This window comes from Leptospira weilii serovar Ranarum str. ICFT (genome assembly GCF_000332415.1).
Classification (GTDB): domain Bacteria; phylum Spirochaetota; class Leptospiria; order Leptospirales; family Leptospiraceae; genus Leptospira; species Leptospira weilii_A.
Genome location: NZ_AOHC02000037.1, coordinates 230687 through 316523, shown reverse-complemented (window position 1 = coordinate 316523; position 85837 = coordinate 230687). Strand labels below are relative to the sequence as shown.

The 85837-nt window shown below is 42.3% G+C and carries 70 protein-coding genes, 1 pseudogene and 1 riboswitch (1 of these 72 only partly in view); of the genes and pseudogenes, 22 read left to right on the top strand and 49 right to left on the bottom strand.

What is annotated here, in order from left to right; all coding sequences use genetic code 11:
- From LEP1GSC060_RS12435 to LEP1GSC060_RS12415, 5 genes are all read right to left on the bottom strand, one after another.
- Positions 1-978: hypothetical protein (locus LEP1GSC060_RS12435; RefSeq protein ID WP_003004340.1), on the bottom strand; the 978-nt coding region annotated here is incomplete at its 3' end.
- 56 nt (positions 979-1034) lie between these two features.
- Positions 1035-1871, bottom strand: a complete 837-nt coding sequence (locus LEP1GSC060_RS12430; protein ID WP_003004614.1) for a DUF455 family protein — start codon at positions 1869-1871, stop codon at positions 1035-1037.
- 3 nt (positions 1872-1874) lie between these two features.
- Positions 1875-2462: an ATP-binding protein gene (locus LEP1GSC060_RS12425; RefSeq protein ID WP_036096340.1), complete on the bottom strand. Its 588-nt coding sequence runs from the start codon at positions 2460-2462 to the stop codon at positions 1875-1877.
- 70 nt (positions 2463-2532) lie between these two features.
- Positions 2533-4098 carry a glutamate--tRNA ligase gene (gene gltX, locus LEP1GSC060_RS12420; protein WP_003004668.1) on the bottom strand — a complete coding sequence of 522 codons (1566 nt, stop codon included), beginning with the start codon at positions 4096-4098 and terminating at the stop codon, positions 2533-2535.
- Positions 4095-5018, bottom strand: coding sequence for an LIC_13346 family putative lipoprotein (locus LEP1GSC060_RS12415; RefSeq protein WP_036096338.1), 924 nt, complete (start codon positions 5016-5018; stop codon positions 4095-4097). The genes gltX and LEP1GSC060_RS12415 overlap by 4 nt, the downstream gene beginning before the upstream one ends.
- A 202-nt stretch (positions 5019-5220) precedes the next feature.
- Between LEP1GSC060_RS12415 and LEP1GSC060_RS12410 the strand changes: the two genes are divergently transcribed.
- From LEP1GSC060_RS12410 to LEP1GSC060_RS12390, 5 genes are all read left to right on the top strand, one after another.
- The gene (locus LEP1GSC060_RS12410) at positions 5221-6609 is read left to right on the top strand and encodes a DNA gyrase subunit A (protein ID WP_003004102.1); all 1389 of its coding nucleotides are present in this window, start codon (positions 5221-5223) and stop codon (positions 6607-6609) included.
- The gene (locus LEP1GSC060_RS12405) at positions 6606-8741 is read left to right on the top strand and encodes a toprim domain-containing protein (protein ID WP_003004354.1); all 2136 of its coding nucleotides are present in this window, start codon (positions 6606-6608) and stop codon (positions 8739-8741) included. Before LEP1GSC060_RS12410 ends, LEP1GSC060_RS12405 begins: the two co-directional genes overlap by 4 nt.
- 11 nt (positions 8742-8752) lie before the next feature.
- Positions 8753-9265, top strand: coding sequence for a hypothetical protein (locus LEP1GSC060_RS12400; RefSeq protein WP_036096292.1), 513 nt, complete (start codon positions 8753-8755; stop codon positions 9263-9265).
- Positions 9266-9355: 90 nt separating this feature from the next.
- Positions 9356-10891 (top strand): YceK/YidQ family lipoprotein, encoded by a 1536-nt coding sequence (locus LEP1GSC060_RS12395; protein WP_036096290.1) that lies wholly within the window; start codon positions 9356-9358, stop codon positions 10889-10891.
- Positions 10892-11045: 154 nt separating this feature from the next.
- Entirely contained in the window at positions 11046-11681 is a 636-nt protein-coding gene (locus LEP1GSC060_RS12390; RefSeq protein ID WP_003004906.1) for a hypothetical protein, read from the top strand.
- A 531-nt stretch (positions 11682-12212) separates the two neighbouring features.
- Here LEP1GSC060_RS12390 and LEP1GSC060_RS12385 read toward each other — a convergent pair.
- Positions 12213-13550 carry a flavin monoamine oxidase family protein gene (locus LEP1GSC060_RS12385; protein WP_003004283.1) on the bottom strand — a complete coding sequence of 446 codons (1338 nt, stop codon included), beginning with the start codon at positions 13548-13550 and terminating at the stop codon, positions 12213-12215.
- A gap of 338 nt (positions 13551-13888) precedes the next feature.
- Positions 13889-14081: riboswitch (cobalamin riboswitch) on the top strand.
- A gap of 158 nt (positions 14082-14239) precedes the next feature.
- Between LEP1GSC060_RS12385 and LEP1GSC060_RS12375 the strand changes: the two genes are divergently transcribed.
- The 6 genes from LEP1GSC060_RS12375 to LEP1GSC060_RS12350 all read left to right on the top strand — a co-directional run bounded on the left by LEP1GSC060_RS12375 (position 14240) and on the right by LEP1GSC060_RS12350 (position 19536).
- Positions 14240-14809, top strand: a complete 570-nt coding sequence (locus LEP1GSC060_RS12375; protein WP_003004392.1) for a hypothetical protein — start codon at positions 14240-14242, stop codon at positions 14807-14809.
- A 46-nt stretch (positions 14810-14855) separates the two neighbouring features.
- The gene (locus tag LEP1GSC060_RS12370) at positions 14856-15755 is read left to right on the top strand and encodes an LIC_13355 family lipoprotein (RefSeq protein ID WP_230458324.1); all 900 of its coding nucleotides are present in this window, start codon (positions 14856-14858) and stop codon (positions 15753-15755) included.
- 187 nt (positions 15756-15942) lie between these two features.
- Positions 15943-16977, top strand: a complete 1035-nt coding sequence (gene cobT, locus LEP1GSC060_RS12365) for a nicotinate-nucleotide--dimethylbenzimidazole phosphoribosyltransferase (RefSeq protein WP_003004891.1) — start codon at positions 15943-15945, stop codon at positions 16975-16977.
- A 47-nt stretch (positions 16978-17024) separates the two neighbouring features.
- Positions 17025-17777, top strand: coding sequence for an adenosylcobinamide-GDP ribazoletransferase (locus tag LEP1GSC060_RS12360; protein ID WP_051061431.1), 753 nt, complete (start codon positions 17025-17027; stop codon positions 17775-17777).
- Entirely contained in the window at positions 17762-18346 is a 585-nt protein-coding gene (gene cobC / locus LEP1GSC060_RS12355) for an alpha-ribazole phosphatase (RefSeq protein WP_003004107.1), read from the top strand. Before LEP1GSC060_RS12360 ends, cobC begins: the two co-directional genes overlap by 16 nt.
- A gap of 50 nt (positions 18347-18396) precedes the next feature.
- The gene (locus tag LEP1GSC060_RS12350; protein WP_003004710.1) at positions 18397-19536 is read left to right on the top strand and encodes a vWA domain-containing protein; all 1140 of its coding nucleotides are present in this window, start codon (positions 18397-18399) and stop codon (positions 19534-19536) included.
- Between the two features lie 3 nt (positions 19537-19539).
- Here LEP1GSC060_RS12350 and LEP1GSC060_RS12345 read toward each other — a convergent pair whose 3' ends face one another.
- The 5 genes from LEP1GSC060_RS12345 to LEP1GSC060_RS12325 form a co-directional block, all read right to left on the bottom strand.
- Complete coding sequence (locus tag LEP1GSC060_RS12345; protein WP_003004878.1) at positions 19540-21258, bottom strand: mucoidy inhibitor MuiA family protein; 1719 nt, start codon at positions 21256-21258, stop codon at positions 19540-19542.
- Between the two features lies 1 nt (position 21259).
- Positions 21260-23368: a DUF4139 domain-containing protein gene (locus tag LEP1GSC060_RS12340; protein WP_003004554.1), complete on the bottom strand. Its 2109-nt coding sequence runs from the start codon at positions 23366-23368 to the stop codon at positions 21260-21262.
- Between the two features lie 307 nt (positions 23369-23675).
- Positions 23676-25532 carry a chloride channel protein gene (locus LEP1GSC060_RS12335; RefSeq protein ID WP_003004847.1) on the bottom strand — a complete coding sequence of 619 codons (1857 nt, stop codon included), beginning with the start codon at positions 25530-25532 and terminating at the stop codon, positions 23676-23678.
- Between the two features lie 144 nt (positions 25533-25676).
- Complete coding sequence (locus tag LEP1GSC060_RS12330) at positions 25677-26453, bottom strand: hypothetical protein (RefSeq protein WP_003004371.1); 777 nt, start codon at positions 26451-26453, stop codon at positions 25677-25679.
- Positions 26450-27364: a CPBP family intramembrane glutamic endopeptidase gene (locus LEP1GSC060_RS12325; RefSeq protein WP_036096288.1), complete on the bottom strand. Its 915-nt coding sequence runs from the start codon at positions 27362-27364 to the stop codon at positions 26450-26452. The genes LEP1GSC060_RS12330 and LEP1GSC060_RS12325 overlap by 4 nt, the downstream gene beginning before the upstream one ends.
- A 62-nt stretch (positions 27365-27426) precedes the next feature.
- Here LEP1GSC060_RS12325 and LEP1GSC060_RS12320 point away from each other — a divergent pair, with 62 nt between their 5' ends.
- Together LEP1GSC060_RS12320 and LEP1GSC060_RS12315 are read left to right on the top strand one after the other, a co-directional pair.
- Entirely contained in the window at positions 27427-28347 is a 921-nt protein-coding gene (locus LEP1GSC060_RS12320) for a LysM peptidoglycan-binding domain-containing M23 family metallopeptidase (protein ID WP_036096285.1), read from the top strand.
- On the top strand, positions 28340-29419 hold the full coding sequence (locus LEP1GSC060_RS12315) for an SMP-30/gluconolactonase/LRE family protein (RefSeq protein WP_003004535.1): 1080 nt from the start codon (positions 28340-28342) through the stop codon (positions 29417-29419). Before LEP1GSC060_RS12320 ends, LEP1GSC060_RS12315 begins: the two co-directional genes overlap by 8 nt.
- 11 nt (positions 29420-29430) lie before the next feature.
- On the opposite strand, the gene LEP1GSC060_RS12310 is transcribed toward LEP1GSC060_RS12315, so the two are convergent.
- The 6 genes from LEP1GSC060_RS12310 to LEP1GSC060_RS12285 are packed head-to-tail and all read right to left on the bottom strand — an operon-like array spanning position 29431 to position 35505.
- Positions 29431-31116, bottom strand: a complete 1686-nt coding sequence (locus LEP1GSC060_RS12310) for an NADPH-dependent assimilatory sulfite reductase hemoprotein subunit (protein ID WP_003004923.1) — start codon at positions 31114-31116, stop codon at positions 29431-29433.
- A 39-nt stretch (positions 31117-31155) separates the two neighbouring features.
- The gene (locus LEP1GSC060_RS12305) at positions 31156-31764 is read right to left on the bottom strand and encodes a precorrin-2 dehydrogenase/sirohydrochlorin ferrochelatase family protein (protein WP_003004297.1); all 609 of its coding nucleotides are present in this window, start codon (positions 31762-31764) and stop codon (positions 31156-31158) included.
- On the bottom strand, positions 31761-32600 hold the full coding sequence (gene cobA, locus LEP1GSC060_RS12300) for a uroporphyrinogen-III C-methyltransferase (protein WP_003004785.1): 840 nt from the start codon (positions 32598-32600) through the stop codon (positions 31761-31763). Before cobA ends, LEP1GSC060_RS12305 begins: the two co-directional genes overlap by 4 nt.
- Positions 32601-32603: 3 nt before the next feature.
- The gene (locus tag LEP1GSC060_RS12295) at positions 32604-33854 is read right to left on the bottom strand and encodes a sulfate adenylyltransferase subunit 1 (RefSeq protein ID WP_003004870.1); all 1251 of its coding nucleotides are present in this window, start codon (positions 33852-33854) and stop codon (positions 32604-32606) included.
- Positions 33854-34759 carry a sulfate adenylyltransferase subunit CysD gene (gene cysD, locus LEP1GSC060_RS12290; RefSeq protein WP_003004683.1) on the bottom strand — a complete coding sequence of 302 codons (906 nt, stop codon included), beginning with the start codon at positions 34757-34759 and terminating at the stop codon, positions 33854-33856. Before cysD ends, LEP1GSC060_RS12295 begins: the two co-directional genes overlap by 1 nt.
- An 8-nt stretch (positions 34760-34767) precedes the next feature.
- Positions 34768-35505 carry a phosphoadenylyl-sulfate reductase gene (locus tag LEP1GSC060_RS12285; RefSeq protein ID WP_003004419.1) on the bottom strand — a complete coding sequence of 246 codons (738 nt, stop codon included), beginning with the start codon at positions 35503-35505 and terminating at the stop codon, positions 34768-34770.
- 961 nt (positions 35506-36466) lie between these two features.
- Here LEP1GSC060_RS12285 and LEP1GSC060_RS12280 point away from each other — a divergent pair.
- Both LEP1GSC060_RS12280 and LEP1GSC060_RS12275 read left to right on the top strand, forming a co-directional pair.
- The gene (locus tag LEP1GSC060_RS12280) at positions 36467-38056 is read left to right on the top strand and encodes a methyl-accepting chemotaxis protein (protein WP_003004778.1); all 1590 of its coding nucleotides are present in this window, start codon (positions 36467-36469) and stop codon (positions 38054-38056) included.
- A 57-nt stretch (positions 38057-38113) separates the two neighbouring features.
- Positions 38114-38563: an OsmC family protein gene (locus LEP1GSC060_RS12275; RefSeq protein WP_003004541.1), complete on the top strand. Its 450-nt coding sequence runs from the start codon at positions 38114-38116 to the stop codon at positions 38561-38563.
- 7 nt (positions 38564-38570) lie between these two features.
- Here the strand turns inward: LEP1GSC060_RS12275 and LEP1GSC060_RS12270 are convergent, their stop codons facing one another.
- Together LEP1GSC060_RS12270 and LEP1GSC060_RS12265 are read right to left on the bottom strand one after the other, a co-directional pair.
- Positions 38571-41732 (bottom strand): SpoIIE family protein phosphatase, encoded by a 3162-nt coding sequence (locus tag LEP1GSC060_RS12270; RefSeq protein ID WP_003004432.1) that lies wholly within the window; start codon positions 41730-41732, stop codon positions 38571-38573.
- A 303-nt stretch (positions 41733-42035) separates the two neighbouring features.
- Positions 42036-43496: an NAD-dependent succinate-semialdehyde dehydrogenase gene (locus LEP1GSC060_RS12265; protein ID WP_003004616.1), complete on the bottom strand. Its 1461-nt coding sequence runs from the start codon at positions 43494-43496 to the stop codon at positions 42036-42038.
- 867 nt (positions 43497-44363) lie between these two features.
- Between LEP1GSC060_RS12265 and LEP1GSC060_RS12255 the strand changes: the two genes are divergently transcribed.
- Together LEP1GSC060_RS12255 and LEP1GSC060_RS12250 are read left to right on the top strand one after the other, a co-directional pair.
- Positions 44364-45695 (top strand): alkaline phosphatase D family protein, encoded by a 1332-nt coding sequence (locus tag LEP1GSC060_RS12255; protein WP_003004602.1) that lies wholly within the window; start codon positions 44364-44366, stop codon positions 45693-45695.
- A 7-nt stretch (positions 45696-45702) separates the two neighbouring features.
- A complete protein-coding gene (locus LEP1GSC060_RS12250; RefSeq protein ID WP_196221643.1) occupies positions 45703-46533 on the top strand; it encodes an alpha/beta hydrolase in 831 nt (276 codons plus the stop codon).
- Between the two features lie 196 nt (positions 46534-46729).
- Here LEP1GSC060_RS12250 and mtnP read toward each other — a convergent pair whose 3' ends face one another.
- The 6 genes from mtnP to folE all read right to left on the bottom strand — a co-directional run bounded on the left by mtnP (position 46730) and on the right by folE (position 54200).
- Positions 46730-47593 (bottom strand): S-methyl-5'-thioadenosine phosphorylase, encoded by an 864-nt coding sequence (mtnP, locus tag LEP1GSC060_RS12245; RefSeq protein ID WP_003004062.1) that lies wholly within the window; start codon positions 47591-47593, stop codon positions 46730-46732.
- A gap of 98 nt (positions 47594-47691) precedes the next feature.
- Positions 47692-49260: a methyl-accepting chemotaxis protein gene (locus tag LEP1GSC060_RS12240; RefSeq protein ID WP_036096281.1), complete on the bottom strand. Its 1569-nt coding sequence runs from the start codon at positions 49258-49260 to the stop codon at positions 47692-47694.
- Positions 49261-49512: 252 nt separating this feature from the next.
- Positions 49513-50361, bottom strand: coding sequence for a bifunctional helix-turn-helix domain-containing protein/methylated-DNA--[protein]-cysteine S-methyltransferase (locus LEP1GSC060_RS12235; RefSeq protein ID WP_003004311.1), 849 nt, complete (start codon positions 50359-50361; stop codon positions 49513-49515).
- 318 nt (positions 50362-50679) lie between these two features.
- Positions 50680-51453 carry a cobalamin-binding protein gene (locus tag LEP1GSC060_RS12230; protein ID WP_036096334.1) on the bottom strand — a complete coding sequence of 258 codons (774 nt, stop codon included), beginning with the start codon at positions 51451-51453 and terminating at the stop codon, positions 50680-50682.
- A gap of 60 nt (positions 51454-51513) precedes the next feature.
- A complete protein-coding gene (gene acs / locus LEP1GSC060_RS12225; protein WP_036096332.1) occupies positions 51514-53478 on the bottom strand; it encodes an acetate--CoA ligase in 1965 nt (654 codons plus the stop codon).
- 170 nt (positions 53479-53648) lie between these two features.
- Positions 53649-54200: a GTP cyclohydrolase I FolE gene (folE, locus tag LEP1GSC060_RS12220; protein WP_003004674.1), complete on the bottom strand. Its 552-nt coding sequence runs from the start codon at positions 54198-54200 to the stop codon at positions 53649-53651.
- Between the two features lie 254 nt (positions 54201-54454).
- On the opposite strand from folE, the gene LEP1GSC060_RS12215 reads away from it, so the two are divergent.
- Positions 54455-55660, top strand: coding sequence for a glycosyltransferase family 4 protein (locus tag LEP1GSC060_RS12215; protein ID WP_003004579.1), 1206 nt, complete (start codon positions 54455-54457; stop codon positions 55658-55660).
- 158 nt (positions 55661-55818) lie between these two features.
- On the opposite strand, the gene LEP1GSC060_RS12210 is transcribed toward LEP1GSC060_RS12215, so the two are convergent.
- From LEP1GSC060_RS12210 to LEP1GSC060_RS12195, 4 genes are all read right to left on the bottom strand, one after another.
- The gene (locus LEP1GSC060_RS12210) at positions 55819-56010 is read right to left on the bottom strand and encodes a DUF1289 domain-containing protein (protein WP_080634557.1); all 192 of its coding nucleotides are present in this window, start codon (positions 56008-56010) and stop codon (positions 55819-55821) included.
- 5 nt (positions 56011-56015) lie between these two features.
- Entirely contained in the window at positions 56016-57803 is a 1788-nt protein-coding gene (locus LEP1GSC060_RS12205) for a cation:proton antiporter (RefSeq protein WP_003004487.1), read from the bottom strand.
- A 258-nt stretch (positions 57804-58061) separates the two neighbouring features.
- Positions 58062-58607 carry a hypoxanthine phosphoribosyltransferase gene (hpt, locus tag LEP1GSC060_RS12200; protein ID WP_003004766.1) on the bottom strand — a complete coding sequence of 182 codons (546 nt, stop codon included), beginning with the start codon at positions 58605-58607 and terminating at the stop codon, positions 58062-58064.
- Positions 58604-59113 carry a SixA phosphatase family protein gene (locus LEP1GSC060_RS12195; RefSeq protein WP_003004476.1) on the bottom strand — a complete coding sequence of 170 codons (510 nt, stop codon included), beginning with the start codon at positions 59111-59113 and terminating at the stop codon, positions 58604-58606. The genes hpt and LEP1GSC060_RS12195 overlap by 4 nt, the downstream gene beginning before the upstream one ends.
- 83 nt (positions 59114-59196) lie before the next feature.
- On the opposite strand from LEP1GSC060_RS12195, the gene LEP1GSC060_RS12190 reads away from it, so the two are divergent.
- Positions 59197-59868 carry a hypothetical protein gene (locus tag LEP1GSC060_RS12190; protein ID WP_036096279.1) on the top strand — a complete coding sequence of 224 codons (672 nt, stop codon included), beginning with the start codon at positions 59197-59199 and terminating at the stop codon, positions 59866-59868.
- Positions 59869-60198: 330 nt separating this feature from the next.
- Here LEP1GSC060_RS12190 and LEP1GSC060_RS12185 read toward each other — a convergent pair whose 3' ends face one another.
- The 16 genes from LEP1GSC060_RS12185 to LEP1GSC060_RS12095 all read right to left on the bottom strand — a co-directional run bounded on the left by LEP1GSC060_RS12185 (position 60199) and on the right by LEP1GSC060_RS12095 (position 78696).
- Complete coding sequence (locus tag LEP1GSC060_RS12185) at positions 60199-60774, bottom strand: hypothetical protein (protein WP_003004650.1); 576 nt, start codon at positions 60772-60774, stop codon at positions 60199-60201.
- Positions 60775-60796: 22 nt separating this feature from the next.
- Positions 60797-62236 carry a M43 family metalopeptidase leptolysin gene (locus LEP1GSC060_RS12180; protein ID WP_003004680.1) on the bottom strand — a complete coding sequence of 480 codons (1440 nt, stop codon included), beginning with the start codon at positions 62234-62236 and terminating at the stop codon, positions 60797-60799.
- 58 nt (positions 62237-62294) lie between these two features.
- The gene (locus LEP1GSC060_RS12175; RefSeq protein ID WP_003004122.1) at positions 62295-63413 is read right to left on the bottom strand and encodes a quinone-dependent dihydroorotate dehydrogenase; all 1119 of its coding nucleotides are present in this window, start codon (positions 63411-63413) and stop codon (positions 62295-62297) included.
- 26 nt (positions 63414-63439) lie between these two features.
- The gene (locus LEP1GSC060_RS12170) at positions 63440-64525 is read right to left on the bottom strand and encodes an ABC transporter permease (protein ID WP_003004401.1); all 1086 of its coding nucleotides are present in this window, start codon (positions 64523-64525) and stop codon (positions 63440-63442) included.
- On the bottom strand, positions 64522-65478 hold the full coding sequence (locus tag LEP1GSC060_RS12165; RefSeq protein WP_003004623.1) for an ABC transporter ATP-binding protein: 957 nt from the start codon (positions 65476-65478) through the stop codon (positions 64522-64524). Before LEP1GSC060_RS12165 ends, LEP1GSC060_RS12170 begins: the two co-directional genes overlap by 4 nt.
- Positions 65479-65547: 69 nt before the next feature.
- Positions 65548-66279 (bottom strand): SDR family oxidoreductase, encoded by a 732-nt coding sequence (locus LEP1GSC060_RS12160; protein ID WP_003004515.1) that lies wholly within the window; start codon positions 66277-66279, stop codon positions 65548-65550.
- Between the two features lie 61 nt (positions 66280-66340).
- Positions 66341-67231, bottom strand: a complete 891-nt coding sequence (locus LEP1GSC060_RS12155; RefSeq protein ID WP_003004144.1) for a fructosamine kinase family protein — start codon at positions 67229-67231, stop codon at positions 66341-66343.
- A 565-nt stretch (positions 67232-67796) separates the two neighbouring features.
- The gene (locus LEP1GSC060_RS12140) at positions 67797-68618 is read right to left on the bottom strand and encodes an NADH-quinone oxidoreductase subunit B family protein (RefSeq protein WP_003004864.1); all 822 of its coding nucleotides are present in this window, start codon (positions 68616-68618) and stop codon (positions 67797-67799) included.
- Entirely contained in the window at positions 68615-70027 is a 1413-nt protein-coding gene (locus LEP1GSC060_RS12135) for a hydrogenase large subunit (RefSeq protein ID WP_003004347.1), read from the bottom strand. Before LEP1GSC060_RS12135 ends, LEP1GSC060_RS12140 begins: the two co-directional genes overlap by 4 nt.
- The gene (locus LEP1GSC060_RS12130) at positions 70028-71236 is read right to left on the bottom strand and encodes a proton-conducting transporter transmembrane domain-containing protein (protein WP_003004810.1); all 1209 of its coding nucleotides are present in this window, start codon (positions 71234-71236) and stop codon (positions 70028-70030) included. It lies immediately after the preceding gene.
- On the bottom strand, positions 71233-71853 hold the full coding sequence (locus LEP1GSC060_RS12125; protein WP_003004641.1) for a hypothetical protein: 621 nt from the start codon (positions 71851-71853) through the stop codon (positions 71233-71235). Before LEP1GSC060_RS12125 ends, LEP1GSC060_RS12130 begins: the two co-directional genes overlap by 4 nt.
- A 15-nt stretch (positions 71854-71868) precedes the next feature.
- Positions 71869-72756 (bottom strand): NADH-quinone oxidoreductase subunit H, encoded by an 888-nt coding sequence (locus tag LEP1GSC060_RS12120; RefSeq protein WP_036096274.1) that lies wholly within the window; start codon positions 72754-72756, stop codon positions 71869-71871.
- Positions 72723-74444, bottom strand: a complete 1722-nt coding sequence (locus tag LEP1GSC060_RS12115; RefSeq protein WP_003004908.1) for a proton-conducting transporter transmembrane domain-containing protein — start codon at positions 74442-74444, stop codon at positions 72723-72725. The genes LEP1GSC060_RS12120 and LEP1GSC060_RS12115 overlap by 34 nt, the downstream gene beginning before the upstream one ends.
- 22 nt (positions 74445-74466) lie before the next feature.
- Complete coding sequence (locus LEP1GSC060_RS12110; protein ID WP_036096329.1) at positions 74467-76410, bottom strand: alginate export family protein; 1944 nt, start codon at positions 76408-76410, stop codon at positions 74467-74469.
- A gap of 227 nt (positions 76411-76637) precedes the next feature.
- On the bottom strand, positions 76638-78296 hold the full coding sequence (locus LEP1GSC060_RS12100) for a SulP family inorganic anion transporter (protein WP_003004291.1): 1659 nt from the start codon (positions 78294-78296) through the stop codon (positions 76638-76640).
- 61 nt (positions 78297-78357) lie between these two features.
- On the bottom strand, positions 78358-78696 hold the full coding sequence (locus LEP1GSC060_RS12095) for a hypothetical protein (RefSeq protein ID WP_230458322.1): 339 nt from the start codon (positions 78694-78696) through the stop codon (positions 78358-78360).
- Positions 78697-79362: 666 nt separating this feature from the next.
- Between LEP1GSC060_RS12095 and LEP1GSC060_RS12090 the strand changes: the two genes are divergently transcribed.
- Positions 79363-80523, top strand: coding sequence for a FecR family protein (locus LEP1GSC060_RS12090; protein ID WP_003004446.1), 1161 nt, complete (start codon positions 79363-79365; stop codon positions 80521-80523).
- Positions 80524-80642: 119 nt separating this feature from the next.
- Positions 80643-81806: a formate-dependent phosphoribosylglycinamide formyltransferase gene (gene purT, locus LEP1GSC060_RS12085; RefSeq protein ID WP_003004899.1), complete on the top strand. Its 1164-nt coding sequence runs from the start codon at positions 80643-80645 to the stop codon at positions 81804-81806.
- On the opposite strand, the gene LEP1GSC060_RS12080 is transcribed toward purT, so the two are convergent.
- Entirely contained in the window at positions 81803-84211 is a 2409-nt protein-coding gene (locus LEP1GSC060_RS12080) for a 1-acyl-sn-glycerol-3-phosphate acyltransferase (RefSeq protein WP_003004182.1), read from the bottom strand. The two genes, purT and LEP1GSC060_RS12080, sit on opposite strands and share 4 nt — an antisense overlap.
- 105 nt (positions 84212-84316) lie before the next feature.
- Here LEP1GSC060_RS12080 and LEP1GSC060_RS12075 point away from each other — a divergent pair, with 105 nt between their 5' ends.
- On the top strand, positions 84317-85108 hold the full coding sequence (locus LEP1GSC060_RS12075) for an LIC13411 family adhesin (protein WP_003004571.1): 792 nt from the start codon (positions 84317-84319) through the stop codon (positions 85106-85108).
- A 100-nt stretch (positions 85109-85208) separates the two neighbouring features.
- On the opposite strand, the pseudogene LEP1GSC060_RS20835 reads toward LEP1GSC060_RS12075, so the two are convergent.
- From LEP1GSC060_RS20835 to LEP1GSC060_RS12060, 3 genes and pseudogenes are all read right to left on the bottom strand, one after another.
- Positions 85209-85449: pseudogene (locus LEP1GSC060_RS20835) on the bottom strand (type II toxin-antitoxin system HicA family toxin).
- Entirely contained in the window at positions 85450-85665 is a 216-nt protein-coding gene (locus LEP1GSC060_RS12065) for a type II toxin-antitoxin system HicB family antitoxin (RefSeq protein ID WP_036096270.1), read from the bottom strand. It abuts the pseudogene before it with no gap.
- Between the two features lie 90 nt (positions 85666-85755).
- Positions 85756-85837, bottom strand: the 3' end of a protein-coding gene (locus LEP1GSC060_RS12060; RefSeq protein ID WP_155119677.1) for an LIC13410 family lipoprotein. The gene runs 323 nt beyond the window's last position; the window shows 82 of its 405 coding nt (coding positions 324-405); its start codon lies beyond the right edge, outside the window — the gene reads right to left on this strand; its stop codon occupies positions 85756-85758.

The following is an 85837-nucleotide window of genomic DNA, read 5'->3' as shown; positions in this document are numbered from 1 at the left end:
ACACCTAGAATAAAATCTCTGTCCTTCCTTAGTCGTATTGATGTTCACCTTTCCGCCGTCGGGAAAGGAAAGAGAAAGATACGTCACACCCGCATAAGAACCCCGATTTTTCAACCAGAGAACCGTTTCTCCCGCGACGCCCTTTTTCCATTCTTTAGGGGCTTCCAAAGAAAGAAGGGAAGGTACTGCGACCCTCGGTATATCCGGAACCATTTCCCAACCGTTAAAGATGAAGTTCTGCGCATAACTGCGGTTAGACGGAAAAATCGTAATGTTCTTTTCGGTTTTATTGTAATCGAAATCGATTCGTTTGGACTTCATTAGAAATTCGTGATCTTTCAAAGATAGAAGGCCGTCCAAAATCTTTTGACCCTTACGAATCGCGTAAGGCACCGAAAAAAGTCCGAGCGGAGGTTCTTCGCTCAACACTTCCAAAAAAAGGGAATTGAATCCGTCTCCTGGAAGTTCCTCCATTAGAATTCTCTTAACTACGAAACCGGCTTCCTTTTTTTCAGAATCGGATTCTCCGGGAAGCCAAGAAGATTTGGAAACGTCGTAGTGAAGCGGGCCGATATTCAAAAGGGAAAATGAGAATTTTCCGAGTAAGGACCATTCCCCTCCCTTCTTTTTAAAAACTCCCAGAACCTCCTCCGTTCCGTTGCGGACCAAGGCGAAAGATTCGAGTTCCGGGTCTTCGTCCAAGTTCCCCACTTTTTTCAATAAGACGTCCGGATTCTTTTGATCCACGGATGAAAACAAAAGTTCGACGATCCGAGAATCGGAAGGTGTCTTTGATGAACAACCGACAAATAGAAAAACGAGCAGAGTTTGCGCCAAAACGAGCGAAACTTGATATGTAGAATATGCGGCTTTGCATTTTCGACATATTACCGTCTTGTAATTGAAAATTTGAGTTTTAACGGAAGCCGCAAACGAAACGGGAAGAATCTTCCTAAAAAAAAATGAGACTGGGTTCATGGTTCGATTACAGAATTCGGGAGCGAAAAAAGCCTGTCTATGATTTTCCTAACCTCTTAACTTAGATCCAAAACCTCTTTTAAAATTCGAGAATTTACTCTTCCGGTGTACTCGTCTTCGTATCTTTCCAATTTCGTTACGAATTCCTCCGAAAATCCGGCCTGAATTCTCGTTTCCGGAAAGTAATGATATCCTTTGGCTCTCCTTGGGGTGAACGGAAACTCGATCAAAGAAAGATAATAATCCCATTCGTTTCCCGAATCCGGAATTTGTTTTTTGATATACTGATAACCGCGGCGAACGTGTTTGATCTCGTCCTCGTAAACGGTCTTCATGATTTCGGCTTTTTCCAAATCTCCAAAACGTTCAAAGGCCATCGTATAAATTTTTGAAAAGTCAAGATTAGCTCCTTCGAAAGAAACCGCCATAACAGCATAAAACTTTTCCAAGGTTTGCATCCTCGGAATCTGTTTCCAAAAAATAGAATTGAGAGGTCGATCTCCGAGTTCCATTCCGCCTTTTTTCATTTCGGAAAGATACAATCTCAAATGAGTCTGCTCCTCCAAAAGAGTTCTGTATAACCCGAATCGAACGGAAGCAGACGCGTCTTGAAATTTAAGAATGGCCCAGGCAAAAAGTTCGATCGCCATCAACTCGTGATTGGCGAAATGATGCAGAGTGATAAAACGATTTTCTTCGTTAAATAATTGTTCCAGCCTCGGAATTTTACTCTTTTGTTCGGAGGTCCGAATTTTTTTATCCCGAATCGGTAAGGAAGGTATATTCAAAAAATCGAAAGAACGAATATCGATCGGCCGAACGGAAGGTGAAAATAATTTATCTTCGAGGCCGGACCCGAAAAGCACCTTTTTGGCGAATTCGTTTAGGGTCATGTTTTACACGAGATGTTTGGAGGAATCGAAACCGAGTTCGATAATGGATCCTTGAATGTTTTTTTCGTCGGGGTCGGAGGAAATTTGGCCCCCTCCGCAATGATACATGATTTTAAAAGTATCCATCAACGACTGAATGATCTGAAGTCCTCTCCCGACGTTTCGGTGTGGAACCCGAACTCCCTTCCAAGGAAGAATCTCGCATTTTTTTTCTTGGTGTCGTTTAACGCAGTTCAGATACTCGTCGAGGTTGGTTACTCGAATATCGGCGGGGAGAGCTTCCAATTTTTTCGATTTGAGTCCGGAACCGTAATCCACAATCCACATCGTAAACTTACAGTCTTTGATCATCCAGCGGCAGATGATCGTCTCGTCGGAACCCATTTTCACGTTAGCCGAAATCGAGTTTGTAAGCGCCTCGTCCGCCGCCAGTTCGATATTAAAGACATCTTTTTCTAAAAAAGAATTTTCCAAAAGAGAAGTTCTCAAAGCGCATCGAAGCTCTTTGATACTGGTTAAGTCGGTGGGAAGAAACATAACGTAAGATCCCTCGTTGTGCCTGACTAACAATGAATCGTTGGAATCTCTCATCTGTTCGCGTTGCGCCTCACAAATTAACAACTTAAAAGCGGATCATTTGAACGAAAATACACCGGATTTTTCAACCTGACAACGAAATTCCCGTTTCTCCGGCGGTTTTTTCAATTCTCTGAAGGAGCTTTTCTTTCCCCAAAAGAGGGAATAAAATCGGTAACTCCAATCCGGCGGACTTTCCGGTCGTTGCCGCCCGAATCGGCATGTAGAGAGTTTTCCCTTTCTGCCCGGTAATTTCTCCAACCTTGGACATTAAGTTCTTATAATCCTCATCGGTTCTCGGATCGGAATTCTTCAGCATTCCGTAAAATTCCCGCACTACTTTGGGACCGTCCCCGTCCTTTAAAAACCCGGTCGCTTCCTGAGACTGAATCTTTAGGTCCGTGACAAAAAATTCCGCGATATAATCCGGAGCCTGAGTCAGATTATCCAAATAAACTCTTACGGATTCGACGATGGAAGTAAGCGCTGGGTTGTTAACATTTTTAACGTCGGTAGGAATATCGTTTCTATCTTTGAGAAAGGGAAGCAGATTTTCCAATACTTTCGATAGATTCAAATCCCTGATGGTTCGATTGGACAACCAATTGAGTTTGGATTTCGGATTCATCGCCTCTGCGATTTGAGCCAAATCCGAGAAGTTAGTCACTACCTCTTCGTCTCCACCTTTCGATTTTTTGAATACGTCAAATGTGGAAGGTGATTTGGAACATCTGTGAACGTCGAAAATCCTTTCGAGTTCGCCTCCTGGAAGAAATTCTCTTCCGTCCGAAGAAGTCCATCCGAGCAGAGCCATATAATTTCTGAATGTTTCCGGAAGATATCCTAAATCTCTAAACGCAAGAATCGAAGTGGCCCCCGCTCTTTTAGAAAGTTTTTTTCCGTCCATCCCCACGATCTCGGACGCGTGTGCAAACTCGGGAACTTCGGATCCAAGCGCCTCATACAATAAGATCTGTCTCGGCGTGTTGGAAAGATGACCGACTCCTCGAATGACGTGTGTGATTTTCATCAGAGCGTCGTCAACAACAACCGCGTAGTTGTAAGAAGGAAAGCCGTCGGACTTGACGATGATAAAATCTCCGATCAGTTTGGTTTCGAATTTTACTTTTCCTTGAATGATATCGTCGACGATGAGAGTTTTGGAAGGAGTTTTAAAACGAATCGAATGAGGAATTCCTTGTTTGATTTTTTCTTCCACTTCTTCGTCGGACATGTTCGCGTGTAGTCCGTCGTAAACGTACGGAACTCCCATCGCCTCGGCTTGTTTTTTCTTCGCCTCTAATTCTTCTTGAGTACAAAAACAACGATAAGCTTTTTTTTCCTTCAGAAGTTTTTCGGTGTATTCTTTATAAATATTTAAACGTTGACTCTGGATGTAAGGACCGAATTCTCCCCCGACTTCCGGGCCTTCGTCCCAATGGATCCCCAACCATTGCAAAGATTCTAATATGATTTTAAAAGAATCCTCGGTCGATCTGTTTTGATCCGTGTCTTCGATTCTTAAGATGAACTTTCCGCCCTGAGATTTTGCGTATAAATAATTGAATAGAGCGGTTCTCGCTCCGCCTACGTGTAAAAATCCGCTGGGAGACGGTGCAAATCTGGTTCGAACTTCTCTGATTTGATTCATGGGAATTGGTTCTTCTCGTTGGAAATTCTTATGATAGGATAATTTTTGAAATTAGCCGTTGTGGTAAATGGTTTATTTGCGGTAAGATCGTAAAATGAAACGGATTTTTCGGTTTCACTCTTCCTCAAAGTCGCTAAGTCGATTTCGGAAGGGAAATCCAAACAATAGTATTCCCTATATACCTCCGTCTTTCGTAGCGGAAGAACCGGAATCGTTCCCGTCAATCCGATCGCAGGCGGATATTCGAGTGAGTCGTAATCGTAATCTCTGGACGAGTTCAGGGCTCCGTTTGCGGAAACGAATTCGGTCTGCATAATCTTAACTAAAATTCCTTTGGGGCCATGTTTCCATCGGAGAGTGCCAAGTCCGGGCACCGTTCGAGTTTCTTCGGCTTCTCTCAAACCACCTTCGTCGTTTAGGATGAATTCTTTTTTTACGTCTTCAAAGATTTCTTTCTTAGGTTGAGGATTGAAAACTTCCGCCAAGGACTTCGTTGTGGATGTCTTCGTCACGAATTTAGAAAAGAATTCTATCCTTCGATGATCCTTCGGATTTCGCGTCGTCGTTCCTATCCATTCCGAAACCTCTAAGAGAATTTTTTCAGGCTGTTCGTTTTTACCGGACAATTCCAAGTATTTTAGATTTCCTTGAATCATCTCATCCTTCCCGGATTGAGATCTCAAAATGACGTAACGAACTTGAAAGCTGGAGGGTGCGTAGTACCGAGAAACAAAGGGAGAGGAACTAAAGAAAATTTGAGACGCGTAATTTTCGGAAAGAGGTTTTGAACCTTTCCATAAAATCTCTTGAATACTTAAGCATTGAAACAAAAAGAAACAAATTCCAAAAATGAAAATTGGAATTTTAAGATTCTCTAAACGGATCAAAATCGATTGCAAATGTTGTAAAACGGCTTTCATTGAATTGTAGATCTTGATTTTTCGAAAAACCCGCAAGGAAAAACCTAAAAATTAAACTTTCTTTACAAAAACTCGGGGTCTTATATGCAATGTGGCCGAAAGCGGATTGTTCCAATACTCGCTCCGGAAACACTGTAATTAATCCGGTCAATTTTTTACAATTGACAGGATAGTCTTGTAGAATTTCGTTGGCCAAAACCGTATGAAGAATTCCAACCCACCAAAATCAAAAGAGTCGTTCCCCAAACGTCCTTTTGAAGATCAAGTCAATGACGATCAAAGAAAATATTCGCGTTACGTATGTGATTCCCGGGCCATTCCGCACGAAATCGACGGTCTGAAACCCGTTCAGAGAAGAATTCTCTGGGCCATGTGGAACTCGGATGCAAGAAACCGTTACACAAAAACCGTAAAAGTTGCGGGTCTCGCCATGGGATATCATCCGCACGGGGATAAATCCATTCAGGATGCGCTTTCACAAATGGCTCAGGACTTTACTTTTGCCAACAACATCCCTCTCGTTTCCGGAGAAGGAACCTTCGGAGACGTTTTGGATCCGAGCGCCATCGCCTCTCCCCGTTATACCGAAGTAAAGTTATCCGACTTTGCAAAAGATTTGGGATTCTTTGAAAGTTTACCGGATATCGATTACGTTAAGAACTACGACGAGACCGAAGAAGAACCGATTCATTTTGTCGGAAAAGTTCCGATCGTTCTTCTCAATAACATCCAAGGAATCGCGACCGGATTTCGTTGTTTTATTCCGGGCCACAGACTTGCGGACATCGTTAAGTCTCAGATCAATTATCTCAAAACCAAAAAGCCTCTTCCTCTGAAACCTTGGTACAAGGATTTCAACGGAGAAGTAAAAATGGCCGAGACCGAAGCGGGTAACATTACAATGTCCACTACCTTCGCGTTTAAATGGGAAGGTGATGTTCTTTATCTCACCGATTCTCCGATGAACTGGAACCGCGAAAAAGTCGTTTCTCTTTTGGATGATATTCTCGAAAGAAAAGATTCCTGGTTAAAGGATTACGTGGATTATTCCAGCCAAACGTTTCGAGTCGAACTTCAGTATAAGAAAGGTGAAAAACCGAGCCAAAAAGAAATCATGGCTCTCTTCAACAAAGAAGACGTACAAACTCTCGCGATGAACGTCATCACCTACGACGGTAGATTGAAAAATTTTAAACCGGAAGAAATCATCAAACGATTCTGCGACTTCCGCAAAACACATCTTATTCGAAGATTCAAACGTCTCTCCGGTTTGGAAGAAGAGAAGATCGAAAGAAACTCGGAATTGATCCGTTTTATTAAAGAGAAATGGAACGAAAAGGTTGTCGGGATCAAATCCAAAAAGGACTTTGAAGATAAGTTGAAGGCTGCCAAGTTCAAATACTTCGAATGGTTGTCCACGATTCCGGTCTACAGAATGACGATCGACGAAGTTAGAAAATGCGAAGAAGCGATCGTAGAAGCAAAAACGACTCTGGCTCGTTATCAAGGTTTGGTCAAAGAAGATAAGAAGTTGACCGATTATATGATTACCGAGCTGGACGAACTTCAAAACAAATGGGATAAAGTATGAGCGCCGATAAAACAAAAGTAAAAGAAAAATCATCCCAAGAAAGAAATTTTAAGAAGTTATCCAACGTGGAACACGTTCGGATGAGAACCGGCATGTGGTTGGGACAAAACTCCGCTTCCACATTCGAACAACATTTTTTCCGCAAGAACAACGAATCGAAATACGAGATCGTTCACGAGGAACTCGAAGACGTTCCCGCAAAACTAAAATGTCTGGACGAGGCTTGTATGAACGCGGTGGACGAGTACCGCAAAAATCAAAAGGACAAAACGATTCCGGAAAAGGATAAGATGTCCAAGTTGATCATTCAACTTTCTTCGGATCGTAAATGTGTTACGATTTCGGATAACGGACGCGGAATTCCCGCAGCCAACGCGGAAGGAGTTTATCTCCATTTGATGTACGGGGAAAATTTCGACGATCACGTTAAACAAGATCACGTCGCCGGACAAAACGGGGTCGGGATTTCTCTCGTAAGAATGGTTTCCAACTACTTCAAAGTAAAAACCGTCAACAACGGGAATTCCTTTAAGAAATTATTTACGGTCCACGAAGACGTTAAAAAACAAATCCGTTCTTACAAACTTCCGAAAGACGAGACGGACCGAGTGTTTCTCTACTTCGACGAACACGGAAAGTTTACGGATTGTAACCTCCTCACAAAGGACCAGATCGAAAAACTCGCTCCTCTATTAAAAAAGACGAATATGCAGGAATTGATCGAAAGGGCTTCCAAAGAAGATCACGGAACTACCGTTGAATTCGAACTCAATCCTAAGTATTTCAACAACCTGGATATTTCGTTTAACGTGGATCTGCTGAAACAATATCTGCAAGACATCGCGATGACCAATCCCGGCTTGGAAGTTCAATTCGTCTTCAAAGGTAAAAAAGAAAAGTATAAATTCAAGAAAGGACTCGATGAGATTTTTTCGCATTCGGATCTCGTTTACTACAAAATGGATTATACGGCTCCGGGTTCCGCTTCCCAGTTACACTTAGAAACATATCTCGTAATCGGACAAAATAAAAACCTGACTTGGGTGAACTCCATCTTTGCTCCGCAAGGCGGGTCCGCGATCGAATATCTGGAAAACAGAATTTGCGACGAGGTTCGTAAAAAAAGCCAGATCGTCGCCCTCGAGAAAAAACTCAAAACCAGCTCGACTCGAAACGACGTAAGAAATTGTTTTCACATGTATGTGAACGCGAGGCTTTTGAATCCTCGTTTTAAATCTCAGGACAAATCGTATCTCATCAACGATTTGAACGAAGAGATCCGTAACGCGGTCGATAAACACCTCGAAAAGTTTATCAAGAAAACGGGACTGTTGGAAGAAATCAAACTTCAGATGGAAAAACGTACACAACTGAAAGCTTTCGAAGACGCTCAAAAAGGTCTTAAAAAAGCGAGCCGTATGAACATTCCGAAACTGATGCCCCCGACCGGTAAACCGGGAGATCCGGGAAGAGTATTGTTCGTTGCGGAAGGGGACTCTGCGATCGCGGGTCTTCGTCCTGCAAGAAATCCGAAACTACACGGTTTATTCCCTCTCCGAGGAAAACCTCTGAACTGCAAGGGCTTGAGTATCGCAAAGGCGATCGCAAACGAAGAATTGAAAAACATCGTAGCGATCGTAGGACTACCTTTGGATCAAAAAGTAAAGTCCATTGACGAATTGAATTATGATAAAATCAGCATCATCACCGATGCGGACTTTGACGGTTACGCGATCCGCTCCTTGATGCTCTCTTTCTTTTACGAATATTGGCCGGAACTTTTCGAACTGGGTTTTATTCATATCTCCAGCGCGCCTCTTTACGAAGTCGACGTGAAATTCACAGATAAGAAAAAAGAGACCATGTTTTGCATCGACGACAAGGATTACGAAGATCTAATAAAGCGCGTGGAAAAAGGCGGCGGAGAAATCACCCGCAAGAAAAGGAACAAAGGTCTGGGAGAAACCGGTAAAGAAGCGATGAAGTTTGCGGTCGACGAGTGTATGACTAAGATCACCATCGGAAACAAAAAAGACGCTTCTAAAATTCAAAACCTCTGGTTCCATAAAGATTTTGCGGAACAAAGAAGAGACGCGATTTCCGAATACGCGATGAGTGTGATCGAAGACTGATTTGTATCGTTATGCGAAACTTGTCGCCGTATTGGCTGCTGATCGCAATTTTAAGTTGTTTCGGCTGTTCGGATTCGAATGAACCGCCGATCCGAACTCTTCCAGTTCCTAACAATCTTGAGACTAACTGTAAGAACCCGACGATCCTTATAAAAAGTTTTAACAAAACTCCCAATCAAGATCAAAGAGTAAATCAAAGTCCTGGGACAAGAATTACGAAGGCGACCATTGATTGTAAAAATTTTCAAATCAACATCATTGCCCAATACGATTCGTCCGCCTTCGAAGATGAACTTTTGATTATCAACTATGGAAAAAAATCGATCGAATTGGTTCGAGGCCGAGGAGATTCCGCCGGCGGCGGTTATTTAAATTTTTTAGGCGTAGATGATCGGTTTATCTATTATAGTATTACCGGTGCAAAGATTGTGGCGGACGGCGTAGTTCAAACTCATTATTGTTTCAATTGGAAAACCGGAGAAGAGCATTTTCTTGATTACGATTCTTGTAATACTTTTCAGTGAAACGTTTTGGGTTTTGAAATTAAAATCTATTTTTAGAATATTAGAGAAATTTTAACTGATTTGACTATCAACCAACCGCCTAATACGAACATGATCCGAAAAATTATCTCATTTTTAATCGTTTTGAATTTAAACTGTTCTACGACGGCAACGCTTATAGAAGCCGTCAAAAAGAAAAAAGACTATCGTCCCTATGATGGAACCTTGATTGATATATTTTTAATTTCTTTGGGACCTTTCGGGGTATTTTATGGAAAAAGTACCACCCTTTCATTTATCTCAGGACTCATTGATCTTCCTTTTTCTTTTGTATTGGATACGATTCTGTTACCGGGAACGATTCCATATTACATATACGTAAAGTCCGGCAGACCTGGGTCCGAAAATTGGCATAACCAAAAATTCAGCGTGAGATTAAAATCTTTCCGAGACCAGAACCCTCCTTACGCTGCTTTGAAGTTAATTATTGCCGAGAACGATTTAGAAGCACTTCAAGAATTCTTTAAATCATACGATGTCGTCGCTCTTGAAAAAAAAATCAGGTATTTACAAGAAGAAAATCTGCTTCCTTATGAGCATCGGGAACAAAGCCCGTATTACCCTGAAACCGGGATCATAGATTATATGGGCGCCTTTTTTTCAAAAGGAGAACCTTATAATTATCAGAGAGAATCGAATCCTCTTAGTTTAGGCGACCGGCTTGAATTTGCATACTTACTCTATGAGGAGTTTCGGAAAGATCCAATATTAGAAAAAAGATATTATGACACAGTTTGGAAAGTTTGTTTTTCTTCGGGAGTGCTCATTGAAAATCCTAATATATTGAAAAAAGTGATCTTGGAATTTTCAGAAAAAAAAGAAATCTCTAATTTGTTTGCGTCAATTGCTCAAGAATATTCAGAAAAAAGATACAAACACTTCCAAGATTCCTTTCATGATTCCTATTACTTTCACAACAAAGCCAAAACTCAAAAATCTTCGGAGTTCTGGTACAATCGAGTGGAACTTTTAACGAAGCTGGACAAATTCCTGCAAAAAAATCCGGAACTGCAAAAAAAATGGAAGCTTACTGCGTGGATCTCCGCTATTTCTTCCGGTGTCATCGCCTATCGTCCTCCCTTGCTTGAAAGAGCGTTTCGAGAATTTCCAATAGAAACCGAAAAATCCGCTCTAAATCTATTCGTAACCGCATACAAAAGTAAAAATCGCCAATCCGTAGATATCATCGCGCAAAATCTTAAAGATGCTAAGACGTTTCCTTTGGATCAATTGCACGAAACAAACATAGAGAATATATTAGAATATCCTTATTTACTGGAAAAATTACTTCAAACGGGCTGGGACCCTAATCAAATTTTGGAATGGAAAAAACCTAAATTTGACGGAAGAAAGAAATCTATTCAAACTGAGGAAAAAACTCTTCTCATCCTTGCTATGGAAGATGATTTAATTCCGGTAGAAACGATTCGTATTTTATTGAAATACGGAGCCAATCCCGGATTAGGAGTAAAACGTAATTCAGAAGGAAAAGAATATATGTTTTATCCGTTGGCAGCTATCAATTCAAACGGAAACGATATTATCAAAGAATCGAAACAGAAAATTCTAATAGACTGGAAAAAATAACTTTTGAAAAAATTTCGTATAAAATACCTGATTTATTCCGTTCTTAATTCTTATATAGAAAACGCAATGTCTCGAACTTTGAAAAAACACTTGTCAGTAACTATCTTTTTTTCATGAAAAAACCAAATTCGCCTAAAAAGGAATTTTTCTATTTATGACCGGAAGAAATATTCAGAATTTTGCATATATCATTTTTTTATTCGGACTTGATTGCACGACCAATTCTAACGATTTTGATAGACGAATCTACGTGGTCGAAGGATTAAAAAAACAGAATTTACAAGAGGAGAAAAGGAAACAATCTGGCGCTGCGGAAGTCCAGCTCGCGACAATCCAAGAGGGAATCGGAATTCCGGATTTACTTTTAAGAAAAACCAAGTTTGCAGAAGTGGAATCGAAATTTGGAAATCAGTATATTAAAAATTACTTATATTTAAACGAAGGCGAAAAAAGCATCCGCTACGAATCGTTGGGGCTTTCGCTTATTTTTCGAGATTACGAAGACGTCCTTCTCAAGGAAATAGGGATGGAACCCCCGTTTCGGGCGATTACTTCCAAAGGAATCGTATTAGGAAAAAGCACCTTACAAGAAGCAGTCTCCGTCTATGGCGGGGAAATTACGTGGGAGATTAAGGAGGATTCTTATTGGTGTATTCGCTATAATTTTAAACATTATGACGATGGGATTCGGTTTTGTGCGAAAAAAGATCCATCTATCTTTCCGGAATACCATCCGGCCAACAAAACGTTCTATCTGAAACAGAAGATACAAAAGATCTATATTTTTTAAGGATCAAAAATCACCATACAACTTTTTTGCAAGAAAAGATTTCGCCGGAGGTATTCTTTATGGATTCATACGTACGGCTTGAGGAAAGAACAGGCAATCTAGTCTCTTCTACCTTTCACATTCATTTATTCCAAAACCTAAAACACATATTCTATTCACAACTCTGTCCTCTAAATGGATTGAATCGCGAATCTACGTTTTACAGAAATAGAAATCAATTATATTCTAATTTTCTAAAATAAATATTGCAACGCATTCAGAGCCCGAACCCTAAAAGGATGTCTCATGGACATCAATTAATCTTAATGTAACCGAAGATCTCGCCCGCTCATTACCGCTTTTCGCTCAAAAGACTGAGATAGGCGAACTATTCGTGCTCGTTATAGACAGAATTTGTAAATTTATATCCCACAGAATACAATATGATTTTAATATAATCAATATCTCAAGAATTCACTACTACCTCTTTTCGAAGAAAAGCCCGGCGCTTTACTGCCGCTTACTGTCCTAAGTCTTCAGCCCTCGATCCGATCATACCTGATTGACCGCACGAATCGCAGAGGCAAGAGCGCCTTCGACGGTTCCGTTTAATTCCGCAGTGTGTTCCCCTGCAAAAAAAATACGATCCATCGGTTTGAGCAACGAGATGATCGATCCGTAACTTCCCGGCGGAAATGTCGCGATACCCGACGGAACATATTTGGATTGAGAAATTTCACTGCTTTGAATTCTAAGAACCTGCAATTCTTTACTTTGTCCCAAAGATTCCAATGCAAGACGGATATATTCTACCTTCATCGAGTCGGTCGAGGAAGCTAAAACGTCGTATCGATCTCCGGTGGAAATCATACCCAAAATCTTATCTTCCGAGTTTGCCTTTGTTCCGGCGTCGTAGATAAAACCGGCGACGGAATCCGAATAAGCCGAAAAATTTCCCCTTGTCCAAGGCATTTCCCGAAGCATTAAAAAAGTCTTATATATCCTGGAATATCGGATTCGTAACGCGGATAATTTCTTTTCCTTGTCCAACTCGGGGTCCCACCGAATCGAAGTTAGTTGATTTGCGGGAAGTGTGGAAATACAAACACTCCCTTCTATCCTCTTACCGGACGCCGTAGTCACGGTTACTTTACCTTCTTCTTGAGAAACGGAAACGACCGGATCCGAAAAAACGACCTCCGTGTTTTCCAACGACTGAACGAGCGCCTTCGTTAAGGTTTCCATTCCGCCTTCCACTCGAGTATTGTATTTAGGAAAGTTGATTAGATCGGATAAAACTTTTTGCGCGGACAAGGAACGAAGTGAATCTCCATAATATAAGGAATATTTAAAGTTCAAAAGGTTTAAATCTTCCGGGGTCATTCCTTGATAAATTAAGAAGTTATAAAAGCTGATTCGATCCAATTCCTGTTGTTGAGAAGAATTGATCTTCGAATTCATCTGAACGAGTTTATTTAAAATTTCCTGGGACTTAGGGGATATCTCCCAAGTTCCAAACTTACGATAAGATCCGAAAAACAAATCGGACTGAACCTCGAAGTCGGTCGTTTTTAGACCCAATTCTCGGATCAAACTTTTTGCGGTTCTATGTTCGGCTTGAATCCATTCGGCGCCCAGATCCAAAAAATTTCCGCTTACATCGGCCACCGTTCGGATCCGTCCTCCCAATCGATCGGTCGCTTCGATGAGTTGAACCTTGATTCCCGTTTTGCCCAAAAGATAAGAAGCATACAAACCGGAAATTCCGCCTCCCAACACGATTACGGTTTTGCGAGGCGACGATGTTCCTTGAGCGCGTAATTTTAGCCCGGAAATACCCGCTGCGGTCAAAATTCCAAGTTTGATAAACTCCGATCTGTTTAGTTTCATTTGTTTGTCCGATTTGAATTTCGATTTCTTATTTATCTTCGGTCGAAAATTTCTTTTTTAGAAAAGATTTTAAAAACCTGTGCGACTCAGAACTATAAAACAGAGTACCTAAAAGTTTAAAATATCTTATTATCTATGGATTAGTAAAACTTCAAAATGTAGGAACTACGATAGACCTTTCTCAAAATCGAAACCATTTGAAATTTGCGGGAAACCCCGCGTTTTACGAATCGTTTGATTTATAGCAGAATGATTTTTAACAAAACTCATTTTTTTACAATTTATAGGGCAAACTCTAAACAAACTTTCTATAAATCCGTCCCACTCGCTTCTTAGAAAAATTCTTGCCCGGAAAAGGTTCCCATTTTCATTTGTCCATAAGCTTTCAGGGAGGAAGTTGGGTGAAATTCCCACGCTGACCCGCAACTGTGATTTCGGTTTTTGAAAAAGAATCGAACAGCCAGATCTTCCCCGCGAACAACGTCCTCGAGGTAGGGACAGTTCGAAACTCGCCTTTGCATTTTCATGCTTCCGCGATGGGGTCCCGAAAGACGAACGTCGGGGGACCCGAGTGGAAAATTTAACTTTTACAATCCATTCGTTTAGATCGGATTCTAAATCGAATTCGTATATTCTAAATTTAGAATCTATATCTACCCTGACAAAGGAAAACTTTTGCAGGTAACAACATGAAACGTACAACACATTGGAAACTTTTAGCGGCAACCTTCTTGATTTTTGGAATGGTGAACTGTTCCGGAGCGGAAAAAGACGAATCCGATTCAACTATGAATCTCCTCGTAGGTTTAATCAGCGGGAAAAATATGGAGTCCGCAAACGACTTTATACTCAATGGAAAATGGAATTCTTTTACAGGAAACGGAACGACGGTTGACACTACCATAACGATTCAGGCAAAAATCGGCCAGTCCGGTTTGGAACTTACCGACAGTTCTTCTTTCGGCGGTTATAGTTCTTGTTTTAATATCGTCGAGTTTAATAACGAACAAGGATATTATATTTCTCAAAATCCCGAAAACAACGGGGCTTGTTTTCAGGGCGATAACAGTAAAGGGAAATACAATAAAATTTTCTTCTTTAAAAACACTACAAAAGAGAATTCTTATTGGAGTTGTTCGGTTGCATTTAGCCTCTCAACACTCGAAGCGGCCAGAGCTCAAACGGATACAAGCGTAAAAACAAATCCGGGAACCGGCGGTTGTGGTGTCGGAGCTTTTACAAGATTGGAGAAAAAATAACCAAGTGTTTTCTTTTAATAAGAATAACATAATATTTTCGAAAATTTTGACCCATACAAAATACGCCTTTGCCCTTCCCGGCAAAGGCGTTTATAACGATTTGCGGAAACTATCTAAAGGAATCGTTTTTCTTTATATAATTTTTCTTCCCTTTTGCAATCCTACTCAAAAAGACGATACTTTAACGCTGATGCTGCTGTTACAAGCGTCGAACAATTCATCGCGACAAGGAACTTGTCCTTCGACCCCTCTCCCTTCTCAATACCTATTGGCAAATACCGTCGTTAGCGCTCCCGGAAATAATCCTTCCGTTACATTCAAAGACGCTAATAAATCAATCAATGGAGTTTGTGGAGGCGGACAAAACCAAGGCGGCGTCGACGTCTTTACCTTGGATGCTTCCGGAGCAGGATCCGTCCTTACACTTTCCTGGGCCGGAAAAAGCGTAATCAACGGTCCGGGAATAGATTTTATAGTTTTTGAAAATCCTTTTCAATATACTTCTTCAAACTTTTTTGTGGAACCGATCATAGTTGAAGTCAGTCAAGATAACGTCAATTACTGCGGATTTAATCCTCAATATACGGGAGCGGCATCCCCTGCGTCCCTGTTTCGAACAGATTGGATTCGAATGGCAGGTCTAACTCCGGTTTTATGGAATATGACAACGAATCAACTTTCGGTTACCGATATATTCCTGAATCCCTCGGCGGAAGGATATATGGGAATTTCGGGCGGCGACGGTTTTGATCTAGATAATTTAAGTGATTCAAATATTTTTAATACAGGTTGCAATTTAATGATTGCAAACGATCTCATCGCAAACGGCTTCAAATATATCCGCCTTGTAAATGCAAAAACCAAACCGGGTTTTCCATCCCCGCAAAATAGCTACGACGGAGGTCCGGATATCGACGGTGTGATCGCAAAACAATTAAATCCGTAATATTATAAAAATAGAATAAACAATTGATTGAGAAAGCGAATTTCGAAGTCCGTTTCAAAACCCGAAAAATGCAAGAGTTCCCGCATTCTGAGGTTTGAAGAATCCACTTTTTTTAGAAACGATCTTTCAACCTTCCGCAACGGTAAGCTCTTACGATTTTTTACAGCATACAAACAGGAGTTTCCCTTTGAATCCGAATGAACTTTCCACAAAATTACAAAACAAAATCGATCGCAAAACAAAACCTCCCGGCTCTTTGGGAACATTGGAATCGCTCGCTCTTCAAATCGGTTTGATCCAAAACACCGATTCCCCCGAATTAAAAGATCCGCACATTCTCGTATTTGCCGGAGACCACGGCCTTGCCGATTCGGGTGTTAGCGCTTTTCCAAAAGAAGTCACCTATCAAATGGTATTCAACTTTTTGAATGAAGGCGCGGCGATCAACGTGTTTTGCAAACAGAATTCTATCCGACTCAAGGTGATCGATGCGGGTGTTGATTTTTCATTTCCTCGCGATTCGGTTTCCACCAACCCCGACTTTATCGACGCTAAAATCGGCTTCGGAACGAAAAATATTCTGACGGAACCGGCTATGACAAAGGATGAATGCAAACAAGCCGTGGAAAATGGAGCTAAAATTTCCACGGAATTCATATCAAAGAATTGTAATGTGATCGGATTCGGAGAAATGGGAATCGGAAATACTTCCTCGGCGAGTTTAATTACCGCAAGCATTCTGAAAAAAAATATAACCGAAGTGACCGGAAAAGGAACGGGATTAAACGATCAAGGATTTCGAAAAAAAATCGCGATTCTGGAAGAATGTTTTCGTAAATATCAATCCTCCCTACAAACGCCTTTCGACGTTTTACAAACGTTCGGAGGATTCGAGATTGCGATGATGATCGGTGCGATGATTGAATCCGCAAAAAAAGGGAGAATCATCTTAGTGGACGGTTTTATAGCGACTTCCGCATTCTTAATCGCCCAAAGAATGGAACCGTCCATCCTAAAGAACGCGGTCTTTTGTCATAAATCGGTTGAACCCGGACACACATATCTATTAGAAGAATGGAATGTAAAACCCATTCTCGATTTGGGGCTCCGACTTGGGGAAGGAACCGGATGTGCGATCGCATTTCCGATTCTTTTATCCGCTATAACTTTCCTAAAAGATATGGCTTCCTTTGAATCCGCAAAAGTGGATCAAAAACTTTGATTTTTTCCAAGGCCCGAGAAGAGTGGAATCGTTTCTGCGCTTCTTGGATGTTCAATACAAGACTTCCCGTTCCTCCGTTTTACGCTTATTCGGAATCTTCCCTTTTTCGATCTTCACGTTATTTTCCTTTGATCGGTTGGATCGTTTCCGCCGGAAGCTCTTGGATAACCTATTTTCTTTCTTGGATTTTACCCGTTGAAATTTCGGTAATCCTCGGAATGATCGCGAGCGTTTTGATCACGGGCGGCTTTCACGAAGACGGACTCGCGGACGTTTGCGACGCGTTCGGCGGAGGTTGGAACAAGGAAAAAATTCTTGAGATCATGAAGGATAGTAGAATCGGAACTTTCGGTTCTTTAGGATTGATTCTTTCTTTAGGACTGAAATATCTTTTACTTTTAAAACTTTTTCAAATCTCTCCTTGGATGTTTTTATTCACGTCTTGGTTTGCACACGCGGCGAGTCGATGGTTCGCTTTGGTATTGATGATGTTGATTCCGTACGCGAGGGACAACGACTTGTCCAAGTCCAAACCGATGGTAAAAAAATTACCTCTTTTCGATTTCATTCTTTCCGCATTTTTCGGATGTTTTCCGGCGATTTATTTTGCGTTTAAATTCCAAGATAAAATTCTTAATATTCTTTTAGGATTTTTCCTTTCGTTCGTATTCGTTTTTTACTTTCGAAGCTATTTTAAAAAATGGATCGAAGGTTTTACGGGAGATTGTCTCGGATTTATGCAACAAGGAACCGAACTTATCTTCTACTTGGGAATGACAATTTCATGGAACTTTATTTAATCCGACATACGACTCCGGACGTTCTTCCCGGAACTTGTTACGGTCGAACGGACGTTCCGTTGATCGCGGACTTTTATCAAGAGTTTCAATCGATTCCAAAAAAGATCGACGTGGTTTTCGACCGGCTGTATTCCAGTCCGAGTTCGCGTTGTGGAAATCTGGCGGAATTTATAAAACAAAATAATTCAATTGAATTAGAATATTCAAACTTATTGATGGAATTGGACTTCGGTTTATGGGAGGGAAAACCGTGGTCCGAGATTCCCGAAAAAGAATCCGTATCTTGGACAAAGGATTTTGTAAACGTTCGAACCCCCGGCGGAGAAAGTTATTTGGAACTCTACGAACGGATCGAAGGATTCCTGGAGAAAATTCTGAATTCCTTTTCAAACGAAAAGATCGGAATCGTAACACACGCGGGGGTCATTAGAGCCGTTCTTTGTAAACTTTTAAAAATCCCTTTGGAACGCGGGTTTTCCTTCGATTTGAATTACGGCTCTCTGAGTAAGATTCTCGTGGAAAAAAACGGGCAGGAATTTCTTTCCAAATTGATCTTTTGGAACCTTTAAACCTTCCTTCTACTACAATTTTCCCGCGAAAACCCGATACAATTCTTAACATGCAATTTTTTTCAAAACACGTTTTCGATTCGTTTACTTTGGCAAATTCTAAAATTAAAAGTTTCTTTTGCCTTAGACCTATAAAAAAGATCCTATGCCTTGTGTATTTACGAAAGGCCGTAAGCCTTGGACTGACTTTGTTTCTCTTACTAACGGAAACGAACTTCGCTTCGGACAACCAAGAACGGTCCAAATTGTTCATCATAGACGCTTCCGGGTCGATGAACGAATATCTTGGAATTTATCAAAAAATTCATTTGGCAAAAAAACACGTTAGTCGCCACATCTCCGCGCTTCCCGTAGAAACAGACATAGGATTTATTGCGTACGGCAATCGGGTAGCGGGTTGTTCCTCTTCCCGTTTGTATCAACCGTTGGAAAAGGGAAATCGCGACACATTCAAAAAGCGTCTATTCGGTTTAACACCTTCGGGTGCAACTCCTCTTGCGGAATCGATTCGAATCGCGGGAACTTTGATTTTGCAGCGGAAAAAAGAAACCGAAATCATCTTAGTCACGGACGGAGTGGAAAGTTGTTACGGGGATCCGAAAAAAGAACTACAAGCCTTAAAAGAAAAAGGGATTCCCTTTCAGTTTCATATCCTCGGGTTGGGTTTAAAAGCGGATAAAGAACAACAGATGAAAATTCTCGCGGAAGAAGGGAACGGAAAGTATTTCGGAATCGAAGACGATTCTTCCTTTTATACGGCTCTCGATTCCCTTAAAAATCAAACCGTTACGGTCGTCAAAGAACCTCAAAAAAATTCCGCTCCAACGCCTAACGACGATTTTGTGGTATGGTTTGAAAGAATTCATAGAAACCAAGAATCCGATTCCCAAGGAACTGACTTTTATACGATCGACTTCGGTTTTAAAACTCGAGGGAACCTTAAAAATTGTGTCGTGTTCAATCTAAAACACAAAGGAGATTCTTCCAATCGAAGTTTAGGACCGAAAAGAATCTCCTCTCCCGAAAGTTTGATCTTGAGTAAAAGTTCCTGTTTTGACGTTTCCGAAAGTAAAGGAACGATCACGATCGAAATTCCGAAACAAACTTCGATTACGGGTGTTTTGGAGCTCTGGGATATGACCGGAGTTCCGTCCCCTCTCGGAATTTCAAATGAGGAAGAACTCCGTTAGACGTCACAGGTTCAAGTCGAATTCGGCGGGAAAGCTGATCTTGTATTTGAGTTTGATTTCCTGTTTTTGATTCGGCCTTAGATCCAACTTCCATTCTAAAATTCCGGAATCTTTTCTTACTTCCGAATATCCCGAAGTGGTGCCGGAATCGACGGAAACTTTTACACTTTCCACTCCGGAAACCGGAATCGATTCTTGAAACGAAATCGTTCTGGATTCCTTTCCGAAGTTTTCAAGTTCCACTCGAATCGACTTTTCAATGACTTTGGTTCCGGATAAAATCCCTTCCTTGGTTTGATTGGATTCTTTTCTGTAAATTGCGCGAATCTCATTTTCGGAACCGAAAGAGATCTCCGCTTTCTCTCCGGGACTTATATAACCGAAACTTGATGTTCCCACCATACCCGCTTGGCGAAACACCGCCGCTTCTCCGGGTAGAATTGGAAATCCGGAAACGTTTTTAAAACTCCCTTTAATGAGCGGATAACGTTTCAAAGCGGGAACATACAAAGCCGTAAATGCGGCGTCCGTCGTGAACGAAACCAAGGATAACTTTTTGGATTCCTTGCGGGAAAGAAGTGTGACCGGTTTGGAATAACGGAATAAAAATCCGCTCCCCGATTCTTCGCTACTTCCGGTCGTCGGATCGATTTCCGCTTCGGGAGATTCCGTTTCCGGCGTTACATTCGATTCTCCCGCAACACTTTGACTTTGAACGGCGACAATCCCGTCTTTGTTCGTCTGTTTTTTTTGATCGAATAACCTTTGACTGGAAAGACGGGGCCTTCTCCCGCTTACGTCGGGACTGGAAGTGGATAATAAAAGATTAATATTGTTCCAATCCTCTCCGCTTTCCTGATTGATCTCGGCGAGATATTCAAGTTCGATTTTTTCTCTTCCTTCCATACGAACCGAGTAAAAAGGTTTCCAAGAAACCCTTCCCGACTGATACGTAAGACTCAATTTCGTCTCCTTTTTTTCGGCTCCGGTAAAACTTACGAGAATCTTAGTCATTCTGGAAGATTTTTCGGATAAGGAAAGTATAACGTTCAGTTTATCCCTTAACTCGGAAAGTTTTTTCCGAAGATCCTTGACGGAGCGACCGACTTCCTGATTGGAACTCAAGGCGGCTTGAATGGCTTGTCGGTTTCCGGAAAGAGTTTGAAACCATTTTTTGGAATCGGCCTCGTTCTTTTTGTAGAACAGATTTTTGGAAATCATTTCCGTCAGTTTCAACCTCGTATCCGCGAGAATTTTTCTCAAGTTCCTTAGATTGGAATCCTTTCCCTCGTAACTTTCGATTTCCTTTTCCAAAACGCGGATTTTCTTTTGTAACTCCAAAGCCTCTTCGTTGTGAATGATGGCTCCCGTTTCGATCCAAGTACTGGAACCGACTACGGAAGCTCCGGACGCTTCCACCGATGCGACCAAGGACTCGTCTTGAAGTGCGACCGGCAAGTTCCGAATCAAAAGTTCGTTGATTCCCGGTTCCAAGTCGATCTTACCGTTTCTTAAAACCCCCGCCGAAGACTCGTATAACGTTACGTCCTGCACTTTCAATTCCACTTCTCTTGCATTCAAAGAGAAGGTCGTAAAAATCGATAACCAAAAAAATAGCAGAGGCGATCGCAACCTAAAGCCTAAATTTTTTCTTCCGAATCGGAACGTTTTTTGAAACATAAAATTATAAAATTCGAATATTCTATATTTTAAATGATTCATATCAGTATCCCCCCGGACCCGGAGTTCGGATCAGTCGATTTTCCGTAGGATGACTTACGGAATATTCAAATTCTATAATTTTCTTTCCTCCGGAAGGAAGTTCCATCCTATAAGTCAAAATTCCTTCTTCGTTTTTAAAAGGGGGATCTTTCCCGAATTCGAATTTAATTTCCACGCTGTCGTCCACCGTATACGGAACACGGTCGATCAACGTCAGGACCGCGTTTCTTTTTTTGCGGTTTTTGACTTCGATACTTACCTTATACTTGATCTTTGTACGGGAAGAAATCACTCCTTCCTTTTGTTCAAAAGAAGTTTCTCTTCGACTTACAAGAATATCCCGATCCAAACCGAGTTCCATCCGAATCATTTCCCCCGGTTTACTCGTACCGAGAACCGTATTCCCCAAAAGAGTATTCCCGGAAAAAACTTCCATCGGTCCCGCAAGTAAAGGTTCTCCTTCCGAATTGGAAGCATCCACGGTCAGATACGCTCCCGAGCCGGAAAGGGGAGAAGTGAAATAACCCGGAGTTAAAGAAAGGGACTTCTTCTTTAAAAAAACCTTATTGAAAGATCGATCGGACGGAATCGTCTCCGAAATTCCGGAGACGTATTGATAATCGAATCCCTCCAAAGGAGAAGGAGGAATCAAACCGCCCGGAACTTTTTGGGAAGAAAGAATCAGACTTCCTTTGCGAATAAGTTCTTCCGTATACGTTTCGATCGAATTCAATTCTTTACGAGAGAAGTCCGAAAGTTTAGAGAATTTTTTGAGAGCCTCTTGTCCGTAGTAGTTCGCCTGATCGTATTGACCGCCGTTGAAGTTATTCCGCTGGTTTGCCAAGTCCGTCTTGAGCTGATTGAGATTGTCTTCGGTTCTAAGAGAATTTGCACGATTGGAAAAATTCTCCTGAATGATCTGACGGGATTGTTCCATCGGAGCCGAAACGTTTTTACCGGAAGTTTTGTTTTGAGCATAACTTTCAGGCATCGAAGCCGCGCGTTTGCTTTTTTTTCGAGGCGCTTCTTCTTTCCTCTCTTCGTGGGCGACTACGGCGGAAGGAGCAACGTCTTGAATTTCATTCGAACTTTCCTCGTTCTCACTGTAAGCTTGTTTGGAATCTTCCACCGAAGTTTGAGTTTGAATTCTCCATTCTCTTAGGATCGGAAGATCGATGTTCAGATCGGGATTAGAGGCCGTGAAAAAAAGTTTCACCTTTTCCCAATCTTCGCCCGTATCGTTTCGAACGAGCGCAAACCAACTCAAATCGCCGCTTCTCGATTCGTCCGCAAGTTGAAGAGAATATCTCGGAAACCAACTCGCGCCGGAAATCAAATATTTATATTCGATCGACGTTTCCGTATCTTCCGATGTTTCGATCTCAAGATGAACTTCTTTTTTTTGTTTTGCTTCCAACCGGCCGAGATGATCCAAACGAGCGTCCACAACCAGACCTTCTTCTCTTACCTGATCCAAGGTTTCCAATTTTTTCCAGCGTATCAAAGACAACTGATTTAGATGTTCTTGATATTGTTTTTGAAATCCGGATAAAAATTCCGGATCGGCGATTTCCTCTTGAAGAGCGGGATCTTTTTTAATGACCGGAGAAATTTTAACGATCGTTTTTTCCTCTTCGATCAGTTCTTGAATTTCAGAACTCAAGAGTTCGATCTGATCGTTGAGAGTTTCCTTTCTTTTTAAAAGAGAAGCGATTTCCTTCGTTCTCGCTTTTCTTTCGACTCGGATTTTACCTCGAATTCCCCGAATCTTAATCTTCTTGGAAGAATCCGGAAAACGAACCGAGATCGTCCTCTCCGAAACTCGATCCGGAATTTCTCCGAGATAAATTTCAGAACTTCCGGCTTTAACCTTGGCTCGAAGATTTCTCGTAACATACGCAAAGCTGGAATAAAGAACCACGGATTGAATTCGGGAAGGGTCCGTTCTTTCAACGTTAGCTGCGATACGTTCGCCGGCGGGTCGCTCGTTCCCTTCTTCCGTTTCTTCGTCCTGACTTTTTACGGACGGAGCCGTTAAGATCAAAAAGATCAGAATCATATTTAGAAATAATTTTTTTCCAGCCTGTAACGGCGAGACGAATTGTCGCATACGGTTTAAATCTCCAAGGAAAAACGGGGTTTCTCATGACAAACTCGCAAGTGATTCGATTTTACTCATAAGTAATTTAACGTGAACTATGGGAGAAAGTTTGGGCGAATCCGGCCTTGAGAAGGCCGGGCCGTGCTTTCAACTTCAATCGCTTTCGCATTTGTTAAACCGAATTCACGTTAATTTATGGAATTCTTTTCCACAAAAAGAGACACCGATATTCCGATCGGGTCAACCGTTTTCCCCAACGGTTAAGCGGGTTTCAGAAGAATAAAGTCATCGAGTCCAAATGTATTTTCCGTACGAATCATGATGATTTTATATTTTTAGGAAATATATTTTCGAAATATATTTTCATAAGGTCCGCAAAACGAAGATATCCGATAAACCGATTTTCTTCGACGATCGCAATTTTATCCAAATCCCGATCGATCAAAATTTTCAAAAGAGTCGCCAACGAATCTTCCGGCTTTCCAAACGGAGCGGAAACATCGGTAACGTCCCCAACGGTGATCAAGTTGCCGATGACGTTTCTCGATTCGAGAGTATGTCTTGCTTTTCTAAGAGATAGAATCCCAAGATATCGGTTTTCCCGATCGAGAACCACGTAATCGCTGGCTTGAATGTTTAATGCCTCTTCCTCAAGTTCGGAAAGTAGAAGATGGTCCCGGGTTACGGCAATCGTACGCAATCGATTCTTCCAAGTTTTGACTTGGATCTCTTCCAGAAAGTCCCGATTCATATCCCAAAAATGTGCGGGAGATTGAAATCTCGTTTCCTTCTGCGCGCGATACAAACTCAATTTATGACTCAACACAAACGTTAAAATCGAAACGACCATCAAAGGAGGAAGCAACATATAACTTCCTATCATTTCACAGATCATAATCATCCCCGCGATCGGAGCGCTCGCAACACCCGCGTAAAAGGCGCCCATTCCCACCAAGATGAAAGATGTAACCGATAGGTCGGGATAAACAAAAACCTTGGCAAGAGTTCCGACTCCTCCGCCTAACATTCCGCCGATGAAAAGCGAAGGTCCGAACATTCCCGCCGAACCGCCCGTGCCGATCGTAAACGAAGTGGTGAGAATTTTCATTCCCGCTAAAATAAAAAATAACGCGGCCAACCAAATCCCTCTACTTTGAAACATGGATGAAAAAATTCCCTGCGTTCCAACGGGGTCTTTTCCATCCAGTGCAACTTGAAGGATCCCCGCTCCGGTTCCGATCGTCTCCGGTAAAAAAAGTCCGACAACTCCCACCACAAGACCGCCTAACGCAGGTTTTAAGATCGGAGAAATCCTAAGACGGGCCGAAAAACTCTGTACCTTTCTAAAAATCCGTATGAATAAATCCCCGGACAAAAAACAAAGAACACCCAGACCTAAATAAAAAATCAAATCGGTATATCTTAAAAACTCGGTGTCCGCAACTCGATACACTGTGTTAAATCCGTTCAAAGCGGAATACACCAGATAAGCGCCGACCGAAGAGATAATACAAGGAATCAAAGAATCGCTTTCGATATCTTCCCGATAAATCATCTCCACCGAAGTTAACGCGCCTCCCAACGGAGCGTGAAAGATGGCGCCCAATCCTCCCGCCGTTCCCGCAAGCAAAAGTGTCCGCCTCGCTCTGGCTCCGGCTTTCAAAAGTGTGGCGAGTAAGGATCCGAAACCCGCGCCGATCTGCGAGATCGGACCTTCCTTTCCTCCGCTCCCTCCGCTTGCAAGAGTGAAGATCGTCGCAACGGATTTCACAAGCGAAACGACCGGATTCATTCTTCCTTCTTGGTTGTGAAAAGAATCGATCATTGCGTCCGAACCCGTTCCTCCGGATTCGGGTGAAAAACGATTTACGATCCAACCCGTAAGAAGCCCTCCGATGATCGGAAGAAAAAATACGAGCCAAGGTCTGTATTCGTCGGAAAAAGGAATTCCCCAGTGTAAGGTGTCGCCGGAGTCGATGAGAAATTCTCCCGAAGCGTGCGGAAGGGAAAGTCCCGCAGCCCGATCCAAAAATAAGTACTCACATACGGCGAGAATTCTTGAAAAGAGAAAGGCTCCCAATCCGGAAACGATCCCGGTGAGAATGCAGTAAAAGTATAAGGATCTTCTTCCGCTGATTCGAAAAATCGGTTGTTTTAATTTTTCCGTTTTCATGGTCGCGTTGGTCGTTCTTAGAGAAATAAAAAATACCGATCTTATTTTCGAGATCGAAATCCTAAATTTCCGGAACAATCTCAAAAATCCGGCTTCGTCTCGAAACGCCGCTTTAAGACGTTATAATCTATTCTTAAGCAAATTCTAATATTTAAAAGTATAAGATAATTCGAATAAACGATTGTGGGTCGTTGTATCTTCCACCGCACCCGTCATCCGATACAATCTCGGAACCACAAGAGCGGCGATCACAACGCCGCCGTATTTGGATTCAAAAACGTTACCGCTCGGTCCTTCCTTACACAGAACATTGTCCATCATACTCTTTTTATGAATGTTGTTCATCGCAAAGTAATAAGCAAGTCCGCCGATCAGCAGATCCGAAAGAAGATAAAAAGAGACTCTCGTCAGCGTATCCGTGGAAGTATAAACCGGAGACTTGCGGGAATTATAAAACACGGATAACGCGGGAGAAATCAAATTCAATCCTTGGGATACGAGATGAGATTTTTTCTCCAACTTTTCGATCCTCTCATCCGGAATCGTTCCGGAAGCCGAGCCGATGCCCGCCGCGTCTTTCTTTTGCAGTTCTTCCTTAAGATAATTTCGAAACGCCTTTTCCATCCCGTATTTCGGAGCTTCGATTCTGATGATGCTGACGTTATCCCGTTTTGCGAATTCTCCCAAATAAATATCGAACGAATATCTGGAATACCAGGGATTCGTATAATGATATTTGAATCCTTTTGTCTTTTTGCTGAACTTTACGGAACCTTCCGCGAACTTGTTCAACGCGGCGGAAACTTTCATGTTATTGTTTTCGATATTTCCCTCGAACTCGATCACCTCGGACGCAAAAAGGGATTGGAACGTTAGGAGAAACGGGATCGAAATACGAATGAGTCTGTAAAATCGGCTCACTGAATTTCACCTCCTTTGATAAAAGCGATCAATAACATGATGGAATTGTAACTAACGTGTGCGGTGATGGAATACCAGATGTTTCCCGTTCTCAGATAAAAAAGCCCGAAAAACATTCCCACAAAACTAAGCAAGATCGGAACGCTGATCGAAGTCTGTCCGCTGTAATGAACTAAACCGAAAACTACGGAGGTAAAAATAAGACCCGGAATTTCCAATCCTCTTGCTTGAAATTGTTTCAAACAAAATCCCCGGAAAAAAACCTCCTCCACAATCCCCGTTATCAGACCGACGCTGTAAAGAGACCAGAGTAACAAAGATCGGTTCCCTTTCATTTCCTTAAAGAGGGTTTCTTGAAATTCGTTCGGAGTTTGTTTACCGAAAATCTTAGTCAGAAAAAAACCGAAGACGATCACAAATAGAAACACCAACGCTCCGAGTCCCACACCCGTAAACATGGTCTTGAGATTGAAAGGATCGCTGAGATTGGCGTATTCCGCCTTAAAAAATCGAACCAAAATGAGATAAGCGGGAAGAATAAAACAAAGAGCCCAGATCAATCGGTCCACGATCAAAAGCCAAGGTTTTTCCTTTACCATCACTTCGATATAACGCTGATGTATCCGCTTAGTATCGGTTTGAATTTCTTTCTGAAATTTTTCCGTAGTCTGTTTATAAATCTCCGCCCTTGTTTCTCCGTCCAAATACGGAAAATCGACGGGGAGTTCTTCGGAAATCAAAACGGTAAGAACGATCGAAGTAGCGATCAAAGGAAGAAAGACATACGTTCCAAGAATCAAAACGAGAAGCTGTTGAAAGGCGACGAAGACCGGCTCGAACGGTGGTCTCTTTTGCGGATTGCCGATGTTTTCTAAGGATTCCATTGGATCGGGAGTCTCGGTTACAAGCATTTCTGTCTCTTTTTTTGCGTCATTGTTTTTTTAGAATCAGCCGATTCTACACGTATAAGACCATGAAACGTTCTCATTCATATCCAATTGAAATCGTCTTAACACTCTTATCGGTTATTTTTTTTGAGAGTCCGATTGATTCCCGCCAAAAGACGGAACTTCTGAATAACTTGGATTACAACAATCAATCCGTAAAACGTCTGAGAGAAGACGTCAAAAACAACCTGAAAGTTTCCGTCTCCAATCTGGAAAGATCGGAACTTACTTCGCTTGAATTTTATAGATACGTCGTAAAAAAAGAAGACAACTTCTTCAAGATCATGGCTCGGACCGGAATGGACATCGATACCATTTCATCGGTCAATAGTCTTTCTTCCCCTTATGATATATATTCCGGAATGGAACTTTTGATTCCGAATATGCGCGGCGTTTACGACTCGGACGAAAGGGAGAATTCTTTTTCCGTTCGGAAAAAACTTTCCAAAAAATACAAACTCGCGGAGAAGTTCATCTCTTTTGACGAGAACAAAGGGCTTTGGTTCATCCCCGGCAAAGGACTTCCGAAAGAAGAAAGATCTTTTTTTTATGGAGTGGCTTTTTATCGTCCTTTGGGCGAAGAAGGAATTGTCTCTTCCCGTTTCGGAAAAAGAAAAGATCCGTTTACGAGAAAGGAAACCTTTCACGGCGGATTGGACATCGCCGCCGAGGAAGGAACTCCCGTTTATGCTTCCGCAGACGGAGAAGTTTCTTTTTCCGATCAAAAGGGAGGTTATGGAAATTTGATCGTCTTAGATCACAGACTCGGTTATGAAACTTTATACGGACATCTAAGTTCTATCTCCGTACGTCCGGGCGAAAAAGTCCGCAAGGGACAAAAGATCGGAGAAGTAGGTCAAACCGGAAGAGCTACCGGAAATCATTTACATTTTGAAGTCAGAAGATTCAATCAAAGGCAAAGACCGGTTTTTAGAGATCATGTTTAAAAAGATTTTTCTTTTTCTTTTCGTATTCATCCTCGTCTTTTCGTTATTCGTAACGTTTTTATTTTTGAGGGCGCATAAAAATACCGCGGAGTATTACCCCGATTCTCCCTTTGATCCGGGAAAAAATAATTTTCTTTTGGAATCGGAATGGATTCATAAGGAAAATCTAAAGCAACCTTACGGAATCGCAATCGATACCTCCGGTTTTGTTTATACCGGAACTGCGGATCATAAAATCGTACGCATTCGCACCAACGAAAAGATGGAAACGTTTGCGACCCTCGCAGGAAGACCGTTGGGAATGGTTTTCGATTCTTCCGGAAATCTTTTGGTTTGTGTGGAAGAAGTGGGAATCGTAGAAATCCGTAAGGACGGTTCTCAGAGAATTTTAATCTCGAAACTTCCGGACGGTTCTCCGCTTCGATTTCCTCACGGAATCGACGTAACCAAAAACGGAAAAATCTACTTCACGGTTTCCAGTAAATCACATTCCTTCAAGGATTCTTTTTTAGAGGAATTGACTTCGCAGCCGGACGGTATGATCTTAACGGCGGACAAGAATCCAGGCTCATTAGAAATTTTGAATGAAGGTTTATTCTATCCCGCGGGAATCGCGTTGTCTTTCAACGAACAATTTTTACTCGTATCGGAACCGTTTCGTCACAGGGTTTCTTCGGTTCCGTTATTCGGTTTAAAAAAAGGCGTCGAAAAATTCTTTCTTACGAACATACCCGGACTTCCGGCTTTGATTACCGGAAACTCCGGTTCCTTTTGGGTCGGAGTTCCGTACTTTAGAAACGAGGTTTTGGATAAGGCACAGGAATATCCCGAAATTAAAAACCTATTATCGGGGTTACCGAGTTTTCTTTTTGCCAGAAACACACCGAGAGGTTTGGTATTTGCGCTCAACGATTTCGGGGATATTACGGCGAATTATCAGGATCTTTCCGGTTCATCCATCACGGGTATTACGGCCGTCTTGAGCCACGGAGGAAATATTTATTTAGTTTCCTCGACTATCGGAAAAATCGCAAAGATGAAACCGGTAGTCGAAGAAGTTCAATTTTTCTAATATTCAAATCTTTACATGGACCCTAACGCTTCTCTGAATCTTTCGAGAGGAAATCTGTTTACAAAGTCCCCGAATTTCTCGTCGGAGTCCCCTTCTTTCTTCCAAAGCACAAAAGCTTTTTCCAATTGAACCGGGATATCCGCAAGAGCGACCTTTTTAGCGACGTAGTCCCCGACCTTGGTTCCTTCGGAATCCGCTCCGAAAAACAAGGCATATTTTCCTCCGGCTTGTTGACCTACGATCCCTATTTCCGCGGAATAAGGTCTTGCACATCCGTTCGGACATCCGGTCATACGAACCACGGGAGCCCGATCGGCGAGTCCGAGTTTATCCAAAACTTTTTGAATTCCATTCAGAACTTCGGGGAAAGTACGTTCGGATTCGGTCAACGCCAGCGCGCAAGTGGGCAGCGCGGGGCAAGCAAGCGCGCGATCAAAAAGAGGAGAAGGGCTTTTCCAAGTTACATTCAATTCTTCTAATCTTCTTTCGATTTTTTCGCGATCGGATTTTTGGATTCCGATAAGAAGCAAATCCTGATCCGCAGTGATCTGAACGTGTAATTTATAAGCGCCGATAATCTCTCTCAGAGCCGACTTCAAAGGTTTTCCGGGAAAGTCCTTGATTCTTCCGGCAAGAGTATGAAACCCGAGAGAAAGTGTTCCGTCTTCCCTTTCGTTCCATCCTAAATAAGAAGGCGTTTCCCAATTCGGAAGCGGCCTGTCTTGATCCAATTTTACGTTGGAACGCGATTCCACTTCGGATCTAAACCATTCCACTCCCTTATCCGCGAGAACGTATTTCAAACGAGCGTGTTTACGATTGGTCCTATCTCCGAAATCTCTGTGAGCGGTTACGATCGCCTCCGCTACGGGGATCAACGCGTTTTCGGGAATCCATCCCAAAAGACTTGCGGCGCGCGCAAAAGTTTCCGGTTTGTTGTGAGTCATTCCGAAACCGCCTCCCGCAAACACAAAGTAGCCGTCGATTTTATTTCCGTCTGCGGAAAAAGTCGCCGCAAATCCCATATCGTTTGCGTAAATATCCACTGTGTTATTGCCCGCAAGAGTAACGGCGATCTTGAACTTTCTAGGTAAATACGTTTTTCCGTAAATCGGTTCTTCTTCGTCCTTGTTAAGTTGTTTATCGCCTAACCAGACTTCTGCGTACGCGTTCGTCTTATATTTAAAATGATCGGATAAAACCTGAGAAACTCCGTCGAGCCACTGGAGTTCTTTTTTTCCGAGAGGATTTACCGCCTGAGTTACGTTACGCACAACGTCGCCGCAAGCTCCCATACTGGAAAGATTCACGTCGTGAATGGCTTTCATTACGTCGCGAAGATGAAAGATTCTTAATGTATGAAGTTGAACCGATTGTCTCGTTGTTAAACGGATTGCTCCGCCTCCGAATTTATCTCCTAAACCGTCCCAGACCAAGTATTGTTCGGAAGTAAGTCTTCCGCCGGGAATTCTTCCTCGAATCATAAAGCTGGTAGGAGCCTCGACGTCGTTTCCGTTTTCGTCTTTTTTGCGATCCCTGTCTTTTTGCTGGTAAAGTCCGTGAAACTTAAGCAGTTGTTTCTCGTCTTCTTCGTAGGAATCGACGTTTTGGTCTAAACCTTCGGCGATTTTACCTCTCAGATTTTTCGAGTTCAGTTTGGTTTCTTCGACGGGTGAGAGTTCTTTTGTTTCTGACATGATTTGGACCTTTTCCTTTCGGGATTTATTATGATTTCGTTATATTCTTTTTGAATCTGCCGGGACTTTGAAATAGTCCTCTTTGAGAGTCCGCAACAGATCCCTGAGAACCTTTCTTCTAAGTTCCGCATCGGGTAAAATCGATTTCAATTCTTTTCTCAATTGCATAAGTTCCTTAAACTCTTCCTCGTGTTCGTCCGGAATCAATTCTTCCAAGGTCGTTTTAACAACTCCGGAAATACCTGCGAAGTTTCCTTCGGTGGAAATCGCGACACGCACCGGTCCACGATCCAAAACGGCGGCGGAATAAAAATCGCAGTTGGACGGATCGTCGGCGCAATTGATCCAGATTTTCCAAGAGTGAGCGTAATCGCTGAGTTTTCGGTTTAAATTGGAATCGTTTGTCGCGGAAAAAACGAGGGCTCTGCCTTGCAGATCCGAAAATTCCACGGATCTATATTCCACTTTGATTTCGGGATGTTTTTCTAATATTTGAGCGACTTCCCTGCAAACTTCCAAAGCTATCAGAGTGATTTTGGCGCCCGAATCGAGGAGATGAGGCAGTTTTTCAAGAGCGACCTTTCCTCCTCCGATCAACAGAATATTCTTATTTTCTAAATTAAGAAAAGCGGGATATTTGCGACTCATTTTTTTCCCCCTTGAATCTCGGAGGAAATCCCACCCGAACGAGGTTCTTCCAAAACTTGGGCGTTGATCGAATTCGATTTCGTATTTTCCAAAAATCGAACTACTTTTCCGATGTAAATAATTCCCGGCCCCTTGGTCTTTTTTTCCAAATAAGAGTCCGCAGCTTCCTTTAAAGTGCAGATTTGAATATTAAAATTTTCTAAAGAAGCGTTTTCCACGAGGGCCACGGGTAAATCAGCGTCGCTTCCGTATTGTAAAAGTAAATTTGCGATTTTAGGAAGGGAAGAAGTTCCCATAAAAAGAGCGATCGTTCCCTTGAACTTTGCGAACCATTCCCAATCCGTTTCTTCGTTTAAAACAGTATGTCCGTCCATGATCAAAACCTGACGGGACAAACCTCTGTGAGTCAAAGGAAATCCGGCAAAAGAAGATCCGGCGTTCAAGGAACTCACACCGGGAACGATTTCGTATTCTATATTATGATTGATTAATGTGATGAGTTCTTCTCCGCCTCTTCCGAAGACAAAAGGATCTCCGCCTTTCAACCGAACCACGCTCTTACCGGAAAGGGCGTAGGAAAGAAGAAGAGCGTTGATTTCTTCCTGAGTCGCGGAATGTGCACCCGATCTTTTACCGACGTAATGAACGATTGCGTCTTTCGGAAAAATTTCCAGAAAAGAAGGATCCAAAAGCGCGTCGTACAAAATGACTTCTGCTTTGGTTAAAATACGATACGCGCGCAAAGTCAGATCTTCCGGATTTCCCGGACCCGCGCCGACCAGGTAAACCTTGCCGCTTCCCGGCCGGAAATCCGTATTTGCGTCGACGTTTAACATCGATTAGGCTCCGACTCCGGTAATCATTCCGGCGCCGACTGTGGAATTGGTTCCTTCGTCTACGAGGATAAAACTTCCGGTGGAACGGTTGATTCTATACTCGTCGAAACTCACCGGTTTTGCGGTGCGGATTTTTATCTTTCCGATTTCGTTTAACGTAAGTCCTTTGGAAGCGTCTTGTTTTTCGTGTGTATCCGGGGCCACTTTGAATTCGATTTCTTTTACGATGGCTTTCACCGAGTTCGTGGTTTGACGCAGAAGGTATTTATTTCCGGATAAAAGAACTTTGGAATCCATCCAACAAATGTTCGCTTCCAAATCCTGAGAAACAACGGGAACGTTATCGGACTGAACGATCATATCTCCGCGTGAAATGTCGATCTCGTCCTTCAAACGAATCGTTACGGACATCGGTGGAAATGCTTCTTCCACTTCTCCCCCGAAAGTATCGATCGTTTCTATCGTACTCTTAAATCCGCTGGGAAGAACGGTGATCGAATCGCCTTTTCTAAAAATACCGCTGCGAACCTGGCCGGCGTAACCTCTGTAATCGTGATGTTCGTCCGAAAGCGGGCGGATCACGTATTGAACGGGAAAACGAGCGTCTTCGATGTTCTCGTCGCTTTCGATATAAACTTCTTCGAGATGACTTAAAAGAGTACGACCTTCATACCAGGAAAGATTTTCGGATCTATCGACGACGTTGTCGCCGTTGAGCGCGCTGATCGGAATGAATTCAATATCCTTAATATCCAATCTGGATGCGAAATTCAGATATTCCTCTTTGATCTCTTCGTAACGCGCCTGGGAGAATTCAACCAAGTCCATCTTATTGATACAAACCACGAGGTGTGGAATTCGGAGCATCGAAGCGATGTAAGAATGACGATAGGTTTGTTCGATCACACCTTTTCTCGCGTCGATCAAGATAATCGCCAAATTGGAGTTAGACGCGCCCGTAACCATGTTCCGGGTATATTGAACGTGGCCCGGAGCGTCGGCGATGATGAACTTTCTCTTGGGAGTTGAAAAATATTTATAAGCGACGTCGATCGTAATCCCTTGTTCTCTTTCCGCTTTGAGCCCATCCGTAAGAAGAGCCAAGTTGATCTGACCGTTGTTTCCACGAGCGGTTTTTTCGATGGCCTCGAGTTGGTCTTCAAAGATCGATTTGCTATCGTAGAGAAGTCTTCCGATCAAAGTGGACTTGCCGTCGTCCACACTTCCCGCGGTAATAAAACGCAATAGATCCATCAAAAGTATCCTCCTCTTTTTCTGTCTTCCATCGCCGCCTCGGAACGTTTGTCGTCGAGCCGGGAACCTCTTTCGGTGGTCCGAGTCGTTTGGATTTCGAGGATGATATCGTCTATGTTATCCGCTTGAGAGTCCACCGCCGCCGTGCAGGTCATATCGCCCACGGTGCGAAAACGAACGACCTTGTCTTCCACGCGATCGTTTGAATCGATCGTGATAAATTTTGAAACGGGGAAAAGAAGATTCTCGCGATAAATCACCTGACGTTTATGAGAAAAATATAATGAAGGAAGGGCGATGTTTTCTTTGCGGATATATTCCCAAACGTCCAATTCCGTCCAATTGGAAATCGGGAAAACACGAACGTTTTCGCCGGGACTGATTTTTCCGTTGTAGATATTCCAGAGTTCCGGTCTTTGTAGTTTCGGATCCCACTGACCGAACTCGTCTCGAACGGAAAAAACTCTTTCTTTGGCTCTGGCTTTTTCCTCGTCTCTGCGCGCTCCGCCGATACAAGCGTCGAATTTGAATTCTGCGATCGTATCCAACAGAGTCACGGTTTGAATTCCGTTTCTGCTCGGGAATTTCCCTTTTTCTTCGACCGCCTTTCCTTGGTCGATGGAATCCTGGACGTAACGAACAATCAGCTTCTCTCCGATTTTAGAAGCCAGTTCGTCTCTAAAGTCCAAGGCTTCTTGAAAGTTATGGCCGGTATCGATATGAACCAAAGGAAAGGGAAATTTTCCGGGACGAAACGCTTTTAACGCAAGATGAACGAGCGTGATCGAATCCTTTCCGCCGGAAAAAAGAAGCGCCGGTTTTTCAAACTGAGAAGCGGTTTCTCGAAGAATATATATCGATTCCGCTTCCAGTTGTTCGAGATGTGTAAGTCTAGATCTATTCATATTTGAATTCATATCGCTCTTGTAGGACCGGATTTTTGACGGACTAACTTGCCGTCGACGACGTGAAGTCCGCATTCTTGATTGGATTCTTCCCACCACCATCTTCCGGCCCGGATGTCTTCTCCCGGCTGAACCGCTCTTGTGCAAGGAGCGCATCCGATGGAAGGAAATCCTTTTTTGTGTAACACGTTAACCGGAATCCGATACGTATCGACAAAGTCTTGAGTTCTTTCCAAACTCCAATCCAAGAGAGGATGGTATTTCAAAATATTACGAGAGGAATCCAACTCTACTTTTGTGAGAGAATTTCTGGAATCCGATTGTTCGGAACGAATTCCCGTGATCCAAAGTTCGGTTCCGACTAACGCACGATTCAAGGGTTCCACTTTTCGAATATAACAACATTCTTTTCTATTTTCTACGGAGTCGTAAAAACTATCCGGGCCTTTTGTGTTGATCAAATTCTGAACCGCATTTGTATCCGGGAAATACGTTTCAATCCTCTTACCGTAACTCGCGTTCGTCAATTTATGGAGATCGTACGTCTCGTTAAAAAGACGGCCCGTGTCCAACGTGAAAATTCTGATCTTTAAATTTCGGGAGAAAATTACGTGAGTGATAACTTGATCTTCCAGACCCAAGCTCGTGGAGAAAGCCGCAGTTTCTCCGTACTCGTTGCTGATCCATTCTAAGGCGTCTTCCAGACTCAAAGACGCAAGTTTTTGTTCCAACTCTTGTGGTAACATATTCGTGATAATCTAAGTCTTGAATTGGGAGCTTACGCATCCAGCTTGATTTTATGATGGATCAAGAAATAGTCCAGATTTAAGAAAAAATGGAGCTATTTAGTTACCAAAGTTTTATATATTGGATTTTTTGTAAACTATATTTGATATCAGGTCTTAATAACCAGCATTTTCTCAGTCTTACTGGAAATTTAGGCGATTCGGACAGAATTTCGAGATTTTGTGGGAACTCCCACGCTTCGAATGGTTAGGATTTAGTGACTAGTGGTTAGTTAATTTACTGAATAAGGGAATTTTATCTTTGTTAAACCCTAATGACTGTATTAAAAAAATGTAACTGAATTCCGACTCCTATCCACTAAAACGTATCATTAAAAATGAATATCTCATTCCTTACGGTGTGGATTCCTTCGAACGGGTTCAAAAACTGCTTCCCAAAGCGGTCGCACGTTCTAGGAGTTAGGAATTAGTTGATAGGGGTTAGTTACTTTTTCCTAATAGAGCGATCAGGCTTTAACAAAGGTTGATTTTTCTATTTCTGTAATCACCTAACGCCTAATTCCTAGCTACTAACATCTAAAATACGCCCATCTCATTTGAAAATAAATTTACTAAAAAATAGGAGACACATGAGTCAAAAAGAATGAACTCAGCACATTACTCCCTATGGGTCGTAATGTGGGTCAACGTCGGGCAGGCAAGGTCAAACTGAATTCTATTCACTGACCCCTAAAACGAGAATATTCGTAAAATTAAGAATCCGAATATGATAGAATCTTAAAAATGAAAACTTTCTTATTTACGAGATTTAAAATTCAAACTTGCGGATTATCGGAGGGCCAAGGCGCCGATTCAGAGACTAACCTTTTTGATAAAATAAAACTAATCTTCGGTATACGCCGTAATTTCCCGTTTTAAGAAAAACCATTGATTTTTCAAAGTGAGCGGCCCTCATTAGTCTATGTTCCTAAAGAAAGAATCAAAAAGAAAGACCGACGAGGAAATCATCGCCTCCGGTCCCGCCTATATCAATTGGATTCGATTCGGATTGATTGTGCTCTTTTACGTCTCGATTATGATCAACTGGAAACGCACCAATTCGGTTCAGAATACCTTATATCTGAGCGGCACGACGGTGATGCTTTTTTATTTTTCCTACAGTTTTTATAAGATTCGAAGAAACGGAAGTATTTCGCATACTCTCAGCAAAGTGTTTATCATCATGGACGTTTTCGTTCAGCTTTTGGTTATGCTTGGCGCCACGATGGATCATCCCGATTTTACGACCGGAGTGGTAAAAAGTCCCATATTATACGGTATCAGTTACTTATATATTGTTTCTTCAGGACTTTTACTCACTCCTAATTTTGTTCTTTGGGTCGGAGTTTTGTCCGGGGGCGCGCAGTCTTTGGCGATTTATACGGCTGCGCGATACGGTTTGATTTTGACTGAAAATAAGAAACTCGCCAACTCATTGGGTTACGCCTCGGTTTCCGAACAAATCACGAAAATTTTGTTCATACTAGCCTGTGCTTTTATCGTTAGAATTCTCGTGAAACTGTTTATGCGGTTGAGGGAAAATTCAAAATACAGACAAGAAGAATTAGAAGAATCTCATAAAGTGATCGCTCAACGAAGCGGCAAGATGAAAGAATCCGCTCGATGTTTGAAAGATTCATCCAAAAATCTAAAAAGCTTTATGGATGATTTTTCCGTTTTAGTTTCGACACACGCCTCCTCGTTTGAAGAGATCAGTTCGACTATGGAGCAGTTTCAGTCTCAAACGGAAAATTCTTCGCATAACGTCAAAAATCAGTTTAGTAATATTGAAAGTTTAATCGTACACAGCAGCAATCTGAAATCCATTATCGAAAAGATTTCCCAGTTTAATTATACCTTGGATCAACGTATGGATAAAGTGAGAAAGTCCGGAGCGATGGTGACCGAATTTGTGGAAGAACTTTCCGGATCTCTTGTTTCTTTGGGAGATTCTTTTAGAAGCGTTGGAGAAGTGAACCGAATCATGTCCGAAGTCGCAGATAGAACCAATCTTCTCTCTTTGAACGCTTCCATCGAGGCGGCAAGGGCCGGGGACGCGGGCAGAGGTTTTGCGGTCGTCGCGCAAGAAGTTTCCAAACTCGCCGAAAGTAGCGCCGGAAATGCGGATCTGATTTCCAAGATCATTCGGGATTCTTCCAATCACGTAGTGATGGGACAAAAATCCGCGGAGACAACGGCGGGACACGTGAAAGAACAAGACACACTATTTCAGGATTTGTTTGTTCGGTTCGATGAATTTTCGAAGTTGTTTGACGAACAGGAAAAGATCAATTCTCAATTTTTTTCCACTCTGGATCGTTTGCGGTCTTTGTCTTCCGAAATCGAACTTGCCTCTTCCGAACAAAAGACCGGTTTGCAAGGAATCGTCGAGGCGATTTTTTTCCTCCAAAATTCTATGGAATCCTTGGTGACAAAAAGCGAAAATTTGAGCGTGGTTGTAAGAGAACTGGAAACACAATCGGATGCACTGATCGTTGCGGAAACGAATTGATTTTAACGAGAAAATATTCGAAAATTATTATATAGTTTTTTCGAAAAGGAAACGAACATGTCTGAATACAAAATCGGCTTACATTGGAAAAAAGGACCTGAAGATTTCAAATATGAATCTTATGATAGAACCCACTCGATCCAGTATGAAGGCGGTCAAAAATTATACGGATCCTCCACACCGGAAACTTACGGCAAGGCGGAATATACGAATCCGGAAGAATTATTGGCCTCTTCCGCATGCAGTTGCCATTTTTTGACCTTTCTTGCAGTCGCCGCAAAAAGCAGATTCGTCGTTTCCGATTATCAGGACGATGCGGTAGCAACCTTGGAAAAGAACGAAGAAGGAAAAATGGTCGTTACTAAAATCGAACTTCATCCCAAAATAACCTTTGAGGGGGAAAAAAATCCGGATTTGGAAACGTTAGTCGGCCTTCATGAAAAGGCCCATAAAAATTGTTTTATTGCAAATTCGATCAAAGCGAAAGTGACGATCCATCCCCGATAAAGGATCGTTACGACTCGGTTTCCGCCATGTTCTGAGAATACTTTCTCAGAACTTCTTGGATTTTTAAAATGATTTCGTGTTTCGGATCCACGGAAAGTGCAATTTCAACCATTTCCATAGCACGATTGTAATTTTTCAAAGCGATGTAAATCTGGGCGAGATTCACCAAATTCCTAATATGAGTCGGTTCTCTCAACTTCAATCTTTCTCCGAAGTCCAATGCTTTTTGGAAACTTCCCGCCTTACGAGCCGCATTCGACGCGATGTAAAGAATCTCCTTATCCACCGGTTTTAAATTTAGATAATCTTCCGCGTAGATCGCCGCGTTTTTATAATCCTTCTTTTTAAGAAAAAGACTTACGAACAGTTTTTTCACTTCGGGAATTTGACTGTTTAAAGATTCCGCCTGCTCAAGAAAAGAAATCGCCTCTTCAATCTCCTTATTTCCCGCCTCTTCTTTGGCCTTTTTGAGAAGTTCTCTGATTTGTTCTCTTTCGTGTACTTGTGCGATTTTAGATCGGCTAGGATTTTCCTTAAACGAAACTCGAACCAAAGAAAAATCGTCCGTTAAACTTCCGTATTTTTGAATTCCCTCGTAGATCGATTGTAAGTCCCCGTTACCTTCTTCAACCTGCTTCAAAAAAAGTTTTTCGTCGTCGTTGATGATTCTTCCGCCTTCGGAATCCGTACCGAGAAGCAGATCGTCTCTTCCGTCCGATCCGGCGATAATTACGTCTCCCGGTTCCATTTGAAAGGTTTTGATAAAAACGGTTCCGTCCATTCCCGTGGTTCCCAACTTTCTGAACATAAGATCGTCTTCGATAAAACTTGCGATTCCGTCCCGATACAAAACCGTCCAAGGATGTTCCGCATTGATAAAATACAACAAACCCGCTTCGTCGTCTATAACGCCTAACACGAGTGATACGAGCATGGAACCGTCGAAACTTTCAAAAACTTTATGCAACTCCAAAAAAGCGTTTTTCATCCAACGTTCGGGAGACTGCTCCTTCACCGAAGCCGCCATTCGGGTTCTTTCTAGGATCGATTCGAAAACGGCTCCGAGTACGAGCGCTCCTCCCGCGCCCTGCATGGACTTACCCATCGCATCCGCGTTTAAGAATACGGTAAAATATCGATCCTGCAATTCGATTCCGTTGGAGATATTGATATCTCCTCCGATTTCATCCTTGAATCTTCTAAAAGAGAATTTCTTTTTTTGTTCGATCAGAAAATCCACTTTTACGTTTTCCTGACGGGCTTTGTTCGAACCCAAAGGTTTGATCAATAGGGAAGTTAAAAAATAATCTCCGTCTTGTTGTTGTTTCAAATCTTGAACTTCTTCCAGGGTCTGTTGCAATTCTTTAGTTCTTTCTTTTACCTTTTCCTCCAACTCATCCGCATATTCTTGCAGACGTTTTCTGGCGGCTTGAATCGATCTCGCCATTCTGTTAAACGAACGGGAGATAAATCCGATTTCGTCCTCCACTTTTACTTGAAGACGATATTCCAAGTTCCCGGAATTCGCTTCTCTCAAACCGGTCACGACATCTTCGAGAGGATTGAGCAAAGCTCCTTGAAAGAAAAAACGAAATCCGAACAAAACGAGAAACAAAATACAAAGCGCGGATATATACAAAATTTTACCGGTAGGATTTAGAAATTCTCTTAAGGACAAGTATCGAAACCCGACCTCGTAAATTTTTCCTCCGGACACATAAAAATAAGAAATGTAATGTTTGGGGATCGGTCCGCCCAATTCGTAGATTCTTTCCCCTTTGTAAGTTCTCTCATCCGGTTTTCTTATCTGTGTAAGAAGCGTATTGAAAATCCGATCTCTTTTAACCGAATCCGTTACGTTCGGATTCAACGCGGCTTTTTTCAATTCCTTGAGAGTTCCGCCGATTCCGGGAACGTTCGATTGAAAGAGTTTATCCAAAGAGACCGGATCGTTTTTTTCCTTCGGAGGTAAATGAAAGTATTTGTTTCTAAGTACGACCGATTTATTTTCCAAATCGTCGAAAAACGATTCCATATCCTTTCCCGAAAGTTGGGTTTCTTTTCGGGAAAAAAGATATTCTCTTATTCCCGCTTTATACGCTTCAAAATCGGAAGGAGAATTCTTTAATATATCTTCCGCCCTTTGTTTAAATTCTTGATTGGGAAGAGAGGGAAGTTTGAAAAGATTGTGAGCTATATTAAAAAAACGGAATTCTCTCAACGCGGATTCGTCCGGCTGTTTGGAATTTTTCGGAAAGAAGGACTTTATCGAATCCGTTTCGGGATCGTACTCGAAAACGTATTCCACATCCTTGGAAACTTCCGAACCGGATGCGGAAAGTCTAACCTCTTTTCTTTTGATCAAGTCGTATGATTCTTCGTATTGATTGAAGATGAATATGCTAACGATCTGTAAGATCAGAAAAAAAGTAGCCAAGGTGATCCCGGTGATTCTGGAAAGAATGGAGGTTTTTTCGCTCGTATAATTGATATAACCTACGAGCACGACAAACAAACCGATTACGAGAGAAATGTCCAAAACCGTCTGATACAATTCCCTGGAAACCGCCCCGTCCCTACTCATCGCGTTGAATATCCCCGGAACAAGAGTGACTAACGTCATCGGTATAAGGATAATTCCCGTGATGATCCTTTCCTTTCCTTTCAGTTTTATCATTCTCCAAAAACCGATCGACGTAAAAAGGAAGGTATAAAGAAGGATAACTCCCGAATAAACCTTATAGAAAAGATTGATTTGAAAATCCCAATAATGACCCGAAAAATAAAAAACCCTTTTCGCAAAGAACGACTCGTAATAATACCAGAGGCAGACGAAGATTATACCCGTAAGCGCGATCGAAAAAATCGGGATCGTTATCTTTTTGGAAACCGGTTGCGGATAATGAAGAAAAAACATGACGAGAAATAAAAATCCCCAAAAGGGAGAAGGGATTACGATCCATCTATGGAACACGGACCAAGGCCCGTAAAAAGGAAAACCGACCATATAACCGAGATGAAATATTCCGAGGCATAAGATGCCCATACTGAGATAAATCGTACCCGAAGCTTTTTCCTGAATGGAAAAGAAAAAGAACGTCGTGAACCCGATAAAGAGAACACCGATCAACGAAGCCAAAGAAAAATAATTTAAATAGATTGGATCCATATGCAGGCACTCTAAAAACTTCTTCAAATCATTAACGTCAAGCAAAAAGGAAATTAGAAACAAATATGAATATTACGAATGACAAACGATCGAAAACATAAGGAATCGGAAGCAATGTCATAGATAGGTAGTGTCAGCCATCCTGTGTAAATGACGTTCTTTAAAAAGAATGTGTCTAAGAAGTCATAAAAATCGATGCTCTTCGGTTTAAAAAAGAAAGAGTTTGAGTTGCACAACGTTAGATTTTTATAATAAAAGATTTGTTTTTCGAGCAGAATATAAACTAACGCCATTCATCGCTTCTTAAAATCCGCCGATGCAAACATATTTGACATTAAGATATTCGTAAGTTCCGTATTTCGATCCTTCTCTTCCAAAGCCGGATTCTTTCACTCCGCCGAACGGCGCTTGCTCGCAGGAAATCAGTCCTTCGTTGATTCCCAAGATTCCCGATTCGATTTTTTCCGAAAGAAGTCGGATCTTTCTATAATCCTCGGTATAAGCGTAAGCCGCCAATCCGGAAGGTGTGGAATTCGCGATTTGAATCGCCTCTTCCATCGACTCAAACCGATATACCGGAGCGATCGGTCCGAAAATTTCCTCTTTCATCGAAAGGGAATTTTCTTTCACATCGGAAACGACGGTCGGAGAAAAAAATAATTTACCGGGTTCCATTCGGTTTCCGCCAACCGTGAGTTTCGCTCCGGTTGATATTGCGTTTTCGACATGACTTTCCATTTTGCGGACCGCCGCTTCGTTGATCAACGGACCGACGTTCACGTCTTTTTCGAATCCGTTTCCCGTTCTTAATTTTAAAACCGCTTTTGAAAACGAATTTATAAACTCGTCATAAATCCCTTTCTGAACCAAAAATCGATTCGCACATACGCAGGTTTGTCCCGAATTTCTAAACTTGGAAAGAATCGCACCGTTAACGGCGGCTTCCAGATCCGCATCGTCGAAAATCAAAAAGGGGGCGTTCCCTCCCAACTCCAGAGAAAGTCGTTTTAACGTTTTAGAACTTCTTTCCATGATCAGTTTCCCAACGCGCGTGGAACCGGTAAAGCTGATCTTCTTTACGTCCGTATGATCGATTAAAGTGTTCGCGATTTTTTCCGGATAACCCGTCAGGACTTGAAAAACTCCATCCGGAATGCCCGCTTCCTGTGCAAGCGCGACTAACGCGAGCGCGGAGAACGGAGTTAACTCGGAAGGTTTACCGATTACCGTACAACCCGCGGCCAAAGCCGCACCCGCTTTACGAGTGATCATCGAAGAAGGAAAATTCCAAGGAGTTAAAATTCCACACACGCCGACGGGTTGTTTTAATATTTCAATCTTCGTATCTTTCCTATGACTCGGTACGATGTCTCCGTAAGTACGTTTCGCTTCCTCGGAAAACCATTCCAAAAAAGAGGACGCATAATCAATTTCATTCCTCGACTCGCTTAAAGGTTTTCCCTGTTCCAAAGTCATTAGAATCGCGAGGTCTTCCCGATTTTCTTTCATTTTTTCGGCCCAGTTTCGAATGAGAATCGAACGTTCTTTTGCGGGCCTACTCGACCAATCTGAAAACGCCAACACCGAAGTTTGAATCGCCTCCAAAGTTTCCTTTGGACCTAAGGAAGGAACCGAACCTACGACCTCAAGGTTTGCGGGATTGTATACGGAAATTTTTTGACTAGGATCTCCGGACTTCCAAGATCCTCCCCAAAAAGCCTCTTCTTTAAATAACTCTTTTCTATGAAGAAATTTCAAACTCAAGGCGCGACCTCTTCTTTTTTATATTCCCAAAACGATAAAAAGAAAGTGGAATCCGTTTTGTATGCAAAGATTTTTTTTAGAATGATCACGATAAAACGACGACCGCGCCGGCGCCGATTTCATTTCAAAGAATCTTCAAGTTTTTAAACGGATCGATTTTAATTTTGAATTTCCCGGGCTCTTTTATGAACCGATAATTTAGCGTGAGTTCGGCGGCTGAAAATCTGGGCGAATCGCTCGCGATGGGTCGTTCCGCAGCTCGCGAATTTCATAGCTAAAATTGCTCGCGACCGCGCTTTCAGCTATAGTCAATAAATTGCATGAAAGAAACGTTATACAATATATCGCCTTTCGTTTCAATTTATTGACTCCGCCTCAATCGCTTTCGCATTTGTTATACCGAACTCACACTACTTTAGTTACAAAAAATCACAATAAAATTCATTACAATCATAACATGAGTATTCAATAATAATCGAATAATTAATTCGGGATATTTTTTTCATTGACCGCATCCTAATTCAAAAGTCCCATCATAAACCTAAAGCTTGTCCCAAATCCTACGAAAAATGCGAGAATGAATCCGAGACGTTTGGGGATAAACTTTTCTAATCTATCATTAGAGTTGTTGAAAAATTAATTCTCCATTTGTTTCCGTTTCATTGAAATGGGCGATCGAAGCGGTTTTGTTAATTGCGACTGTTGAATTTTTCAACAACTCTATTTATAAAGAATCCCTTCGATTTTATCGGAGAATGGGCCGCAAAATCTCTGCGATTGTTTTAAATTTTGGGACGAGCTCTGATCGTTTTTCCTTGAACTTTTTACGTTCGCCGCAATATAAAAACACCCAAAGGACGTCTATTTATGAAACCTAACACCTTAAAACTCAAAACGTTTTTCTACTGTTTCCTTCTCTCATTCAATCTTCAACTCAACGCGGAATCGGCAAAAATCGTTTCCGGGCCGATCTTGGGATATTCCACCTTAAAGGAAGTTTTAGTCTGGGTTCAAACCGATAAAACGTCTAAAGTTACATTAGAATATTCTGAAATTGGAAACCCTAAAAACAGATTTATTTCCGAAGAAATTCAAACGAAATCCGAAACGGGTTTTATCGCAAAGTTGATCGCAAACCGCGTGGAACCCGGTAGAAAATATCATTATAATATACTTATAGACGGTAAAAAAATCAAAGGCGAACATCCGCAAATCTTTCAAGCACAATCATTCTTTGCCTATACGTCCCGTCAAGATCCGCCCTCGTTCTCATTTGCGCTCGGCAGTTGCGCTTACGTCAACGAAACCGAATTCGACGTTCCGGGAAAACCCTACGGCGGCGAATACTTTATCTTTAATTCCATTTTTTCCAAAAAACCGGATTTTATGCTCTGGCTCGGAGACAATATCTATTTAAGAGAACCGGATTGGGATTCAAGAACCGGTTTTTTTCATCGTTACAAACATCAACGCGGAATTCCCGAACTCGCTCCGCTCTTTGCATCGGTCCATCACTATGCGATTTGGGACGATCACGACTTCGGTCCGAACGACGGGGATTCCTCGTTTTGGATGAAGGATACTTCGGAAGAAATGTTTAAACTCCACTGGGGAAATCCGAATTACGCAAAGGAAGGTACCTACGGCTCCTTTATTTGGGGAGACGTTCAATTTTTTCTTTTGGATAATCGAACCTTTAGAACGGCTAACAACAATAAGGTGATCGGTCCGAGACAGATCCTGGGTGAAAAACAATTCCAATGGCTCGTTAATTCTTTGGCGTATTCAAAGGCTACGTTTAAGTTTGTGGCGATCGGCGGACAATTTTTAAATCCGAATTCCATTTTTGAAAATTACGCAACCTATCCCGAAGAAAGAAAAAAAATCCTTTCCGCGATTCGAGATCTAAAAATTAAAAATCTGATTTTTCTGACGGGCGATCGTCATCATACGGAGTTGAATTTTATCGACGAGGACGACTTACCGATTTATGATTTTACGGTTTCACCTTTAACCTCCAGATATCATTCGCCGGTGTCGGAAAAAAATCCTTTGCGTGTGGAAGGAACCCTTGTCGATCAAAGAAATTTCGGAATGGTTTCCGTAAGCGGAAAACGAGGTGAAAGAAAACTGATTCTGCAAATATTGGACGCATACGGAAAAGAACTTTGGAAAAAGGAAATCCTTCCGACCCCTTAATCATCGTATGAAACGACCCATGAATCTCATTTTTACATTTTTATTTTCCGCCGTCCTTTTGTTTTTATTTCTCGTTTGGTGGAATCAAGACCGGTTGATTTTTTTTCCGGAAAAACTTCCCGAAAACTTCATATTCAGTTTTTCGAATGAATTCCAAGAAATCAAACTCGATACGCCGGATGGAGAAATCAGTTACGGACTTTTCTTTCGATCGAAGAGTAACGTTTCCAAAAAAACGGTTTTGTTCTTTCATGGAAACGCGGGAAGTCTGAGAACTTGGGGAGAAATTTACGAAAACTTTCTTCCTCTTGGATGGAATCTCTTAATCACCGACTACCGAGGTTATGGAAAAAATTCGGGAAGTATTTCGGAAAAATCCATGAACGAAGACGCCGAGTTATGGTTGCGTTATGCGCTCCATGAACTTAAGATCCCCAGAAACGAGATCGTTATCTACGGTCGTTCCATCGGCACCGGAGTTGCCGCGAACTTGGTTTTTAAAAATCCGGATCTCAATTTATTTTTAGAAACCCCGTTTACGGATTTACCGTCTCTCGCCAAAAATTATTATCCGTTCCTGCGACCTTGGATGTTGCGGTTTCAATTTCGAAACTTAACCAAACTGGAAGTTGTACGTTCTAAAATCAGGATCTTTCACGGAACACGGGACGAAATCGTTCCGTATTCCAACTCGGAAATCATATTCAAAAAATTGAAAGAACGAAACCGGGACGCGATTCTTTTTACGATCCCGAACGGTTCCCACAACGATCTTACGGTTTACCCGGAATACCGCCGGGCCTTGAAACAAAGCCTGGATGAAATTCGATTCGAGTGAATTCGGTTTCACGAATGCGGAAGGGATCGAAGCGTAAATACTGCAATGCAACATGCACTTGATAAAATTCTAATGAATACGGCCGTATCTCATGTTGCTTTGCAGATTGAAGCGGAGAGCCCGGTCCATTCTTTGGGTTTTGCCCAAAGAATGGAGCCGCCCTTATAGGTAAGTCCGAAACGAATCGTTAATCGGATTAAAAATATTCGGGAAAAAGAACTTTGAGTTTTTTTACGGTCTCGGGATTTCTTTTTTCGGGCGCCGTAATGATCGAATAACGTGTACTATTTTTTAAACTCAGATCGTCCCCGTTTCCGATTCCGTGAATCAACTCCGAAAGAAGTTTTTTAGCGGTCTCTGCGTTTTTCGTAAGATTGGCGATGACCATTTCAACGGTGACGGATTCTTCTCCTTCTCTCCAACAGTCGTAATCCGTGGACATACAAATCATCTGATAGGCGATCTCCGCTTCGCGCGCGAGTTTCGCTTCGGGAAGTACAGTCATGTTGATAATGTCCGCGCCCCAAGAACGATAAAGATGGGATTCCGCCTTCGTGGAAAAAAGAGGCCCTTCCATACAAACCAAGGTTTTATCCGTATGAATTTTCAAACCGATCTTTTTAGCGGCTTGTTCGATTCTTTTACTTAGGTTATGAGAAAACGGTTCCGCAAACGGAGCGTGTGCGACAACTCCGTTCCCGAAATAAGTGGAATTTCTTAAACGAGTACGATCGATGATTTGAGAAGGTAAAACGAAATCGAGAGGTTTGATTTCTTCCCGCAAACTCCCAACCGAACTGAATGCTACGATCTCCTCCACACCAAGTTGTTTGAGAGCGCAGATGTTCGCGTGATTGGGAACTTCGGGCGGCGAAAGAAAATGTCCGATCCCGTGTCTCGGTAAGAAAGCGATCAGCTTTTCTTTGTATTTACCGATTTTAATTTTGTCGGAAGGTTTTCCCCAAGGAGTATCCGGATGAATCTCTTCGATCAATTCCATTCCGTCCAAACTGTAGAGTCCCGTTCCGCCGATGACGGCCGCTTTTATATTATAAGACATGAACCCGCTCTCCTAAAAAAGAAAGTTATGATTTCTTCAAGGACAGTTTTGGAAAGAGGATCTAAATTGTAAATCGGAAGTGTTTCAACGGAATCGATTTAAACGACGCTCAATGCCTTCAAATCTTTCGACTGAGTTTTAATCTGCAAAACTCCGTCTTGAATTTTTCCGGATTCCTGTGTGATCTCGTTGACTTCTTTTTCCAACTCCAACATGGCCTTCATCATTTCTTTTTGACCGGTCATTTGTTCTTCCGTAGAATAAAATAATTCGTCCGATAGTTTTTTTACTTTCTCTAGATTTTTTACAAAATCATTTACGATCGTAGTTCCGCGTTCATACAACCCGTTCATCTCTTCGATTTTAGAAACGGTAAGATTGATCTTGGCGCTCTGGTTTTCCGTCAAATGACCCGTACCTTGAGAAGCCGCGTTCGCCTCTTCGATAAATTCGAGGGATTCTTGAACGACCTTGGAAATCATCTTCGCATTTGTGGCGGTGAATTCGGCGAGTTTACTGACCTCTTGAGCGACTACGGCAAATCCGCGTCCTGCGGCGCCCGCACGAGCGGCTTCGATCGAAGCGTTCAACGAAAGAAGATTGGTTTTATCCGCAATTTCTCCAAGGATACGATTGATCTCATCCACACGTTGAAACGAATTCGAAATGTTCTTTAAGAACTCGCCGGTTTTTTCAACGGATTCTTTTACGACTTCCATTTCCATTTTACTTTCTTTCGCATTCGTATCCAAACCTTTGGAGTGTTCGGATATTTTTGCGATCACGTCCAAAAGAACCTGGGATTTTTGATTGAGTTCGATCAGATTCTCATTTTGAATTCGAATCGAATCTGCGTTATTTTCTGAACCTTTGGATAAGGACACGATCACCGCGTTGACTTCTTCCAGAGAAGCGGCTTGCGATTCCATCTTTGCGCTGGTTAAACTCGTAAATTCCGAAAAGTTCGTCACCGAAGTCTCCAAGGTTTCCGCGGAAGAATGAATTATCTTTCTGTTATTTTCCAACTTATTCAAAAAATTCTTATTCTCTTCGAAATAGGTGACCGCTTCCTTATACAACTCGTCGAATAGATTCATCAAACGATAAAGGATAAAACTGACTCCGGCCATAAAAACAATCTTAGTGATTTCCGCGCTGAGTTTAAGATGACCCGGTTTCATATTGATCGCGTTGTCTTCGGAAAATTGTAACCCGTGAAACGAAGCATTGGTCAGGGCGATCGTATATCCCATTGAACAAACCATACCCGTAAGGAGCACAAAATTGGGTCTTCCCAACAAACCCGAATAGGCGATAATGAAATAATAAACGGAATAAAGAATCGCGTTTTTAAGAACCGGCGCAATGATCTCCGAGGAAACCATACTGTCCAAAAAAATCGTCATACTCAATATAAGAGAATCAAATATTATAAATAAATTATGAACCCAATGTTTGACGTTGTATTTTTTATATAGGATAAATCCGAAAATCGTATAAACCAACATGAAAGAAGCGGCGGAAGAATGAATGATTTTGATCTGATACTGAAGGGCTTTAAAACTCGAAGCCAAAGAGATCAACATCATAACCATAATTCCCATTCTGGAGTAATAAGTGAGCGCTTCTCCCTTTTTGCGAATGGATTCTATAGACTGATTTGACATAAACCAAACGTTTATAAAATTTCATTTAAGTAAATGAAAAGAGGAAACTCTTTCGGAAATCTTGTGGCCGTATTATAAAAAGACAAATTGTAATTTCAGAACGATGGAATTTTTACATTCATTCTTAATATTTGTTCGAAATCTCGGGTTTATTCGAGCCGGAAAACGGTTGGAAGAAGAAACTTTCAGGATACGCTGAATCCTTTTTATGTTTTCGAAACGACCTCAAAATCTTTTCCGGAATTTTCGATTTTAGGATTTGTCCGAAACTAAATTGTTCGCTTTGCTCGCTTCCCAACCGATCATGGCCATTTTTCTTTCGGAACCCCAGCGATATTCTCCGATCCCGCCCGTGCTTTTGATCACACGATGACAAGGGATCAGATATCCGATCGGGTTTCTGCCGATCGCCGTTCCAACCGCTCTCGACGCGCTTTTTTGCCCGATGGAATCGGCTATATCCGCGTAAGAAGACAATTTACCTTCCGGGATTTTAAGAAGCGCTTCCCAGACCTTGATTTGAAAATCGGTTCCCTTGAGATGAAGTTTGATTTTCTCTTTTCCGTTTAATGTTTTGTCGAAAAATCGAACGACTCGGTTTTGATTCTCGTCCGTTTGTGAAATCAGATCGGCTTGATCCCACTGTTCTTTCAGTTCGGAAACGACTTGTTCTTCGGATATATCATAAAAGAATAAATTACAAATTCCTTTTTCAGTGGAAGCGATCGCGTAATCGCCGAAGACGCTTTTTTGAAAGCTGTATCGAATTTTGAGTTTTTCTCCCCCGTTTTTAAATTCTCCGGGAGTCATTCCTTCGATTTTTACGAAGAGGTCGTGTAATCGACTCGTTCCGGACAATCCGGTTTCAAACGCGGCGTCAAACAAAGTCGTTTGCGGTTTGGAAAGTATAGATTTAGCATTTTGTAATGTAAGGTATTGCAAAAACTGTTTCGGGCTAACACCGGCCCATTCGGTAAAAAGTCTTTGAAAATGAAACGGACTTAAGTTTACGGATTTTGCGATTTCGTCCAATTCGGGTTGAGAAACCGCGTGTTTTTGTATGAATTGAATGGCCGCTGCGATTTTTTTGTAATGATCCATATTCGAATGTTATCCGAAACCTACGTTTTTTAAAACCCGATCCTTGCTGTTTTTAAAATATTTTGTAAGTTCTCAATTCGTTCTTTTTTCTCGGTTTTTGCGATTCGTAAATCTTTTCGTAGGAGTTCCCACAAATTTTCATTTGAGTATGTTTTCCCTTAAACGTATTCCGACAAACTATTCGAGTTGTTGAAAAATTCAATAGTCGCATTAACAAAACTGCGTCAGTCGTCCATTTCAATGAAACGGAAACAAATGGAGAATTAATTTTTCATCAACTCTATTCCGTAAAATTCCGTTTTTTACCCGGAACCATCTTCAAGAATGAATCAGCTTTACGAGTTGATCGATCCCTTCTTCAAACAATGCGGGACCCGGTTGAAGAATAATCGAAGGATCCAATTCGTAAATTTTTCGATTTCGAATCGCATTCACATTTTGCCAATCCGGATGTTTTTGCACCCATTCAAAGTTCACCGGCTTTCCACACCAAGAACCTATGTAAACGTCCGGATTTGCTTTTGCCACATCCGTCGACGTGATGATCCTATCCTTCGCCAAAGATTTTGTTTTGAGTTGTTCAAAACAATCTTTTCCGCCCGCAAATTCGATCAATTCGCTAACCCAGGAAATCCCCGTAATGATCGGTTCGTCCCATTCTTGAAAGAAAACGGAAATACGGTTTCGAGAAGAATATCTTTGTTCAATTTCGTCTAACTTTCTTTTCCAACCTTCGATCAAAGTTCGTGTTTCGTTTCCCTTTCCTACAATAGAGCCGAACAACAACATCGTATCTAAGATTTCGGCGATCGTTCTTTGATTCGTTACGAGGACGTTCAATCCTTCGCCGATCAGTTCCTTTGCAAGTTCCGCTTGAATGTCGGAAAAGCCGATGATAAGATCCGGCTTTAGTTCTTTGATTCGTTTGATATTTCCGTTGATAAACGCAGAGACTTTGGGTTTTTCCTCTTTGGCTCTGAAAGGTCGAACGGTATACGCGGAAATTCCTACGATACGATCCTCCACTCCGAGCCAATAAAATAACTCGGTCGTTTCTTCGGTAAGACAGACGATTCTTTTCGGTCCCATCAAATTCTTATCCCTCTTTCTATGAATCGCTCGACATGCCCAAACATTTTCCACCAATCCATATTAACTGTGAAATTCTTTTTTGTCTTCGATCAACTTCTGAACCACGGAAGGATCCGCAAGTGTCGACGTATCGCCGAGTCCGTCAAATTCTCCGGAGGCGATCTTTCTCAAAATTCTTCTCATAATTTTTCCGGAGCGAGTTTTCGGAAGCCCCGGCGCCCAATGAATCACGTCCGGTCTCGCAATTTTACCGATCACCTTTTCAACGGTTGCGATGAGATCCTTTTTCAAATCGTCGTTAGTCGTAACACCTTCTTTGACGGTCACATAAGCGTAGATTCCCTGACCTTTGATATCGTGCGGAAATCCGACCACCGCCGCTTCGGCGACGGATTTGTTTTCGACCAGCGCGCTTTCCACTTCGGCGCTTCCGATCCTATGTCCGGAAACGTTAATCACATCGTCCACTCGACCCGTGATCCAATAATAACCGTCTTTATCTCTGCGCGCTCCGTCTCCTGTAAAATAATAACCTTTAAATTGGGAGAAATACGTATCAAAGAATCGTTTCGGATCTCCGTAAACTCCTCGCATCATCGAAGGCCAAGGACTTTTGATACACAGGTTTCCGGAAACTTCCCCCTTGTCTGCGAGTTCTTTTCCGTCGTTATCCACTAAGACCGGTTGAACTCCGAAAAACGGTAATGTCGCCGATCCGGGTTTTTGCGGAATGGCTCCCGGAAGCGCCGTAATCATAATCGATCCGGTTTCGGTCTGCCACCAAGTATCCACGATAGGGCATTTGTTTTTTCCGATATTCTTAAAATACCATTCCCAAGCTTCGGGATTGATCGGTTCTCCGACTGAACCCAAAAGACGAAGAGAACTCAATTCTCTTTTTTGAATATGATCTAAACCCTCTCTCATCAAAGCGCGGATCGCAGTCGGAGCCGTGTAAAAGATATTCACTCCGTACTTATCAATGACGTCCCAAAATCTTCCGGCGTCCGGATAAGAAGGAACCCCTTCGAACATAACGGAAGAAGCTCCGTTGGATAAAGGACCGTAAACTAAATAAGAATGCCCCGTCACCCAACCGATATCCGCCGTACACCAATACGTATCTTCCGGTTTGATATCGAATACATAATGAAATGTTAAATTAACTCCGAGAAGATAACCGCCCGTAGTATGCAGAACCCCTTTCGGTTTTCCGGTAGAACCGGAAGTATAAAGAATAAAAAGAGGATCTTCCGCGTCCATCGGCTCCGGTTTACAATAAAAAGGTAAATTCGGATCGTTCATCAAAAAATGATACCAATGATCCCGACCGTCTTTCCAAGTCAGACCGGATTCGTTTCCCGTGCGACGAACTACGATTACGGTTTTAACGTTCTCCTTGGATTTTTCAAGAGCAAGATCCACGTTCTTTTTGAGTTCAACTGGTTTGCCGCCTCGAAAACCGCCGTCCGCAGTGACAATCAACTTCGGTTTACAATCGTCGATTCTACTTTGAAGAGCTTCCGGAGAAAAACCTCCGAACACGACGGAATGAATCGCGCCGATCCGAGTACATGCAAGAATTGTAATGGCTAATTCGGGAATCATCGGAAGATAAACTAAAACCCGATCCCCTTTTTTGACTCCGTACTTTTTGAGGACGTTTGCAAGACGATTCACTTCCCTATAAACGTCGAAGTAGGTAAGAATTCTGGATTCCGCGGGATTGTCCCCTTCCCAAATCAAAGCGGCTTTGTTTTTTAGAGGAGTGTCGATATGACGATCTAAGCAGTTGTAGGAAACGTTGAGTTTTCCGCCTTTAAACCATTCCACTTTTGCGTTTTTAAAATCGTGACTTAAAACCTTGGTCCATTTTTTAAACCAAGTCAGTCGATTGGCTTCTCTGGCCCAAAATTGGTTCGGCTTTTCAATGGATTCTTTATAAAGAGATTTATAATCTTTGAGAGTGATGTTCGTATTTTTTTTAAATTCTGCGGATGGTGGAACGATTCGTTCTTTTGCCATAACTTCCTCCGGATTCGGCAAAGAATGTCTCTTTTTTTTCCTCTGTCCACCAAATTGCGAAAACGGAATTATGAAACCTCCGCCTATCCATACGACCGGCTCTGCAACGAAAAAAATGAAGCCGTCAACCGGCCATCACAAGCTGGAGCGGATTTTAGGCCGAACTTATGTTAAGTGGATCCGGTACGGATAAGGTCCAAGAATTCGGAGCGGGTTACCATGTTTTCTTTAAAAGCGCCTAACATACAAGAGGTGAAAAGTTCCGAGTTTTGTTTTTCGACTCCTCTCATCATCATACAAAGATGTTTCGCTTTGATGACTACTCCGACACCTTGCGGCTCAAGAACTTCTTGAATAGCGTACGCGATTTGTTCGGTGAGGCGTTCCTGAACTTGAAGTCTTCTGGCAAACACATCTACGATCCGAGGAATTTTACTGATCCCTATGATTTTTTTATTGGGAAGATAGGCCACATGCGCTCTTCCGTAAAAAGGCAAAAGATGATGTTCACAAAGGGAATACATTTCGATATCTCGAACAAGAACCATACCGTCGGTCGGTTCTTCGAAGATGGCTCCGTTGACGATTTTCGTAATGTCGGCGCGATAGCCGGATGTCAGAAAGTCGTAGGCTTTTTTCACTCGTTTCGGAGTGTCGAGAAGACCTTCTCTAGTCGGATCTTCTCCGATTGATTTCAAAATATTTACGATATCTTCTTCCAATTTAAACTCTCTTCGTTCGATTTTCCTTTTAGACCGCAGAATCTTTCTTTAATCTCCGCTCAAAAACCCAAAAGAAACCAGCGACAATCCTACGGCAATTCTTAACAAAACGCAGGAGTTCCCACATTCTAGATTCGTTAACTTTTTCAAAAATCAGAACGCTTTCATTCCCATTTTCAAAACTGCCTCTTGAATCTTCCATCGGATTTTCATTTTCTTGCAGATTTCCAACACCGAGTCATTTTTGTCCGATCATGAGAAGCCACAAAGAGGAAAAACGAAAACATAAAACGATTACGATCGGATTGGACGCGCGTATGATCGCTCATTCCGGAATCGGGATGAGAATACGCGGTCTTCTGAAATACCTCGGCCCGGCCGCTGCAAAAGAGAAAATTCGGGTTTTTCTTTTGGGAGACGTAAAAACGATTTTGAGCGAAGGGATTTTGTGCCATGAGTTTTCCGGCTCGGATGAAATTTCGAACGATCCCAAATCGAGTTCTTCCAAAAAGAAAGAGGACTTCTCTTATCCCGTGATCTCTTATCAATCTCCGATCTATTCTCTTTCCGAGTTTTTAGGTCATCCTTTAATGGGGAGAATGGACCTTTTGGACGTTCCTCATTTCAACGCGCCCTTGTTTTATCTTAAAAAATCAATCGTAACGATTCACGATATCATTCCGTTTCGAATGAAGGAATTTCATTCGAGTTTTGTAAAACGAATTTATATGCAGGTAGTCTTTCGTTTACTTCGACTGTTTTCAAAAAAGATCGTGTCCGTTTCCGAATACACGGCCCGGGATTTGGAATCCGTTTTCGGTTTTTTGAAAAAGGAAATGAAAGTGATTCACAACGGAATCGACGAAACGGTTTTTTATCCCGCCTCCACTACGGAAAAAAAGAATTTTCTGAAAAAATACGGACTCAAAGAAGGTTACTTGCTGAGCGTCGGAATCGGAAAAGGTCATAAGAATTTAAATTTCGTTCTCGATGTTTTAAAACCTCTTTGGAATTCCAAGATTTTAAAAACCAAATGGGTGTTAGGCGGCGCTTCGGGAAAAATTCCCGATTACCTGCAAGCCGACGTCTCCGGTTATGAAAATCAAATTCTCCCCATGGAAAGATTATCCTTGGATGAACTTCGTTGTCTTTATTCTTGTGCGGAACTTTTTATCTTTCCTTCAAGATACGAAGGTTTCGGATTTCCTCCTTTAGAAGCCCAGGCTTGCGGTTGTCCGGTGATCTCGTCCAACACGACGGTAATGCCGGAAATCCTTCAAGACAGCGTGTTTTATTTTTCTCCCGACAAACCGGAAGAATTGGAAAAACTTCTGAGAGATTTTTTAAAAAGTCGAAACTCAGTAAAAAACTTAGTCACAAAGGGAAAAAGGAATTCCGCAAGATTCTCTTGGAAAAAGGCGGCTCAGGAAACTTTAGAGGTTTATAAAAGTTTTCTGTAGGAGTCCCTGCAAAAGCGAGGTTTGTTACTTGCAAAAAGTTTGATTTTCTAATATAGAAAAACCTTTTCCCAAAACCAAGGAAAACGCAAAACAACGCTTCCTAAACTCAATCTCACTCCCTAAGGGTCGTTCGATAGGGAGCGTTGTGGGGACGCGCATCAGTCATTTTTGAAATGGATTCTAGAAAAAAGCTCCTCCTTACGAAGTTTCAATTTTGAGAATAGTTCCTCTCTTTCGTCGTCGGTGTAACGGGACCAGTTTCCGATTTCGTCGATGGTTCTAAAACATCCTCGACAATAGCCGGATTCAAAATCCATTGTACAGATTTTATTACAAGGCGAACGAACCAATTTGTTTACTTCACTCTAACTTTAGACTTGGAAACAACTTTTTTTCTTATCGGTTTTTTCTTCTTTGTCTCAAGCGAAAGGCTCGCAGGTTCGGTTTTCACACGACCTTTGTCGGAATGATCCACGATCGTATTCATTTCCTTAAAAAGAGACATTCCGCTGATTCTACCCGGAACGATTACGTGAGCCGCGCCGCTTTTCACGAGAACCTCGGCTTCTTGCACATCGTCCGTGGTAAGAATAATGGAAGGTTGTATGCGATGACAGATTCCTTTGAGCGATTCCAAAAGCCTACGACTGGTCGTTCCCTTGAGAATCATATCGGAAATCGTGCATATTACATATCTTGCATCTTCGATTCCAAGATGATGCAACGTTTCCGGATTCGCCAAATCGCCGTAAGCCCAACGAATCCCTTTCGCTTCCAGAAATTGACGATAAACCGGATTGAAGTCCACGATCAAAATTCGATGGAGCCATTCCGGTTTTTCACGTTCGATTTTTTCCAAAAGACCTTGTGCGATTCTAAAATAACCGAGGATGACGATATCCCTTTTAGGCTGGCCCGTAATATGGGATTCGGTTTGATCTTCCTCTTTCTCTTTTTCTTTCAAACCGATCATCCCCAATATCCTTAATATAAATCTTGAAATCGGATCATTGAATAAAATGATATATGTGGAAACGACGGACGCGAGTATCATCGAAGTCAAAATGGTGGATTCCAATTCTTTGCTGATATGTCCGTAACCCATTCCCAGCGCGAGAATCACGAGCGAGAACTCGCTGATCTGAGCTAAGTTTAAACCGGTCACGATTCCGGCTCTGAGTCCTTTACCGGAAAAATAAACGGGAGTCGCAACCGTGATCACTCTACTGAAAATCACAAACGCAACCGCTATCAATGAAACGCTGATAATCTGAATCGAAGGAATCGGAATTTTCATTCCCAATGCGACGAAAAAGAGGGTGATGAAGAAGTCTCTGATTCCCGAAAGTTTTGCGATAACGTCCGCACCGTAAGGAAACGCGGCAATGCTGACTCCCGCGATCAAGGCCCCCATCTCTTTGGAAAGACCCGCTCTTTCCGCAAGACCGCAGAGTAAAAAACACCAAGCGATCGAAGTGATCAAGATCAATTCCGGCTTGGAAGCCGCGGCTTGAAACAATCTGGATAAAAAGAATCTACTGATTAAAAACGCGACGCAGATAAGAACCAAACCGATTCCGAGCGAACCCGCAATTTTTATAATCTGAGGATTTTGAAGATTGGGCTGAACTCCCATAAAGATGATCGCCCAAATATCTTGAAGAACCAAAACTCCGATCGTAAGACGACCTGCGATCGTACTCACTTCGAATTTATCGTGCAGAAGTTTGACCACGATCATCGTGGAACTGATGGCAAGCGCGATCGCAAAATATAAGAGATCGAATTTACCGGTAAAACCCGCCAGAATTCCTTTAAAAAATAAAAGTCCGAACAATACGCAGAATACGAACTGGGTAACACCAAGGATGAACATGGATTTTCCCATACGCGCCAGTTCTTTCAAATCGATTTCAAGACCGATGATAAACAAAAGAAGAATCAACCCGATTTCGGAAATCAACTCGATACTTTCTTCGTTGACCACAAGGCCCAAACCTAAATTCGGCCCGAGCAAAAGTCCCCCGGCCACATAACCCAAAATCAAAGGTTGTTTCGTAACCCTGGCGATATGCGAAAAAAACGTAGCGAAGATGATACTTAACGCTATGTCGTTTAACAGGGAAAGTGAATGATGCTCCATCTACGGTTTTATCCTAAACCTAATTTCTTTTTTAAAAAGAACCCGATTCTACTTTCATAAAACGTTCTGTGAAAGATTTCGTCGCTGCGTACAAAGGTATGAAAGATTCTCAAACTAAAAAACATTTTTTTTACCGATCCGACAAAAACCCACGTATAAAAAAATCATACGGTAATTCCGAATTTTAAAACGACATCATTCATAAAGAAACAATCTCCGAAAAAACGAATCGTTTCTTTCAAATTCGCAAAGAAAGTATTAAACGGAAAATTCCCCCGATTCCAAAACGCAAATACCCGGAAGATTTCTGTATTTCCCGTCGCAATCCATACCGTAACCCACGACGAACTCGTCGGGGATTCTCCAACCCGCGTATTTTACCGGGAATTCCAAGATATTTTTTCTTTCCTTTAAAAGAAGTGTTACGATTTCCAGGCTTGCGGGATTACGAGTAAAGATATGTCTTACGAGATATTGAAGAGTAAAACCGGTATCTAAAATATCTTCCACGAGAATCACATGCCGATCCGAGAGATCGGTGTCGATGTCTTTTAACAGTTCGATCTTTCCGGTTGAGGAGGTTCCCGAATAAGATTTTGCTTGAACAAAATCGATTTCCACCGAGTAGGGAATCGCTCTCGTTAAGTCCGTAAAAAAATACGCTCCGCCTTTTAATACGCAGATAAAAATCGGATTTAGTTTTTTATAATTTTCTGATATTTCAAAAGCGAGAGATTTTACTTTTTCAGAAATCTCATCCCGACTAAAACGAGGACGTAAAATATCGGAACCTAACTTGTTCATCCGGGCGTCCAGAATCGAATCATTTTTCCGGGAACCTTTCCTAATTCTTTCCAAGATTCGGTTTCAACTTGAATACTCAGAAAACCGGATGTGGGAAATTTAAGGAACACGGATTCGGAAAACGATAAATCCTCTTTACCTCGGATGAGTCGATTTGCAATTTCTTCAATTGCGGGATTATGACCCAATAAGGCCACAGTCTTGAATTTAGAATTCGAATCCCTGATGATTGAGAGAATATCCTCGCTATCGGATTCGTATAATTCTTCAGTAACCGTCGTTTGGGAGGATAGATCCCGGTTTTTAGCGATGATCCTATAAGTATCCATAGTCCTTTTGGAATCCGAAATTAAAAAGAGATCTATTTTGAATTCTATCTTTTCTAAATACTTTCGAAGGGATCGAGCGTTTTTCTTTCCTCTTTTGGAAAGAGGTCTCTCTTGATCGGATTTGAATCCCGTTTCCCAATCCGATTTAGAGTGTCTGATTAAATGAACTTGTTTCAATGAACTTTGTCTCTCGTTTTACAGTTCTCCGGTCAACTTTAAATTCATTGACAAGAGGTAAAAGAGGCCGTTAATAATGGGCTATGAAAAATGTCTTTGCGTTAGCAGGTACTGCTTTACTCGTTTTAATGCCCGCCGTGTTAGGCGCGCAGTTAGCGGGACCTCCGGACGAGGAAAAAGCAAAAAAGGACGTTCAAACTCATTGGCTTAAAAAGAATACCGGCGATAAAATTCAATCCATAGAAAGCAACGGAGAACCCGTGCTTATCGAAAATTCCAAATCCAAAGATATTCTCTATAAATTTCCGTTTTTAGTTACCGTAAAACGCAAAGACGGTAGCATAACGCGTACCGAAGTCGGAGCGAATTACGTTTTTATCCGCACGAAAGGTTGGTTGTTTTCAGAGTTAGGTTTTGGTAAAAATATAGTTCTCTCCGATCCGGGCAAAGAATCGCCTGATAAAGAAACGGCTCTTAAATTGATCGAGGAAAGTTTACTCCAGGATCGATGGAAAGGAAAGACGATCGAAAATCTAAAAATCAGCGAACCTATGGCGGGAAGCGATTTGGATACGCATTGGTATCGTTATTCGGGAGAATACGAAGTTTCAGACTTTAACATTCGTTATACGTGTTCGAACCTGATCGTAAGACTGTTCAAAGAGGATTCTTCTGCGACGGATTGGAAACTGGATTGGAAAGAAAAAGGAGTTTGTAGACAAATTTCCGGAAATACAAACGAACCTTCTCCTTGAGAGAAATGTTTTTTGTTTCAATTCCCGAACCTATTTCAAATACGATTTATTTAACGTGAGCTCGACGGTTGAAAATCTTGGGCGAATCCAGCCCTGGCGCTGCGATCCATAGAGAACAATGCCAGGGCTGGACCGCGCTCGAACTCAGTATTTCTCCCCAAGGGTCGAAATACAGTGCTATAGTCAATAAATTGCATGAAAGAAACGTGATACAATATATCGCCTTTCGTTTCAATTTATTGACTCCGCTTCAATCGCTTCCGCGTCGGCTATTCCGGACTTACGTTAATATTATAATATTCTTATGATATAAACTCGAACGTTTTTCTTTTAAGGAATTGATGAACCCGGCTTTCTTAAATTCTTTTCCTTAATCCGATCCAGATTTTCCTTTTTTAATCTCTCCGAAAATCGAACCGAATCGACCTTTCCGGTGCGAAGACCTTTTAAGGTACTTTGAATGGAAGCTCCGATCCGATCATGGGAGGAAAATTGTTTTAGGAAATTCTCCGTATGATTCCTATCCGAAAAGTAAAACGTTCTTCCGTAAGAAAAAACCGCCGAACTTCGGATCGAAGGATGCGCGTTTTCGTTGGAAATCGTGGATTCCAAATAATTCCTTGCGGAATTTCCACCGAAGTCCGCGATCAATTCGTTAATTTGAGAAACGGCATACACTCTCAACTCCGGATCTTTTGCGATCGCGATCAGATATTCCTGAGGATTTGAGTTGATCGCATAAATTTCTCGAACCAAAGTTTCTTTTTCGATATGGCCGGTTTGTGTAACTACGGCTTTGATCTTTTCATATTGATTCCGGTCCAAGGTCTGGGCTTGAATTCCGGAAAAAATACCGAATAGGAACGCCGCAACTACGCCGTAAAAACTTATTTTTATTTTCATCATACGATTATTTAATTCCATTTTCTTAATATACAAGAGGATGTGAACGAAGCACCCAACCTTGTTCTCCCGTCAATTGAGTTTGATTGATTTTCGGATTTCCCGCCCAAAACATCAGATTGAGTCCACCGCTATCGTAAAACCCCTCGCCTAAACATTCTCCCAAACCCACGATATTGTTTCCGTTTTGATCCCTACACTCCGGCGTTTCGGGAAGCGGGTCCAAAGAATATTGTCCCTTGAGTACGTCTTTTTCGACCACGTGATAAAGACCTAAATAGTGGCCGGCTTCATGAGCGATCGTCTTTGCAAGAAATACCTGATCCGATTCGCAGATCAAATCCTGTCCTACCGCCCCGCATCCGGAAGCGGTTCTATGATTTTCGATAAATACGACCATACCGGATTTCGGAGTACCCGTAATGGGAATTCCGGGTATACCGGATGAAATTCCTAAAATCCCCGCAGGCGCGCTGCTCGAAACCAGATAATCCCTCGTGATATAAATGTTTAAAGAATTCGGATCTTGTACATTCGACGGGTTGGTTCTATAAAGAGTTCCTAATGAATCGGTCACATCTCCGTAATCGTCGATAATATTATCGATCGTTAAATAAGTATTTCCCGCAGCCGCAACGGAGGCCGTCACGGTTACGTCGATCTTTACGGTATTTTGAGAATAAATTTCTTTTAAGGTTTGAATCATCGTCGCCATACCCGCTACCGTAGGCGTAGTTACCGCGGTAGGAATAAAGATCAAGTTGATGTTCAATTTTTTTCTGGATTGCCAAACCTTATTCAAACCCGAAGAAGAACTTCCCAACAAACCGCTCTGCTCCGCGCGAAATTTATATTCTTCGCAAGTTTGAACCGTATTATTTGTAACTTTTCGGGTTATGATCGACGGACTCGGAGCGCTCGGCAGAATAAAATTCGCACCCAAAATGTTACGGTTGAAATTGTTATACCCGGCGCTAGGAGCGTAATAACTCGGAGTCGAACCGATCGGAAAAGCGGTCGTCGCGGATCTATATCCTAAAGACTCGCTTTTTCCACTGTCCTGAATTAAAGTTCCCGAAGCATTCGACCAAAGAGGATAAATAAAACGATTCGGATTGGACGAGAACTGATGATTTTGTTCGGCATAAACGATTCCCATCGGATTGTTTTTTCCGATTCCGGAAAACTCAACTGTTCCGACAAGGTAAGCCGTTCCACCGTCCGAGTAGGCGTTGTTTTCCGTTAAAATAACCTGACTTAAATTGGAATTCGACACGCTGAAATCGGGCGCACTTCCGCCGGTTCGAACGTTTTCTTCCGGGCCGCAATAATAATTCGACTCGTTGATTAAATACAATCCCAAAAGAAGTTCCAAGGTTTTTGAATCGTCCTTTCCCCGATTTAGGGGACAACCCCATACAAAAAAACAAAAAATTAAAATCGGAGCCAATGATCTTTTCAACATAATCTTCATTCCCTAATTTATATTTAATAAAACTCTAATATTCAAAAACAATCATAAATTATTCCGAACCCGATCGAATTTCCTTTTCTTTTCCCACCAAATCCGATACGGTTTTTAGATCTTGTTTTTTTACGAACCGATCCAGAAATTCCAAAATTCTCAGAGGCAAAAAAGGGCCTTGATAAATATAACCAGTGTAAATTTGAATTAAATCAGCGCCCGCAAGAATTTTTTCCAAGGCCGCTTTTTCGGAATCGATTCCTCCGACTCCGATAATCGGAATTCTTCCTTTTAAAATTCGATATGCGACCCGAACGAATTCGGTGGAACGATTTTTCAAAGGCGCTCCGGAAAGACCGCCCTCCTTTTCCACGTTCGGATATTTTTTCAGGGACGACTTATCGATCGTCGTATTCGTTAAAACGACACCGTCGACTTTCAAACTCAAAGACGTCTCAAGCAAAACTTCAAGATCCTTTGTTTCCATATCGGGAGCGAACTTTACGAATAACGGAATTGTAAAATTCTTACCGAGCCCGTTTCTAATTCCTCGGATCAAGGATACGAAGTTTTCCTGCTTTTGAAAATTTCTCAAACCCGGAGTGTTCGGCGAACTGATATTGACGACCGCATAATCCGCGTAAGGTGAAAGTTTTTTGAGAGTGTAAACGTAATCTTCAACCGCTTGTTCTTCGGGAACGATTTTCGTTTTCCCGGCGTTGATCCCGCGAATTTTCGTTTTTTTTTGGGAAAGAATGATTTCCTCAGCCAAGTCGGCGCCCGGATTATTAAAACCCATTCGATTGATCAAAGCCCGATCCTCCGGATATCGAAACACTCTCGGTTTCGGATTTCCGGACTGCGCCTGTCCCGTGATCGTTCCTACTTCGATATGACCGAAACCCATTCGAGAAAGAAAAGGATAAAGTTCTCCCGTTTTATCAAAACCCGCTCCCATTCCTAACGGATTTTCAAATTCGATTCCCGCGACTTTTGTTTTTAAACGATCGCTTTGATACGATGTCATCGATTCTATCAACGTTAAAAAGCCGGGAAGTTTTTGACCGATGCCGAGTAAGTTTTTTGCGAACTCGTGCGCCGCTTCCGGATCTAAGGAAAGAAAAAACGGTTTTAGAAAAGCGGAATACGCGACTTGTCTCAAAGAAGAGGAAAACATCTCTAAAACTATTTAATCCGCACGAATCAAGACCAGCGAAAAATTCTATTTCCTATAAAAAGAAATACAACTCCGTAAACCAACAATGAAATCACACTCGGCATCACCGAAGAGAAACCCGCACCTTCTATAAAAACGGCCCGTAAAGAATCCGCCATCAAGGTCAACGGAAGATTTCTGATAATCGGAAGTACGGCTTCGGGAAAATTTTGATATGAGAAAAAAATTCCGGAAAGAACCATCATAGGAAACGTAACCGCATTTACGAGTCCGTTTCCGACTTGAGAATTTGCGGCCCTCGATCCGATGAAAATTCCGATACAGGCAAACGCAAAATTTCCGGAAAGATAAACCGTAATCGCGGCTCCGACGGAACCTTCCCATGCGTTTTCAAACGTAGAAAGAGTGAAGCCGAGTAAGATTGCGGATTCGAAAACCGTCACGACCAATCGCGTAAAAAAGAAAGAAAGAAGAAAATACAACTTATTCATCGGAGTCGCCGACATTCTCCGTAAAAGTTTTTTCATCCTCATTTCGATCAGATTCCAACCCACACCCCAAAGACAGGAATTCATCACACCCATCGCAAGCATTCCGGGAACCAAGTAATCGATATATCTCGTTCCCTTTGAATCCAAACGATCCACCTGCGATTCGAAGTCCGTACGGCTCGAACGAATTTTTGCCAAGATCAAAAGATAATCCCTTTGACCGTTCGGATTTTCGGAATCGAAGGAGAAATGAATCTTTCCATCGTTCGTTCTTTCGATGATCACGTTGAGTTTGCCTCGTTTGAGATCTCGAATCGCCTCGTCCTTTGAAAGAATCAAAAACTTTAAAGAAGGAAACGAAACGGATTTCGAATTCAGTTTCGACTCTTCAGTTTGGATATTTTGTACGTTTTGAGACGGATCCAGAATTTTTTTGAGCTCTTCGAGTTGATAAGAATTTTCTAATACTGCGATTCTTACCTCTTCCGATCCTCGATTTTTAAACGCAACCCCGAGAACTCCGGCCATTGCGATCGGAAATACGAAAGCCCAGAATAGAATTCCCGGCTCTCTGTAAAATGCCTTGAGCTGAATGCTCACCAGTTGAAATATCTGCTTCATTCTTCCAGTCCTCTTCCCGTCATACCGAGGAAAAGATCGTCTAACGTTTTTTTATGGCATTCCAATACGTTCAGTTTTTTTCCGGAAGCGGAAATCGTTTGTATCAATTCCGGAAGATAATCCGTAATTGCGGAAACGTGAATCCTCGCTTCGGACTTCGTGGAATTCCAAAAGAACTTAAACATTCCTTTGGACGGAAGCCATTTTTCGGGATTGGAACCGTCCTCCATAGAAAGCCGGATGATCTCGCCTCCGTCCGTTCTTCCTAGGAGATCGGACAAAGTTCCTTGATCTAAAATTTTTCCCTTATCCATGATGATGATTCTCTCACAAAGAGTTTCCGCTTCTTCCATATAATGAGTGGTAAGAATCATAGTAGTTTTATTCCGTCTGAGACGATCCAAAATTTTCCAAACGTCCCTTCTTGCCCCCGGGTCCAATCCGGTTGTGGGTTCGTCCAAAAAAAGAACTTCAGGATAATTTAATATAGAAACTCCGAGAGCCAGTCTTTGTCTTTGACCTCCGGAAAGATTGCCGACGTAAGTTTTTTGTTTCTCTTCGAGATTGATCAATTCCAGAATTTCATCCAATCGGTCCTTCTTACTTTTATAAAAAGTTCCGAAAAGATCCAGAGTTTCTTGAACCGTAATTCGATCCATAAACCGAGTCTCCTGAAGAGCCAGACCGATCTTGGATCGGAGAAAGGTTTCGCTTTCCTTCCACGTAGTTCCGAGAATCGATATGGAACCCGCGTCGGGCTTCTGAATTCCCTCCAACATTTCGATCAAAGTCGTTTTACCGGCTCCGTTCGGTCCGAGCAAAGCGACAAATTCTCCCTTTCGAATTTGAAGACTGAGATCGTTCACCGCGACCGTGTTCTTAAAACGTTTTACGACGTTTTGAACGTCGATCACGGTTGCCGACGTTCGGTTTGGATTCGTATTCTGATTCACGAGATGTCCTTTTAAAACTGCATTCTAAATTTCGAATATATCGTTTCGATTTTAATAACCGAAAATTCTCTATGCCTTTTTGACGATTTTGTATATCAGAGAAGGAAAAATTCGGAGCGCTACCCTGAGATATTTTACGACTCCAATTCCGATATATTCCTTATCTTTTTCAAGAGCGGCAATGAATTCATCCGTAAGAGCCGACGTGGTCAGCTTATTCTTTCCTCTACCCGCCGTCATCGGAGTATCCACTTGAGGAGGAAGCATTTCAATAACCTTGATATTCGTTTCCTCGAGTTGATAACGAAGCGCTTCCGTAAATAAATGCAGACCCGCTTTGGTTCCGCAGTAAAGCGGCGCCGATCGTTTCGGAATCAACGCCAATCCTGAAGTCACGTTGACGATCGCCGATTGAGCGTGAGGTTTTAAAATCGGAATTAAGATCGAAATTAAACGGACCGGAATCGTTAAGTTTGTTCGGATTTCTTTTTCGATCGAAACGCTTTGATCCGGATCTTTTGAAAAATCGGGATTGAACTGAATCCCTGCGTTGTTGATGAGAATGTTAAGCGAAGTGTATTTTTTACGGATGAGAGAAATCAATTTATCAAAGTCGGCCGGTTTTGTCAGATCGCATCGAATCGTTTGAATTCCGGGAACGAAGGATAACTGAGAAAGCGAATCCTTGTTTCTTCCGAGCGCAAGGACCGTATTTCCCAAACCTGCAAATCTTTTTGCAAGTTCCAAGCCGATCCCGGAAGTTGCACCGGTAATCAATATCGTATTTCCGGAAAGTTTCATGATCCGCTTAGATTCTTAATATAAACGAAACAATCAAGCAATTCATGATTCTTAAATAGAATTAACTCTTACCGTAGTAACGTAGAATTTGTCTGAGAGAAGAAAGATAAGACGGACCGAAAAGATTGATGTGAACCAATACGGGATACATCTGCCAAAATGGAATTCTATCTTTGAAATGTTCCGGATCTTCGATTCCGCAGGAAGAAAGAATCTGCTGCATCTCTTCCAAATTCAGAGAACTACCGAACAAATTCAACATGGAGAGATCTTGTTCGGGATGTGAAAACGAGATCGAAGGATCGATCAAATATGAATGTCCGTTTTTTCCGGTGAGAATGTTTCCGGACCAAAGATCTCCGTGTATCAACCTCGGGCTACTTTGATCAAGAGACCATTCCTCGGCGAATTTTTGAAAAACGTATTTTACGTTTTCTGCATCTTTTAGCGTAATTAATTTTCGCGATAAGGCCAAATCCGATTGTGTTGATAAACGACTTTCCCAGAAAAAATTTTCAAAGCAGGAATACCATTGATTCTTTTGGGAAAGAGTTCCGATAAAATTATTCCGTTTCCATCCCCAAGAATTCGAATCTTTGCGGTAAAGCAGTTTCAAACTTCGGATTAAATCTTCGCGCGCGCTCGAAGCCGATCCGGTTTCGACGTAATCCATTACTAAAAGCCAGTAATTTTCGGCTTGTACGATTCCGTAACATTCGGGAACCCGAACTCCGATTCTAAAGAGTTGTTCCAAAGATTCTTTTTCGGTTTCGGCCATTTCCTTATTTGGAATGACTTTCACTCCGAAGGAATGATTAGGAACGGTAGCGAGGTAAATTTCATTAAGACTGGAAGAATGAAAGGTCACTTTGGGTTTGTGACCGGAATTCAAAATCCCGAGCCTGTCCAAACCGTCGCAGATCGCCTCTTCTAAACCCGCTTTGATGACCACAAATTCGCTCCCTCCCGGTCGGTTTTGCTTCTTCTCATATGAATAGAAAATCGGCCGGAAAGGTTCCCGGATTGATTGAAATTTATCGCATATCTCAAAAGTTGCAGGAATATCGCGCATTGGATCGTTCTTGTCCCACTCAACTTGCGGATAAAGTTCGTCGCTTACAACCTGAGCAGTACATTCAATTTATGGAATCAATCGATCGATCTCGTAAAGTTATGAGATCGTTTTTTATGAAACGAATTTTGATTTCTTGCGATACTTTTTTTCAAATCAATGTTCGTTCTCGGAATTTCTTCAAAGCTCCGTTTATTAAACGAATCGAGTTATCGATTATAACAAGGTGGATGTGTTTATTTTAAAATTGTAAATTCTCTTCGAAAATGAATTTTACAACTACTTTTCGATTGTTACTATTGGATCGTAAATTCCGATCCAATTCGAAAAACGTTCCGGTTCTTTTCCTATCGAAGAAACGTATTTTCGGATCACTCGACGGAAAGGGGCGAACTGTGCAGGAAGTTCATCGGTATCTGGATCAATACTTGGAAGAAAATATTCTTCAATGTGTTTTTCTTAAATTTTGAACATACTTAGCGAGCTCGGCACGAAAAGAAAATTCCCTCGTTCCCATCAGATAACGAAACGCAGAAACGATCACATCCGGACGAGGAGGATCTCCTCCGATAAACAGATCCGGTTCTTTCGGAAGTTTGCCGAGTTTAAAAAGCCCGCCGGACACCGCTTCCGACCCGCAAGCCACGAGAGCCTTCGGAGAAGGCATTGTTTCCCAAGCCGTGTCTAACGGACCCTCCATGTTCGGTCCGACCGGTCCGGAATAAACCAATGCGTCCGCGTGTTTCGGAGACGCTACCACTCGAACCCTGCTCGCTTCGCTATCAAAAAGAGAATTGAAACTCGCGTTGATTTCCGCTTCGGTCGTGTTGTTACCGGCGGCTGCAACTTCTCTGTATTGGAATCCGTTTTTTTTCGTGATCTTCCTGAATTGTTTTACTTCTTCGGTTTCCGTTTCCTGTCTTTCATCCGGCATGCCGTTTGTATACGTCACTTTCAGGGCCTCGCGATCCGTGGAATATACGTGAACAAAACCGGAATCTATGATCTTACCGTCGGAACACACTTCCGAACATCTTCCGCATTGCAGACAAGCGCCGTAATCAAAACTCATCTTATCCTTGGAAATAATTTTGAGGGAATGAGTCGGACAAACTTGTTCGCAGGATTTACACGTTAGGCAGGATTTGTTCGAAGCCAAAACGGGAACCGGAATACCTCTTGCGTTCAGATTGAACGGAGAAACATTTTTGTAGTTCATCGTCTTTGCCGAACGAATAATATTCAGTATTTCGAATATAATTTTCATAAATCGACTCCTACGTAACTCAAGTTGAAAGACTTGTTGTTCAATGGAAAGTCTCCGATGTATTCTCCCCTAACCGCCAATTCAAGCGCGTGCCAGTTGGGAACGGAAGCTTCCCGAATATAAGCTTCTTCGATTGCGCCGTCAGAATCCAAATCCAATGATACGAGCGCCGGTCCTCTCCAACCTTCCACTGCGGAATAGTAAGTTCCTTTTTTGACGGCGGAATTTGTTGAGGCTGATTTGCCGAGTTTAAGATTCAACGCGGCTTCCAATTTCGGGATCGCTTCAACCAGCCATTTGCTGCTATTTTTTAATTCTTCGTATCGAAGATAAAATCTCGCCCAAGCGTCCCCTCTCATCTGGTCCCCGTTCAATTCGAGAGAAATAGGAGAACTAAACGTATAAGATTTTTCTAAATTACGAAGATCTCTGCTAAGTCCCGTGCATTTCTCCACCATTCCGATAAATCCGAGATGTCTGACTTGTTTTTGTCGAATCACTCCGCAGGATTGAAGTCTTTCCCGATTGGTGGAAACGGAAGCGGACCTTAGAAAATGTTCCGATACATCCTCCGTAACCGCGCGAATTCTTTCCGCAAGCTCCGCCAATTTCTCACGGGTTAATCCGGATCTTAAGACGACCTTTCCGGGCGACAACGCTCCTCTCCCGAATCTATTTCCGGTTAACGCCTCCATGACGCCTAACGGAACTCCCCTTTGTAGAGCACAAACCCCGTGTAACGGATAATAACCGATATCTTCGGCCATCCCTCCCAAATCTCCGATATGAGTCGCGATTCTTTCCAACTCCAAAAGTACGAGCCTTGCAAAGTCAAATTCTTGAGGAACGTCGATATTCTGCGCTTCCTCGAAAATTCTGGAAAATGCAATCGCGTAAGAAATCGTACTATCTCCCGAAATCGCTTCCGCATAAGGTAAAGAATCCTTCGGCCCTTTTCCTTTGATCAGATTGATCAGCCCGCGTTTTTGAAAACCGAGTCGTATGTCTAAATTTTTAATCAATTCCCCCTGAACGATAAAACGAAAATGTCCCGGTTCTATAACTCCGGCGTGGATAGGTCCCACCGCATGAGAATAATGATCTATGGGAGTCGGAACCTTTAATCCCTTATATACTAAATCCTTAATTCCTTTTTTTGTTACGAATTTTTCAAGATCCGTTTTACGACCTACGTTTATGTATTTCTCAAAATCAAAAGACGAATAATCCTCTTCGCCCTGATCCACACCTAAAGAATGTCTCAAAATCCAAATCGGGTTTGCCGAATCTTCTATGACTTCTTTTTCGGAATGTTCTATCACCTCTCGTTCGATTCCATCGTTGGAAATCCAGAATCTATGATACCCTTTTTTACCTCTTCTAGGATATAATCCCGTGACAGTACGCATTCAAAATCCTCCTTGCAACAATCGATAAAATCCCCAAATCCCGATTCCTAAAAGGGTGGAACAGAGAAGTAAGGAATCAAGAAGTCGAATATTCAACGTTAATGCGAAGTCCTTTGCGAACGGCCTGTGTTTCAAATTAAACAACGGAACGGTTTTATATATGATTACTCCGAAAAAAACCAAACCGAGAAAAGGTACGGAAATTACAAACCATTGTTTTTGCGCCCAACCCGCTTTTAAGAGTAGAAGATCGCTGACAAAGATCGGCGATCCGGGAAGTACAAACGCAAGGAAGATCGCTATCGTATAAAGGGAAAGCGCTCTCTTATTGATTGCCTCCGAAAGAAATATCTTACTCAATTCCCTTCCGCCCGAATCCATTCTTACGATTCCCATCGTTAAAAAGAGAAGGGCTTTTAAGACGATATTACCCGCCATTAAATAGTTAAAAACCGAATCCGGAAGATCCATCCAAAGAAATATCGCAAGAGCCCCGCTGTGAAACAAAGCGACTTTCGCCGTCATCATTCGTAAGTCGTTTCTTTGATACAAAGCAACGATACTCTGAAGCATTGTCCCCAGACCGAGAATCAGCAAACCGTCGGCGGCGCTGAACGTAGTCGGATACAATTGATGATCCATATGAATGAAGGGACGAATTGCAAAACAAACCGAAACCGGAATGAAAGCCGCGATCAAAGCCGAAATCTGACTCGGACTATCTCCGTAGGTATCGACAACCCATACGTGATTCGGGAACAATCCCAATTTCGCGGAATAACCGAAGATAGCCAACCACAACCCGATTTCAATCCACAGATTTTCAGGATGTTCCGAAATACGTCCCGCGAGAATTTCCACCGGGTGATCGATGCCGTGTAACGTTGCCGTTACGATTATGATTCCGAGAAAAGCAAGTCCCAATCCGAACGAATTGATCAAAAGAAACTTCCAGGCAATCGGAAATGATTTTGATGTCCCGCTCGAAGACACGAGCAACGTTCCCGTAAAAGTCGTCGCTTCGATGAGAACCCATTGTAACGCGGAACCTTCCGCATTCCATGCGGCAAAACTCAAAGATGCGCATACGATCATTAAGACGGACCACATGGCAATCCGACTTTGACCTTTGGTCGGCGCAAAAATATAAGCGATCAAAATGATTAGGAGAACGGCGACCCCGATACCGTTTAGATAAAATAGAGTCATGCCGATATCTCGTCTTTTTCGGATTCATGATCGTTCTGCATACTGACTCTGAGCGTTGAAGCCGCGCCGATAATAAACACCGCGTCAAGGAACGAACCGAATTCTATACCCAACGGCAAACCGGTTCGTAAAATTTGTGTCAGAAGAAACGTTCCGTTTTCAAAAACGCCGAAGGAAGCGATTACCGGAACCCAGTGACGACGAACCACAAAACCGACCATGCCAACATATAATATTAGAAAAGTATAAAGGAAGGACATTTGATTCACTTCGCCGAAACGATATTTGGTAAAGCCGAACATTAAAAATCCAATTAACGCGCCGATCGATAAAAGTGCGAAAGTCGGAATATAACCGATTTTCGGAAACGTAGATTCTACGGAGTTGGTTTTCCTTGCCGTCCAGAAAAGAATAAACGGCGTTAGGATTACTTTAAAAAAAACGATCATACCCGCCAAAAAAAGACTATGAGTATTGAAACCCGAGTCTTCAAAAAGCGGGACAAGCAGGAAGGCGCTTTGAAAACCGAGTAATAACACTAAACGTTTTATCCGATTTTCCAATAAAACCACAACTCCTATCAATAGGAGAATTAAATAACTGAATTCTGTTCCCATATAATTTTCCTAGGATCATCCTAATTTGAGAAGTATGCCCAAGAAGAGCATAAAGATAAAATTTAAGCCCAGTAGTTCGGGAATCCAACGCCATCTTCTTCTCGTACTATTCGATTCTATATAACCCACACAAAACGAAACGAAAAGCGCTCCTAAAATCGCAACGACATCCAACCAGAATTTCGAAACGGTATGATTTATAAAAAATTCCCCGTGATAAATTCCGATCTTTGCGACGAATAAAAATAAGGAACTCGTTTTGAGCTGTTGTGCTAATTCGAAAAACGCGCGCCTGCTTCCGGAAGCCTCCAAAAGCATCGCTTCATGAACCATCGTAAGTTCGAGATGGGTTCTCGGATCGTCAAACGGCGGTTTGGCGAGTTCCGCTAAGATTACCAACGAAGTGCCGAGCAAAAATAACCCGCCGAACGCAAGGCTCGCAAAATTCGCGTTCACGACGATATGAGATTCGAATACCACTAAAACCAGAATCAAAACAGGCTCGCAGAACACGAAAAGGATCACTTCTCTCGCCGATCCCATTCCTGCAAAAGAGGTCCCGTTTTCCACTGCATAGGCGAGTAACGCGAATCGAATGATTCCTATTAAAAAGGGAATCAAAAGAAACGAAGCCCATTCGTAACTGACCAAACTCCAAACGACCAATCCTGCAACTAATGCGACGATAGGAGACGCTTCCGTAAAAAATCCGGAAAAGGGTCCGTCCACCGGTTTTTTACGGATCATTCTCATCGTATCGTAGAGAATTTGAAACACGGGCGCTCCGATTCTTCCCTGTGCATAAGAACGAACTTTGATCACGATTCCTCCGCAAAGAAACGGAAGAAGCAAAAACGAAAGGATCCGAACTACCGAGTCAAGGTATCCAAGAATAATTTCCATAAATCTCCTTCAGCCAGTTTCAAGCCGATAATCAAAAACAAGAGCAACACGACGGTGGCGGAAGAAAAAGCAAGATTGATCGAAATCGTTTCCTCGTCGGCTTCGTTGACTTGTGTTTTAAACGTATCCAGCAATTTCACGATTCCGTTTAGAATCGCTTCGTCCAACTTCGAACTTCCGTTTTCATTCGTGAAATACCCTCCCAAAGAACCGATCAGCGGATCGGAAATTCCGTTCGAAGGAATCGCCACATCGGACCCTTTGTAATTTCCACCGCAATCCCAGAGTTTTCTTCGTTCGATTTTTGTTCTCAAACCGAATACTCCGATGATAAGAATCGTTAAGAACCCGATCAGGTTTACGCTCGCCAAACCTCGGTACCAATTCTCATCCAGCCAATCTTTGGTAGGAGAATAGTAGAGCGTATAAGCGGAAATTCCAAGAGAGATCGCGAGAATTAAAGCCCCGCTTGATATCAATGAATATCGAACCAACCGCGGTGGAACATTCTCCGCCCAATTCGTTCGGGGTCTGGAAATGACCATTCCCAAAAAAATTCTCAAATGGCCGACCGCACCCAATGCCAAACCCGACGAAACCAATATCAAAAGAGGGAGAATCAGAATCGCACTTTGTCCCGGAATTTCCAAAACGCCAGCGACAAGTTTGACAAACGTCGCCTCGGTAAGAAAACCGGTCGTTCCCGGTAACGCGAGAAAACTGATCGTTCCTAAACTTAACAATGCGGTGGAAAGTCCGGAATTTTTTCCGATCCCCGTATTGTGATCTATATTAGAACTTCCTGAAAGTTTAATAAGGTAACCGATGGATAAGAATTGGAACGTCTTACTGATACTATGATGAATGAGCGAGATAAAGAAAAGAAAGGAAAAGGATACGCTCAAAACCTTGAGTCCTTCTATGTTGCTGTCCTTCCATAATGCGGAAAGCAACAAACACAACATTAGAAAATTCGTATTTTCAACCGTGCTGTAAGCGATCGCCTTTCTTACGTCTTTTGCAAATACGGAACTAAGTCCCGCCCACAAAACGCCGAACCCGGCCAATGGAATCAGTATCTTTATGATCACCGAGTTTCCGATCCAAGGAACGACGAGTTGGTGAAAAAGAATCAAGGGAAGATTGACTAAAACTCCCGAATACGCCGCCGATGCGTGCGGCGGAGCCCCGGCGTGGACTTCCGGAAGCCAAAAGTGAAGTCCGAAAAATTCCGCCTTAACCAACAAACCTAATACAAGGAAGAATTTTCCAAGGTCGTCGTCCGGAGAATAAATCCAATAGGTGAAACATAAAATTCCGACCCCGCTCGCAAGTAATAGCGCGATAAAACTTTTTGCGGACGAAGAAGTCCAACTTTCTCCCTGATAAAGAAGAAAGCCGCTGACCGTGGATAATTCCCAAAACAAAATCAACCAAATCGTTTTTCCCGCAAAAAAACAAAGTCCCGTACTCAAAAAGAATACGGCATATCCCAAAAGGACCGTTTTCTTTTTGAGTCGTTCGTATCCGCCTACAAATACTGAGATAATCAGACCGACTATCGCTTGGAGACTCAAGCCGATGAGAATGGCGCTGTCCTGTTCAAAAAAATTCTTACCGAGCACTTTGCCTATTAGGAAAGGAGCGATAAGACTCATCAAGACGAGTAAATAAGATAAAATTACCATCGATATATTAAATCTCCCTTATCTATAGCGCCGCATTCACTTGGAAAAAATAAACGTTAGCGCCGTTTGCGGACGTATGTTGTTTTGCAAACGCCGCTACGTTCAGTTCGAATTGATTCGTAGTTCCATTATAGAGTAGAGGACTATTTCTATAATTTCTCACAGAGTTACCCGCAACTAAAAAACCCGCACCCGTCCAGAAGGACACGTTATCGTTTATTTGAAACATCCAAGTTAAATCCAATTCGGTATAAATGTTTCTACCCGTCGTGTACGATTGTGTTAAAGAATTTCCGGTGTAATTTTCGGTCGAACCCGCGGAGGTAATTCCTCCTGCCGCGTTAGTCGACACGGCAACGGGAGAAGAAAGCGCGGAACCTGCGATGGAATTTGCGCCTCCGTTGATCGCATACCAAGCGTCGTTTTTCCGAGCCTTGTCGTTGATGATATAAGCGATTTGGAACATACCCCATTTTTCGCTTTTGTAAGCGACATTCGCGTTCCAGGAACTTAGGTTTTTCGTATCTATGTTTTCGGAAAGGCCCGCAACGTTGTTCCAATAAGGAATTACGCCAAAACGAGGATTGACGAGCGTTTGGAATGTGGAAACACTTCCGTCGGCCCTGTTATTATCCCCCGAGGCATAGGTATATTGAGCGCCCACTCTTAACTTTTCCGCAAAAGTATAACCGGTTTGAAAGACGTGAAACCGCCCCGAATACTTGACCCTTTCGGTTCTTGAGTTGGCGAGAGGAATACCGTCCTCGGTCGTAGCCGGAAGATCGTAACCCAAGAATCGTTGATGAATTCTTTGACCGTTATAACCGTTCTGCCAAGCGCTTTCGATCGTCCAATCCCAGGCCTTTCCTTCCGGGAGGTTGTTCTTGTTAGTTCTGTTTGTAAGCCTAAAACCCGTCGTATATAACATATCGTTTTGTCTCTTGCGGTTTTGCGCCAGAACGTCGTCCGCGGTGGAAGGGGGAACGGTTTGAGGAATCCATTTTTTAACCACATCTATATTATAAACGTCTAAAACGACTTCATTCAAGATTTTGAAACTATTATACGTACCGAACAGAGTCGTGTCCGATTGAGATGCGGAAGGAGTGGAATTTCCGGGAGTGGAATTCAATTTAGGATCGTTCGAGGAAAGTACGCCGTTCACACCGCTTTGAGTCCAATAAGGTCTTGCTGCAAAAAAATGGACGTTAACTTTCTTATAGTCGAACATGATCCGAGCGCCGTCAAAAGAGAGGCCGTTGATCGTCCAGTTGGCTCCGCCGATCATACGCTGATCTCCGTACGCCCAAACCTGTCTACCGACTTGTACCTTCGCGTCCAAAGGAAGTTTTTTGATCATCACGAACGCTTCTCGAATGTCGGTATTATTGGAAGCGATCGAGTTATTCGGTTTACCGGGAACGTTCGGATCGGAACTCAAAGTCGGAGTATTGCTGAAAAATCCGGAACGAATATCCCCTACGTTTGCCGGAGATTCGCCTCCCCAAACCCGAGTATCTTGAACGGTAATCTTAAAAGTCACGTAAGGACTCGGATCGATTAAAAAATAAAACGCCGACGTTTGTAGGATTCGATCCGTATAAGCGTGATTGGATTTATCGAAGTTGAGATTGTTTCTGGACTCGTATCTGGGTCTCAGATAAAATCCCAACTTGATCCAATCGTTGATCCAAAGTTTATTCGAATATTTGTTCACGGTCTTGGAAAGATCCGGATCGATGAACATATGTCGATTGTAATCCGGGCTCACTCCTTCTTTTTTCATAGGAGAAACGTAATTTTCCGAACTCTCCTCCGACGTCGATTTTATGGAATCAACGTTTTTATTTTCGACGATCGGCTCGGTCGTGCTCGTTTGCGCAAAGACGGCAAACGGAAAAAATATGAAGACAATGTAAAAAAAGCGTCGCTTCTCCGTATTCCGTTTCGTTTGAAACGAACCCATAAAATCGAAAAGTATCTTTCTCATAAATCTATCCCAATTGATTCAGTTAAACATAAGAAAGAGCGTCAATGTAAGGAAAGAATCGGGTTATCCTCAACAAAACTTTTCGGATTCGCCGAAATATTTTGAATCGGTCGAACAACCCACGACGGAAGAATGTGTTGAATGTCTTCCGAAAGAGTTTCGTATGTTTCTTTCCTTAACGCCCGTAAACGAACGCTAAACTTTTACCAGGCCACGTTTTTTCTTCCGGAAGAAGGGTGATTGGAAAGCGGTTTTAATTTTTCCAAACCGACGAGTTCAAACTTGCCGCCTTCCTCTTCGTACTTTTCGGAGAACGTCAGTAAATTTTCCATTACTGAATGATCGACCAACAGAATCCCCGACAAATCAATTTGTACGTTTTTACTTTTCGGAATATTATATAATACTTTTCTAATGGATATAAAATTCAGAAATATCGCCAAGCCGTAGAATTCGATTCTAATTTTTTGATTGGTTTCGTGAGATTCGGATCTAATTCTGAAAAAATCATTCAGAGTAATTCCCTTAGGTAGAATGATATTCAAGATATGTATCGCGAACTTTGCGACAACACCGGCGAATATACCCACTAAGAGATCGTCCGCAATTGTGAAATAGATCGTAATAAAAAAGAGAAATACTTGGTCCATCCCCACTTTCCAAGTTTTCTTAAGCTCGGGAATCGCAAGTCGGTAACCCGTAACCATAAGAATCGCTGCGAGCGAAGCAAGCGGAATCATCCTCGCGATACCGGGCAGAACCAAAATGAAAATGAGGAGAAAGGCTCCGTGAAAAAAGTTGGACCATCGGGTTTTAGCCCCGTTATGGATGTTGGCGGAACTTCTCACAACTTCCGCGATAATCGGCAATCCTCCGATCAAACCCAGGACAAAGTTCCCCACACCTTTTGAAAAAAGATCCCTGTTGAGATCGGAGTTCCTTCTATAAGGATCCAACTTATCGACGGCGGCCACAGTAAGTTGAGATTCCAAACTCGCGACGAGAAAGATGGCCATTACCTGAGAAAAGAATTCCACCGTGTTGACCCGACTAAAATCCGGAAACGTAAATCCATCCAGAAAGTTTGCGGGAATGGAAACCAAACTTTTCGGTCCGACCATAAATTCATTACCAAAAAGCGAGTAAGTGTGTTCGACGTTAAACTGAAGTGCAACTCCCATAGCAATCCCGAGGCTAGCGACAACCAAGGGTCCCGGTATTTTTTTCAGCTTAGGATTCGGAAGAAAAGGAATACCCACCAAGACGATGATACTGATAAAACCGACGATCGCAATCTCCGGATTGAGATGGACTAAACCGATCGGAAGTTCTTTTATCAATCCGATAATCGATTTTGTGGCCGGAGCATAACCCAACGCCGTAAAAAACTGCTTGAGAAAAATGATAACCCCGATTGCGGCTAACATCCCATGGATCACTGCGGAAGGAAAGATCGTAGCCAATACCCCCGCTCTCATAAAACTGAAGAATATCTGCAAGGCCCCGGCAATCACGGTGGCGGCTAACGTGTATTTGAACCCCGCAGCCAGATCTCCGTGACCGAGCGTTTCAATGGATCCAAGAACGATAACGATCAAACCCGCAGCGGGACCGTTGATCGTTATATAAGAACCGCCTAAGATCGAAACTAAAAGTCCACCGACAATACCCGATAAAATTCCAGCCATCGGAGGAGCTCCCGATGCGATTGCGATACCGATACAAAGTGGAAGTGCGATCAGAAAGATGATAAAACCGGAAAGGATATCCGACTTCCAATTTTCCAGAAGACCCGGAAGAAAATCCTTTGGAGTTACAAGTTTTGTTTCTCCGGCATGAGTTGATTTTTTTAATGATTCCATTAACTTATCCTAAATTTCAGAATAATCGAAAATTATTACCTGAAAACTTAGGCTAAGATTTTCAGGTAAACGGAAAGTATGGAGGCGGAATATTCAGTCTTTCAATTCTAAGAATATTCGATACCGAAAACGCACCACAATCGCAAAGAAACAATTCTCTGGTTTTAACGATCAATAGATTGATAGAATTCGAAAGGGTAAACGCCGAAAAAACGAGAAAGAGAACAAAAACAAATTCCAAGGATTGAATCTCGGATTCGGAAATGGACTCCGAAAATTCCATACCCGGATTTTTATCCAGATAGTTCGGATTCTGGACAATGCTGACGGAAAAGATGATCAGAGAAAAAAAGGTAATGGTGAAAACGATCGATACCGCTATTTTTTTTGATAAAAACATAAAATGACTAAACCGATCGTTCATCTTTAAGCCAACCATTAGGCGAATCCAATTTGATGTCAACTGAAATCGATAGATTCTCAAAACTTACGTTTTCGACAAATTTTCCTGCCCGTACGAAAACTTCCGATCTCGATATTTTCAAAGCAAGATCCATTGAATGCGCCGGACTCAACGATCCAATCGTTTGACGCTGAGTCCTGACGATTTTTCATTTTAGATACTTATCAAAACCTGTTCCGAAAGAAACTCTCCTGTCTCCAATGACGGCACACAGAAAACCAATACGCGCGAAGCGAATTTCGAAGCTCGCCGTAAAACGATCTTTTATATCGACAATCACTTGTTTTATCCCGAGATTACGATCGAATAAAGTTTCAGTATCCTGTCTAACGCTCTTTTTTTAAAAAATAACCCGAATCGGAATGAATTTATTACTTAAGCGATTTGATATAATTCAAATTTATAATATAATATTTTTCAATTTCGGAAAATCCGTTCTTTTGTACGGTTAAACCGTAACGGATCCTATTTAAGAATTTTTCGTATGTCCGCGAGCCGACGAGAACCCGTGTTCTCGAAACGTTCGCCGATTTTTATTTCGATAAATCTTCGAAATCGGAAAGTTAGGATAACCGATTAAAAAATATAATTTAGGAAACTTTAATGTATCCAAGAGTTTTTTCAACCCTTCTTATTCTCTTTCTCGTATCGAATTCGAGTTTTTCCTGTCGTTTGATTGCGTCCCTCTTCACCAAAAACGAACGGATTCCTTCGGGTATGATCGTAGTCTTTCAAAGCGGTAATGTTGAAATCGCGAGGCACGAAAAAAAATTACGATCGGCTCCCGGTTTAATTCTGCAAGAGAATGATCTCATCCAAACGTCTTCCGGATCGATCGATATTCAAAGCGCAAACGGAGAGTTGATTCGAATAAGACCCTACACCAAACTCACGTTAAAAAATATTTCCGACAGCAAACGCGAAAAAACGGATCTTTATGTACAAGCCGGCGAATTGCTGATTAAAACCGACAAATTTAAAACGAACCGATCCTTTTTCATTTCCACTCCAACCACGGTTGCGGGCGTTCGAGGAACGACGTTCTCATTCGAACTTACGAAAGGGAAATCTCCGAAAATAAAAGTTTACGAAGGTGCGGTCGCGCTCGCTTTCAAAATTCCGCAAGAAATCCTTGAAAACGACAAAACGCAGGATAAGGAACACTATAAGGAATTCATAACATTCCTGGAGAAGAACGAGGTCGTTTTGGAAAACGGAGAGGCTTCGTATGTAAAACCGAATCTCGATCAAATGATCCAACTCGTTTTGACAAGAATCGAAAACGACGAAGATATTTCCAAAGAATTCGATACGATTCGTAAAATCGGAAATCAAGACCTTCAAAAAACCGCTTTTGTCGAAACTCCTCAGGAAATCGCGGAGATAGAAACGTTAGTCCAAGCGGATCCGAACCTGATCGATAAGGCTTTAACCGAACAAAATCCGGATTCGACTCAACCGATGATTTCTTCCATTGCTTCCGAAATTCAACAAGATCAAAATTCCAAACTGGACCAGGCGTTACACGATATCCAAACCAAGGCGGAAGCGAACGGTTTTAAAGACGAGGCTAAAATTCGAGAATATTATAATATTCTTGAAATCGTTGTGAAATCCGACGGCACGAAACTTTCAGGAGCGATCATTACTCAAATCGGAGACAAGTTGATTCTTCATACTCCAAGCGGAGTGATTCGTCTTAACAAAAACGATATCGATTACGTCGATTATCAATCTTTTCAGATCAGAACTAAAACGAAGTAAGATCTAAAAACCTTTTACTTCCCTTTCGAAATTCCGAGCGGGGACAGGACAACTATTTTGAGATAGATTCATATTTTCTTTTTGATCTTTACCAACGATTCTTTCAATCTGCCGGTAAGATGAAAAAGAAAATTCTTCTCTTAGGATCCGGGGAACTCGGCAAAGAATTCGTAATCGCGGCTCAAAGATTGGGACAATACGTCATTGCGGTCGATTCGTACGATAACGCTCCCGCTATGCAAGTGGCGCACGAAAGAGAGACCATCAACATGCTCGACGGAAATCTTTTGGATCAAGTCGTAGCAAAACATAAACCGGATCTGATCGTTCCCGAAATCGAGGCGATTAGAACCGAACGTTTTTACGAATACGAAAAACAAGGATATCAGGTCGTTCCTTCGGCAAAGGCCGCCAACTTTACGATGAATCGGAAAGCGATTCGAGATCTGGCCGCGAAAGACTTACAACTTCTCACGGCAAAATATTCATACGCCTCTTCCGAAGAAGAACTGATAAAAGCGACCGAAACATTAGGTTTTCCTTGTGTAGTCAAACCTCTCATGTCTTCGTCGGGCAAAGGACAGTCTGTCGTTCAATCTCCGAAAGATATTTCCAAAGCTTGGGATGCTTCGCAAACGAAGGGTCGCGCCGGAGCCGCTGAAATCATCGTGGAAGAATTTATTCCTTTTGAATCCGAGATCACACTTTTAACGGTAACTCAGAAAAACGGCAAAACACTTTTTTGTCCGCCCATCGGTCACAGACAAGAAAGGGGAGATTACCAAGAAAGCTGGCAACCGGCTGCGATCTCCGAAGTTCATCTGAAGGAAGCTCGGAGAATGGCGGACCTTGTGACAAAAGAACTGACCGGTTTCGGTCTTTGGGGCGTGGAATTTTTTTTAACCGAGGATCGGGTTTATTTTTCGGAACTTTCTCCCAGACCGCACGACACTGGAATGGTCACGTTAGCCGGAACACAAAACTTCAACGAGTTCGAACTTCATCTTCGGGCGATTTTAGGGATTCCGATTCCGGAAATCACTCAGGAGAGAAAAGGAGCGAGCGCCGTGATTCTCGCAAGCACGGACGGGAAAACCCCGGAAATCAAAGGGTTGGATATCGCATCGGGAATGTCCGAATCGGATTTTAGAATATTCGGAAAACCTGTTACAAGGCCCTATCGTAGAATGGGAGTTGCCCTTGCTTATTCGACAAAAAGCGAGGAAATTTCCTCACTTCGTAAACGTGCGACTCTTTTAGCCTCTAAAATCAAAGTCGATTAAAAAGATTCGTCGATACACATATTCGCATAGTATTGGATCAGGTTTCGATCCAATACTTTTACGTTTTCGTTTTCCAAAGAAATAATCTTTCTCTGTTTTAAAATCTTAAGTCCTCGGTTTAAAATCTCGTCCGAATCCCGAGTGAGATAATTTCCTTTTTTAGTCAGGATCGTTTCTTTGATTAAGTTCCTCAACTCATTGACCGCTACCTCCGCTTCCGTAAGCAGACGCGCGACGAGTTGATTCGGTAAAATTCTCCTGTACTTTTTCCAACCTTGTATGATTTCAAAGCCGATCAACCCGGTCGGATCTTCTTCGTGGATATATCTTGAAACCGGAATCGGTTCGCAAAGATCCATATACACTTCGGTTCTTTTGTAGAAAAAATCCTTAAAGCCGGTTTTATGATCCGCTCCGCAAAACTCTTCGTCCTCGGGAACGTTTTCATACGATAACGCGATCGGAACTACGATAACTTCGGAACCGGTATGTTTGTACGCTTCTACGGATGTGGACAAAATCCCCGTTTTGATAGGAATGATTCCTCCGGTCCGAGAACGGGTTCCTTCCGGATACACCAAGGTCGGAATCCCTGCCTCCAACATCATAGTTGAATACTGTGTTAAACATTCCAAATATAGAATATTCCGATTTCTTTTTCTATCCACCATGTAGGCGCCGAGAGATTTCAACACGCTTGCAAGTCCCGGAGTCGCCATCACTTTTTTATCCGCGGCGTATCTCGGCACCGGAAGTCCGAGCCATTTTAAACCGAAAGCGACTTCGACGGAATCCAAATGAGACCTGTGAGTCGGCGTATAAAGAATATCGTACCTCGAGGCAAGCGCCTTTACTTCTTTTACACAACCTCCGATTTTGGGCAATCCGGCGCCCGGTTTAAAACCGCTTAAAATATAACGAGTCGGAGCGATCAGATGAATGAGCGTGTCCCGTAAAAACGGTTTGTAGTCGTCCGCGATTTCAGAAACATAAAAATCTAATATTCTTGTAAGATCCTTGTTCCCTTTTTCCCGAAACTTTTTTTCAACTTCGTCCCAAAGTTGTATCTCTTTGGGAATTTGCAAAAGATCCGTGATATCGTCGGCCTCTTTATAACGTTTTTCCAAGGACTTTACGAGAAGCGGGGATTGTTTAACGATACGATCCGTCATTCCCGGTTGTCCGTTGATATGGCGAAGTACGTTTTTACTCAAAGCCTCTTGAAACTTTTTACCGGAAGCCGTTCCCAAACCGGAACGTTTTGTCGCTGTTTTGGAAATATGACGAACCTCGTCGGAAGTAGATTTTGAAACGAAACGAATCAACTCAGTCGGAGAAACCCTCCTCCTAAGAATTTGAAACAGCGTATTGTAAAGCGGAATCTCCACTTTTTTTTCTTCGGCCAATGCGATGATCGAAGCAAGCGAGAAGGCGCCCTCAACGTGACTTTCACTTTGACTGACTTCCTTTTGAATGAACTCCGCGGGATTGAAAAACAATTCGATCCTTTCGATCAGATTGGGCCGGTCCTCTCCCGAAATCAATTTATGCACGAACCGATGACCGTAGGCTTTGTTCCGACTATAACGGGAAGTGCAGGATACGATCAGATCCGCAAGTCCGTATTCGCTGACGGGTCGGGTCGGAATTCCCAATGTTTCCAAAAGGGAAATGATTTCGGAATATCCGAGACTGATCAATTCTCCTTCGAAGTTGCTTCCGCATTCGGGAATTCCGGAAGCGATTCCGCAAGCGATCGCGATCGGATTTTTCATAACTCCGAACACTTCCAGACCGACGAGATCCTCGTATGTTTTTGTATGGTTGCGGGAACCGTCGAATAACGTTTCAAAAATTTCCACCGATTTGGATCCGAAAGAAGACAAACAATAAAAACTATGATGTCCCCGTTTCAATTCTCCCAATATGTTAGGACCGTTGACCGCGGTATATTCGATGTCTTTGAATTCTCCCGTAACGGAAAGTTTTCGTAAATATTCAGAATATGTAATGCAGTTTGTTTTTTTCCTTGTGGAAGCGGATAAAAGCCCTTTCGTAAACGTAAAGATGAAATGGGAGGAATTCTTATCCAGGATCTTGATCAATTCGTCCAAAATCCCTTCCATCAATCTCGACGGAACAGCGATTACGAGAATCCAAGAGCCGGTTCTTAAAAAATCGAACTCGCTTTTTATATGAATGTTTTCGGGTAGAGTGATCGAGTCTTCGAGAATCGAGGCGATCCTTTCCTTTTCGATTTTTGCGGCTCTTTTCCGATCATCGTACCAAAGAAAAATTTCTTTTGCCTTGGGGGCAAGATACGTGGAAAGATAAATCCCCATCGGCCCGCCTCCTAAAACCGCGATATTTGCAGAAACGAATTCGGATGGTTTTATTTCTTCCATTTTGTTTTCTATTGAGACTCTAAGAATTTCGGAAACAATCGGAAAACGGATCTTTCGTTTTCTTTTCCGGGTTGCCTAACCGACAAATCGCAAGAGAGTGGGTTTGTGACTTTATCGAATTTCAAAAAGAAGGACAACGGATTTTTTCTTTTTCCATTACTCTTAAGTTATTTTTTTATCAGTTCAACCAATTGTGCCACGTATTTTCAAAACAGAAAAAACGATCTTAAAGACATCTTCACCGCGGGAGTGGAAGCTCCGGGTTACGGCGCGGGACTCCGAATCGGTCCTTTAGCGGCAGGTTTCGTCTTTCAAGGCGGAGAATCTTCTCCGGGTAAAAGGGATTTAGGAAAAGGTTACGGACTTAGAGGAGGTCACTTCGGTTCGTATCGATCGCAACAACTCATCTTTGGAATTTTAGGAAGTGATACTTTTTTTCCTTTGGGAGTGGAAACACAAACGTCAGAAACGGAAGAGTCGTCCGAAGAAATTTCTCCGGAAGCCGCCGAAGAATTGAAAAACTTGGAAAACTCAAAAACACCCGGGGATCAGGTTCCGGAGTTCTTAAACGAAAGATACAATATCAAAAGCCAAAAACTACGTTATCTTTCCTTTTACAATATTCCCGTTGCGGAAAGAAGAAAAAAAAAGAAGGAAGAGTTTTACAGAAGGTTTATCGAAGGGCAAAATTTCGATCGAAACGACCCGGCGATTCAAAACGCGTTACAAGCGCTTAACAAAAAGAAAGACGGTTATCCGAAAAGTTTTCTTTATCAGATAGAAATTTATTTGGGTGTTTATGTCGGACTTAGAATCGGATTCAACCCCGTGGAGCTTCTCGACTTTTTAGTCGGACTCGCGGGATTGGATCTATTGGAAGACGATACTGCGGATTAAACCTTTGTTTAAAGTTTACTTGAATTCAGTAAATGCACGTTAAGCGGCACCGCGACGAAGAAAAACGACTGCGTACTTTGAAAAATCAACTTTGGCCGTTTTAAACCTTTTGATATGCGTCTAAAAAATCGTCTCTAGTAATCCCGGATTGAGAACAATAGTACGTAACGTAGATCCTTTAATCTTGGAATGATTCGGAATCGTTAGAGGAGTTTTACTTCCGTCCGAATTTTCACGACTCATCGATATGTGTTCTCTTTCCCTAATAATTTCAAAACCCGGTAATTTCAGGGTTTTGATAACTTGTGCTTTTGGACATCTACCGGAAATTTTTGAGGCAATCAGTCCACTGCAACCGCTTCGGCAATAAAGGCTTCCATTACCTGGGATTCCTCTTCGAACACGTCTTCTCCAAACGTTTCAATGTGAAATCGAATCGCTGACCTTACATCGTTTAGAGCTTCCTCATAACCGTCTCCCTGTCTGACTACCACACCTTTGAGTCCGAGCGGATACGATACATATCCGTCCGGATGTTTCTCAATGATTACTTTAATTGTTTCATCTTAAATATTGGAACCCTCGCTTTTCTCTTTGTCCGACCCTTTTCACTTGCCGACTTTCTCAAAAATACGGTTCAGTAATGTTTAAAGTTTATATTCCATTTTTTTAATCACACCTTTCTTATCGATCGTAAGTTTGATGAACTTCGTATCTTCCGCGATCGTC

Excerpts from the sequence above, each read along its gene's own strand:
- LEP1GSC060_RS12430 (WP_003004614.1), bottom strand. The coding sequence starts at position 1,871 with ATGACCCTAAACGAATTCGCCAAAAAGGTGCTTTTCGGGTCCGGCCTC.
- LEP1GSC060_RS12425 (WP_036096340.1), bottom strand. The coding sequence starts at position 2,462 with ATGAGAGATTCCAACGATTCATTGTTAGTCAGGCACAACGAGGGATCT.
- gltX (WP_003004668.1), bottom strand. The coding sequence starts at position 4,098 with ATGAATCAAATCAGAGAAGTTCGAACCAGATTTGCACCGTCTCCCAGC.
- LEP1GSC060_RS12415 (WP_036096338.1), bottom strand. The coding sequence starts at position 5,018 with ATGAAAGCCGTTTTACAACATTTGCAATCGATTTTGATCCGTTTAGAG.
- LEP1GSC060_RS12410 (WP_003004102.1), top strand. The coding sequence starts at position 5,221 with ATGAAGAATTCCAACCCACCAAAATCAAAAGAGTCGTTCCCCAAACGT.
- LEP1GSC060_RS12405 (WP_003004354.1), top strand. The coding sequence starts at position 6,606 with ATGAGCGCCGATAAAACAAAAGTAAAAGAAAAATCATCCCAAGAAAGA.
- LEP1GSC060_RS12400 (WP_036096292.1), top strand. The coding sequence starts at position 8,753 with ATGCGAAACTTGTCGCCGTATTGGCTGCTGATCGCAATTTTAAGTTGT.
- LEP1GSC060_RS12395 (WP_036096290.1), top strand. The coding sequence starts at position 9,356 with ATGATCCGAAAAATTATCTCATTTTTAATCGTTTTGAATTTAAACTGT.
- LEP1GSC060_RS12390 (WP_003004906.1), top strand. The coding sequence starts at position 11,046 with ATGACCGGAAGAAATATTCAGAATTTTGCATATATCATTTTTTTATTC.
- LEP1GSC060_RS12385 (WP_003004283.1), bottom strand. The coding sequence starts at position 13,550 with ATGAAACTAAACAGATCGGAGTTTATCAAACTTGGAATTTTGACCGCA.
- LEP1GSC060_RS12375 (WP_003004392.1), top strand. The coding sequence starts at position 14,240 with ATGAAACGTACAACACATTGGAAACTTTTAGCGGCAACCTTCTTGATT.
- LEP1GSC060_RS12360 (WP_051061431.1), top strand. The coding sequence starts at position 17,025 with ATGTTCAATACAAGACTTCCCGTTCCTCCGTTTTACGCTTATTCGGAA.
- cobC (WP_003004107.1), top strand. The coding sequence starts at position 17,762 with ATGGAACTTTATTTAATCCGACATACGACTCCGGACGTTCTTCCCGGA.
- LEP1GSC060_RS12350 (WP_003004710.1), top strand. The coding sequence starts at position 18,397 with ATGCAATTTTTTTCAAAACACGTTTTCGATTCGTTTACTTTGGCAAAT.
- LEP1GSC060_RS12345 (WP_003004878.1), bottom strand. The coding sequence starts at position 21,258 with ATGAATCATTTAAAATATAGAATATTCGAATTTTATAATTTTATGTTT.
- LEP1GSC060_RS12340 (WP_003004554.1), bottom strand. The coding sequence starts at position 23,368 with ATGCGACAATTCGTCTCGCCGTTACAGGCTGGAAAAAAATTATTTCTA.
- LEP1GSC060_RS12335 (WP_003004847.1), bottom strand. The coding sequence starts at position 25,532 with ATGAAAACGGAAAAATTAAAACAACCGATTTTTCGAATCAGCGGAAGA.
- LEP1GSC060_RS12325 (WP_036096288.1), bottom strand. The coding sequence starts at position 27,364 with ATGCTTGTAACCGAGACTCCCGATCCAATGGAATCCTTAGAAAACATC.
- LEP1GSC060_RS12320 (WP_036096285.1), top strand. The coding sequence starts at position 27,427 with ATGAAACGTTCTCATTCATATCCAATTGAAATCGTCTTAACACTCTTA.
- LEP1GSC060_RS12315 (WP_003004535.1), top strand. The coding sequence starts at position 28,340 with ATGTTTAAAAAGATTTTTCTTTTTCTTTTCGTATTCATCCTCGTCTTT.
- LEP1GSC060_RS12310 (WP_003004923.1), bottom strand. The coding sequence starts at position 31,116 with ATGTCAGAAACAAAAGAACTCTCACCCGTCGAAGAAACCAAACTGAAC.
- LEP1GSC060_RS12305 (WP_003004297.1), bottom strand. The coding sequence starts at position 31,764 with ATGAGTCGCAAATATCCCGCTTTTCTTAATTTAGAAAATAAGAATATT.
- cobA (WP_003004785.1), bottom strand. The coding sequence starts at position 32,600 with ATGTTAAACGTCGACGCAAATACGGATTTCCGGCCGGGAAGCGGCAAG.
- LEP1GSC060_RS12295 (WP_003004870.1), bottom strand. The coding sequence starts at position 33,854 with ATGGATCTATTGCGTTTTATTACCGCGGGAAGTGTGGACGACGGCAAG.
- cysD (WP_003004683.1), bottom strand. The coding sequence starts at position 34,759 with ATGAATAGATCTAGACTTACACATCTCGAACAACTGGAAGCGGAATCG.
- LEP1GSC060_RS12285 (WP_003004419.1), bottom strand. The coding sequence starts at position 35,505 with ATGTTACCACAAGAGTTGGAACAAAAACTTGCGTCTTTGAGTCTGGAA.
- LEP1GSC060_RS12280 (WP_003004778.1), top strand. The coding sequence starts at position 36,467 with ATGTTCCTAAAGAAAGAATCAAAAAGAAAGACCGACGAGGAAATCATC.
- LEP1GSC060_RS12275 (WP_003004541.1), top strand. The coding sequence starts at position 38,114 with ATGTCTGAATACAAAATCGGCTTACATTGGAAAAAAGGACCTGAAGAT.
- LEP1GSC060_RS12270 (WP_003004432.1), bottom strand. The coding sequence starts at position 41,732 with ATGGATCCAATCTATTTAAATTATTTTTCTTTGGCTTCGTTGATCGGT.
- LEP1GSC060_RS12255 (WP_003004602.1), top strand. The coding sequence starts at position 44,364 with ATGAAACCTAACACCTTAAAACTCAAAACGTTTTTCTACTGTTTCCTT.
- LEP1GSC060_RS12250 (WP_196221643.1), top strand. The coding sequence starts at position 45,703 with ATGAAACGACCCATGAATCTCATTTTTACATTTTTATTTTCCGCCGTC.
- mtnP (WP_003004062.1), bottom strand. The coding sequence starts at position 47,593 with ATGTCTTATAATATAAAAGCGGCCGTCATCGGCGGAACGGGACTCTAC.
- LEP1GSC060_RS12240 (WP_036096281.1), bottom strand. The coding sequence starts at position 49,260 with ATGTCAAATCAGTCTATAGAATCCATTCGCAAAAAGGGAGAAGCGCTC.
- LEP1GSC060_RS12235 (WP_003004311.1), bottom strand. The coding sequence starts at position 50,361 with ATGGATCATTACAAAAAAATCGCAGCGGCCATTCAATTCATACAAAAA.
- acs (WP_036096332.1), bottom strand. The coding sequence starts at position 53,478 with ATGGCAAAAGAACGAATCGTTCCACCATCCGCAGAATTTAAAAAAAAT.
- LEP1GSC060_RS12215 (WP_003004579.1), top strand. The coding sequence starts at position 54,455 with ATGAGAAGCCACAAAGAGGAAAAACGAAAACATAAAACGATTACGATC.
- LEP1GSC060_RS12205 (WP_003004487.1), bottom strand. The coding sequence starts at position 57,803 with ATGGAGCATCATTCACTTTCCCTGTTAAACGACATAGCGTTAAGTATC.
- hpt (WP_003004766.1), bottom strand. The coding sequence starts at position 58,607 with ATGAACAAGTTAGGTTCCGATATTTTACGTCCTCGTTTTAGTCGGGAT.
- LEP1GSC060_RS12190 (WP_036096279.1), top strand. The coding sequence starts at position 59,197 with ATGAAAAATGTCTTTGCGTTAGCAGGTACTGCTTTACTCGTTTTAATG.
- LEP1GSC060_RS12185 (WP_003004650.1), bottom strand. The coding sequence starts at position 60,774 with ATGATGAAAATAAAAATAAGTTTTTACGGCGTAGTTGCGGCGTTCCTA.
- LEP1GSC060_RS12180 (WP_003004680.1), bottom strand. The coding sequence starts at position 62,236 with ATGTTGAAAAGATCATTGGCTCCGATTTTAATTTTTTGTTTTTTTGTA.
- LEP1GSC060_RS12175 (WP_003004122.1), bottom strand. The coding sequence starts at position 63,413 with ATGTTTTCCTCTTCTTTGAGACAAGTCGCGTATTCCGCTTTTCTAAAA.
- LEP1GSC060_RS12170 (WP_003004401.1), bottom strand. The coding sequence starts at position 64,525 with ATGAAGCAGATATTTCAACTGGTGAGCATTCAGCTCAAGGCATTTTAC.
- LEP1GSC060_RS12160 (WP_003004515.1), bottom strand. The coding sequence starts at position 66,279 with ATGAAACTTTCCGGAAATACGATATTGATTACCGGTGCAACTTCCGGG.
- LEP1GSC060_RS12140 (WP_003004864.1), bottom strand. The coding sequence starts at position 68,618 with ATGAAAATTATATTCGAAATACTGAATATTATTCGTTCGGCAAAGACG.
- LEP1GSC060_RS12135 (WP_003004347.1), bottom strand. The coding sequence starts at position 70,027 with ATGCGTACTGTCACGGGATTATATCCTAGAAGAGGTAAAAAAGGGTAT.
- LEP1GSC060_RS12130 (WP_003004810.1), bottom strand. The coding sequence starts at position 71,236 with ATGACTCTATTTTATCTAAACGGTATCGGGGTCGCCGTTCTCCTAATC.
- LEP1GSC060_RS12125 (WP_003004641.1), bottom strand. The coding sequence starts at position 71,853 with ATGGGAACAGAATTCAGTTATTTAATTCTCCTATTGATAGGAGTTGTG.
- LEP1GSC060_RS12120 (WP_036096274.1), bottom strand. The coding sequence starts at position 72,756 with ATGGAAATTATTCTTGGATACCTTGACTCGGTAGTTCGGATCCTTTCG.
- LEP1GSC060_RS12115 (WP_003004908.1), bottom strand. The coding sequence starts at position 74,444 with ATGGTAATTTTATCTTATTTACTCGTCTTGATGAGTCTTATCGCTCCT.
- LEP1GSC060_RS12110 (WP_036096329.1), bottom strand. The coding sequence starts at position 76,410 with ATGGGTTCGTTTCAAACGAAACGGAATACGGAGAAGCGACGCTTTTTT.
- LEP1GSC060_RS12100 (WP_003004291.1), bottom strand. The coding sequence starts at position 78,296 with ATGGAATCATTAAAAAAATCAACTCATGCCGGAGAAACAAAACTTGTA.
- LEP1GSC060_RS12095 (WP_230458322.1), bottom strand. The coding sequence starts at position 78,696 with ATGTTTTTATCAAAAAAAATAGCGGTATCGATCGTTTTCACCATTACC.
- LEP1GSC060_RS12090 (WP_003004446.1), top strand. The coding sequence starts at position 79,363 with ATGTATCCAAGAGTTTTTTCAACCCTTCTTATTCTCTTTCTCGTATCG.
- purT (WP_003004899.1), top strand. The coding sequence starts at position 80,643 with ATGAAAAAGAAAATTCTTCTCTTAGGATCCGGGGAACTCGGCAAAGAA.
- LEP1GSC060_RS12080 (WP_003004182.1), bottom strand. The coding sequence starts at position 84,211 with ATGGAAGAAATAAAACCATCCGAATTCGTTTCTGCAAATATCGCGGTT.